At 65.2% G+C, this 112,329-nt stretch carries 105 protein-coding genes and 16 pseudogenes (2 of these 121 running past the window's edge); 61 read left to right on the top strand and 60 right to left on the bottom strand.

The features are described from left to right. Positions 1-1,236: the 3' portion of an ATP-binding protein gene (locus tag JL100_RS30715; RefSeq protein ID WP_228421671.1), read on the top strand. It extends 300 nt beyond the left edge of the window; the window shows 1,236 of its 1,536 coding nt (coding positions 301-1,536); the start codon falls outside the window, past its left edge; it ends in the stop codon at positions 1,234-1,236. A gap of 70 nt (positions 1,237-1,306) precedes the next feature. Here the strand turns inward: JL100_RS30715 and JL100_RS30710 are convergent, their stop codons facing one another. From JL100_RS30710 to JL100_RS30690, 5 genes are all read right to left on the bottom strand, one after another. Next, the gene (locus tag JL100_RS30710) at positions 1,307-1,750 is read right to left on the bottom strand and encodes a methylglyoxal synthase (protein ID WP_202683125.1); all 444 of its coding nucleotides are present in this window, start codon (positions 1,748-1,750) and stop codon (positions 1,307-1,309) included. A 182-nt stretch (positions 1,751-1,932) separates the two neighbouring features. Continuing rightward, entirely contained in the window at positions 1,933-3,396 is a 1,464-nt protein-coding gene (locus JL100_RS30705) for a lipopolysaccharide biosynthesis protein (RefSeq protein ID WP_202683124.1), read from the bottom strand. Next, positions 3,397-4,599 (bottom strand): glycosyltransferase family 4 protein, encoded by a 1,203-nt coding sequence (locus tag JL100_RS30700; RefSeq protein ID WP_202683123.1) that lies wholly within the window; start codon positions 4,597-4,599, stop codon positions 3,397-3,399. A 55-nt stretch (positions 4,600-4,654) separates the two neighbouring features. Then, on the bottom strand, positions 4,655-5,506 hold the full coding sequence (locus tag JL100_RS30695) for a class I SAM-dependent methyltransferase (protein WP_202683122.1): 852 nt from the start codon (positions 5,504-5,506) through the stop codon (positions 4,655-4,657). Positions 5,507-5,782: 276 nt separating this feature from the next. Next, positions 5,783-6,355, bottom strand: coding sequence for a TetR/AcrR family transcriptional regulator (locus tag JL100_RS30690; RefSeq protein WP_228421638.1), 573 nt, complete (start codon positions 6,353-6,355; stop codon positions 5,783-5,785). A 195-nt stretch (positions 6,356-6,550) separates the two neighbouring features. Between JL100_RS30690 and JL100_RS30685 the strand changes: the two genes are divergently transcribed. The 5 genes from JL100_RS30685 (at position 6,551) to JL100_RS30665 (ending at position 11,250) form a co-directional block, all read left to right on the top strand. Next, positions 6,551-6,949 carry a RidA family protein gene (locus tag JL100_RS30685; protein WP_202683120.1) on the top strand — a complete coding sequence of 133 codons (399 nt, stop codon included), beginning with the start codon at positions 6,551-6,553 and terminating at the stop codon, positions 6,947-6,949. A 187-nt stretch (positions 6,950-7,136) separates the two neighbouring features. After that, positions 7,137-8,795: a right-handed parallel beta-helix repeat-containing protein gene (locus tag JL100_RS30680; RefSeq protein ID WP_202683119.1), complete on the top strand. Its 1,659-nt coding sequence runs from the start codon at positions 7,137-7,139 to the stop codon at positions 8,793-8,795. A gap of 155 nt (positions 8,796-8,950) precedes the next feature. Further along, entirely contained in the window at positions 8,951-9,811 is an 861-nt protein-coding gene (locus JL100_RS30675; protein ID WP_202683118.1) for an urea carboxylase-associated family protein, read from the top strand. A gap of 323 nt (positions 9,812-10,134) precedes the next feature. Beyond that, positions 10,135-10,530, top strand: coding sequence for a PRC-barrel domain-containing protein (locus JL100_RS30670; RefSeq protein WP_202683117.1), 396 nt, complete (start codon positions 10,135-10,137; stop codon positions 10,528-10,530). A 102-nt stretch (positions 10,531-10,632) separates the two neighbouring features. Continuing rightward, on the top strand, positions 10,633-11,250 hold the full coding sequence (locus tag JL100_RS30665) for a Uma2 family endonuclease (RefSeq protein WP_202683116.1): 618 nt from the start codon (positions 10,633-10,635) through the stop codon (positions 11,248-11,250). A 62-nt stretch (positions 11,251-11,312) separates the two neighbouring features. Here the strand turns inward: JL100_RS30665 and JL100_RS30660 are convergent, their stop codons facing one another. The 5 genes from JL100_RS30660 to JL100_RS30640 all read right to left on the bottom strand — a co-directional run bounded on the left by JL100_RS30660 (position 11,313) and on the right by JL100_RS30640 (position 15,422). Continuing rightward, positions 11,313-12,347: an alpha/beta hydrolase gene (locus JL100_RS30660; protein WP_202683115.1), complete on the bottom strand. Its 1,035-nt coding sequence runs from the start codon at positions 12,345-12,347 to the stop codon at positions 11,313-11,315. Positions 12,348-12,620: 273 nt separating this feature from the next. Then, entirely contained in the window at positions 12,621-14,087 is a 1,467-nt protein-coding gene (locus tag JL100_RS30655) for a GNAT family N-acetyltransferase (protein WP_202683114.1), read from the bottom strand. A 150-nt stretch (positions 14,088-14,237) separates the two neighbouring features. Beyond that, complete coding sequence (locus JL100_RS30650; protein WP_202683113.1) at positions 14,238-14,564, bottom strand: hypothetical protein; 327 nt, start codon at positions 14,562-14,564, stop codon at positions 14,238-14,240. Positions 14,565-14,687: 123 nt separating this feature from the next. Further along, positions 14,688-14,972, bottom strand: coding sequence for a hypothetical protein (locus JL100_RS30645; protein ID WP_202683112.1), 285 nt, complete (start codon positions 14,970-14,972; stop codon positions 14,688-14,690). A 171-nt stretch (positions 14,973-15,143) separates the two neighbouring features. Next, positions 15,144-15,422 carry a hypothetical protein gene (locus JL100_RS30640; protein ID WP_202683111.1) on the bottom strand — a complete coding sequence of 93 codons (279 nt, stop codon included), beginning with the start codon at positions 15,420-15,422 and terminating at the stop codon, positions 15,144-15,146. Between the two features lie 487 nt (positions 15,423-15,909). Between JL100_RS30640 and JL100_RS30635 the strand changes: the two genes are divergently transcribed. Further along, entirely contained in the window at positions 15,910-18,117 is a 2,208-nt protein-coding gene (locus JL100_RS30635) for an SEL1-like repeat protein (protein ID WP_202683110.1), read from the top strand. Between the two features lie 209 nt (positions 18,118-18,326). Here JL100_RS30635 and JL100_RS30630 read toward each other — a convergent pair whose 3' ends face one another. Further along, positions 18,327-18,908 (bottom strand): hypothetical protein, encoded by a 582-nt coding sequence (locus JL100_RS30630; RefSeq protein WP_202683109.1) that lies wholly within the window; start codon positions 18,906-18,908, stop codon positions 18,327-18,329. Positions 18,909-20,471: 1,563 nt separating this feature from the next. Here JL100_RS30630 and JL100_RS30625 point away from each other — a divergent pair. Both JL100_RS30625 and JL100_RS30620 read left to right on the top strand, forming a co-directional pair. Continuing rightward, positions 20,472-21,413 carry a response regulator transcription factor gene (locus JL100_RS30625; RefSeq protein WP_228421636.1) on the top strand — a complete coding sequence of 314 codons (942 nt, stop codon included), beginning with the start codon at positions 20,472-20,474 and terminating at the stop codon, positions 21,411-21,413. Positions 21,414-21,469: 56 nt separating this feature from the next. Beyond that, positions 21,470-23,257, top strand: a complete 1,788-nt coding sequence (locus JL100_RS30620) for a tetratricopeptide repeat protein (RefSeq protein WP_202683108.1) — start codon at positions 21,470-21,472, stop codon at positions 23,255-23,257. 87 nt (positions 23,258-23,344) lie between these two features. Here JL100_RS30620 and JL100_RS30615 read toward each other — a convergent pair whose 3' ends face one another. Then, positions 23,345-23,962, bottom strand: a complete 618-nt coding sequence (locus JL100_RS30615; RefSeq protein WP_202683107.1) for a hypothetical protein — start codon at positions 23,960-23,962, stop codon at positions 23,345-23,347. Continuing rightward, entirely contained in the window at positions 23,932-24,675 is a 744-nt protein-coding gene (locus JL100_RS30610; protein ID WP_228421634.1) for a helix-turn-helix domain-containing protein, read from the bottom strand. Before JL100_RS30610 ends, JL100_RS30615 begins: the two co-directional genes overlap by 31 nt. Before the next feature lie 634 nt (positions 24,676-25,309). Between JL100_RS30610 and JL100_RS30605 the strand changes: the two genes are divergently transcribed. The 4 genes from JL100_RS30605 (at position 25,310) to JL100_RS30590 (ending at position 31,372) form a co-directional block, all read left to right on the top strand. After that, on the top strand, positions 25,310-27,085 hold the full coding sequence (locus JL100_RS30605; RefSeq protein ID WP_202683105.1) for a calcium-binding protein: 1,776 nt from the start codon (positions 25,310-25,312) through the stop codon (positions 27,083-27,085). Positions 27,086-27,190: 105 nt separating this feature from the next. Further along, positions 27,191-29,059 carry a type I secretion system permease/ATPase gene (locus JL100_RS30600; protein ID WP_202683104.1) on the top strand — a complete coding sequence of 623 codons (1,869 nt, stop codon included), beginning with the start codon at positions 27,191-27,193 and terminating at the stop codon, positions 29,057-29,059. Positions 29,060-29,153: 94 nt separating this feature from the next. After that, positions 29,154-30,518 carry an HlyD family type I secretion periplasmic adaptor subunit gene (locus JL100_RS30595; RefSeq protein WP_202683103.1) on the top strand — a complete coding sequence of 455 codons (1,365 nt, stop codon included), beginning with the start codon at positions 29,154-29,156 and terminating at the stop codon, positions 30,516-30,518. 110 nt (positions 30,519-30,628) lie between these two features. Continuing rightward, a complete protein-coding gene (locus JL100_RS30590; protein ID WP_202683102.1) occupies positions 30,629-31,372 on the top strand; it encodes a GNAT family N-acetyltransferase in 744 nt (247 codons plus the stop codon). A 131-nt stretch (positions 31,373-31,503) separates the two neighbouring features. Here the strand turns inward: JL100_RS30590 and JL100_RS30585 are convergent, their stop codons facing one another. From JL100_RS30585 to JL100_RS30575, 3 genes are all read right to left on the bottom strand, one after another. Further along, positions 31,504-33,231 carry an IlvD/Edd family dehydratase gene (locus tag JL100_RS30585; RefSeq protein WP_228421632.1) on the bottom strand — a complete coding sequence of 576 codons (1,728 nt, stop codon included), beginning with the start codon at positions 33,229-33,231 and terminating at the stop codon, positions 31,504-31,506. A gap of 153 nt (positions 33,232-33,384) precedes the next feature. Next, positions 33,385-33,546, bottom strand: coding sequence for a hypothetical protein (locus tag JL100_RS30580; RefSeq protein ID WP_202683100.1), 162 nt, complete (start codon positions 33,544-33,546; stop codon positions 33,385-33,387). Between the two features lie 139 nt (positions 33,547-33,685). Beyond that, on the bottom strand, positions 33,686-34,972 hold the full coding sequence (locus JL100_RS30575; protein ID WP_202683099.1) for a nucleoside hydrolase-like domain-containing protein: 1,287 nt from the start codon (positions 34,970-34,972) through the stop codon (positions 33,686-33,688). A 522-nt stretch (positions 34,973-35,494) separates the two neighbouring features. Between JL100_RS30575 and pstS the strand changes: the two genes are divergently transcribed. Then, positions 35,495-36,577, top strand: coding sequence for a phosphate ABC transporter substrate-binding protein PstS (gene pstS / locus JL100_RS30570; protein WP_228421630.1), 1,083 nt, complete (start codon positions 35,495-35,497; stop codon positions 36,575-36,577). 44 nt (positions 36,578-36,621) lie between these two features. Next, positions 36,622-38,322 carry a Na/Pi cotransporter family protein gene (locus JL100_RS30565; protein ID WP_202683097.1) on the top strand — a complete coding sequence of 567 codons (1,701 nt, stop codon included), beginning with the start codon at positions 36,622-36,624 and terminating at the stop codon, positions 38,320-38,322. Between the two features lie 157 nt (positions 38,323-38,479). Here JL100_RS30565 and JL100_RS30560 read toward each other — a convergent pair whose 3' ends face one another. Together JL100_RS30560 and JL100_RS30555 are read right to left on the bottom strand one after the other, a co-directional pair. Continuing rightward, on the bottom strand, positions 38,480-39,034 hold the full coding sequence (locus JL100_RS30560; RefSeq protein WP_202683096.1) for a histidine phosphatase family protein: 555 nt from the start codon (positions 39,032-39,034) through the stop codon (positions 38,480-38,482). 164 nt (positions 39,035-39,198) lie between these two features. Continuing rightward, positions 39,199-40,416 (bottom strand): RNA-guided endonuclease InsQ/TnpB family protein, encoded by a 1,218-nt coding sequence (locus JL100_RS30555; protein WP_202683095.1) that lies wholly within the window; start codon positions 40,414-40,416, stop codon positions 39,199-39,201. A gap of 39 nt (positions 40,417-40,455) precedes the next feature. On the opposite strand from JL100_RS30555, the gene tnpA (JL100_RS30550) reads away from it, so the two are divergent. Both tnpA (JL100_RS30550) and JL100_RS30545 read left to right on the top strand, forming a co-directional pair. Further along, entirely contained in the window at positions 40,456-40,860 is a 405-nt protein-coding gene (gene tnpA, locus JL100_RS30550) for an IS200/IS605 family transposase (RefSeq protein ID WP_202683094.1), read from the top strand. Positions 40,861-40,952: 92 nt separating this feature from the next. Then, a pseudogene (locus tag JL100_RS30545) lies at positions 40,953-41,165 on the top strand (hypothetical protein); the annotation flags it as partial. A 58-nt stretch (positions 41,166-41,223) separates the two neighbouring features. Here the strand turns inward: JL100_RS30545 and JL100_RS30540 are convergent. Then, the gene (locus JL100_RS30540) at positions 41,224-41,484 is read right to left on the bottom strand and encodes a hypothetical protein (protein WP_228421628.1); all 261 of its coding nucleotides are present in this window, start codon (positions 41,482-41,484) and stop codon (positions 41,224-41,226) included. A 343-nt stretch (positions 41,485-41,827) separates the two neighbouring features. Between JL100_RS30540 and JL100_RS30535 the strand changes: the two genes are divergently transcribed. Then, positions 41,828-42,742, top strand: a complete 915-nt coding sequence (locus tag JL100_RS30535) for a CAP domain-containing protein (protein ID WP_202683091.1) — start codon at positions 41,828-41,830, stop codon at positions 42,740-42,742. A 217-nt stretch (positions 42,743-42,959) separates the two neighbouring features. Here JL100_RS30535 and JL100_RS30530 read toward each other — a convergent pair whose 3' ends face one another. After that, positions 42,960-43,418, bottom strand: a complete 459-nt coding sequence (locus JL100_RS30530; protein WP_202683090.1) for an AtaL-like protein — start codon at positions 43,416-43,418, stop codon at positions 42,960-42,962. 150 nt (positions 43,419-43,568) lie between these two features. Between JL100_RS30530 and JL100_RS30525 the strand changes: the two are divergent. The 3 genes and pseudogenes from JL100_RS30525 to JL100_RS30515 form a co-directional block, all read left to right on the top strand. Then, a pseudogene (locus JL100_RS30525) lies at positions 43,569-44,288 on the top strand (IS256 family transposase); the annotation flags it as partial. A 328-nt stretch (positions 44,289-44,616) separates the two neighbouring features. Then, the gene (locus tag JL100_RS30520; protein ID WP_202683089.1) at positions 44,617-44,841 is read left to right on the top strand and encodes an antitoxin MazE family protein; all 225 of its coding nucleotides are present in this window, start codon (positions 44,617-44,619) and stop codon (positions 44,839-44,841) included. Next, positions 44,838-45,173: a type II toxin-antitoxin system PemK/MazF family toxin gene (locus JL100_RS30515; RefSeq protein ID WP_228421669.1), complete on the top strand. Its 336-nt coding sequence runs from the start codon at positions 44,838-44,840 to the stop codon at positions 45,171-45,173. Before JL100_RS30520 ends, JL100_RS30515 begins: the two co-directional genes overlap by 4 nt. A 50-nt stretch (positions 45,174-45,223) precedes the next feature. Here JL100_RS30515 and JL100_RS30510 read toward each other — a convergent pair. The 6 genes and pseudogenes from JL100_RS30510 to JL100_RS30485 all read right to left on the bottom strand — a co-directional run. Beyond that, positions 45,224-45,640 (bottom strand): annotated as a pseudogene (locus JL100_RS30510) (IS5 family transposase); the annotation flags it as partial. Between the two features lie 256 nt (positions 45,641-45,896). Then, positions 45,897-46,988 carry a LacI family DNA-binding transcriptional regulator gene (locus tag JL100_RS30505; protein WP_202683087.1) on the bottom strand — a complete coding sequence of 364 codons (1,092 nt, stop codon included), beginning with the start codon at positions 46,986-46,988 and terminating at the stop codon, positions 45,897-45,899. Positions 46,989-47,026: 38 nt separating this feature from the next. After that, a complete protein-coding gene (locus tag JL100_RS30500) occupies positions 47,027-47,416 on the bottom strand; it encodes a cupin domain-containing protein (RefSeq protein WP_202683086.1) in 390 nt (129 codons plus the stop codon). 18 nt (positions 47,417-47,434) lie between these two features. Then, positions 47,435-48,727, bottom strand: a complete 1,293-nt coding sequence (locus JL100_RS30495; protein WP_202683085.1) for a TRAP transporter large permease — start codon at positions 48,725-48,727, stop codon at positions 47,435-47,437. Further along, the gene (locus JL100_RS30490) at positions 48,724-49,329 is read right to left on the bottom strand and encodes a TRAP transporter small permease (RefSeq protein ID WP_202683084.1); all 606 of its coding nucleotides are present in this window, start codon (positions 49,327-49,329) and stop codon (positions 48,724-48,726) included. Before JL100_RS30490 ends, JL100_RS30495 begins: the two co-directional genes overlap by 4 nt. 11 nt (positions 49,330-49,340) lie before the next feature. Beyond that, positions 49,341-50,330 carry a TRAP transporter substrate-binding protein gene (locus tag JL100_RS30485; RefSeq protein WP_202683083.1) on the bottom strand — a complete coding sequence of 330 codons (990 nt, stop codon included), beginning with the start codon at positions 50,328-50,330 and terminating at the stop codon, positions 49,341-49,343. Positions 50,331-50,621: 291 nt separating this feature from the next. Here JL100_RS30485 and JL100_RS30480 point away from each other — a divergent pair, with 291 nt between their 5' ends. From JL100_RS30480 to JL100_RS30465, 4 genes are read left to right on the top strand one after another with little or no spacing between them, the layout of a single operon-like run. Then, complete coding sequence (locus tag JL100_RS30480; protein ID WP_202683082.1) at positions 50,622-51,515, top strand: dioxygenase family protein; 894 nt, start codon at positions 50,622-50,624, stop codon at positions 51,513-51,515. Between the two features lie 15 nt (positions 51,516-51,530). Then, positions 51,531-52,289, top strand: a complete 759-nt coding sequence (locus JL100_RS30475; RefSeq protein ID WP_202683081.1) for an SDR family NAD(P)-dependent oxidoreductase — start codon at positions 51,531-51,533, stop codon at positions 52,287-52,289. A gap of 14 nt (positions 52,290-52,303) precedes the next feature. Then, entirely contained in the window at positions 52,304-53,218 is a 915-nt protein-coding gene (locus JL100_RS30470; protein WP_202683080.1) for a BKACE family enzyme, read from the top strand. Positions 53,219-53,250: 32 nt separating this feature from the next. Continuing rightward, positions 53,251-54,234 carry a quinone oxidoreductase family protein gene (locus JL100_RS30465; protein WP_202683079.1) on the top strand — a complete coding sequence of 328 codons (984 nt, stop codon included), beginning with the start codon at positions 53,251-53,253 and terminating at the stop codon, positions 54,232-54,234. Positions 54,235-54,312: 78 nt separating this feature from the next. Here JL100_RS30465 and JL100_RS30460 read toward each other — a convergent pair. Together JL100_RS30460 and JL100_RS30455 are read right to left on the bottom strand one after the other, a co-directional pair. After that, positions 54,313-55,227: pseudogene (locus tag JL100_RS30460) on the bottom strand (IS5 family transposase). Between the two features lie 648 nt (positions 55,228-55,875). Continuing rightward, positions 55,876-56,904: an IS110 family RNA-guided transposase gene (locus tag JL100_RS30455; protein ID WP_202685819.1), complete on the bottom strand. Its 1,029-nt coding sequence runs from the start codon at positions 56,902-56,904 to the stop codon at positions 55,876-55,878. A 463-nt stretch (positions 56,905-57,367) separates the two neighbouring features. Between JL100_RS30455 and JL100_RS30450 the strand changes: the two genes are divergently transcribed. The 3 genes from JL100_RS30450 (at position 57,368) to JL100_RS30440 (ending at position 61,147) form a co-directional block, all read left to right on the top strand. Then, positions 57,368-58,963, top strand: a complete 1,596-nt coding sequence (locus JL100_RS30450; protein ID WP_202685620.1) for an MGH1-like glycoside hydrolase domain-containing protein — start codon at positions 57,368-57,370, stop codon at positions 58,961-58,963. Positions 58,964-58,980: 17 nt separating this feature from the next. Continuing rightward, the gene (locus JL100_RS30445) at positions 58,981-60,237 is read left to right on the top strand and encodes a glycosyltransferase (RefSeq protein WP_202685621.1); all 1,257 of its coding nucleotides are present in this window, start codon (positions 58,981-58,983) and stop codon (positions 60,235-60,237) included. Positions 60,238-60,397: 160 nt separating this feature from the next. Beyond that, positions 60,398-61,147, top strand: a complete 750-nt coding sequence (locus tag JL100_RS30440) for a 5'/3'-nucleotidase SurE (protein WP_228421667.1) — start codon at positions 60,398-60,400, stop codon at positions 61,145-61,147. A gap of 619 nt (positions 61,148-61,766) precedes the next feature. Here the strand turns inward: JL100_RS30440 and JL100_RS30435 are convergent. Continuing rightward, a complete protein-coding gene (locus JL100_RS30435) occupies positions 61,767-62,522 on the bottom strand; it encodes an SDR family oxidoreductase (protein ID WP_202685623.1) in 756 nt (251 codons plus the stop codon). Positions 62,523-62,657: 135 nt separating this feature from the next. On the opposite strand from JL100_RS30435, the pseudogene JL100_RS30430 reads away from it, so the two are divergent. The 4 genes and pseudogenes from JL100_RS30430 to JL100_RS30415 all read left to right on the top strand — a co-directional run bounded on the left by JL100_RS30430 (position 62,658) and on the right by JL100_RS30415 (position 65,768). Continuing rightward, positions 62,658-63,394 (top strand): annotated as a pseudogene (locus tag JL100_RS30430) (AraC family transcriptional regulator). Between the two features lie 166 nt (positions 63,395-63,560). Next, positions 63,561-64,589 (top strand): IS110 family RNA-guided transposase, encoded by a 1,029-nt coding sequence (locus JL100_RS30425; RefSeq protein ID WP_202685624.1) that lies wholly within the window; start codon positions 63,561-63,563, stop codon positions 64,587-64,589. 559 nt (positions 64,590-65,148) lie between these two features. Then, a pseudogene (locus JL100_RS30420) lies at positions 65,149-65,304 on the top strand (IS5/IS1182 family transposase); the annotation flags it as partial. Beyond that, positions 65,262-65,768 carry a hypothetical protein gene (locus tag JL100_RS30415; RefSeq protein WP_202685625.1) on the top strand — a complete coding sequence of 169 codons (507 nt, stop codon included), beginning with the start codon at positions 65,262-65,264 and terminating at the stop codon, positions 65,766-65,768. The pseudogene JL100_RS30420 and the gene JL100_RS30415, both read left to right, overlap by 43 nt. Positions 65,769-65,892: 124 nt before the next feature. Here the strand turns inward: JL100_RS30415 and JL100_RS30410 are convergent, their stop codons facing one another. Then, positions 65,893-66,813: a LysR family transcriptional regulator gene (locus tag JL100_RS30410; RefSeq protein ID WP_202685626.1), complete on the bottom strand. Its 921-nt coding sequence runs from the start codon at positions 66,811-66,813 to the stop codon at positions 65,893-65,895. 105 nt (positions 66,814-66,918) lie between these two features. Here JL100_RS30410 and JL100_RS30405 point away from each other — a divergent pair, with 105 nt between their 5' ends. Further along, positions 66,919-67,683: an SDR family oxidoreductase gene (locus JL100_RS30405; RefSeq protein WP_202685627.1), complete on the top strand. Its 765-nt coding sequence runs from the start codon at positions 66,919-66,921 to the stop codon at positions 67,681-67,683. Positions 67,684-67,752: 69 nt separating this feature from the next. Continuing rightward, a complete protein-coding gene (locus tag JL100_RS30400; protein ID WP_202685628.1) occupies positions 67,753-68,616 on the top strand; it encodes an NmrA family NAD(P)-binding protein in 864 nt (287 codons plus the stop codon). A 185-nt stretch (positions 68,617-68,801) separates the two neighbouring features. On the opposite strand, the pseudogene JL100_RS36925 reads toward JL100_RS30400, so the two are convergent. Together JL100_RS36925 and JL100_RS30390 are read right to left on the bottom strand one after the other, a co-directional pair. Then, positions 68,802-68,975: pseudogene (locus JL100_RS36925) on the bottom strand (IS630-like element ISAva6 family transposase); the annotation flags it as partial. Positions 68,976-69,508: 533 nt separating this feature from the next. Beyond that, positions 69,509-70,932: pseudogene (locus JL100_RS30390) on the bottom strand (IS3 family transposase); the annotation flags it as partial. Between the two features lie 128 nt (positions 70,933-71,060). Between JL100_RS30390 and JL100_RS30385 the strand changes: the two are divergent. The 5 genes and pseudogenes from JL100_RS30385 (at position 71,061) to JL100_RS30365 (ending at position 73,795) form a co-directional block, all read left to right on the top strand. Further along, entirely contained in the window at positions 71,061-71,303 is a 243-nt protein-coding gene (locus JL100_RS30385; RefSeq protein ID WP_202685827.1) for a type II toxin-antitoxin system Phd/YefM family antitoxin, read from the top strand. Continuing rightward, positions 71,303-71,728, top strand: a complete 426-nt coding sequence (locus tag JL100_RS30380; protein ID WP_228421626.1) for a type II toxin-antitoxin system VapC family toxin — start codon at positions 71,303-71,305, stop codon at positions 71,726-71,728. The genes JL100_RS30385 and JL100_RS30380 overlap by 1 nt, the downstream gene beginning before the upstream one ends. A 143-nt stretch (positions 71,729-71,871) precedes the next feature. Continuing rightward, positions 71,872-72,195: a hypothetical protein gene (locus JL100_RS30375; protein WP_202685828.1), complete on the top strand. Its 324-nt coding sequence runs from the start codon at positions 71,872-71,874 to the stop codon at positions 72,193-72,195. 96 nt (positions 72,196-72,291) lie between these two features. Next, positions 72,292-72,537: pseudogene (locus JL100_RS30370) on the top strand (IS256 family transposase); the annotation flags it as partial. A gap of 106 nt (positions 72,538-72,643) precedes the next feature. Then, complete coding sequence (locus JL100_RS30365; protein ID WP_228421611.1) at positions 72,644-73,795, top strand: RNA-guided endonuclease InsQ/TnpB family protein; 1,152 nt, start codon at positions 72,644-72,646, stop codon at positions 73,793-73,795. A 191-nt stretch (positions 73,796-73,986) separates the two neighbouring features. On the opposite strand, the gene JL100_RS30360 is transcribed toward JL100_RS30365, so the two are convergent. Next, a complete protein-coding gene (locus tag JL100_RS30360; protein ID WP_202685745.1) occupies positions 73,987-74,490 on the bottom strand; it encodes a PIN domain-containing protein in 504 nt (167 codons plus the stop codon). Position 74,491: 1 nt separating this feature from the next. Next, on the bottom strand, positions 74,492-74,776 hold the full coding sequence (locus JL100_RS30355; protein WP_202685744.1) for a type II toxin-antitoxin system Phd/YefM family antitoxin: 285 nt from the start codon (positions 74,774-74,776) through the stop codon (positions 74,492-74,494). A gap of 445 nt (positions 74,777-75,221) precedes the next feature. On the opposite strand from JL100_RS30355, the gene JL100_RS30350 reads away from it, so the two are divergent. The 5 genes from JL100_RS30350 to JL100_RS30330 all read left to right on the top strand — a co-directional run bounded on the left by JL100_RS30350 (position 75,222) and on the right by JL100_RS30330 (position 78,782). After that, positions 75,222-76,184, top strand: coding sequence for an IS5 family transposase (locus tag JL100_RS30350; protein ID WP_202685743.1), 963 nt, complete (start codon positions 75,222-75,224; stop codon positions 76,182-76,184). A 155-nt stretch (positions 76,185-76,339) separates the two neighbouring features. Beyond that, a complete protein-coding gene (locus tag JL100_RS30345) occupies positions 76,340-76,576 on the top strand; it encodes a hypothetical protein (protein ID WP_228421624.1) in 237 nt (78 codons plus the stop codon). 360 nt (positions 76,577-76,936) lie between these two features. Further along, positions 76,937-77,413, top strand: a complete 477-nt coding sequence (locus tag JL100_RS30340; protein ID WP_202685741.1) for a hypothetical protein — start codon at positions 76,937-76,939, stop codon at positions 77,411-77,413. After that, positions 77,410-78,453 carry a hypothetical protein gene (locus JL100_RS30335; RefSeq protein WP_202685740.1) on the top strand — a complete coding sequence of 348 codons (1,044 nt, stop codon included), beginning with the start codon at positions 77,410-77,412 and terminating at the stop codon, positions 78,451-78,453. The genes JL100_RS30340 and JL100_RS30335 overlap by 4 nt, the downstream gene beginning before the upstream one ends. Positions 78,454-78,497: 44 nt before the next feature. Next, the gene (locus JL100_RS30330; RefSeq protein WP_202685739.1) at positions 78,498-78,782 is read left to right on the top strand and encodes a hypothetical protein; all 285 of its coding nucleotides are present in this window, start codon (positions 78,498-78,500) and stop codon (positions 78,780-78,782) included. On the opposite strand, the gene JL100_RS30325 is transcribed toward JL100_RS30330, so the two are convergent. From JL100_RS30325 to JL100_RS30295, 7 genes and pseudogenes are all read right to left on the bottom strand, one after another. Further along, positions 78,779-79,291 carry a transposase gene (locus JL100_RS30325; RefSeq protein ID WP_228421622.1) on the bottom strand — a complete coding sequence of 171 codons (513 nt, stop codon included), beginning with the start codon at positions 79,289-79,291 and terminating at the stop codon, positions 78,779-78,781. The genes JL100_RS30330 and JL100_RS30325 overlap by 4 nt on opposite strands. Further along, positions 79,288-79,509 carry a hypothetical protein gene (locus JL100_RS30320; protein ID WP_202685867.1) on the bottom strand — a complete coding sequence of 74 codons (222 nt, stop codon included), beginning with the start codon at positions 79,507-79,509 and terminating at the stop codon, positions 79,288-79,290. Before JL100_RS30320 ends, JL100_RS30325 begins: the two co-directional genes overlap by 4 nt. A 1-nt stretch (position 79,510) precedes the next feature. Then, positions 79,511-81,136 carry an IS66 family transposase gene (gene tnpC, locus JL100_RS30315; protein WP_228421620.1) on the bottom strand — a complete coding sequence of 542 codons (1,626 nt, stop codon included), beginning with the start codon at positions 81,134-81,136 and terminating at the stop codon, positions 79,511-79,513. Between the two features lie 63 nt (positions 81,137-81,199). Further along, entirely contained in the window at positions 81,200-81,547 is a 348-nt protein-coding gene (gene tnpB, locus JL100_RS30310) for an IS66 family insertion sequence element accessory protein TnpB (protein WP_228421618.1), read from the bottom strand. Further along, complete coding sequence (gene tnpA, locus JL100_RS30305; RefSeq protein WP_228420723.1) at positions 81,544-81,918, bottom strand: IS66-like element accessory protein TnpA; 375 nt, start codon at positions 81,916-81,918, stop codon at positions 81,544-81,546. Before tnpA (JL100_RS30305) ends, tnpB begins: the two co-directional genes overlap by 4 nt. A gap of 93 nt (positions 81,919-82,011) precedes the next feature. Next, on the bottom strand, positions 82,012-82,362 hold the full coding sequence (locus JL100_RS30300; RefSeq protein WP_202685879.1) for a hypothetical protein: 351 nt from the start codon (positions 82,360-82,362) through the stop codon (positions 82,012-82,014). Positions 82,363-82,556: 194 nt separating this feature from the next. Beyond that, positions 82,557-83,507, bottom strand: a pseudogene (locus tag JL100_RS30295) (ISAzo13 family transposase); the annotation flags it as partial. Between the two features lie 72 nt (positions 83,508-83,579). On the opposite strand from JL100_RS30295, the pseudogene JL100_RS30290 reads away from it, so the two are divergent. Beyond that, a pseudogene (locus JL100_RS30290) lies at positions 83,580-85,003 on the top strand (IS3 family transposase); the annotation flags it as partial. A 267-nt stretch (positions 85,004-85,270) separates the two neighbouring features. Here JL100_RS30290 and JL100_RS30285 read toward each other — a convergent pair. The 4 genes and pseudogenes from JL100_RS30285 to JL100_RS30270 form a co-directional block, all read right to left on the bottom strand. After that, positions 85,271-85,546 (bottom strand): annotated as a pseudogene (locus JL100_RS30285) (ISAzo13 family transposase); the annotation flags it as partial. A 129-nt stretch (positions 85,547-85,675) separates the two neighbouring features. Further along, positions 85,676-85,879 (bottom strand): hypothetical protein, encoded by a 204-nt coding sequence (locus tag JL100_RS30280; RefSeq protein WP_202685619.1) that lies wholly within the window; start codon positions 85,877-85,879, stop codon positions 85,676-85,678. An 8-nt stretch (positions 85,880-85,887) separates the two neighbouring features. After that, positions 85,888-86,640, bottom strand: a complete 753-nt coding sequence (locus JL100_RS30275; RefSeq protein ID WP_202685618.1) for a hypothetical protein — start codon at positions 86,638-86,640, stop codon at positions 85,888-85,890. Then, positions 86,633-87,208: a Tn3 family transposase gene (locus JL100_RS30270; RefSeq protein WP_202685617.1), complete on the bottom strand. Its 576-nt coding sequence runs from the start codon at positions 87,206-87,208 to the stop codon at positions 86,633-86,635. Before JL100_RS30270 ends, JL100_RS30275 begins: the two co-directional genes overlap by 8 nt. A 115-nt stretch (positions 87,209-87,323) precedes the next feature. Here JL100_RS30270 and istA point away from each other — a divergent pair. Next, positions 87,324-88,836 (top strand): annotated as a pseudogene (istA, locus tag JL100_RS30265) (IS21 family transposase). Continuing rightward, on the top strand, positions 88,823-89,554 hold the full coding sequence (gene istB, locus JL100_RS30260; RefSeq protein WP_202685616.1) for an IS21-like element helper ATPase IstB: 732 nt from the start codon (positions 88,823-88,825) through the stop codon (positions 89,552-89,554). The pseudogene istA and the gene istB overlap by 14 nt, the downstream one beginning before the upstream one ends. 637 nt (positions 89,555-90,191) lie before the next feature. Here the strand turns inward: istB and JL100_RS30255 are convergent. Genes JL100_RS30255 through JL100_RS30250 form a run of 3 tightly spaced genes read right to left on the bottom strand, consistent with a single transcriptional unit; the run spans position 90,192 to position 91,823 of the window. After that, positions 90,192-90,986 carry a hypothetical protein gene (locus JL100_RS30255; protein WP_202685615.1) on the bottom strand — a complete coding sequence of 265 codons (795 nt, stop codon included), beginning with the start codon at positions 90,984-90,986 and terminating at the stop codon, positions 90,192-90,194. 55 nt (positions 90,987-91,041) lie between these two features. Continuing rightward, positions 91,042-91,176, bottom strand: coding sequence for a hypothetical protein (locus JL100_RS36595; RefSeq protein WP_267133629.1), 135 nt, complete (start codon positions 91,174-91,176; stop codon positions 91,042-91,044). Continuing rightward, positions 91,176-91,823, bottom strand: coding sequence for a hypothetical protein (locus tag JL100_RS30250; RefSeq protein WP_202685614.1), 648 nt, complete (start codon positions 91,821-91,823; stop codon positions 91,176-91,178). Before JL100_RS30250 ends, JL100_RS36595 begins: the two co-directional genes overlap by 1 nt. Before the next feature lie 260 nt (positions 91,824-92,083). Between JL100_RS30250 and JL100_RS30245 the strand changes: the two genes are divergently transcribed. Then, positions 92,084-93,220 carry a hypothetical protein gene (locus JL100_RS30245; RefSeq protein ID WP_202685613.1) on the top strand — a complete coding sequence of 379 codons (1,137 nt, stop codon included), beginning with the start codon at positions 92,084-92,086 and terminating at the stop codon, positions 93,218-93,220. 5 nt (positions 93,221-93,225) lie between these two features. Further along, positions 93,226-94,206: a hypothetical protein gene (locus JL100_RS30240; protein WP_202685612.1), complete on the top strand. Its 981-nt coding sequence runs from the start codon at positions 93,226-93,228 to the stop codon at positions 94,204-94,206. Positions 94,207-94,356: 150 nt separating this feature from the next. Here JL100_RS30240 and JL100_RS30235 read toward each other — a convergent pair whose 3' ends face one another. From JL100_RS30235 to JL100_RS30220, 4 genes and pseudogenes are all read right to left on the bottom strand, one after another. Beyond that, positions 94,357-95,511 (bottom strand): tyrosine-type recombinase/integrase, encoded by a 1,155-nt coding sequence (locus JL100_RS30235; RefSeq protein WP_228421664.1) that lies wholly within the window; start codon positions 95,509-95,511, stop codon positions 94,357-94,359. A 154-nt stretch (positions 95,512-95,665) separates the two neighbouring features. Then, entirely contained in the window at positions 95,666-96,481 is an 816-nt protein-coding gene (locus JL100_RS30230; RefSeq protein WP_228421616.1) for an FUSC family protein, read from the bottom strand. Beyond that, positions 96,478-97,536, bottom strand: coding sequence for a tyrosine-type recombinase/integrase (locus JL100_RS30225; RefSeq protein WP_202685610.1), 1,059 nt, complete (start codon positions 97,534-97,536; stop codon positions 96,478-96,480). Before JL100_RS30225 ends, JL100_RS30230 begins: the two co-directional genes overlap by 4 nt. A gap of 56 nt (positions 97,537-97,592) precedes the next feature. Then, positions 97,593-98,459: pseudogene (locus tag JL100_RS30220) on the bottom strand (Tn3 family transposase); the annotation flags it as partial. A gap of 69 nt (positions 98,460-98,528) precedes the next feature. Here JL100_RS30220 and JL100_RS30215 point away from each other — a divergent pair. Both JL100_RS30215 and JL100_RS30210 read left to right on the top strand, forming a co-directional pair. Beyond that, positions 98,529-98,900: a hypothetical protein gene (locus tag JL100_RS30215; RefSeq protein WP_228421662.1), complete on the top strand. Its 372-nt coding sequence runs from the start codon at positions 98,529-98,531 to the stop codon at positions 98,898-98,900. Then, positions 98,897-99,790, top strand: coding sequence for an IS3 family transposase (locus tag JL100_RS30210; RefSeq protein ID WP_202685831.1), 894 nt, complete (start codon positions 98,897-98,899; stop codon positions 99,788-99,790). The genes JL100_RS30215 and JL100_RS30210 overlap by 4 nt, the downstream gene beginning before the upstream one ends. A gap of 151 nt (positions 99,791-99,941) precedes the next feature. Here the strand turns inward: JL100_RS30210 and JL100_RS30205 are convergent, their stop codons facing one another. Genes JL100_RS30205 through JL100_RS30195 form a run of 3 tightly spaced genes read right to left on the bottom strand, consistent with a single transcriptional unit; the run spans position 99,942 to position 102,170 of the window. Beyond that, positions 99,942-100,508, bottom strand: a complete 567-nt coding sequence (locus tag JL100_RS30205; RefSeq protein WP_228421614.1) for a hypothetical protein — start codon at positions 100,506-100,508, stop codon at positions 99,942-99,944. 56 nt (positions 100,509-100,564) lie between these two features. Beyond that, on the bottom strand, positions 100,565-101,575 hold the full coding sequence (locus JL100_RS30200) for a DUF4158 domain-containing protein (RefSeq protein WP_202685699.1): 1,011 nt from the start codon (positions 101,573-101,575) through the stop codon (positions 100,565-100,567). After that, on the bottom strand, positions 101,505-102,170 hold the full coding sequence (locus tag JL100_RS30195; RefSeq protein ID WP_202685700.1) for a recombinase family protein: 666 nt from the start codon (positions 102,168-102,170) through the stop codon (positions 101,505-101,507). The genes JL100_RS30200 and JL100_RS30195 overlap by 71 nt, the downstream gene beginning before the upstream one ends. A gap of 305 nt (positions 102,171-102,475) precedes the next feature. On the opposite strand from JL100_RS30195, the gene JL100_RS30190 reads away from it, so the two are divergent. Beyond that, positions 102,476-103,444: an IS5 family transposase gene (locus tag JL100_RS30190; RefSeq protein ID WP_202685698.1), complete on the top strand. Its 969-nt coding sequence runs from the start codon at positions 102,476-102,478 to the stop codon at positions 103,442-103,444. A 54-nt stretch (positions 103,445-103,498) separates the two neighbouring features. Here the strand turns inward: JL100_RS30190 and JL100_RS30185 are convergent, their stop codons facing one another. Continuing rightward, a complete protein-coding gene (locus tag JL100_RS30185; RefSeq protein ID WP_202685697.1) occupies positions 103,499-103,726 on the bottom strand; it encodes a hypothetical protein in 228 nt (75 codons plus the stop codon). A gap of 254 nt (positions 103,727-103,980) precedes the next feature. On the opposite strand from JL100_RS30185, the gene JL100_RS30180 reads away from it, so the two are divergent. Together JL100_RS30180 and JL100_RS30175 are read left to right on the top strand one after the other, a co-directional pair. Continuing rightward, positions 103,981-104,532 carry a recombinase family protein gene (locus JL100_RS30180; protein ID WP_202685696.1) on the top strand — a complete coding sequence of 184 codons (552 nt, stop codon included), beginning with the start codon at positions 103,981-103,983 and terminating at the stop codon, positions 104,530-104,532. A gap of 192 nt (positions 104,533-104,724) precedes the next feature. Then, positions 104,725-104,889: a hypothetical protein gene (locus JL100_RS30175; protein ID WP_202685695.1), complete on the top strand. Its 165-nt coding sequence runs from the start codon at positions 104,725-104,727 to the stop codon at positions 104,887-104,889. A gap of 54 nt (positions 104,890-104,943) precedes the next feature. Here JL100_RS30175 and JL100_RS30170 read toward each other — a convergent pair whose 3' ends face one another. The 3 genes from JL100_RS30170 to JL100_RS30160 all read right to left on the bottom strand — a co-directional run bounded on the left by JL100_RS30170 (position 104,944) and on the right by JL100_RS30160 (position 107,158). Then, entirely contained in the window at positions 104,944-105,237 is a 294-nt protein-coding gene (locus JL100_RS30170) for a hypothetical protein (RefSeq protein ID WP_202685694.1), read from the bottom strand. Positions 105,238-105,328: 91 nt separating this feature from the next. Then, positions 105,329-105,994, bottom strand: coding sequence for a hypothetical protein (locus tag JL100_RS30165; RefSeq protein WP_202685693.1), 666 nt, complete (start codon positions 105,992-105,994; stop codon positions 105,329-105,331). A 534-nt stretch (positions 105,995-106,528) separates the two neighbouring features. Next, positions 106,529-107,158, bottom strand: a complete 630-nt coding sequence (locus tag JL100_RS30160) for a hypothetical protein (RefSeq protein WP_202685692.1) — start codon at positions 107,156-107,158, stop codon at positions 106,529-106,531. Between the two features lie 221 nt (positions 107,159-107,379). Between JL100_RS30160 and JL100_RS30155 the strand changes: the two genes are divergently transcribed. From JL100_RS30155 to JL100_RS30130, 7 genes and pseudogenes are all read left to right on the top strand, one after another. Beyond that, the gene (locus tag JL100_RS30155) at positions 107,380-108,351 is read left to right on the top strand and encodes a hypothetical protein (protein WP_202685691.1); all 972 of its coding nucleotides are present in this window, start codon (positions 107,380-107,382) and stop codon (positions 108,349-108,351) included. A 12-nt stretch (positions 108,352-108,363) separates the two neighbouring features. Further along, complete coding sequence (locus JL100_RS30150) at positions 108,364-108,633, top strand: hypothetical protein (RefSeq protein WP_202685690.1); 270 nt, start codon at positions 108,364-108,366, stop codon at positions 108,631-108,633. A gap of 123 nt (positions 108,634-108,756) precedes the next feature. Further along, the gene (locus tag JL100_RS30145; RefSeq protein WP_228421612.1) at positions 108,757-110,205 is read left to right on the top strand and encodes an RNA-guided endonuclease InsQ/TnpB family protein; all 1,449 of its coding nucleotides are present in this window, start codon (positions 108,757-108,759) and stop codon (positions 110,203-110,205) included. Between the two features lie 112 nt (positions 110,206-110,317). Beyond that, positions 110,318-110,755, top strand: a complete 438-nt coding sequence (locus JL100_RS30140) for an antitoxin Xre/MbcA/ParS toxin-binding domain-containing protein (RefSeq protein ID WP_202685800.1) — start codon at positions 110,318-110,320, stop codon at positions 110,753-110,755. 2 nt (positions 110,756-110,757) lie between these two features. Next, positions 110,758-111,243 carry an RES family NAD+ phosphorylase gene (locus JL100_RS30135; RefSeq protein ID WP_202685799.1) on the top strand — a complete coding sequence of 162 codons (486 nt, stop codon included), beginning with the start codon at positions 110,758-110,760 and terminating at the stop codon, positions 111,241-111,243. Positions 111,244-111,412: 169 nt separating this feature from the next. After that, positions 111,413-111,529 (top strand): annotated as a pseudogene (locus JL100_RS36920) (IS3 family transposase); the annotation flags it as partial. Continuing rightward, a pseudogene (locus tag JL100_RS30130) lies at positions 111,528-111,813 on the top strand (integrase core domain-containing protein); the annotation flags it as partial. The pseudogenes JL100_RS36920 and JL100_RS30130, both read left to right, overlap by 2 nt. Positions 111,814-111,851: 38 nt before the next feature. On the opposite strand, the gene JL100_RS30125 reads toward JL100_RS30130, so the two are convergent. Continuing rightward, positions 111,852-112,329, bottom strand: the 3' portion of a protein-coding gene (locus tag JL100_RS30125; RefSeq protein WP_202685798.1) for an IS5 family transposase. Its footprint extends 305 nt past the window's final position; only the last 478 of its 783 coding nucleotides appear in the window; its start codon lies beyond the right edge, outside the window; it ends in the stop codon at positions 111,852-111,854.

Here is a 112,329-nt window from a genome sequence, read left to right as displayed (position 1 = left end):
GCGGTCGTCGATTTCTCGGTCAAGCCGGTTCTCGACGGCGCCGGCCGGCCATACCACCTCATCGCCGAAGGGCGCGACGTCAGCGAGCAGAGGCGCGCCTCCGAGCAGCTGCGCCAGGTCCAGAAGATGGACGCCATCGGCCAGCTCACCGGCGGCGTGGCCCACGATTTCAACAACCTGCTCCAGGTTCTCTCGGGCGGGCTCGGCATGCTCGACCGGCAGATGGATCCGGCCCGCCGCCAGCGGCTGCTAGACGGCATGCACCAGGCCGTCGAGCGCGGCGCTTCCCTCACCCGCCAGCTGCTGGCGTTCTCGCGCCGCCAGCCGCTCCGGTCCGAGCCGGTCGACCTGGCATGGCGGATCGACGGCATGCGCGAGTTGCTCGACCGCTCGCTGCGGGGCGACATCCGGATCGAGACCCGCTTCCCGCCCGGCCTGTGGCCCGTCGAGGCGGACCCGGGCGAACTGGAGCTCGTCGTGTTGAACCTCTGCGTCAATGCCCGAGATGCCATGCCGGATGGCGGCATGATCACCATCCAGGCAGTGAACGCTCCTGGCCTGGACGACGGCGGCCTGCGCGGCGACTTCGTCCGGCTGAGCGTCACCGACGACGGGACCGGGATGACGCCCGAGGTCGCGGCCCGCGTGTTCGAGCCGTTCTTCACGACCAAGGACGTGGGCAAGGGATCGGGCCTCGGCCTGGCCCAGGTGTTCGGCTTCGCGCAGGCCTCGGGCGGCCGGTCGGCACTCGACACCGCTCCCGGCCGGGGCACCACCGTGATGGTGCTGCTGCCAAGGTCGGAGAAGAGCCCGGCCCTGCCGGCCCGCCGCCTTGTCGACCCCGGAGTGCCGCGGGAGGCCGCGGCGCCGGGTCATGTCCTGCTGGTGGAGGACAGCGACGAGGTCGCGGCGCTGGCCGAGGAGATGCTGACCTCGCTGGGCTACGAGGTGACGCGGGTCGCGAGCGGCGCGGCGGCGCTCGGCGCCCTGGCGGACGGCCGCGCGGTCGACGCGGTGTTCTCCGACGTCATGATGCCCGGCGGCATGAGCGGCGTCGCCCTGGCGCGTGAACTCGGGCTCCGCCGGCCGGACCTTCCCGTGCTGCTCACGACGGGCTTCGAGGCGTCGGCCGGCGATGCCATCAGGGAGGGTATCCAGGTCATCGCGAAACCCTACGGGATGGCCAGCCTCGCCGCGGCGCTGGAGGCGGCGATCGGAGGACGCAACGGGGCTTAGACGCCAGGCGCCGAACCCCCGGGAGGACCGATCGACCTGAAGGACCCTCCCGGTCCGGAATCCCCGGGCGTCAGCGCTGCGCGTCCGGATCGGCAGGCTCCCCGTCGCCGCCGCCGGTGGGCTGGAAGGGCTTTCCGAAGAAAGGCGAGGTGATCAGGAAGTCGGCCGTCGTGCGGTTGGTCGCCAGGGCTACGTTGTAGAGCGTCGAGAGGCGGGTGAGCGCCTGGACGTCGGCGTCGTGCGGGTGGGGCGACAGGGCGTCGGTGAAGAACAGCAGGATGTCGAGGGCGCCGTCCGCGATCATGGCGCCGACCTGCTGGTCGCCGCCGAGCGGGCCGGACTTCAGGGCGGTCACCCGGAGTTCGGGGCATGCCTCCTTGATCTTGGTCCCGGTCGTCCCGGTGGACCAGAGCTGGTGCGCCGTGAGGGTCCCGGAATTGTGCCGGACCCAGGCGAGGAGCTGGTCCTTCATGGAATCATGGGCGACCAGGGCGATCCGTTTCGAGGCTTCCATCATGTCTCCGGTTCAGGGTTGTCGGGGGTGTCAACAGCCGGACCGGCGTTCGACGTCAGCCGGTCCGCGGATTTCCCCGAAAGAGCGGATTCCCGGCGAGCTCCTCCGGCGTGGCGTCGGATCGCGGGCCGACATGGGGCTCCCGGCTTCGGCGGACCGGCTTCCTTACCCGTCGAACCCCCTCATGCCGCCGTGCCCGCCACCCTGCGCATCTGCTCGATGGCGCTCCGCATCAGCCTCAGGATCTCCTGCTTGATCTCGTGATCGGTGGCGAAGACGGCGGCCAGCCAGACCAGGCCCGTCATGACGGCGGCGCCGAGAAGCGGAACGACGGTGTTTCCCGGGCCGATGCCGCCCCAGAAATAGACCGCCGCCGGGGGGACGGAGGTGATGGCGGCGACCAGCGCGCTCTTGCGCACCGCCCGGGCGACCTGCCCTGCCCGGACATTGATGACCTTGCCCAGGAACATGTAGGACAGGACCAGGCCGGCCGTGGCGGAGAGGATGGTCGTGCCGGCCACGGCCACGAGGCCGAAGGGAGCGGCGGCGATGACCATAAGGAACGTGGGCGGATAGAGGATGATCTGGTAGCGGAAGGCCGCCCTGGCGTGCCCGCAGGCCTCCAACGTCATGTTGTTCATGCTGTGGAGCAGCGCGATGCCGTAGGCGACGCAGAAGATCTGCGCCACCGGCACCGCGGCATACCACTGGTCCCCGAACAGGATGTCGATGATCGGGAAGGCCATGAAGCCCATGAAGATGTAGCTCGGCCAGCCGATCGCGGTCAGGAGGCCGAGCACTTGCAGGAAGGACTTGCCCACATCGCTTCCATCGCGCGACTGGCGCGCGAACAGGGCGCCCGCCACCGGCATGATGAAGGCCATGATCGCCTGCTGGAACAGCGTGATCAGGCTGCGGCCCTTGCCCAGCAGGGCCACGGCGCTGAGCCCCAGCATGCGGCCGATGACGATCTCCGTCCCGTTGGGGCCGAAGGCCACGATGAAGTTCGAGCCCACGGAGTAGGCGCCGAACGAGACGATCCGCCGGGCGTGCCGCAGGCTCGGGCGTATCCCGATCAGGTCCGGACGGGCCGCCAGGCTGCCCGCCACGTTCACCACGGTGCCGACCAGGGTCCCCCAGGCCATGCTCATGTACCCCGCGCCGAGCAGGGCGAACAGGATCGTGGACAGGGCATAGGCGAAGCTCACCGCGACGTTGATCTTCATGATGCTCACGAAGAGCATGTCGCGCTTCAACAGGGGGATCGCCAAGCTGCCCAGCGGGATCAGCAGGAAATTGACCGCCAGGACCAGGGTCACGGACCTGACGCCCGGCTCGTTGAAGAAATCGGCCACCAGCCCGCTGGACAGGGCCAGCACGGCGGCGGCCGTCCAGCCGAACAGGAGCGCCAGCCCGTAGGCGCTCCGCAGGATCCCGGCATCCAGATTCCTCTCCTGCAGGAGATAGGCCCCGATCCCGAAATCCCGCAGGGTATGCAGGAATCCCACGAACGCCATGCATACCGAGAAGATGCCGATCTCCTGGGGCGTGAGCAGGCGCGCCAGGATGATGATGGAGACGAAGGATATGCCGGCGGCGCTGTAGCTGTTGAGGAACTGGATGAAGAGCGAGCGGCGGACGGACATTCAGGTCATCCCCACGCTCTCGGCCCGGCGCGCATCGCCGGCCGGCATGCCCGCGGAAAGTCCGGCGTCCCGCGCGGCGCCGCCCCGGGCCAGGGACATCAGCACGGTCTCGACCCGGTCGATCGCGGCACCCCATCGGAACCTCTCCGCGTAGGCGCTGATCCTGGCCGGCTCGAACCTGGACCGGGCCGCCTGGAAGCGCCGGATCCCCTCGGCGATGGATCGGGGATCCGACTCCCCGATCAGTATCCCGGTCTCGCCGTCCCGCACGGCGTCGACGGCTCCGCCGCTCCGGCTGCACAGCACCGGGACCCCGCCCGCGATGGCCTCGATATAGACGATACCGAATCCCTCGACGTCGGTCTCCGAGGCGTTGCCCGCCAGGACGAACAGGTCGGCGTCGCGGTAGGCGGCGAGGAGCCGGGCCTCATCCGCCCGTCCCGTGAAGTCCACCACGTCCCCGATCCCCAGCTCGCCGGCCAGGGCCTCCAGGCGGAGCCTGTCGTTTCCGTCGCCCACCACCGTGTATCGGATGTCCGTCTCGCGCCTAAGCATACCGACGGCGCGCAGGACGCCGTCGACGTTCTTGCGCCGGTTATGGGTATCCAGCCTGGATACCGTCAGGAGCCTGAGGGTTCCGCCGGCGGCAGGCGTCCGGGTCTGGAAGAACTTGTCCTCGACCCCGGGATGGACGATGACGGTCCGCTCGATGCCGAGGCCGAACCTTCGGACGACCAGGTTCCTGGAATGCTCGCTGATGGGCAGCACGGCGGCGGCGCGGGAAAGCCCCTCGCGGAGGACCCGTCGGCGCCACGCCTGCCTGAGGGGATGGGCATACCGCCAGACATGGGGCTTCCCCTCCAGCAAGTCGATCTGGCGGGGATAATCGATCACCCAGGGCGTCAGGAAGTCGTTGCCGTTGCAGACCACCGCCATCGGCTTCCGAAGCCGGCCCGCGAGCGCGCCGTACCCGGCATTCATCGCCAGCCAGACATCGACGTCGGCATCGGCCGCCGCCAGTGGCCGCAGGTCGTGCCCGATGTCGGCGGCGAGGACCGGTTCGGTGGACAGGCCCGGCGCCGGATACCCCTGGTTCCCGCGCGTGTACACGACGAGGTCGTGGCGCCGGGACAGCCCCTGCGCCAGGTTGAACGCCATCACCTGCATGCCGCCGATCGCCGGCGGGAATTCGGTGGATATCATGCCGATCTTCATGTCATCCCCGATGGGATAGGAGCGGGCTTCGGTCGAAGGCTCGTCACCGCCGGCAGACCGCCATCAGGTCCAGCGCCTTGTCGAGGCCGTCGTCACGGTAGTAGATGCTCCCGCCGGCCAGCCTTTTCCTGTCGGCCGGCGTCAGGGTGCCCTTGGCCGGGCCGCCGGCGGCCGGCGCGCCGTCCCGCCTGGTGCGGATATACTCGACGGCCCGCGCCGGCAGGACCGCCTTCACCGCGGCCGCGATCGCGTCGCGGATCGGCTCCGGGACCGGCTGCGCGGCCGGCCGGCCGGCGCGCTGCGCCTCGCGCGCCTGCGTCAGGGCTCGCTGGCAACGGTTGAACTCCGTCGCGTAGAGCTCCTCCGACGCGTACAGCCCCCTGATCCGCACCTCGGCGAAGAACGGCGCCACGGTCTCCTTAAGGTGTTCCGGCGTGAACTCCTGGACATGGAACCGGTTCCAGGGCCGCATCCCGGGATCCAGCCTGATCCTGGCGTTCGGGGTCGTGAAGACCGCGAGGCCGCCCGGCTTCAGGACGCGGCGGATCTCTCGCAGGTAGGGCTCCATCTCGACGATATGCTCGATCACCTGGAAGCTGGTGATCAGGTCGAAGCTGTCCGCCTCGAACGGCAGATCCTGTCCGCTCACCTGCCTGTAGTCGAGATTGTCGGCGCTGAAGCGCCTCCTCGCATCGTCGAGGGCCTCGGCGGAGACATCGACGCCGACGACCCGGTGGCCATGCCGGCTCAGCTCGAAGGAGCCGTAGCCGTTGTTGCAGCCCAGGTCGAGCACCCGGCCGGCGGGCACCAGCGCGGCGGCTTCCCTGTAGGCATGGCTGTGCATGAGGTGCAGGCCGTATGCCTCCGCCGTCTTGAATTCGTCGAAAAACTCCATCGGATGCTGATTGGCATGCAAATCGATATGATCGCGAGCGGAGATCTGTGCGTCCATTGCCTCGGCGTCCACCTGCAAAATTGTATCCACCGGCTCCGGCGGTCCGGAAATAGAGTGGATTAGTCTAAAAACTATCCTTTGAGGATGTCCCGACTCACCCTAATGAGGCGGTCCCGGACCGCAAATGGCGCAGCCGATTCCGGCGAGCCTGAAACGAGTTAACACCAGGATGCGGGGACTTCCGGGCAGGCGGGGCGCCGGCCACCGGCGCAAGCGTCAGCCCGGGGCCGCCAGGAGTCCTCCGGCCAGGAACCGGAACGCCTCGACGGCCTTGGGAAGGACATCCTCCGGATGGTCGCTGGCGGCCACCCAGAGCGCGGCGTTCAGCGCCGCCCCGTTCAGAAGCCGGGCCGCCGCTTCGGCGTCCACGGGCTTGACGATTCCCTGCGCGATCAGTTCCTCCACCTTATGCAGCGTCGTCCGGAGGCAGCTGTCCTGGCTGGGCCACTGCGACGGATCGCCCAGGAACGCCGGGCCGTCGAGCAGCACGATACGCTGGACCTCGGGTTCCAGCGCCATCTCGATGTAGGCGGCGCCCTCCGCCAGCAACGCCTCCCAGCCGTTCCCGGCCCGCTCGCCGGCGGCGCCGGCACGCGCCGCCATCTCCGCGTCCATCTGGCTGACCACCGCCTGCAGAAGCCCCCGCTTGTCCCCGAAGTTGTGGTAGAGCGCCCCGCGCGTCAGCCCGGCCCTGGCCGTCAACTCATCCATCGAGGCGGCCGCATACCCCTTTTCGGCAAAGGCCTCGCGCGCGGACTTGATCAATTTGGCGCGGGTCTCCTCCATCATTTCGGAACGTCGCTTACCGGCCACTTGTATCCCCCCTCAATCCACATACGCCTCGTATGTGGATGTTGACATACGGGCCGTATGCATGATGTAGTTCACATACGGGGCGCATATCAACCCACGTCCCGACCGTGAAATCAAAAGTTGGCCGGTCCACGTTGGATGGGCCGCCCTTCCGCAATGAGGAACAAGACAATGACCCGACGCGAAGCCATCGTTCCGGCCAATCGCCACGCGCTTTACGAGATGCACCGCTACTCGGCGGCGATCCGCTCAGGCGATTTCCTGTTCGTCTCGGGCCAGGTCGGCAGCCGCCCGGACGGATCACCGGAGCCCGACTTCGAGCAACAGGTGCGAACGGCTTTCGACAATCTCGTGAACGTCCTCGAGGCCGCCGGTTGCACCCTCGAAGACGTCGTGGACGTCACCACCTTCCATACCGACCCGGCTGCCCAGATCGAGACCGTCATGGCGGTGCGCGAGAAAGCCATCGGTGGGCCGCCTTATCCGAACTGGACGGCGGTGGGAGTGAACTGGCTGGCGGGCTTCGATTTCGAGATCAAGGTCATCGCCCGCATTCCCGAAGGTGCCTGAGCGACCCGATTCGCTCGCCCAAGCAGGAACGTTCAAGAAAACGCCTAAGTAAAGAATAAGTAAACGCCCTGTATTTGTCCCCGTGTCACAGAAATGGTTTAGCTGCGCGGAACGTTCGGGTTTGACGACACGCCGCCCTTTGATCATCCAAATGGGTACCTCTTTTGATGATCAAAGGTCTTCCCCGATGCCCTACAGCGCCACCTCCATCTCCACCGCGGCGGCCAGCGTGGTCCCCTACGAGACGGCCAAGCCCACAGCCTTCCTATGGGTATCGCCCGGCGGCAGCGATGCCGGGACCGGGACCGCCTCATCGCCGTTCAGGACCATCCAGGCCGCCGTGTCCAAGGCGAAGCCCGGCACCGCCGTGATGGTCAAGGAAGGGGTCTATGCCGAGAACGTCAAGATCGGCGTCAGCGGCACCGCCGACAAGCCGATCTGGATCGTCTCGGCCGACGGCCAGGGAAAGGCCGACATCAAGGCGGCCAACCCCGGCCTGCCGGCGATCTACGGCTACGGGCCGGACAACATCGTCATCAAGGGTTTCGAGCTGATCGGCGGCACCGAGGGCGTCAAGATCACCCAGGGCGGCACATCGCTCACCGATTTCGCCAACAACATCGTGATCGAGCAGAACATCGTCCACGGCCAGACCACGGACGGCATCAAGACGGCCCAGACCGTCAACTCGGCGGTCACCGGCAACACCGTCTACGGGATCCGCGGCGAGGAGGGCATCGACGACGTCTACATGCGGAACGGCATCATCGCCCACAACAAGGTCTACGATGTCGTCGGGCTTTCCGGCATCGTCGCCAAGGCCGGTTCGGAAAACGTCAAGATCCTGAACAACCATCTCTACCAGGTGCCCGACGGCATCCTGGTCGGCGGCTTCGCCGGCAACCAGGGCTCGACCTGGCCCGGCACGCTCCGCTACGAGGCCAAGGGCTTCACCGTCTCCGGCAACAAGGTGGATACCGCCTCCAAGCACGCCGTCAACGCCTATGGAGCCATCGACAGCGTCATCAAGGGCAACTACTTGGCGTCCTCCGGCCCGGGCTCGGTGGTCAATGTCGGCACCGACAACCTGGGCTATGCCAGCAAAAACGTCCAGCTGATCGATAACATCGTGTCCAAATCCTCCTGGCTGTCGGCCAAGTCCGGGGCGGTCAGCGTCAATACCGGCAACAAGGTCGGCGGGACCTTCGACGGGTCCAAGGCCGGTCCGGACGGGCTGGTGATGTACGGCGCCTCCACGGCCCAGCCCGCGCCCGTCCCGCCCGCCCTGCCGATCGACAGCCGCACCTTCGACTGGAAGGCCGGGGCCGCCGCCACGGGCACCGTCACCGGCACCGCCGCGGCGGACAAGCTGACCGGAACCTCCGGCCATGATCGCATCGACGGCCGCTCGGGGGCCGATACCATGGCGGGCTTGGCGGGCGACGACCACTATGTCATCGGCTCCAGGCTCGACGTCGTCGTGGAGAAGGCCGGCGAAGGCCGGGACACGGCTCAGGTCTACGCCACCGGCTACACCCTGGCCGCCAACGTCGAGAACCTGGTGATCTCGGCGTCCGCGGGCTCGGTGGTGGTCGACAACGGCCTGGACAACATGCTGACCGGCGGCGCCGGCGCCGACACCTTCACCTTCGTGGCGAACCACGGCAACGACCTGGTCGTCGGGTTCAAGCCGGGCATGGACCACATCAAGCTGGATGCCTCGGTCTCCCCGAGCGACCTGAAGGTGGCGCAGACCCCTGCCGGCGACATGGTGCTTCAGCAGGGAACCCAATCGATCACCCTCCTGGGAGTGGACCCGGACACCCCGTTGGCCAGGCTGTTCTGACCCGCGGCCACGGTGACGGGCACCGCCTTTCGGCACTTTCGGAGGCTCTCCGGACATGCCATGGTGCTCCCGGGCATCGGGCCGGCGCCCGCCTCTCCCCTGCCCCCCCCTGCCCCACCCCTGCGCGACCGGCCCCGGGAACCTGGAGAGCCTTCATGAAGCTGGAAAACCACGAGCATTCCGAACCCGGCGACGCGAAGGAGCGCCGGAAGGTCCGGCCCGTGATCTGCTACCCGGTGGACAGCCTGGCTCCGCCGGACCTGGCGTCCTACCGCACCGCGCGGGAGGGTTGGGAAAAGCTGTCCGAAACCGTCGTCCCGCCGCGCGAGGCCCGATGCTTCGACGTTCCCGCGGGGTGCTTCTTCCGCATCGTCAGCGTCGGGGGTCCGCAGGTCGGGGATCTCAATCTCTGGTCGGCGGAAAATCTCCAGGAACGGTTCTTCTCGGGCAAGACGCGGGCACTCCACGGCACGCACCTGTCGACCGGGGACCGGCTGTGGTCGTGCCTCCCCTACCTGCGGCCGATGGCGACGATCACGGAGGATACCCTCGACTGGTACGGCTTCGACGAATGGGGCGGATCGGTCCACGACGTGATCGGGACACGATGCGATCCCTACACCCACCGGCTTCTCGCTGGCGGGGACTATCACCATTGCTGCCACTCGAACCTGACGCGCGCCCTCGCCGACAGGCTGGGCCGCCCCCGCGAGAGTGTGGAGCCGGCGGTGCACGATGTGCTGAACGTCTTCATGTGCACGGGTTTCACCCGCGATACCGGCCAGTATTTCATGAAGGCGACACCGGTGAGGCCGGGCGACTTCCTCGAATTCTTTGCCGAGATCGACCTGCTCGGCGCCCTGTCCGCCTGCCCCGGCGGAGACTGCGGCGCCGAGCATTCGAGCGACGCCGCCGCGTGCCATCCCCTGCTCGTGGAAGTCTTCAGGCCGGCCGCACCGCCGCGCGGCTGGAGGTCTCCCCCGATCAACGGTTACGACCGGACCCACGGATCCTGAAATCCCGGCATGGCGGATGGTTCCGGTCATCGCCCGGGCCGGGCGCCGGCATGTCCCGATAGCCCGGAAGCGGACGGTCGAAGGGGTGCGATGGCAGGCGCGGCATGTAATCACCCGCAGATCCGGGGGGCTTCCGGTTCGGGGTCGTCAACATATTCCTGAATTACGGGCCGCCGTTCACCCGGCGTCTGCTTTGGAACCATATCATGACTTCCGTGTTGAAGTGATCGGCTTCCAGCCGCCGATGAAGTACAGAGAATACTTCGCGGGTTTTACTTTATCATGCGGCCGGAACGGCAGACCCAGACCAGGAGAAATTCACCATGTTGAAGCGCGTTGCCATCTTGACCGTCGCCGCTGCACTGACGATGCCGGCAGCCGTCCTCGCCCAGACCGCGGCCCCGGGCGCCAATTCCGGCGGCCTGGTCGAACTCGACGACGACCGGACGGACGTGAACTGGCAGGGCCGCTCGATCGACGACCTGGAGGACATGGACGTCTACAACACCGGCGGCGACAAGATCGGCGAGGTCGAGGAGGTTCTGGGCGACGCGAGCGGCCGGATCAGCGCCGTCGCCGTGGAGTTCGGCGGCACGCTGGGCATCGGCGACAAGCAGGTCGTGGTGCCGCTCGACCGGCTCCAGCTCGGCCAGGACGACCGCTTGGTCACCGACATGGTCGAGGAGGATCTCGCCCGGCTGCAGGAGTGGGAGGACTGACGGAGCTTCAGCCGGCCGGACCAGGAGGTCCGGCCGTTCCGGCGCTGGCGGGCCCGCCGCGATCGGTGGCATACTCGTTCCGGCGAGGCGGAAGGAATGGGCATGACCGCTGCTTACAGAGGCCGGCCGATGACCGTCACGGAGTTCCTGGAGTGGGACGACGGGCGCTACGAACTCGTTGAAGGCGTGCCGCGCCTGATGTCGCCCCATACGGACAAGCACGCCACGATGCAGAGCAACATCGCAGGCGAAATCCGCTCGTTCCTTAGAGCGGGCCTGAGGGCGGAACGCATTCCCTGCCGGGTCGCGACCAAGGGCTGCGTAAAGCCTCGCATCCGCTCCACCTACAACCATCGCAAGACCGACATCACGGTCACCTGCAAGCCCAACCGGGCGGGAGACGTCTTCATCCCGGATCCCGTTCTCATCATCGAGATCCTCTCGACCAACCAGGACGAGACGCGGGACAACATCGCGCGCTTCACCTCGCTGGACTCGGTGCGCGAGATCGTCCTGTTCCATCAGGCCGAGGCGCTGGCCGAAGTCTGGAGGCGGGTCGACGGCATCTGGCCGGAAGATCCCGAGATCATCGTCGGCGAGGTGGTCCATGGCGAGCCGAAGACCGTCGCCGGCCGGGTCAGGCTCGAATCGATCGGCATGTCGCTGGACTTCGCGGAGGTCTATCTCTGGTGCGACATGACCGGCGACGGGCAGGCATGAACATCCGCTGCCTTCCGACCTGAACGCCCCCTCCCCCGCGCCTCCCGTCCCTGACCGGGCCGTCACCCGAGACTGGATCTCAGCCAGCCCGCCATTTCCCGCAGGCACTCGTTGCCCTGCGGGATGACGCGCGTGAGGGAGATGAAGGCGTGGATCTGGCCGGGAAACTCGCGGTAGGCCACCGGCACCCCCGCCGCCTCCAGGCGGTCGGCATAGCGGCGGCCATCATCGAGCAGCGGATCGAAGCCGGCCGTGACGACCATGGCCGGGGGCTGCCCCTGCAGGTCGCGGGCCCAGAGGGGAGATACGCGGACATCGGCCGCCTGCTCCGGCGCCGACAGGTACAGCTCGGTGTACCACCGGACCCGGATCCGGGGCAGGATGTAGGCGTCGGCCAGTTCCCGGTGCGAGGGCAGCTGCCAGCCCAGGTCCAGGGAGGGATAGATCAGCAGCTGGGCCGCGGGGCCTGGCTCGCCGCCGGCGGACAGGATCTGGCAGACCGCCGCTGCCAGATTGCCCCCCGCGGAATCTCCGCCGACCGCCAGCCGCTCCGGGTCTGCGCCGAGCGTGGCCGCGTTTCCGGCGAGCCAGCGCCATGCCGCCAGGCAGTCCTCCAGCCCAGCCGGAAACCTGTGCTCGGGCGCCAGCCGGTAATCGACGGCAAGGACCAGGCATCCCGACCAAGCGGCCAGCTTCCCGCAAGCGCCGTGATGGGTTTCCAAGCCCCCCTGGATCCATCCTCCGCCGTGGAGATACAGCAGCAGGGGACGGGGTCCCGTGCCCTCGGGCGCATAGAGCCGCAACGGTACCGGTCCCGCCGGACCGGGGCAGGCCAGGTCGGAAACGGCGACCGAAGCCGGCGGGGGTTCGTCGAGCAGCTCGACCATTTTCCGGAACTGGCCGCGCGACTCCTGGGGCGTCGGCAAGGCATCGGGAGAGCGCAGCTGCTTGATCACCTCGCCGACCACCTGAGCCTTGGGATCCATCACCCGCTCGCCGCGCCGGAGGCGGCGCCCCTCCAGCAGCCTTTCCGCGTCCGCCTCGGTCAGGTGGAGGTGCTCGGCCGTCAGCCGGAGTTCCGGAAGGTTTTCTGTCACGACGTCCCTCTTTGCTGGTTGGCTTGTCGTCCAAGTCCTGCCGGCAAGGATTACGGGTTCGGGGCGGTTAGGCAATCCCGGTCGCAGGCCCGGTCAGCTTCGCTGCAAAGAGGAGGAAGAGGCCCCGGCCTCCGCTGCTGCTCCCGCGGTGCGGACGCAGGACGTATCCAGCGATATGATCGGCATGATCATCCGGGACGCAACGAACCCGATGGACCATTGCCGAGAGCATCGGCTGGAAGGATGACGGCAACCTATGCAGCGGGTTCGGGATCAGTCGGCGTCAACCAGGTCACGGCTGAGCGCCGGACCGCCCACCTGCGACGTGAGTTCGGCCAGGAATGCCGCGGCATCGTGAAACCCGGGTTCCAACGCCACCGCATTCCGGCAGCAACTCACCGCGCCGTCCGTATCCCCCAGCGCCCGCAGTGACTTCGCCAGTCTGAACCACCCTTTGTGGGAACGGGGCTTGACAGCCAGCAGCGTCCTGAAGGTCTCCGCGGCAGCGGCGTGGCTCCCCCGGGCGGCAAGCACCTGACCAAGGCTGTAGAGCGCTGGACTGAAACGCGGATCGGCCTCGAGGATCTGGCGATAGCCGTCTTCGGCGTCGGCAAGCCGGCCGGCTTGGTGGAGCGCGGCCGTGCACTGGAAAGCATAGGGCAGGCTCCTGCGGTCAAGCGTGCCGCCGAGATTGCGCCCGTCCCTCGTGCTGATGACGATGGTCCTGATGCGTTGCTCCTGCGCACCATACATGTATTTGTAAGGTTCGTTTCCGCGCAGGAAATCATAGGTTCGGAAACCTTGGGCAATCGCATATCTGATGCTGTAGGCATGAAGGATGAAACCCGGCGGCGGGCTTGTGAATGTTTCGTCGCGGCCGGCGCTGTGAAAAAGCAGCGCCCCCTTCACCCGATCCGTGAGGAATGCCAACGCCCCGAGAGGCCTGTCCTCTTTCCAGAGAACCGGCAGGAACAGCGATCCACCCTCGAAGCTGCGCAGCAGCATGGTGTGGGTCGTCTTCAAGATGGACTTGAGCCGGTCGCCCTTGCGGTCACCCCATTTCGTCGTCCAGAAGCCCAGGAGAATTTTGAGATCCTGCCTGACGGTGTCTTCATCCGCATGAGTGATTCTGAACTCGCCGCCGTCGACTTTCTTCAGGAATCGTTTTACCTTTTGCCTTGTATTGGCACTGACATAGTCATTCAGGTAAAGATCCCAATCATTTGGCAATTTTATATAAGGACAAATATCATTGTTAACTCCACTGTATTTGTCTATACTTTCGAATTCCCTTATCGTGAACTCTTCTGCGCGGAATGTCTTCAGGAAAAGGCCGATCCGCCGATCCGATGCGGCAAAGCCCTCCAGGATCATGCTGGCCCAATGAAGTTTCCGGACATGCTCAGCGAAGGCTGGGATCGCCGCGTCCTCAAATTCCGGCTTGCAGATCATTCCCTTGTAATCTGAAAGACGGAGCGGGCCCAGGGCAATCTCGTTGTGGAAGCCGCCCTCCTTCCTCTCGGTGCCGATCCTGATGGCGAAGAAGGCGACGTAATCGGGGTCGTCCTCGGACGGGCGGGCCGCGAGCACGAGCCATGATGCCTTGGTGTCCACGACGCCGGCAGCGATCCAGCCCCAGGACAGGAAGAACTGCGCTTCCGGATCCGAGGCATAGACCTCATCCCAATTCTCTCTGACCCGGGCCAGCGATCCGACATCGTCCAGAACATCGATCTGCATTTTTGTCATCCCGGATTTAGGATATCGGACGGGACAGTCTTCGACCGCGCATGAAACTCGGACTTGCCGCTTCCAGGCCCGTCCCCGTCCCGAAAGTATGATCGGCACGCGGCATCTTCGCTCCTGGATGCCTGAGGCCGGCCGTTCGTTTCAGAACAGGAAGTCCAGACTGATCAATGGGACCTGGAACGCGAAGGGCGAGAACTCCTGCGGGTCGGCCGGTGGCAGGCTTTCCTCGGCCGGATCGGCGTAGGGCGGATCGGCGTAGGGCGGATCGGTGAACAATGGAAGCTCGCCGGTCGCGAAATCGATCAAGGTCTTTCCTTCGAGTTCGAAGGTTACGATGCCAGGGTCCTCGGTGATGGGAATATCGACGCCTGCCACGGTAAGGGTCGAAGAGATCGTGTCGATGCCGCGCCACTCGATGGCGCCTTCGGTGTTCCCATTGATGCTGGTGAAACTGGCGGAGAACAGCATTGATCCCTCTCCATTGTCTTGACGTTGCCGCAGTGGGCACGAAAGCCCGTCGAGTCACGTCTCCTGATCGGATGTCGCTCCTGGACCATCGCCGAGTTCAGGACGGTTGCCGGTTCCTGGGCGTCAATTGACAATCGACACGGCGTGCAGCGTGATGCTCGACAATTGGTTCTCGATAGTCACCACGGAGGCGTCGACTTCCACGAAGGTATCCTTGCCGATCGCCTGAACGTCGGCGACGAGGAAGGCCGAGTTGCCTTCGACATACGTGTTGATGTCGACATCGACATCGACTTCCTTGTAGACGTCCAACGTGATGTCGGTGTCGAACTTTATGTCTGCGCTGAAGTCAATTTCCAGATTGCTGTCATATTCAAAACTTGGAATGGAGTAGTATGAGAATGACATCGGAGCCTCCGTGCGATGGATGAAGTCACTGCGGCTTTCTGGCAAAGCTCATCTTAGCCTACCGGCCGCCATGTTATGAAGATTGCTCGGCTGAAACAGCCTGACGCTTCTGAACATGGACGGCCGGTGTGCCAGTGATGGCCGACGGTGGCTTTACACCGCCGTCCACAGTCAGCCGACGACGGATTCCGCAGAGACCGTAACGCTCGACAGCTGGTCCTCGATGGTCATCACGGCGGTGTCGACCTGCACATAGGTGTCCTTGCCGATCGCCTGGACGTCCGCCACGAGGAAGGCCGAGTTGCCCTCGACATCGGTTTCCACCTTCACGTCGACATCCACGTCCTTGTAGACGTCGAGCTTGATTTCGGTGTCGAAATTGATGTCAGCGTCGAAGTCGATCTCGATGTCGGAGTCAGTCTCGAAGTCCGGGATATCGTAATAAAACATCATTGCCTCCATTGACTTTGTTTAGGCCGGCGTTTCTTGCCGGTGAGTTCAGGCTGGCTTTAATCGAGATTCAAGTCAAAGCGCCGCTGGGCTTAGTCAACCTAAGACGTAGCCATCGTGTTTATCACCGAGTTCATGCGCACTTTGTAGGTGCCGGACATGGCCCATCCGTCTTTCGGTGATGATTGACAATGCGCATCGCATGGGGCTGCGCAATGTGGGAAGCCGTATGACGGGCAGGCGGACCCCGCCGAGTGCAGGGCTCGGGAAGCTCCCATCCGGGGGCACCCGCCGACTGGTTGGATCGTCATCAAGCCGGCCCGTGTCTCGAGGGGCGGTCTGCCGCGGCCCCCACGTCCGGAAGCTGAAAAGGGTGATCCCTCTGCGCACCTGCACCGGAGCCCCGCTTTCCTGCAAATGTGATCACTTCCCGGAGCGGGCGGACCGCGCTTCTGGAGTTACGGCAATCACGAGCAAGGGGGAGGACATGACGGAACGTGACCTGACAAAGCGGAAGCCGTTGCCATCGGCCCGGAGGGCGGCCGCTGCCGGCCTCCTGTCGGCCGGGGCCTTGATGGGAACGGCCGGGCTGGCGGCACAAGCCCAGCCGTTCGCTGATGCCCGGCCGGAGACCATGGCCGAGATAGTCGAGACCATGGCGGCGCCGCTGTCGGTGGAAACCGCGGAGGGGCTGATCGACACGCATATTCCCTTGTCGATCACGCTACGGCCTGATGCCGAGGCCGACCGAATCATCCTTGTCGGCCTGCCGCCCGATGCCAGGCTGTCTGTCGGCACCGAGGTCGTCGAGGGCCGCTGGCAGCTGTCACCGACCCAGCTGTCCGGGCTGACGGTCATTGTTCCCAGGAGCGGTGCCGGCTTCGGCACCTTGACGGTGCATGCGGAATCGGCGGGCGGAGACAGAGTGGCCTCGGCGATCATGACAATGATCATCCACGAGGCGGCATCGCATCCCGCGCAGATGCCGACACGCTTGTCCTCCGAACCGGCGATCCGGGAGCTGCCGCCGGCTGCTTCGGAACCCAGGTATTCATCGCCGTCGGAGGAGTTGCTGGCACCCGCCTTGCCGCCTGTCATGGAGGAGCGCTTGGCGGAAGATCCTGTGACCGAAGATGCTGAAATTCCGATCTCATCGCAGATGGCGGAGAAGCCGTCGCCGGAAGGGTCGGTATCCCCGGACGCACAACCTGCGCCTGAACGCGAGCGAGCTGCCGCACCGCCATTGCAGGCGGGAAGCTCCATCGATCAGAATCCTGGAACTGACGAGTCGGCAGCCGCCGATCAAGGTTTGACCGATTCGGAACTGGTGCGAACAGAGCCGGAGAACTCGGAGCGGGCGGCGGAGGAACAGGCCGCCGAGCAGCAGGCCGCCGAGCGGCGGGCGGCGGAGGAACGGGCCGCCGCAGAGGAGCGGGCCGCCGAGCGGCGCGCGCAGGAGGAACAGGCCGCCGCAGAGCAGCAGGCCGCCGAGCGGCGGGCGGCGGAGGAACGGGCCGCCGCCGAGCAGCAGGCCGCCGAGCGGCGGGCGGCGGAGGAACGGGCCGCCGCCGAGCAGCAGGCCGCCGAGCAGCGGGCCGCCGAGCGGCGGGCGCAGGAGGAACGGGCCGCCGCAGAGCAGCAGGCCGCCGAGCAGCGGGCCGCCGAGCGGCGGGCGCAGGAGGAACGGGCCGCCGCAGAGCAGCAGGCCGCCGAGCAGCGGGCCGCCGAGCGGCGGGCGGCGGAGGAACGGGCCGCCGCAGAGCAGCGGGCCGCCGAGCGGCGGGCGCAGGAGGAGCGGGCCGCCGAGCAGCGGGCGCAGGAGGAGCGGGCCGCCGCAGAGCAGCGGGCCGCCGAGCGGCGGGCGCAGGAGGAGCGGGCCGCCGCAGAGCAGCGGGCCGCCGAGCGGCGGGCGCAGGAGGAACGAACCGCCGCAGAGCAGCGGGCGGCCGAGCGGCGGGCGCAGGAGGAACGGACCGCCGCAGAGCAGCAGGCGGCCGAGCGGCGCGCGCAGGAGGAAAGGGCCGCCGCAGAGCAGCAGGCGGCCGAGCGGCGCGCGCAGGAGGAACGGGCCGCCGCAGAGCAGCAGGCGGCCGAGCGGCGGGCGCAGGAGGAACGGGCCGCCGCCGAGCAGCGGGCGGCCGAGCAGCGGGCGCAGGAGGAACGGGCCGCCGCAGAGCAGCGGGCGGCCGAGCGGCGGGCGCAGGAGGAACGGGCCGCCGCAGAGCAGCGGGCCGCCGAGCAGCGGGCGCAGGAGGAACGGGCCGCCGCAGAGCAGCAGGCCGCCGAGCAGCGGGCGCAGGAGGAACGGGCCGCCGCAGAGCAGCAGGCCGCACATCAATCGGCTGCACGAACGCTTCAGCCTGATGCCCGCCCTTCACCGCCATCGCTGTCGCTTACCGTCACGGCGGCGCAGGAACGGCTTCTGCGGCGCGGCAACGGTCTGCTCCAGAGCGGCGACATTGCGGGCGCTCGGTTGTTCTACAGCAGTGTCACCTCGTCCGGGAGCGCCCAGGGGGCCACCGGCCTTGCCAAGACTTACGACCCTTTGGTACAGCGGGAGATCGGTGCTATCGGCATAACCCCCGACCCGGACATGGCTGCCGACTGGTACCGCAAGGCAGCTGACGCCGGGGACACCGAGGCGGAGCGCCGACTTCGTGCACTCGACAACTGGCTCAGGCGAAATCCTGGCTGAAGGGCTTACGGCGGTTCTCTTTCTGGACTGCGACCCGGACGGCCAAGACTGCCGTCCGGCCCGGCGCGCCCGCAAGTCCGATCGCGAGGAAGCTCAACGAACCCGGATGAGGCCGGCCTACGGAACCGGCCGGCGCCGTCACGTTCAGTCGATACGCCCTGAGTCCGTCGTCGCCGAGGAAACCGAATGCGAATCCGGGCCGACTGAACTCATCCAACTCCACCGATAACAAGCGCTGACACCGTAGAGAGTTGATTCTCAACGGTAAGGATCGAGCCGTCGACGCTTATATAGGTATCCTGGCCATAGGCAGAGGCGTCTATGTCCAAGACAGCTATGTTTCCCATATCGAATTCCCAAGCGGAAAGCGGATCGATCGCGGCATTGCCCGACTCCGGCGAATCCGGGGTGCCGGCGCTTGCCTGGGTATCCGCAGTGCCGCCGCCGGTCGAAGTGCCCAGGCTGGAACTGTCCGTTCCGGTTCCTGGGGAACTGTCATAAACGACGAGCGAGCCCGTGGTCGAACTGACGCTCCATTCGCTCTCACCTTCGCTTTGGGCGGTGTTGGACGTCTCAAGGCTCCAGGCGACGGTTTTTCCTCCCGGAGAGATCGCCGCAGAGGTCTCCGCAGACGCATAGGCGGTGTTGTCGCTACCGGACTGAGAAGTTGCAGAGAAGGAGGATGTGCCGGAAGCAACGGTCGTCGTCCCCAGATCGGTGATCTCAAGATCGATGTCGCCCTCGGCAATCGTCTGTTCACCGATGGCGAAGGCTTCGCCGGTGAGTTCCATCGCGACGCCGTTCTGCGTGTCGGAGCTCGAGGGAGTGTATACCCCCAGCGAAATATCGTAGTCTGAAGTTTGGGTGGAGGGTTGGGTCCCGGACCCGGAGGTTGAAAACCTCGTCGACCCGCCGGTTGTAGATGTCCATGAGGTTGCCATGGCGTTCCACTCCTTGTCAAAGGGGTCGGTAACCTTAGTCTCCAAACCGCAGAATCATGAATGGTCGAACGATCGATGACGCTAATTGTCGAGCTCCATGTTGCTCATGCGCCTTTATTGCACTGGTCAAACTTTGGTTCTAGGGAGGTGCCCGGGGCTTAACACCCGGATGATCTATACTTCATATTTTTACTCAATAGATTTTCCAAAAATTTGGTTTCTCTTCAGCGATATAGTCATTCGAACAGTATGGCATGCACCTTTGGCGAAACCATCCGTTCTCTCCAATATTTGGGCAGTTCTCACGTCTGATAGCTTGAAATCATAGCGATACGAGGTGCTCCCGGAGACCACAAGAATTACGTCTTTGGCCATAGATCCATTCAAGCCCAGGCCACCCCAGCCATCCGCGCCAACGCGTCGAGATGCAATAAAAAATATTAACCCTCAAAATAAACCACAAAGCCGCCCACCACGCGTTTCGTTAAAAACAAATATTGTTAAAATAATGAAATGAGAATCTGAAAAACAAATAGAATCTAGTCTCATATTAACGCACTGTTATTTATTAATTCCGAAACTTTTGAGTATGGACCCCTTTTCAATGCTCATTTTCTCTATCGGAAAAGATCCGCAACGACATATTCCCCAAAAGTTAATGAAGGAAATTGAACGCTTGGGTATCTAATTTCTTTCTCCGGATGGAGTAGCTGGGCTCATGCAAAACGCTTAGTAATCGGCAGTATGACTAATCCCGATGGAAACGGGAATTAAGAGAGAAGGTATACAATGTGAGACATATACTGTTATTGACACGCTCGGTTGTAGCGCATAACGTCGGGATCGCGAGTTAAAAAGCAAATCTGATACGCCTAAAAAGCATGACCAATCCGCCGTCAATCTGAATTGCAAAATCGAGGAGCTTCATCATGTCACCACGCATGATAAAAGCTGCTGGTTTGATCTGGTGTAATAAAAGTGAATCATTAGTGTTCTAAATCTTGGTGGTTGAAGGGGCCTTCTGAAGACTTAGGGCTGACTGGCGCTTGCGGGCTTATCCGGGTGGACAGCCTGAAACCGGCAAGAAGCCAGATCGCTCATATAAAATGCAGCAGCAATCCAGGACGTCGGTCCAGAGGCTATCGGCATGCACTGAGCCGTCGGGCGATCGGGGCCAGTTGAAGGGGGGGGTAACGTGAAGCAGAATGCATGTTCTAAAGGGCGAACGTGGGAAACGGCGCCGCCGGGTGTATTCGCAATTCTGCAATCGACCCCATTTCGAAATCTCCGTCGACGACGCGGTGATGAATGGGAAGAGTCAGACCAGATTGCTCGTTCAAATCCGAAAGGTTAGGAAGCTCTTGCTATAAGCTGTCAAATATGCGGGTGCCCGTAAATAAAAGAGGCCAAGCCATGGAAGAGGTTTCATCCGCAGTCGCCCCTCGATCAGCAGTGATCATTATTGATCAAAACAAGCTGCGCAGGGCCAGTGTCGTCAATTTTCTGCGTTCCTGGGCTGACTCGATTTCGGCGACACTCGTCGGTATGCGGTTTGTCGAGACCGCCCAGGATCTCAACCTCGGATGCGAATGCCGCTTGGCGGTGTTGAATCTGGGAGCGAGCTACATAGACAGCCCGGACGCCCAGTGCCTCCTCGAGATCCTGAGAGAGCAGTTGCCGGACACGCCGGTCGTGCTCTTTTCCGATCTGGAGGAGCCTCGGGAAGTCATAGCGGCCTTCCGCGCGGGTGCCAAAGGCTTCATCCCGGCCAGCATCGAGCCTGATGTCGTGATTCAGGCGCTCACCTTCATCATGGGCGGCGGAACGTTCTTTCCCCCGGAAGTCCTGCTTGAACTCAGGGGCCAGCGGTCTCCCGGCGGTGCGGAGGACGAGACGTCCGACCACGGCGGCCCGACCCTGCACGAGCCCAACGCAGTCGGTGGAGACCCGCAGGGCGGGCGCTCCGGACAGCTGACCCTGCGCCAACTGGATGTTTTCGCCCTTCTGCGCCAAGGCAAGTCGAACAAGATGATCGCCCGCGAGTTGGGGATGCGCGAGGCGACGGTAAAGGTCCATGTCCGGCAGATCATGCGGAAGTTGGGTGCGTCGAACCGGACCCAGGCCGCCCTGTGCGGGATCGACACCCTTTCGGATAGCGTGCAACACGAGTCCCTCATCGACGAGGGTCTCCCGCTCGAGATCGAGGCCAACCCGGCCGAGAGCAAGCAGGCCAGCCGGCTGTCCAAAGAGATAGTGACCGGGCACCGCGTTCTGGCCGGGGGATTCCTGGGTGTCGCACTGGTCGAAAGCGCCATGGTCGATATGGCGACGGCCTTGTCCGCTTTTCTTGTCTGACCCCTCGACGTCCGGACCCTCGACGCTATCCGTACCACCAGGAGTCGGGAAAACCGATGATCGCGATCCACGGGCAGACACTCCGCAGGTTGACAGTCGCCGGCTTTTGCGCGGCTCTGCCGGTCACATCGGTTGCAGGTTCCGCGTGGGCCGGAACCAAGCCGATCGACGATGCCGCCATGGCCAGGGTCGGACCAGGATCCACCGGTTCGCCTCCCGAACATCCCGGCCATCGGACGGGTGACCCGGCCATCGGTGTAACGCTCGCGAGGCGGCTGCCGACGCTCGTCTCGGCCGTGATGGCATCGCCACGGGAACCGGCTTCGCAAGGCATCGGAGCCGGGCAGGACGAAGTGATCGACGAACTCCAGCGGACTCTCGGGCTCGGCAGGGCGCAAGTCATTGCATTTTGCCGGATCATCGGCGAAGTCGGGATCGCGCCGTGGCGGATGGGCGAAACGCTCGCCGACATCACGCGTCGGCACAGGCGGCTGACCATGCGGGTCGGCGGGCTGCCGGAACAGGTGGCCGGGACCGAGGAGGCCAGGGCCGATCTAGCGGAAGCTCTCGATACCGGCGATCTGGCGCGCGCGTACCGGCTGGTCGAGGAAATCGGCCGGGCTTTGCAGCAATCGAGCCCGCCCAGCCCCGGCGGCGCCGAAACCGTCATCTCCGAGGCCATGATCCAGGAGCTGCGCGGGGAAATCGCCTGGGCGCGCCTGCGTTACCGGCAGGCTGCGGACCATTTCCGGGAGGCGGCAGCCCGTCTCCCCGCCGATCAGGCGGCGCTGCGCCTGCGTTATCTTGAACAGGCTGCGGAAGCCCTGTTCGGGCAGGGTGCCGATTTCGGTGATAACGACGCCCTGGCCCAATCCGTCCGGCAGTATGGCCTGGTGGCTCAGGAGCGCAGCCGTGCGGACGACCCGCTCGCCTGGGGGACCGCGCGAAACAATCTGGGCAAGGCATTGTGGATCCTTGGCTCGAGGGAGGAAAGCACGACCCTCCTCGAACAGGCTGTCGAGGCATACCGGGCCGCATTGCAGACGCGCACCCAGGCGCGGGCGCCGCTCCACTGGGCTGCAACGCAGCACAATCTGGGCCTCGGGCTATCCAGACTCGGCCTTCAGACCAACGACATGTCGCTTGCCCGGCAGGCGGCTGCCGTCCACCGCGCCGTTCTCGGCGAGCAATCCCGGGAAGAAACGCCGCTGGAATGGGCCCGGAGCCAGGCCGCGCTGGGCACCGCGCTCCTCAGGGTGGGGACGAGGGAGAGGAGTGTCCAGCTTCTCGACGAAGCGGCCGCGGCCTACCGCGCCGCGCTCGACGTGCGCGACCGGGATCGCAATCCCTGGGAATGGGCTGCGACCCGCTACAATCTCGGCCATGTCCTGCTCCAGCTCGGCTGGATGACAAAGGATCGGCAGCGCCTCGAAGAGGCGGTCGAGGCCTACCGTGACGCTCTCGGGGAGCAAGTCCGCGAGCGCGACCCGATCGCCTGGGCGCACGCGCAGACGGGCCTGGGAGCCGCGCTCATGACGCTGGATGCGATGGACCGGGGGACGGCCGGGCGCCTGGAGGAGGCCGTCCGGACCTATCGGGCCGCGTTGTCGGTAACGGATCGCCACCGCAATCCGCTCGACTGGGCGCGGATCCAGACCAATCTCGGGATCGCGCTACGCGGGTTGGGCCTGCGCCAGCAACAGTCCTCTTTCCTTGAGGAAGCCGTCGATGCCACCCGGGGCGCCCATGAGGTGTATATGGACGCCGGGATGGTTCATCTCGAGGCCTATTTCACCGACCGCATCATTGACTGGGAAGCTGAATTGGCGGCGGTCGGCAAGTGACCGGGCCGGGTTCGATCGTGGTCCGCAGACCAGGTGACGGGCGGCTCCCGGCTCCTCGGGCCGCCGCCCGGCATATGAGCACTGCCGTCACGCGATCCCGGTCGTGATGGAAGCGTTGACCGTGGACAGGGTATCCTCGACAGTCAGCACCGAAGTGCCGACGTCGGCATAGGTGTTTTCGCCCTCTACCAGGACGTCGATCTGCACTTTCGCGACGTTCCCGTCGAGGTCCACCGGGTCGGGTTTTTTGATCGCCTTGAACCCTTGGATCTTGGAAAGCACCTTGCTCAGGCCAGCAGAAAGATCCAGCGTCTTGGGCAGGGTGATTCCTTCGATGTCGATGGCGAGGACGCGGGTCGTCGAAGTTTCGGTCCAGGTGGTGGAATCGCCGTTCTCGGTCGTATTGCTCGTCGACTTCGTACGGGTGATCACGATGTCCGCACCTGAGACATCGGCGAAGCTGTCCGCCGTCGCATAAGCCGTCGACCCACCCGTCGATTGGGCCGTCGCGCCGAAGCTCGCGGTCCCTTTGACGACGGTCACGGCCCCCAGATCCTTGACCTGGAGCGTGGCTTTTCCCTCAGCCAGCGTATCCTGGCCGACCGCCGTGGCTTCGCCGCCGAGGACGGTGGTCACGCCACTCTGGTCGGTCTTTGCCAGGGCGGATAGTTTGGTCAGAAGCAACTTGCCGATCTTCTTTGCCATGTTCCCGTCTCGCTCCTTGATGCTGGCCTTGATGCCGGCCTTGATGCCGGCCCTTGCTGGCCGAGAGGTGGAGGTATTGGGGGCCGCACGACGGCCCGGACAGGGTCCGCGCGGCCTGCCGGCGGACCATGCCTGCCCAAGACTTTGGGTCCGGGGGGCGACACCCTGGGTGTATCCTTCGTTCTCCTTTGGACATCCGGGCGGCTGGGACCATTTGGCTTAAGCAGGTTCAGCGGGCCGCGTCGTCCTCCCGGCGGCCCGGGATCGTCGAGGTGGGGGCCGTCGTCGTTCGCCTCCAGACCCAATCCGCGCCGGATCTCCAGCAGGGCGGTCGGAGGGAAGAACGAGCCGCCGCCCATGATGAAAGTCAGCGCGCGGACTGCGATTTCCGGCTCGATGCTCGTGGGGATGAAGCCGTTGACCCCGGCGCGGACGGCCGAGACGATCTCGTCGGCTTCCTCCCGATCGGAAATGACGACCAGGGGCACTCCCGGCAGATGACTGCGCACATTCTGGATCAGGCGCTGACTGCCGAAGGCATTGATGGAAACCTCGCCCAGGTTGAGGATCACCATCCTGCACCCGATGTAACCGCCTTCAAAGGGAGGCGCGACACCAGGGAAGTCCGCCAGGGTCACCTTGACGATATCGGCCCAGGATTTGAGAAGTTCCACCATGCCGGCTCGCCGAAGGTTCTTCGGGTCGACAATCAAGACAGTTGGTTCTCCCATGTCCGCCGCTGACTGATGAATCATGTTCGCGCCTCATACCCTCGATGTCTGCTCCACACAGCCCGGGCCTTGGCAGCCAGGTTGCATCGGCCGCCATTGCCGACCTCTCTTGCCGGGTGGAGAGATCATGCCGCTTGTAGATGCGCCGTAGTGGCGCAACACATCATGAAAGTAATACCTCCCAAGCTACAATGGATTTAGCAGTCGAGAGCCGGAAGGCGTAGACTCGTGTGTTGCAGCCATAGGTTTACGAAGCGTGAGCGCATCCGGAGTATGCACAGGCCCGGGCATGTAAGCAAGATGAGGGAGAGGCACGACTTGAGCGGGCAAAATAACCGTCGTCAGCTAATCCGACAATGAAATATACAACGAAATCAACGATCGAGGCAGGCTTGACGAGGCCATTGCTTCCTTGAGATACGTCCTTGGGCGTACTCGGATATTGAGATTGATAAAGTATGATCAACTTTAGCGGCATTCACCACCTGATGCACACGGTTGATCGTTGACCAAGAGCGCTATTGTCTGCGCGCCGCCCCGCAGTAGGATCGAAGTAGATTTTCTACACGACGCCACAAATACGCAATAATGATGCGAAAGTTCGGAGGGTGCGCTAATGCCTACCTACACGACGATCAATCTCACCGAGGCGGATAATTTCAGCAGGACGACGACTGCGGGCAGCTACCGTGTCAACGGCCGCGGCGGCAACGACATCATCATGATGGCTCCGCCGTCATCCTCGCGGACGCCGGATGGTGAGGATTATCTCGACGGGGGCGATGGCAACGATACCCTGACCGCGGCCAAGACGGCAGACATCCTCGTAGGTGGCGACGGAGAGGACATCCTGCGGGGCGGCGACGGCAACGACGCTCTTTACGGCGACGCCATCGATGCCAACAACGACGGGACCCCCGACGGCGGCGACTCCCTCCCGGCCGGAGCGGATGACACCCTGGACGGCGGGAACGGCGACGACACGATCTATGGCGGCGGCGGCAACGACACCATCATCGGGGCGAGCGGGAACGACACGGCCCATGGCGGCTTCGGAAACGACACGCTGCTCGGCTCGTTCGGCAACGACAGCCTGTTCGGGGGCGAGGGCGACGACCTGCTCGACGGCAGCAGCGACAACGACACGCTGGACGGTGGCGGGGGCGCCGACTCCCTGCTCGGCGGGATGGGCAACGACATCCTGCGCGGCGGCGGCGCGAACGACAGCCTGAACGCGGGGGCCGGCGACGACGAGCTTCATGGCGGCGAGGGCGACGACAGCCTGAACGCCGGCGATGGAGTCGACATCCTGTTCGGCGATGCCGGCGGCGACACCCTGCTCGGCGGCGCGGGCAACGACGAGCTCAATGGCGGGGCGGACAACGACATCCTCGACGGCAACGAAGGCGACGACGTGATGAACGGCGACGGGGGCAACGACACCCTGCGCGGCAATCCCGGCGCCGACATGATGAACGGAGGCGACGGCATCGACGTCGTGGATTATTCCGCGTCGGCCAGCGCCGTCGGCGTCGACCTCTTCGTCGCTGGCGGCCTGGGCACCGGCGGAGCCTCGGGCGACCGGTACAGCACAATCGAGGAGGTGATCGGCTCCAGCTTCAACGATGCGATCATCGGGACGGACGGGGTCAACCGCCTGGTCGGCGGAGCCGGAAACGACCAGATCGACGCGAAGGGCGGCAACGACTTGCTGATCGGCGGAACCGGGGCGGACTTATTGATCGGCGGTGCCGGGGTCGACGCGGTGGACTATTCGGAGTCTTCGGCCGGCGTCACGGTTGGGCTGAGCACGGCGGGTACGACGCTGGGCGTGGGCGGCGATGCCGAAGGCGACAATCTGAACACCATCGAGAATATCATCGGTTCGGGTTTCGACGACTCCATCATCGGCAGCGACGCCAACAATGCCCTCTTTGGCGGCGCCGGCAAGGACACCTTGTTCGGCATGCTAGGGTCGGACATCCTGGTCAGCGGCAGCGGCAACGATACCATGAGGGGCGGCAGCGGTGCGGACCTGCTGTTTGCAGATGGGGCGACGCCGGCAGGATTTGCAAGATCGATCTACGGCGATGGCATTGATGACGGTGGAAGCCGCGGTGCGGACACCTTCCGGAGCTTCGACGGATTCAACCTGATCTGGGACTACCAGGCTGGCGAGAGGATCGAAGTGGACGGACTTGCCCGGGCTAGCCTTCAAAGCTTCAGTTCCAATTGGTGGCTGCGGTTGGTCACGGAACCCGGAGCGACGACGAGCGCCATCGGCCCGCATGAGACGTGGGCGATAATCGGTTCGACGGCAACCACAACCCAGGCCCAAGCCGGGACCGTCGCCAACAGCTACCTGAATTCGGGGTCCATCGTCATCGTGTGAACCGGCATGGACGAAAAAACCGCCTGCCGTCCCTTCCCGGTGCCGCTGCCGCGCGGCACCGATTTTTCCCGCCGTCTCACCATCGCTGGATGAAGGTTGTCATCGATGCCCCGGCTTTCGAGTAACGCTCCGCGCCAGACCAGCGGGAATGACCTGAAACAGGCCCTGTCCGCCTGCCGGTCGGCCTTCCTGGTCGTCGCCCTGTTCACGCTGATCATCAATTTGCTGATGCTGACCTCGCCGATCTACATGATGCAGGTCTACAACCGGGTGCTGACGACGGGTCGTATCGAAACCCTGCTGCTGCTGACCGGACTGGCCGCCGCAGCCCTCCTGTTGCTGGGTGCGCTCGACACCCTCCGGACCGCGGTGACGGTGAGGATCGGCGGCTGGCTGAACAGCCGCCTGGGTCCGGTGCTGCTGTCGGCCAGCGTGCGGGCGCGTCTGCAGGGCGATCCCGCGGGGGCCCAACCCCTGCGGGACCTCGCCCAGATCCAGAACTTCATCGCGACCCAGGGGCTGACCGTCTTCTTCGACGCCCCTTGGACGCCGATCTTCATCGGGCTGATCTGGATCCTGCATCCCACGCTGGGCATGGTGGCGGTCGGTTCGGCATGCGTCCTGCTGGTGCTCAGCGTGGCCAACGACCTGATGACGCGCGAGCCGAACAAAGCCGCCTCCGCGGCACAGATCATCGCCAACCAGCGCGCCGAAGCCGCGATCCGCAATGCCGAGGTCGTACGCGCCATGGGCATGCTGCCGGCCCTGACCGAGCGCTGGCGGGACGTCAACGGGAAATCGCTGGATGCAACGCGCCGGGCCGCCGAATGCGGCGGCGTTCTGGTCGGCTTGACGAAGTTCCTCCGCTTCTTCGTCCAGATCGCGATCCTCGGGATCGGCGCGTTCCTGGTGCTGCGCGCCGAACTGACCCCGGGCGCGATGATAGCCACCTCCATCCTTCTGGGGCGGGCGCTTGCCCCGATCGAACTGGCGATGTCCGCCTGGCGCAATTTCGCCAGCAGCCTGATCGCCTTCAACCGGCTGCGCGACCGCCTCAAGGCATTTCCCGCCGAGCCGCAGCGCATCCGGCTGCCCTCCCCCGCCGGCCACATCAAGTTCAAGGACGTGACCTATTACCCGGTAGGCAGCAAGACCCCGGTGCTTCAGCGGGTATCCTTCGAGGCGGAGCCGGGGGAGGTGATCGCCGTGATCGGTCCGTCGGGCGGCGGCAAGAGCACGCTGTGCCGCCTGCTCGTGGGAATAGCCGTGCCCCAGAGCGGCGAAGTCAGGCTGGACAATTCATTGCTGGGGCACTGGAACGCGGACGAGCTCGGGCGGCACATCGGCTTCCTGCCGCAGGATGTCGAACTGTTCGCCGGGACGGTCCGGGAGAATATCGCCCGCATGGAAGATGCCGACGACGAGTCGGTCCTCGAAGCGGCGAAGCTGGCCCATGCCCACGAAATGATCCAGCGTCTGCCTGACGGCTACGAGACGCAGATCGGCGACGGCGGCGTCAGGCTGTCGGGAGGCCAGCGCCAGCGGATCGGCTTGGCCCGTGCGATCTTCGGCGATCCCAAGCTGATCGTGCTCGACGAACCCAACGCCAACCTGGACCAGAGCGGCGAAGCGGCGCTGGCGGCGGCGGTGAGCGAATTGAAGGAGCGGGCGGGCGCCATCGTCATCGTCGGACACCGGCCGTCCACTCTCGCGCAGGCGGACAAGATACTGTTGCTCAAGGACGGCCGGGTCGAGATCTTCGGCCCGCGCGACGAAGTTCTGCAGCGGCTGCGCAAGGCGGCCGGCAAGGACGGTACCGTACCGATACACCGCCCTATGGCCATGCCGTCCGATCCAGGAGCGGGCCACCGGCAGGCGGAGCACGAGCCGTCGAGGGCGATGGTCGTGGCTGCGGATGCCGAGCCGCCGAAAATCGCCAATCCGCCGAGGTCCATGCGCGAGACACTCTCATAACGGGGACTGCGTTCGGGGGCCGGATGTGGTTGGGACGTTCTCGGGTTCGGGAGCGTCCGACATAACGCGAAGAAAGTGGAGATGCGGGATGTCCATGACGGGAACGTACACTCAGATCGAGCGCGTGAAGGACAGTCCGCCGGACCTGCAGCCCCGGGATGCCGTCGTGCTCAGGCGGACCATCCGTCGGCCGGTCTGGCTCGGTTTCGCGATGATGGGCATTTTCGCCCTGGGGTTCGGCGTCTGGGGCACGGTGGCTCCCCTCGCTAAGGGTGCCGTCGCGGCCGGCGTCATCAGCCCCGAGGGGAGCCGGAGGACGGTTCAGCACCTCGAAGGCGGCATCATCTCCAGACTGCGGGTCCAGGAGGGCGACACCGTCAGGGCCGGGCAGATCCTGGTGTCACTGGAAGATATCCAGCCGCGCGCGATCTACGAAGGTCTGCTCGACCAGTATCTCACGCTCTACGCGACCCAGGTCCGTCTCTCCGCGGAAGAGGCGGGGCGCGACCGCCTCGACTGGCCGGTCGAACTGCAAGGCCCCGCGGATACCGAGAACCTGCGGGCCATCATCGAGAGCCAGAAGCGGCTGTTCGAGACGCGGAGGGTGCGGCATATCTCCCGCAGGAGCGTTCTCCAGCAGCGCATCGCCCTGCTCTGGGAGCAGATCAAGGGGCTGGAGGCCCAGGTCCAGAGCACCTCCACCCAGCTGGCCCTGATTGCCGAAGAGATCGCGGGCAAGCAGGTGTTGCGCAACAAGGAGCTGATCCCGAAGCCCGAGCTGCTGCGGATGCAGCGCGCCGAGGCGGAGATTCTCGGCATGCGCGGCGAGTACCTTGCCGAGATCGCCAGCGCGAAGCAGCAGATCGGGGAAAGCGAGATGCAGATCCTGGCGCTCGACGCGGAGCGGGCGGATCAGATCGCGGTTCAGTCCGACGAGGTCCGAAACAACCTGGCTGCGGTGAAAGAACGGCTGTTCGCCAGCCGGGACACCCTGAAGCGGACCATGGTGACGGCGCCCGTGAGCGGCACGATCCTGAACCTGCGCTACAAAACCGAAGGCGGAGTCGTCCATCCCGGTGAGCCGATCCTCGACATCGTTCCCTCCGACGACACGCTCGTCATCGAAGCACGCGTCTCGCCGGTCGATATCGATGTCGTCCAGCCCGGCTTGACCGCTCAGGTTCACCTGTCGGCTTTCTCGTCCCGCACCACGCCGCAGATCGACGGTATCGTGATGTCCGTTTCCGCCGACCGGATCATCGACGACGTGACGAAGCAGCCGTTCTATCTGGCCCGCGTCGAGGTCGATCGGGATTCGCTGCGGAAGGTCGAACCGCAGATCGAGCTGGTGCCCGGCATGCCCGCGGAAGTGCTCATCGTCACTGGAGAGCGGACCATGATGCAGTATCTGCTGGAGCCCTTCAGCGAGCTGTTCCGACGCAGTTTCCGTGAGGTCTGATACGGTTTCCGGATGATCAGCATGATCATCCGGAAACCGAAAACCCGGCAGATCAATGCCATAGGCAGTGATTGAAAGGGTCATACCGAAACCGTTGCAACGGTTTCGGTATGACCGACCCGATCCATCAGGAAGGAGGCGGCACCATGCAGGACGGCAGCACGGACGGCGGCCGGCACGAAGCCCAAGCCGGACCGATGAGGACCAGGCTGTTCCGATATGGGTCGGTCAATGGCGTTCCCACCTTGACCGACCCGCAGATAGCGGGTCTGTTCGAGCGGTTGAAGGAGGAAGGGCTCCTCGACCCGATCCTGTACAGCGACGACGTTGGGAAGATAACGCGTCGGTCGTTCGTCGAGTTCTTCAAGGCACACGGCAAGGTATTCTGGCTGGTGATCTTCGACGACAAGCTGGCAGGCTTGGTCTGGTTGGATGACTTCGGACATAGAACGGCAAGGATGCATTTCTGCTTCTTCAAATGGCTCACGAAAACCAGACTGACGGTCCAGGTGGCCCGGGAATTGCTGTGGCAGCTTCTTGATATGAAATTCAACAGGGGAGTATCCCTGCGGGTGATCCGTGGCGAAACGCCGGCGTTCAATAAGCTTGCCCTCAGGTTCATCCGGAAAGTCGGGCTGGAGGTTGTCGGGGAAATACCTCACGCAGCCTACCGCCATTCGACGGATACATCCTGCCCGATGATCATTTCCTATATCACGAAGGAAATGTTGCGAGACCATTTCATGGCTTCCGATCCCGAGGCTTCCAATTCCGGGATTCCTCAGGAAGAAGCCACCGGGCGATTCCCGGGTCGCCGCGAACCGGTCGACTCCCCTCAGGTGGCTGCCGAGTAACGGGCTGGCTACCAGGCAGCTTGCTGGCAGGAGATCGGCGAGCTGCGGCCCGTCACGGCGGTCAGGTGACATGCATGAGCGGTTTCGGAAGCTGTCGCGGCGGGTTCCGCCTTCCCGCACCGGTACCGCCCTTAATGACTTTCGCGCGGCACCGCGTGCCCTCGGCAACCGACCAGGAAATCCAGGTCGGCTCCCCGGTCGGCCTGCATCACCCGCTCCACGTAAAGGCTCTGGTACCCGCCCCGGACCGCAGGTTCGGGCGGAGTCCAGGCGGCGGCGCGGCGGGCCAGTTCGTCCTCCGGCACGTCCAGGTGAAGGCGCCGCGCATCCACGTCCAGGTCGATGATGTCGCCTGTCCGCACCAGGGCCAGCGTGCCGCCGACCGCGGCCTCCGGCGCGCAGTGGAGGACGACGGTGCCGTAGGCGGTGCCCGACATGCGCGCGTCGGAGATGCGGACCATGTCCCGCACGCCGCGTTCCAGCAGCTTCTTCGGCAGCGCCATGTTGCCGACTTCCGCCATTCCCGGATAGCCCTTAGGCCCGCAATTCTTCAGCACCATCACGCAGGTCTCGTCGATGTCGAGGGCGGGGTCGTCGACCGTCGCCTTGTAATGCTCGATGCTCTCGAAGACGACGGCCCGGCCGCGATGGCGCATCAGCTCCGGCGACGCGGCCGACGGTTTCAGGATCGCACCCGATGCCGCCAGGTTGCCGCGCAGCACGGCGATGCCGCCGTCCCGCACCAGGGCCCTGTCGCGCGGCCGGATGACGTCGGGATCGAAATTCTCGGCCGGGCGGATGTTGTCGCCCAGGGTCGCTCCCGTCACCGTCGGCACGTCGAGGTCCAGCAGGTCCGACACTTCCTTCATCACCGCCGGGATGCCGCCGGCATAGCAGAAATCCTCCATCAGGTACCGCCCGGAGGGCATCAGGTTGACGATGGTCGGCACGCCCCGGCCAGCGCTGTCCCAATCGTCGAGCGTCAGGTCGACCCCGATGCGACCCGCGATCGCCAGCAGGTGGACGACCGCGTTGGTGGAGCCGCCGATCGCTCCGTTCATCCGGATCGCGTTGAGGAAGGCCCGCCGGGTCAGCACCTTCGACAGGCGCAGGTCTTCGGCGACCATACCCACGATGCGCCGGCCGGTCAGGCGGGCCAGGCGCGCGCGGTGCGCGTCGACGGCCGGATATGCCGCGTTGCCGGGCAAGGTCAGCCCCAGGGATTCAGCCATGGAGGCCATGGTCGAAGCGGTTCCCATGGTCATGCAGTGCCCGGGCGAGCGCGACATGCCGTTCTCGGCGGCCATGAAATGCTCCCGCGGCATGCGCCCGGCCCGGACATCCTCGGAAAATTTCCAGACATCGGTTCCCGACCCGATGTCCGCCCCGCGGAACTTGCCGTTCAGCATCGGCCCGCCGGAAATGACGATCGACGGCAGATCGCAGCTCGCCGCTCCCATCAGCAGCGACGGCGTGGTCTTGTCGCAGCCGGCCATCAGGACCACCCCGTCCATCGGATTGCCGCGGATCGCCTCCTCGACATCCATCGACGCCAGGTTCCGGAACAGCATGGCCGTCGGTCGCAGGTTGGATTCGCCGCAGGAAAAGACCGGAAATTCCAGCGGCAGCCCGCCCGCCTCCAGCACGCCCAGCTTGATCTGCTCCGCCAAGCCGCGGAAATGCGCGTTGCACGGCGTAAATTCGGAGAAGGTGTTGCAGATGCCGATCACCGGGCGGCCGTCGAAGGCGTCGTCCGGAAGTCCGCCGTTCTTCATCCAGCTCCTATGGATGAAGCCGTCCTTCGTGTCGCCGCCGAACCAGGCCTGCGACCTCAGGGGTCTGGGGAGCTTTCGGGCCATGGGGTTCATCCTTTCTCACGCCGCCATGCGGCGGACCACGGCATCGCCGCGCCGCCGGATATCCGGGACCAGCCTAACGCGTAATCCGGGCCCGGTCATCAGCCGGGGCGCCGCCACGGCGCCGGTGGCGCTCCGTTGAGACGACATGGCCGCTCAGAAGGCATTGCCGCGCGGGTCAGCATGCCGGAGGCCCGCGAGCCTGCTACCGGCGGGCTCCGGCAAGGCGGCCTGTTTCTCCTCCTCCCGCACCAGGCGTTCGCAATCTTGCGACTTCGGGAACTTGTGATTGCGCGGCTCGTCGTGCTCGTACGGCATGCGGGTTCACCGCAGCGGGGAACCTTCCATTCCTGACCAGCCAGCCGCCGGAAGAGGATTCCTGCAGGGAAGCCGTCTGGCGTGGCCAGGTCGCCGATGTCATCGTCCCCTCTTCCGGGTCCCCTCTTCCGGCCGTCGGTCAGACCTCGAACAGCCACGACTTCGTGCTGTTCCACTTGAACACGGCATCCGTAACGTCGACCTGGCCGTTGAACGAAACCTCGTCGATGTAGAGGTTCCGGTCGGATCCATTGGCCCCCTTCCTTCCGTTCCAGGCATCGTTGTTGAAGATGATCTCGACCTCCCGCTCCTGGATTCCCGGGGAGTCCAGGTCGCCCTTGTAAGTGAAGGTCTGCCACTGGTCCTTGTCATGGACGGCCGTCACCCGGTTCGTGAGATCCAGCGTCTTCCCGTCCACCTTGACGACGAAATTCGGGTTCCCCTTGTAGTGGTCGCCCGACGCCCTGACGGTGATCACGTCATCCCCTTCGGGACGGGGGAGCGGGATCGAGCCCTTGTCCTTCAGCCAATCGAAGCGCCCGGCGAAGTCTTCGAGCCACTCCTCGCGGTTCTCGTAGACCGTCCTGGCCCCTTGGGTGCCGGGGCGGTCGAAACCCTGCCCATGAAGGTCCGTGTAATAGCCGTCGGACACCTTGCGGAACTCCCCGCCCCAGCTTTCCTTGGTCGGATCGTCCTGGTCCCCGTCGAGGAAGCGGAGAACGGTCGGGCTATCCCCCATCTTGACGCCGGACTTGTTGAAGATGTTGCTCGAGACCTTCGAGAAGAAGTCCCCCAAGGCGCCGTGGCCCTTGGCGTTCGCCTCGTGCCAGCCCTTGATCATGGAGCCGCTTTCCGGCGTGCCGTAGGTGCCCCGGAACGTCGTCATGTTGTCGACCCACATGTCCAGCTTGCCCTTGAAGTTGTCCAGCAGGTACTTCTTGGCGTGGATGTCCTGGGTGTCGATGCTGAACAGACGGACGTGCCTGGCGATGCCGGGAGCATCGTGCAGCGCCTGCGCGATGTCGGCCTCCCCTCCCCAGGTGAGCACGTTCAGCTTTTCGCCCGCGGCGGCGGCCTTCCTGGCTTCCGCGACGATGGCCTCCGATGAGTCCGTCGGCTTGGAATATCCCTTGGGGGGCGCGGTGTCCGTGGCGCCCTGATGGCTCACCCTTTTCAGGGCCTCGACGGATTTGAAGCCGGAGCCATGCTCGCGCAGTTCGGCAAGGTCCTTGCCGTAGACGTCGATCACGGCATCGATGTCCCTGACCAGACCGTCCTGGGTGTTGAACTTGGACGCCGTTCCGGCGATGCCGACGATGTTCATCTTGTCCTGGTACATCAGCGCGTGGACAAGCGACTGGACGTCGTCCTTCTCCTGCGCTTCGAGCCTCAGGTCGGTCGAGATGAAAACTCTGGGCAAAGCCATGTCTGTGCTCTCCGGATAAATTCAATATGTCCGCCGGAATGACAAGTAATCCGACAACGATCAAAAAATGTATTTAGATCGTTAACAGACGATTAATCGTATAAGGACAAATTTGCAATCAGATGAAGAAGAAAATTGGGCTTCTGATGGATTTTGTTCGATTTAGATCTTTATAGCCCAGCCGAACCATCATCCATGACCTGTTTTTAACTTTCTAGAATGAGATGAAAGCAGTTCTCAGGAGCCTCATGATTCTTTTTAATCTCGATACTATACTACGTATTACACATGAAAATCAGAGACCTTGCGGCAACAATGCTCCGAAAGGTCCGGCGCGGGGACATACGAAGAAGAAGACCGGCGTTGCTTCCCTCTTCCCGAAATTTCGTCTGTTCCCGGTGCAGATGGAGCAAGTTTCATGAAACGCTGCTCCCGTCATCCAACTGTCATGCCTGAAATCTAAGCTGCGCCGGTAATCGATGACCCGGGATATTCTGCATCCCGTTACATGCCGGTGATTTCATGGGTCGCCTCCTCATCGCTGCCTTGTTCGCATTCGTATCCGCGGCCTCCCCGACCCGAGCCGAACCCTTGACCGGGGCAGGATCGACTTTCGTCTTTCCGCTGCTCAGCCGTTGGAGCCAGAACTTCCAGGCATCCGAGGAGAGCGGCGGCTATGTCGCCCCCCTGCCGAAGAGACCGGCCGCTCCGGAGAGCGGCCTGGGCTCGCTGTTCGGCGCCATGGCCGGCGGCATCGACTACGAGCCGGTCGGCTCACTGGGCGGCACCATGCGGGTCATCGCCCGGGCCGTGGATTTCGGCGCATCTGAAAGGCCCATGCCGGCCGAGGAGGTGGACCGGCACGGGCTCATGCAGTTCCCCATCACCACGGGCGGCGTCGCGGTCGTCTTCAATCTGCCAGGGATCGAAAGCGGTGCCTTGCGCCTCTCCGGGGCGGTGCTGGCCGACATCTACATGGGAACGGTCGAGAGATGGTCGCACCCGGCCCTGCGCGCGCTCAACCCGGAGCTCACGCTGCCGGACGCGCCGATCAAGGTCGTCCACCGGAGCGACGGATCCGGCACCACTTACATTTTCGCGGCATATCTCGCCCATGCCAGCACGGACTGGCGGGAGCGGGTCGGGGTCGATACCGAGCTGAAATGGCCGACCGGCGCCGGGGTCAGGGGCAGCGGCGGCATCGTCAAGGCCGTGGCGGCCGACCCGAACACCATCGGCTATGTCGAGCTCGGCCAAGCCTTGCGGGTCGGGCTGCCCTCGGCCCTGGTCGAGAACCGCGCGGGAGAGTTCAGGGCGCCATCGCGCCGGAGCATCGCCGCCGCCGTCGCCGGCGCGGACTGGGCGGGCTCGCGCCATTTCAGCCTTCTTCTCACCGAAACCGCCGACGCCGAGTCCTACCCGATCGCGGCCACCGTCTACGCTCTGATGCCCCGGGAACCCCGTTCCGGTACCGACCGCACCCTGCGCTTCTTCGGCGGAGCCTTGGCGCACTGGCAGCAGGATGCCGTCGATCTGGATTACGTGCCGCTGCCGGACTCCCTCGTCGGCCTGATCAAATCCTACTGGGAAGCCAGTTCCAAGTAAGACCAACCGGCCCTCGTCCGGACGGGCCCCGTAAAGGACAGCTCATGCAGGTCGATATCTTCACCCAGATCATCGTTCCCGTGATCGGTGGCCTGGGCATCTTCATGCTCGGCCTCGAGTTCATGTCGAACGGCATCCAGGCCGTTGCCGCCAACCGGATGCGCGCGCTGCTCGCCAAGCTGGCGGGGACTCCGCTCAAAGGCGTCTTCGCCGGCACCATCATCACCGGCGTGATCCAATCCTCGACGGCGATGACGGTCATGGTCGTCGGCATGGTCAATGCCGGCGTCGTCGGCTTGCGCCCGGCGATCAGCGTGATCATGGGAGCGAACATCGGGACGACGCTGGGGAACGGCCTGATCGCCCTGCCCCTCGGCCCGCTGGGCCTGCTGCTGGCCGGCTTCTTCGCCCTCGTCTACATCTTCTCGAAGTCTGACAGGACGAAGAACATCGCCCTGGCCTGCATAGGGTTCTCCCTGATCTTCTACGGCCTCAACCTGATGACCGGGGGCCTGAAGCCGCTCCGCGCCATGCCGGAGGTGATGTCGGCGATCTCCTCGCTGCGGGCGGACGATTTCACCGGCCTTCTGACCTGCGTCGGAACGGCGGCGCTGGTCACCGCGATGATCCATTCCTCCTCGGCGACCATCGGCATCGTGATGGGCCTCGGAGCGTCCGGTGTCCTCGACTGGCAGACCGCCGTGGCCTTCTCGCTCGGCGCCGACCTGGGAACGACCATCACCTCCTGGATAGCGTCGTTGAACCTGTCCAAGAACGCCAAGCGCGCCGCATATGCCCACATATCGTTCAACATCATCGGCGTCATGGTGACCATCCCGCTGTTCTTCCTCTCCATGGACGTGCTGCGTTTCGCCATGCAGTGGTTCGGCGGCGATCCCGGAGTCCCGATGATGGTGAACGGCAGGGAAACCTACCCGCTGGTGCCGGTCGCGATCGGCTTGTATTCGACCTTCTTCAACGTTTTCAACACGTTGCTGTTGTTCCCCTTCGTCGGAGTGTTCGAGCGGGTGCTCAGCCGCATCGGCCATGACGCGTCCGAGGACATCGAGGATTATTCCCTGCCGAAGTACCTTGCCGCCAACCTGCGGGGTGACATCGTCCAAGGCGTTCCCGCGCTGCGCAAGGAGATCGAGCGGCATCTCCAGGCAGGCACCCTCTACCTGGACATCGCCCGGGGCATGCCGGACGCCGCGAAGGATCCCCAGGTCCATCATGCGAATCTCGGGAATCTGAGCCGGGACATCGGCGTGTTCGCATCCTCCCTTCTGACGCCGGGCCAGCCCTACGGGCAGGCCGATCTGGTCGCAAGCCTGATCGAGGAGGCCGATTTCGCCGAAAGCCTGGGTGAAACCCTTCATCAGATTGCCCAGCGGGTCAAGCGCGAGGAGTTCTCGCCGTCGGGCCGGGAGGTGGTGAACGGCATCCTCGACCAGGTTTCCGACGCCATGGGGATCGTGCTGCCGGGCTCGGCCCGGAGCGCGACCGCCGTCGCCGCGGATCAGCGCATATCCGGGCTCGCGGAACTGCGCCGGAAATGCCTGAAACTGGATGAGCTGGCCCCGACGGAGAGAGCATCGCTGCTGGCGATCCTCGGGAGCGCCGAACGGGCGTTCCTGCTGATCGAGCGCATCGACGGCGAGCGGCGCTCGGTCGACCGCGAAATGGTGATCGAGCACCAGGCCGATGTCGTTCCGGGATTGGAGCCGAGACCGGCGACGGCTTGACCTGCGGCGGACGATGGTCCGGCCAGGGTACGGCAGGATCGGCATGGCTCGGCTCGGGGACCTGAAGCCGGGATGGCCGGCGCCACGCTCGGCTTATCGCTGCCGCACCCGGACGGAAGCGGTCGTTATCGCTACGCCCGGAGCGGAGCGCACCGGATCAGCAGGCGTGAAAACCGGTTCCGACGGGCGGCGCCAGCATCAGGATGCCGAGAATACCGGCTCCGCCGCCGCCCGGTTCCAGGATGATCGCGGATCCCTCCGGGAAAGCCTCCCCGGCGACGGCGCTGCCAAGCACCATGATGGCAGGTGTCCGATGCCCGACCAGCACGCGGTTCGTTCCCGGAGCCACCGGCGCGGAGAACAGCCGCCGATGCTCCGAGAGAACCCAGTCGAGGCGTGATCCGGCATAATCGTCCGCAAGCAGGCGGTCGGTGATCTCGACGGCCGCGCTCCCGAAGACGATCTCGGCCGTGTCGCGGGCCCGGAATACCGGCCCGGCAAGAACGGGATCAGCTATCGGGATACCGAGGTCCCGCAGGGCCTGCCCGATCCGTTCGGCCTGGGCCCGGCCCGCCGCCGAGAGATTGCGCTGGCCCGGGCGGTCTCCGATCTCGTAGGACCTGTCGCAGGGCATGCCGCTGGTGTCGGCGTGCCGGAAGAACAGGGTCAGCCCGCCGCGGCGCAGTCGTTCGACCAGGGATTTCCCGGTCACCTCATCCACTGTGGATGGGCGCAGCTGCTGTGCCGGGGCGGATGACGCCGTGCCAGCCGCGATCACCAGGAACAGCGGGAAAAGGAAGTTCCGCAGGGCTCTCCACGGGGCTTTCGGGAGGGAGTCCGGGATGTGGCGTTTCAGGGTATGCATCGGCTTGGTGACTACTCTCGGCCCTGAAGGGCCGAGCTTCCGCGCCTCACAACGCAGCGTTCCTGTTTCCGTCCGGCAGCCCGGCTCGATCCACAGGCCGACACCCGAAGTCCTCGGGCCTTGATAACCTTCGACGCGTTGAAATCGGCGTTTTCGTGGTGACCGCAAGCGACACACAGAAACTCCGCCTGGGAACGCCGATTGTCGGCATGGATGCAGCCGCAGACGCTGCATTCCCGGCTGGTGTTCGGCGCCGGCGTGGTCCTGAGTTCTCCGCCGTACCACGCGGCCTTGTACTCCAGCATCAGCCTGATCTGATGGGGCGCCACGTCCAGCATCGACCTGTTCAGCCCGGACTTGGCCCGCACGTTGGACCCCGGCTGCCCGATCGTTCCGGCCGCACTCGCCGTCATGTTCCGCACCTTCAGGTCCTCAACGACAATGACGCCGTGGTTCTTGGCTATCGCTGTCGTCGCCTTGTGCGCGGCATCCTTCCGCCGCCGCGCGAGACGGGCCTGGAACCGGGCGACGGCAAGACGCGCCCCGGCCTGATTTCTCGACCCCTTCGTCTTCCTGGCGACCTTGCGCTGAAGCGTCGCCAGCTTATGCCTTTCCCTGTCCGTGGTTCGCGGAAGCTGGATCACCTGCCCCGTGGACAGCACCATCGGCTTCGCGACGCCCATGTCTACCCCGACCGCCGGCCCCAGGTTCGCCATCGGCTCCGGCATCTCGATCTCGCACTGGATGGCGACATACCAGCAATCGGCTTCGCGGCTGACCGTCGCCGTCCTCATCCTGCCCTCGATCGGACGATGCCGGACCCAGGCGACCCATCCAGCCTTGGGCAGGAAGATGCGGTCAGCTTCAGGCTTGAACTGTTTGGGGTCGGGATACCGGAAACTATCGCGATCTCCCCGTCTGCGAAACTGCGGACAACCGGCGCGGCCTTCGAAGAAGTTCTTGAAAGCCTTGTCGAGATCGATGATGGCCTGCTGCAACGGATGGTTCGGCACCACACGCAGCCAGGGCGCCTCGGCCTTCAGCGCCGGCAGTTCAGCGATCTGATCGTACGCGGTCAGCCTGCGCGGATGGCTGCGGTGATACTCCAGTTTCCGCTGCTCGAGACACAGGTTGTAGGCAAACCGGCACGCCCCCGCTGTCTGCCTGAACAGGGCCTCCTGCTCGACGGTCGGATACACGCGATAGCGGTATGCCTTGAGCCTGATCATGGCAAGAGTATATTCGGTCTCTCATCAGGAGACAAGCTCATGGATGTCGAATGCCGCACAGGCCGTCGCGTCGTTTGTTCTCTGCACGTTCATTTGGTCTTCGTTACGAAGTATCGTCGTAGCGTCCTCAGTGATCGCGCCCACGAGGTGCTGCGCGACGTCTTCCTCGGTGTCTGCGCAGAGTTCGGCGCGCGTCTGAAGGAGGCGAACGGCGAAGACGACCACGTCCATCTGCTGATCGAGTATCCGCCTACGGTCCAGCTCTCCAAACCGGTCAACAGCCTCAAGGGCGTATCGAGCCGCCTGCTGCGTCAGCACGACTTCCCTGAAGTGACGCAAAGGCTCTGGGGCGGCCATCTCTGGAGCCCATCCTACTGCGCGGCATCCTGCGGCGGCGCGCCGTTGGAGATTGTCACGCAGTACATCGAGCAGCAGCGCCGGTAGGACTTCGGCGCGGACCCGCCAAGGGTGCCTATCCCGGCCTTGAAGATGCCGGGTTTGCGATACCAAATATTGGGATCAACAGGGTTTTGGCCGGAGAAGCTCGAATTCGTGACCGCTTCGAACGGGCGAAGGCCGATGGCGACTTGCCGGAGACGGCCAAACCCGATGCCCTCGCGGCCTTCGTGATGGCTGTCTCCCATGGCATGGCGGCGCAGGCCAAAGCCGGCGTCAGCCGCGACCTGCTCAGGGCGGTTGCCGGGCAAGCGCTTGCCACCTGGCCCGCGGGTCGCCCGGCGCCTTCCTGATGGCGATCTCGGTCTTGGCCACCGTCCAAGGATCGCGAGGCGGGTCGGCAACGTCCCGTCATGCCGGCTTTTCGCCGAGAGAAGCGAACCAGGCCGCATAGGGGGTGTTCGCCGCCATGTGCCGATTGTAGTCGGGGGATCCGTCGGTCCACCAGACCGGGCCGCGCTCTCCCAGCGATCGCTTCGCCGCATCGACACGGGGCCGTGCCGCGGCGAGCGCCGCCGGATCGGCTTTGGACGCACGCACGGCCCGCCGGGCCGCCATCAGGTCGCGCACGAGCCGTTCACGCTCGGCTGGATCAAGGGCGGGATTGCTCATACGCCACAGTCGGCCCCGCACCACGAAGTACCGGCCGTCCGGTGTCGACGGATAACGCTTATGGTGCGGCACACAGGTCCTCGGCTTTCGCCACGGGCTTTCTCGTCAATTCCATCGACTCCTTACTCGCCGCCATTTTCCACCCCGGAGCGGGCAAACAGACCCTGAACGCAAGATACCTGAACGCAAGATAATGGTCCCGTTCCGGCTCCGGCGCGAGGGCCGGCCTCTTCCTTCCGCCGCTTCTGGAAAGGGATCGTCGCGGCCGTTACATTTTTGGGCTTCGGCGAATCTCCTTAATCATTGCGGGCTAGAGCTGGTTCGTTAAATTGGAACAGAGGGCATGGATATGGCTATTCCAACCGAGCTTGAAACCTATTTCCTGCAACTGGTGAATGCCGACCGCGCCAAGGCCGGCGTGGCCGCCCTGGTGTTCGATGGCGAACTCATCGACTCCGCCAGAACGCACAGTCAGTGGATGGATGCCACAGACAGCTTCTCTCATACCGGCGCCGGAGGCTCATCGCCGGGCAACCGAATGGCCGCCGCCGGATATGACGCGCGGGGATGGGGCGAGAACATCGCCTACATCGGCGGTTCGCGAGCGGAAGTCCTGGACAAGGCCGACGTGGATCAGCTCCACACCAACCTGATGAACAGTCCAGGCCATCGCGCCAATCTGCTGAATGCGAACTACAGGGAAATCGGGATCGGCCTCGATCAGGGCGATATCAACGGCTACAAGGCCGTATTCGTGACCCAGAACTTCGGCACGCCATCGGCATCGGAGGCTGCCGAACAGGACAAGTATGGATCGTCCACCCAGCCGCAGCCGGCTCCGAGCCCAGTCCCGCAGCCGATCCCGCAGCCGGCCCCGCAGCCGGCCGATGGAACGGTGATCGCCGGCACGAACCGTTCAGACCGGCTTTTCGGCGCTAGGGGCAACGATGCCATCGACGGCAAGGGCGGCAACGATTCTATCTGGGGCGGAATCGGAAATGACATACTGACTGGCGGCGCGGGCCGTGACGACTTCATCTTCACGGGCCGGTCGTGGGGGCATGACACCGTGAAGGATTTTTCGCCTGGAGATGACCTTGTGTTTTCCAGGTCAGCCGTGGGGTCGGTCCGGAACATCCTGGCCCACGCTGAAAACGTGGACGGCGACACGGTATTCGACTTCGGCGCACTCGGCTCGGTGACCCTGCTGGGGGTCGAGGAACGCGACCTGTCAAGCAGCGACTTCGTTCTGGTCTGACCCGCGGTCGGTCGGGATCTGGGCAGAACCCGCAGGGGCATTTCCTGCGGCACCCTTCCCGTCCGTTCGACAATCTGCGGCCAATGTCCGGATGTTCCAGGCGGAGGCCCCGACCCATACCGGAACCGTTGAACGGTTCCGGTATGGGCCTTCCGATCGACGCCTGTGGCATTGATCGGTCCGGTTCTTTAGATTCCGCGACGATGCCCATCGGAATTCAGATCTTGCCTTCGGCGAGCAACTCGCGGGTGCGCTTCAGCGTCGACAGGAGTGCGGCCCTGTAGCCCTTGTCGCCGTCGAACTGCGCCTGCTCCGCCCGCTCTTCAGGTCCGTTCGGCTCCTTCCCGCGCAGGCCGAGATAGCAGTAGAACTTGAGTTGCAGTTCGCCCGCTTCGTCCTCGAACAGCTCGTTGATGATCGCGCCTTCGCGCGGGCCGGTTGCCTGGAAGAAGGTGACCTTGCTTTCCGGCTCCAGCGTCACGATCTCGCGCAGATCGGCACCCGCGATCGTGGCTTCGCGGACGAAATGGGTCGCGCTCTCCGCCACGACCTCGCAGCGGATGCAGAGGCCCTCGGGAAGGAAGAGGCGGGCGTCGCGAGCCTTCACCTCCAGGCCCTGCCATATCTGCGCACGGGTCAGCCTAGTCTCGCCTTCCGGATTCACCGGAACGATCATGTCCCCGCATGTGGTGTAAGAGCGCCCGTGCCGGATCAGGCCCGTAGGGAGGCGTAGCCGACCGAAGGGCCTGATCCGGCACGGGCGGTCATCGTGGTTCTCGGGAAAAGTCTGGTCACCACAACACATTCCTGAACCAAGGCGACCACGATGACCGATGAGATGATGACGCTTCGTTCGATGCTTGAAAAGGGCACCGATGCCGACGTGCTGCGGGAAATGATCGGCTTCGCGTCGGAGCAGCTGATGGAGATGGAGAGGTTCAGGCGCTGACCGGCGCCGGTCATGGCGAGCGTTCGGACGGCCTTCTCGCGCACCGCAACGGCTATCGCGAGCGCGACTGGGAAACCAGGGCCGGGACTTTGGAGCTGCGGATCCCGAAGCTGCGCAAAGGCAGCTACTTCCCCAGCTTCCTGGAGCCGCGCCGGATGGCCGAGAAGGCGCTGACGGCGGTGATCCAGGAGGCCTACATCCAGGGCATCTCGACCCGCGATGTCGACGATCTGGTCAGGGCCCTGGGCATGAGCGGCATCTCGAAGAGCCAGGTCAGCCGGCTGTGCGAGGAGATCGATGACCGGGTCAAGCCATTTCTGAACCGCCCGATCGAAGGCGACTGGCCCTACCTCTGGATCGATGCGACCTACGTCAAGGTGCGTCAGCAAGGACGCATCGTGTCGGTCGCCGTGACCGTCGCGGTGGCGGTCAACACCGACGGCCGGCGCGAGGTGCTGGGCATGGATATCGGCGTCTCGGAGGCCGAGACCTTCTGGCTGGAGTTCCTGCGCAAGCTCAAGCGCCGCGGTCTGGCCGGGGTCAAGCTGTTGATCTCAGATGCTCACAATGGCATCAAGGCGGCCGTCCAGCGCGTATTCCAGGCTCTGAACCTGCGCAGCTACGTCACCCGGCGCGAAATCAGCTTCGGCATCCGCTCCGACACTGGCCGCGACAGCCGAGACGCCTCTCTCTCGCTGCTCAAGACCGCCACCAAACCGGGCATCCCCTTCTGGAACTTCCCGGCCGGCCGCTTCGGCATTGACAGCGCCCAGGAAATCCCCCGCTTAACGAACTCGTGCTCAAGACCGCTTGATCGCCCGGCCTTTTGTCCCTATCACATTGAGGCCGGATCTTAGGAATTTTGACTCATACGAAATCTTGCTCGACCCACCTATGTTACATGTAACAGCTGGGAAGATATGCTATGCCTTCAACCGTCCGTCACCGTGTCCAGACCCACCGGGCACAGCTTCGCGCGCAGGGATTGAGGCCGATCCAGATCTGGGTGCCGGATGTCCGCTCCCCCACGTTCAAGGAAGAGGCGCGGCGGCAGTCCCGGGCAGTCGCCGCCGCACCCGACGAAGCCGACACCATGGACTTCCTGGAGGATATCCAGGATCTTGGCGATGATGCCGGCGACAGGCCGTGAGGCGTGGCGATCTGGTCACCATCGCCGCCCGGATCGGCGGCGATTATGACGGCAAACCACGACCCGCAGTGATCATCCAGTCCGACGATTTTCCGGAAACCGACAGCGTCACCGTTTCGCTGCTGACCTCCATCGGCATCGACGCCCCACTGCTGAGACTGCGCATCGACCCGGCGCCGGCCAACAACCTTCGCCAGACCTCCTGGGTCATGATCGACAAGATCGCGACCGTCAGGCGGAGAAACATAGGGGCCGTCTTCGGCCGTTTGAGCGATGCCGAACTGGTCCAGGTCAACCGCGCCCTGCCGGTGTTTCTCGGGATCGCAGGCTGATCTTCATCGACGTCGCGGTCGGTCAGGATGGAAGCGACAATTTGGCCGCTCACCGCGTCGAAGCCGATGTGCAGCTTGCGCCAGGAGCGCCGCTTCTTCGCGCCATGCTTCTCGACCAGCCATTCGCCCGGCCCGCCCAACTTCAGCCCCGTGCTGTCGACCAGCAGGTGGATTGCCCCGCCGGTGGTGCGGGTCTGCGCCGGCAGCTCCAGCGTTCGGGCCCGTCGGCTGAAAGTGGAGAAGTTCGGCACCGGCAGGTTGAGGCCGAGCAGCTGGAGGATCGAGCCGTTCAGTCCCTCGGTCTGGCGCAGCGCCAGGCGGAACACCGCGCGGAGCGTCAGGGCTGTCGTGATCGCCAGGTCGGAGTAGTTCGGCTGACCGCCCGGCGTAGTGCGCGGCGCGGCTTTCCAGGCGTCGATGGCGGCGTCCGTAAACCACACGGTCAGACTGCCCCGCTTCTCGCGCAAGCGCCGCTTGCGCTGACAGCGTCAGGCGGAGCGAAGCTCCGCTGAGAGCTTCCGCAGCGCCTCGTTGTACACCGCCCAGTTCGTCACCCGCCGCTTCGGCCGCGGAATGCGGTGGCGGCGATCAGCGTTCGTTTTGTGCGGCATGAAGGCAGGATCCGGAGCATCGAAACGGATCGTCCCCCTACGCCATCCCACCCATCGGTGCAAAACGCTGCAACACGCTGTCAGACGCGCGATCTCCGCCCGCGTCGCCTGATTAGCAGCCGACAGGGAGGCAGTCTTTGCTTCCATGACCTCCGTGCAACACGTCGGCCGCCGGAGCCGTCGAGCCCCGGACCTTGATTTCAGGGGCGAGCTTGATGCTCATCCGCGGACTCGCCGGGTTCTCGATCTGCTTCAGCAGCAACTGCGCCGCCTGCACGCCGATCTCGTAATGCTGGATGCGCACCGTGGTGAGCGGGGGTGTCAGCTTGTCCACGTAGGGCATGTCGTTGAAGCCGGTGACGGAAACGTCCTGCGGGCAGCGCAGGCCGTGCTCCGCGAGCGCGTCGTAGCAGCCCAGCGCCAGCAGGTCGTTGGCAGCGACGATGGCGCTGAAGCCGCTGCGCGTGTTGAGCACCCTCTTGTTCAGCAACCCCTTGCAGACGCGCCGGCCTTCGGCCTCGCTGAAGGATTTGCAGAACGCGATCAGCCCCTCGTCGAGGTCGAGGTCCTTGGCGCGCATCGCGTCCAGGAATGCCCGGTAGCGGATGTAGCCGGTCGACAGGTCCTGGGGGCCGGCGACATGGGCGATCCGCCGATGGCCGAGGCTGGCCAGATGATCCACCGCGAGGCGGACCCCGCGCGCGTCGTCAGTGACCACGGACGAGACGTCGTCATTGTCCAGCCCGCGGTTGACCGCGACGACCGGAAGCCCATCCTGCACGCATTGCGGGACTATGGGATCGTTGCGCGCGACCGTGGCCAGGATCAGGCCGTCGATGTGCCGGCCCTTCATCCGGTTCACGACCGTCTCCTGCCGCTCCGCGCTGTTGTCGGTATTGGCGATGATGGCCGTGAAGTTGGCGGCACCCAGGACATCCTCGATGCCGCGCAGGATCGGCGGGAAGACCGGGTTGGTGATGTCGGGAATCACCACGCCGACGGTGAAGGACCGCTTCGTCCGCAGGCTGGAAGCGAGTGCGTTGCGATAGTATCCCAGGTGCCGCGCCGCTTCCTCGACCCGCTGCACGATTTCCGGGCGGACCATGTGGCGGGTTGCCGGACTGAGCGCACGCGACACCGTGGAAGCGTGCACCCCGGTCGCCTCCGCCACATCCTTGATCGTCGCAGAACCCGGCTTCTTCATTCCCGTCGCCTTCGATCCTTCATGCTTGCCCTTTGCATTCAACGGGAGAGTTCCGCCACTGTCTCAGAAAAATCGTTTGCACGATTCTGCCGCTTCCCATACGGCATGGCAAGGAGGATGGCAGCGGGCTGGTTGGTCCGGTTCCTCAGTTCCCGCTTCTCACCCGGGGCGAGCCGGCACGAGTCCCAGGGGCCCAATGCCACCTCGCCCTCCCCGGTCGCGACCACGACCTCGCCCGACAGGACCACGTAGAGCTTCTCGACCGGGGAGGCGTCCAGGCTGGTCCCGCCTCCGGGCAGGATGTGCGACAACCCAAGCCACAGCGTGTCGGAAGGACCGGCCTCGTGTCCTTGCAGCCGCAGGCATCGCATGTCGAAGTGGTTCGGCGCCTCGTAAGCCCTGGCTTCCGCAAACCGCGTCACGTTCATGGTGATGCTCCTTTCCGCTTACGGGCTGGCCTGACCGAAGATCAGGTTCGGCAGGAAGGTCGAGACACCGGGGATGTAGGTGACGATGATCAGGAAGCTGATCAGCACGCCCAGCCAGGGGGTCGCCGCCCTGACGACCTGGACGACGCTCATCTTCGTGATGCCCGCGGTGACGAACAGGTTGAGCCCGACCGGTGGCGAGACCATGCCGATTTCCATGTTCACGACCATGATGATGCCGAGATGAATCGGGTCGATGCCCATTTCCATGGCGATCGGGAACACGATGGGCGCCAGGATCAGCACGATGGACGACGGCTCCATGAAGTTGCCGGCGAGCAGCAGGACGATGTTCAGCATCAGCAGGAACATCCACGGCGCCAGACCCATGGAGGTCAAGGTCTCGGCGACCTGCTGCGGGATCTGCTGTGACGTCAGCACATAGGCGAACAGCATGGCATTGGCGATGATGAACATCAGCATCACCGTGACGCGCCCGCTGTCCAGCAGCGTCTTCGGCACGTCCTTGAGGCCGATGTCGCGGTACACGAACAGCGCCACGACGAAGGCGTAGACGGCGGCCACCGCCGCGGCTTCGGTCGGGGTGAACACGCCGCCATAGATGCCCCCCAGGATGACGACGATCAGCAGCAATCCCCACAGCGCCTCGCGTCCGGAGCGCACCAGTTCCGCCATGGTGGCCCGCGGCTGGCGCGGAAGGTCGAGCCGCCAGGCCACCACATAGATCGTCAGCATCAGCAGCAGGCCGAGTAGAATGCCCGGAATGATGCCGGCCATGAACAGACGGCCGACCGAGGTCTCGGTGGCGGCGGCATAGACGACCATCACGATGGACGGCGGGATCAGGATGCCCAGCGTGCCGGCATTGCAGATCACGCCGGCCGCGAAGTTCTGGCTGTAGCCGGCCTTCACCATGCCGCCGATCACGACAGAACCGACCGCGATCACGGTGGCGGGAGACGAGCCCGACACGGCCGCGAACAGCATGCACGCAAGCACCGAGGCGATGGCGAGACCGCCGCGCAGGTGGCCGACGCAGCTTATGGCGAAGGCGATCATGCGGCGCGCCACCCCGCCGGTGGTCATGAAGCCGCCGGCCAGGATGAAGAAAGGTACGGCCAGCAGAGTATACAGGTTCATCGTCTGGGCGAACTTGTTCGCCAGGGAGGCCAGGGACTCCGTGCCGAACAGCAGGAGGGTGAGCACGCTCGACAAACCCAGCGCCGCGGCGATCGGAATGCCGACGAACAGGAGGGCTAAGAGCATCGCGAACAGGAACAGCGTCGTCATGGCGTATGTCCCACGTGTGAGGGTCGGGCAGCGCCCACGACCGTCCGGGAGTCCGGCGTCAATCCGCTGACCGGCGAAGCCCGATCGGCCGCGAGGCTCATGTCAATCTCGTCCTCATGGCCCAGGCCGATGCGGTCGCGCTTGCCGGCGACGATGGCGAGCGCCACCTGGATCAGGCGAAGGATCAGCAGGCCGAAGCCGATGGGCAGGGCCAGCGACAGCAGCCAGCGTGGCAGGGGCAAGTCGCGGGCGTAGTTGCCCAGATCCATCATGCGATCGACGAAGACGTACGACCCGTACCCCATCAACCCGGCATAGAGCAGGCAGAGCCCGACCCCGATCAGTCCCAGCACGCGGCGCGGGGTGCGGGGCAGGTTGGCGATCACGATATCGACGCCGATATGGGCGTTGACGCGGACGCCGTAGGAAATGCCGATCAACACCATCCAGAGGAAGGCATAGGTCGTGGCCTCGTGAGCCCAGATCATGCCGGAGTTGAAGACGTACCGCAGGACCACCTGACCGAAGGTGACCACGGTCATGAAGGCGAGGAGGAAGGCGATCGCGCCCTCCTCCGCCCGGTTCAGGATGCGCGGGATCATGGCCGCTGCGCTCAGTTGGTCTGGTTGACGGAGGCGGCGGCCTGGACCAGCTTGGCCCCGATCTCCTTCTCAAACCGCTTCCAGACCGGTGCCATCGCCTCGCGCCACGCCTTCACCTCATCCTGCGTCAGGGTGATCAGCTCGACCTTGCCGCTGTCCAGCACGCGCTTGCGGTCGCGCTCGTTCAGTTCGGATGCCTGGGCGTTCACCTCCCGCGTGACTTCCTGGACGATCTTGTCCAGTTCGGTGCGCACATCCTTGGGCAGACCGTTCCAAAATTCTGTGTTGGTCACCAGCATGTATTCCAGCACGCCGTGGTTGGATTCCGTGGCGTAGCGCTGCACCTCGAAGAACTTCTGGGAATAGATGTTGGACCAACTGTTCTCCTGCGCGTCAATGGCACCGGTCTGGAGCGCCTGATAGACCTCGCCGAACGCCAGCTTCTGCGGGTTGGCGTTGACGGCGCGGAACTGTTCCTGCAGCACGTCGGATTCCTGGATGCGGAACTTCAGGCCCGCGGCGTCGGAGGGCTGGCGCAGCGGCTTGTTGGCGGTCAACTGCTTCATGCCGTTATGCCAATACGCCAAGCCCTTGAAGCCCTTGTCCTCCAGTTCGCCCAGCAGTTCCTGGCCCGCTGGGCTCGCCTGGAACCGTTCCAGCGCCGCCGTGTCGGCGAACAGGAAAGGCAGGTCGAAGAGCTGGAATTTCTTGGTCAGGCGGTCGAACTTGGAGAGCGACGGCGCGATCATCTGGATGTCGCCGAAGGCCAGCGCCTCCATGGATTCATCGTCGCCCATCAGGGACGAGCTGGGATAGACCTCGACCGAAACGCGGCCCTTCAGCCGCTCCTCCGCCAATTCCTTGAACCGCTTGGCACCTTGGCCCTTGGGCGTGTTCTCGGCGGTCACATGGACGAACTTGATCGTGATCGGCTTCTGCGCCAGCGCCGGGGAGGCGATCAGCAGGGCAACGGCAGCGGCGGCGGTGAAGAGCTTTTTCATGGGTTTCTTCCTCCGTAGTCGTGTGTTTCGGGTCGTTGAACCGGCCTGGCAGCCGGCTGCGAGAATGACCTGTTCATGCAAACGTTTGCAGCAGAATTCACATCAACGTGCGTATCGTCAACAGGAACATATCCTTAATCTTTGGTTAAAGCGCCAGGGGACTGGCGGAAAATGACGTGTGGTAACCCTTATGGGTTCGAAAAACCTGTATTGACAAACACCGAGAACGGCGGATGATCATGCAAACGTTTGCAGATGAAGAGCCCACACGGCTCACTGGAGGGGAACCCAATGATCATCGAGCATGAATCCATGGTCACCGACGCCGTGCTCCGCGCCATGGCGAACACCCGCGATCCGCGCCTGAAGCAGATCATGGATGGCTTTGTCCGCCACTCCCACGCCTTCCTTCGCGAGGTGCGCCCCAGCGAGGAGGAATTCGAAAGGGGCCTTCGCTTCATCGCGGCGCTGGGCCACCACACACACGAAACCAACAACGAAGTGGTGCTCGCCGCCGACGTTCTGGGCATCTCGACGCTGGTCACGCTGCTCAACAAACCGCTCTCGCAAGTCGAGAGCGCGGCGGCCCTGCTTGGACCCTTCTATCGCGCCAACGCCCCGGAATGCGCCTTGGGCGACACCATCGCCCGCTCCGAAACGCCCGGCTCGCCCCTGCTGGTTTCAGGTCAGGTGCGGGACGGGGACGGCACGCCGCTGGCGGGCGCCGTCGTCGATGTCTGGCAGGCCTCTCCAATCGGCCTCTACGAGAACCAGGACCCGCACCAGGAGAACATGAACCTGCGCGGCAAGTTCAGGACCGATGCCGATGGCCACTTCCACTTCCGCTCGGTCCGGCCGGCCGGATACCCGGTGCCCACCGGAGGGCCAATCGGCGAGCTGCTCGTCGCCCAGCAGCGTCACCCCTACCGCCCGGCGCACATGCATTTCGTGGTTTCGGCGGAGGGGCACGAAACCCTGATCACCCAGGTTTTCGCCGATGATTCGGATGTGCTGCAATCCGACGTCGTGTTCGGCGTGACGGCGCCGCTGGTCGGCACCTATCGCCGTCACGACCGGATCGACGGCTTCGTGCCTGAGGGTGTCGAGGCGCCCTACTACACGCTCGACTACGACTTCGTCCTGCGCAAGGGCGTGCCGACCTTCCCGATCCCGCCAATCCCATGAATTGAGGCCGCCATCATGACCTTTATCAACAGCTCCCCGCTCGCGGGCAAAGCCGCCGTGGTGATCGGCGCCTCGGGCGGCATCGGCACCGCGACCAGCCGCCGGTTCGCCGAGGCGGGTGCCCACGTGGTGGCCACATACCACAGCAACGCCGCCAAGGCCGACGCGCTGATCGCCGACCTGCCCGGCCGCGGGCACCGGGCGTTCCAGGCCGACGTGGAGGACAGCGCTTCCCTGAACCGTCTTGCCGCGGCGGTGCACGAAACCTTCGGCCGCGTCGACATCCTGGTCAACACGGCGGGCCTGACCCGGGCCGTACCGCACGCCGACCTGGAGGCCCTGGACGATGCCCTGATCGACCGCGTCTTCGCCGCCAACTGGCGCGGCCCCTTCGCCGCCATCCGTGCCTTCGCCCCCCTGCTGACGGAGTCGGGTGACGGCTTGGTCGTGAACATCTCGTCCATCGCCGCCACCACCGGCATCGGCAGCAACGTCGCCTACTGCGCCGCCAAGGCCGGCCTGGACATCATGTCGGTCTCGCTCGGCCGGGCACTGGCGCCCGAGGTGCGCGTCGTCTCGGTCTCGCCCGGCGTGGTCGACACCGACTTCGTGCCCGGCCGCGACCGCGACTGGTCGGAGCGGCAGGCCAGGGCGACGCCGCTGAAGCGCCTGACCGCGCCGGACGACGTGGCATCGGCCGTGCTGGCCGCGGCAACCCACCTCCGCTTCACCACCGGCTCGGTGATCGTCGTCGACGGCGGCCGACACCTCTGACAGGAACCCCCGACATGCAGGAGCACGCCATCATCACCTGTGCCGTGACCGGCAACATCACGACCCGCGCCCAGCATCCGGGTCTGCCGATCACGCCCAAGGAAATATCCGAGGCCTCGCTGGAAGCGGCGTCGGCCGGTGCGGCCATCGCCCACATCCATGTGCGCGACCCGGAAACCGGCAAGCCGTCCATGGACCTGGAGCTTTACCGCGAGGTGGTCGAGCGCATCCGCGAGCGGAACCCCGCCCTCATCCTCAACCTCACCACCGGCCTGGGCGGCCGCTACATCCCCAGCGACGACAACCCCGCCGTGGCCGCCCCCGGCACCACCCTGACCACGCCGGAACGCCGCGTCGCCCACGTGGCGGCCCTGCGCCCGGAGATCTGCACGCTGGATCTCAACACCATGAATTCCGGCGGCGACGTGGTGATCAACACGCCCAAAAATGTGACCAGGATGGCCGGCCTGATCCGCGCCGCCGGCGTGAAGCCCGAGCTGGAGGTATTCGACAGCGGCGACATCCAGCTCGCCCACGACCTGATCCGCACCGGCGTGCTGGAAGGGCCGGGCCTGTACTCCATCGTGCTCGGCATCAAGTACGGTTTCCCGGCCGATCCGGAGACCATGATGTTCGCCCGCGACCGGCTGCCGGCCGGGTCGCTGTGGACCGGCTTCGCGACCGGACGCATGGAGTTCCCGGCCGTGGCCCAGTCCTACCTGCTGGGCGGGCACGTCCGTGTCGGCCTGGAGGACAACATCTACATCGAGAAAGGCGTTCTGGCTCCCAGCAACGCCGCCTTGGTCGAAAAGGCCGCCCGCATCGTCGAAACGCTGGGCGGAAAGATCGCCTCCCCGGCCCAGGCCCGAGCCCTGCTCGGCCTGCCGGCCGATGCCGCCCCGCCGCTGGCCGATCCGGCCGCCGCCTAACCCCACTGCTTCGCCTTAGAGAGGAAACCACCATGACTGCCATCCGCGTCTACGAAAAGGCCCGCGACATCGACAACCTGAATCTGGGCCTCGAATCCGCAACGCTGGCCGACCCGGCCGCCGGCCAGTGCCTGATTGAAATCCGCAGCGCCGGCGTCAACCCCAGCGACGTCAAGGCCGTGCTGGGCTTCATGCCCCATGCCGTGTGGCCGCGCACGCCCGGCCGCGATTATGCCGGCATCGTCCACAAGGGTCCGGCCCACCTGATCGGCAAGGAGGTCTGGGGCAGCGGCGGCGAACTGGGCATCCGGCGCGACGGCACCCATGCCGAATACTTGCTGGTCGATGCCGCCCATGTGCGGGAGAAGCCTTCCACCGTCTCCCTGCTGGAGGCCGGCGCCATCGGCGTCCCCTTCATCACCGCCTTCGAGGGCCTGCGTGAGTCCGGCGGCGTGAAGAAGGGCGACATCGTCCTGGTGTTGGGGGCCAACGGCAAGGTCGGCCAAGCCACCATCCAGATCGCGACCATGCAGGGTGCGCGCGTTTTCGGCGTGGAAAGGACCCGCGAGGATTACATCGGCCACGCCAGCGGCCCGGTCGACATGATCGACGCCAGCACCCAGGACATTGCGGAGTATGTGCGTGAGCAGACCGGCGGACACGGTGCCGACATCGTCTACAACACGGTGGGCAGCCCCTATTTCGCCCAGGCCAACCGGGCCATGGCCAAGAAGGGCCGCCAGATCTTTATTTCGACAATCGACAAGGATGTCAGCTTCAACATCTTCGATTTCTACCGCGCCCAGCACAAGTACATCGGCGTCGATACCCTGGCCCTCGACAGCGGGGACGGTGCCGAGATCCTCGACGTGCTGAAGCCCGGTTTCGAAAGCGGCGCGCTACGCCCCTTTCCGGTCCACGCCGGATCCGTCTTCACCTTTGCCGATGCCGCCGAGGCCTACGCCCAGGTGCTCAAGGGCGCCCGCGACCGTATTGTCCTGCGCCCGGGGCGCTGAATCCAGAGGAGTCGATGAGATGCCGCAGTGGTGCACGGAGGCCGAAGGGCACGGATTTCTACCCTGGTTCGTTGATCTTCAAGCGGCGGGAACGGAGTCCGGGCATCCGAGGTCGAGCAGTCGGCTGAGGACGGTAACGGCGATCCGGGTTTCGACCTCCTGGGCCGGCCGGGTGTGCGAGCGCAAGGTGTCGCCGATGATCCGCTTGTATCGGCTGATCGCCCCCTCCACCCCGGCCCTCGCATCGTAGCTCGAGGTTTTTTGCCAGCCCATCCGGCCCTGCTCGGCAATGACCTGGATATGGCGATCGCGCCAGGTTGGATCGGGTTCGACCGATGGGCTGAGCACGGCCGTCGAGCGTGGCGGCACGACAACCGCGGCTTCCGCGGAGTGCCCGGCGAGGGTGGCGTAGACATTGTCCTGGTCGTAGGCGCCATCCGCAACGACGGCGGCGAGCGGCTCGTCGATCTGGTCGAGCAGGGGGCCGAGTTGGGGCCGAGTTGGGCGGCATCGTCGACCTCCTTGCCGGTCAGGCTCTAGGCGACGATCGTGCCGGTTTTCGCATCCACAGCAAGATGCAGCTTCCTCCAGGCGCGACGGCGCTGGGTTCCATGCTTCTCGACCAGCCACTCGCCCGGCCTGCTGAGCTTCAACCCGGTGCTGGCGACCAGCAGGCGCACCGGTCCGCTCACCGCCTGGGGAGCCACCGCCAGGGTCCTGGCCCGCCGGCTCAAGGTCGTATGGTCCGGCACCGGCAGGTCCAGCCCCATAAGCCGAGCAGCGAACCGGCCAGTCCCCCGGTCTGGCGCAGCGGCTGGTAGAACACCGCCCGCACGATCAGCGATGTCTCGATCGCCGGGTCCGAGTAGCGCGCCTGACCGCCTGGCGCGATCCGAGGGGCTGCTCGCCAAGCCGCGACCGCCTCATCGGAGAACCAGATCACAGCGACCCCCGTTGCCGAAGCCCAGCTTTCTAAGCCTGCCAGTTCGTCACCTTGTAGCGGGCTCAAGGGACCCGGTGGCGACGGCCGGCATGGTACTTGTGCGGCATGGTCAGAAAGGGCGATCAGAAAGGGGCTTGCCTTCTATCCAGCCTCATCCGCCTGGGCAACTGCGATATCCCTGCACCATCTATGGACGGCCCCCCGCCTTGCAAGAGTTTCTTACAGCGTTCAGACGTAGTGAGTCGGTTGCTGCCATCTATCCGGCCTGTTGTGCAGCTTTCAGGCTGCTGGCCCTGATGAAGATCCGCGGATCGACGCCCAATCAAACCAGCGAGCTCGGTGGCTCATTGGTGCAGGCGGGTTTGGCCGATCCCGGTCCGACCTGTCGTGTCATCACGCCGTCAGTCACCCTCGCAAACCGAAGGAGAGCCTCATGTGCCGCCCTCGGCGCCGTGACGGCTGCCGAGCCTGCGGCGCTGTCTCATCCTGTTCTTTCTCCTAATCCCAACCTCTTTGTTCGATCGGCGGAACCACCTCTCCGTCCCGACCTGTCTTTATCAGGAGCGCCGCGCGCAGCGGACGGCAAGGCTGGCCCGCCAGGGCCACCGCCGAAGGCGGCTTGGCCTTGCCGGAGCGAGCACGGTGCTATTCTGCCGCAGGTCGGGATCCCCAGTGCGAATGGCGCCTTCATCGCTGCCTCACGCCGTCGCCGGTTCAGCCGTCACGGCAGGCTTGCGGTAATCCTCACCGCGCGCCATCACCGCCCAGGCAATCCGGGCCAGCTTGTTGGCCAGCGCCACCGCCGCGACGTTGAAGGGCCGCCGTTTCAGCAATCCGGCAAGCCAGGGCGACTTCGTGCCATGCCAGCGTATCACCGCCCGCGCGCCATTCACCAGCATCCGGCGCAGATAACCGTCGCCCGCCTTGGAGATGCCGCCCAGGCGTTCCTTGCCGCCGCTCGAGTTCTGGCGCGGCACCAGGCCGAGCCAGGCCGCCAGGTGACGACCTGACTCGAAGACCGTGGCGTCGCCGACCGTCGCCGTCAGTGCTGTCGCGGTGATCGGACCAATGCCGGGAACCGTCATCAGCCGCTGACACACCTTGTCCGCCTGAGCCTGCTCGGCCAACCAGGCGTCGATGTCCTCGACCCGCCGTTCGGTGTCGCGCAGCTGGTCGACAAGACTTTGGAGAACGCTTCGCGCCAGAGCGGGAACCCGGGTATCCTCCAGGTCGGCCACTACGGCGGTCAGCTGCGCGATCCTGCCGGCGCCCTGGGGTGCGATGATGCCGAACTCGGCGAGGTGAGCGCGCAGCGCGTTAATCAGCTGCGTCTTCTGGGCGACCAGCGTCTCGCGCACCCGGTGGATCGCCAGGGTGCTCTGCTGCTCCTCGCTCTTGACCGCGACGAACCGCATGCTCGGTCGCTGCACCGCCTCGCAGATCGCCTCGGCGTCGGCCCGGTCATTCTTCTGCCGCTTCACGTAAGGCTTGACGTACTGCGGCGCCATCAGGCGCACCGTATGACCGAGCCGGGCGAGCTCTCTTGCCCAGAAATGCGACCCGGCACACGCCTCCATCCCAACCACGCACACGGGCAGGTTGGCGAAGAACGCCAGCACCGCGTCCCGCCGCAGACGCTTCGTCACAACAACCTTGCCCTGGGCATCAACGCCGTGAACCTGAAATACCGACTTCGCCAGATCGAGACCGATGAACGCCGTAGACATCGCACACTCTCCGGGATGAAGGGGACCTATCCGTCATATGGCACTGAACGAGCGTCGATGCGGGGGACCGTCCATCTCATCAAACCAACGCTGCGGCCATTACGGCATGACCGTCACCTGGAACCCAGGGAAACCCAGGATCTCTGCATGCTGGTCCTTTTGCCGTGACAAGGTTGAAAAAGCCGAAACCGCCTTGCGAGGTCATCGGAACCGAACGTTGGAGTGGGAACAATAGCATCCACGGCGACCTTGCACGGCGTCGATGACGCCTCGCGGCGAGGACCCTGGTGCGACAAGCCGTGGCTGGCCCCGATGCACGATCTACCGGTCGATCCACTCCGTTGCATGAAACTTTAACAGGGAATTCCTTCGGCTGGCGCGAACTTTCCAGAGGACCGCATGTTCCTTCGCCGATGATGGCGTCGTCGCACTGCAGGGGCACCGGAGCGGGATGAAGACGGGGATGGGCGGGCTTATCGGTTCCCTCGGCTATCGCACGCGCCTGGCAGGAAGCGGGTTGTCGCGGCTGGGGCGCCTGGTCTTCTTCGCCTTCGACATCATCGTCCTCTCGCGCCTTCTGGAACGCCGCCACCGGCCCTTGGACCCTGCCGTCGCAGCCCTGCTCGCCACGAAGAAGATCAGGCGCCTGCCCCCGGAGATCACCGTGGAGGCGGCTGACGGCACGATTGACACCTGGCGGCACGGATTCTCGGCGGTGAACGCGTCGCTGTTCCTCAATCTCCAGTCCGCCAACGCCCTGACCAAGCAGCGGCACGCACATCCCGGGCCGCCGTTCCGGGCGATCTATCTGTGGGATTCCGCCTTCATCGCCCAGGTCTGGAAACGTTGGGACCCGCTGGTCGCCTGGGAAGTGCTTTACGCCGTGATCGAGAAGCGCAGCGGGGACCGGCTTCAGCATTTCGCCTCGGAGTTCGGGCGGTCGCGACTTACCCAGCCGCCGCTCGTCGCCTGGTCGCTGGCGAGGCTGGCTGAGAGCGTGCCCGAAGAGCAGGCGATGGAATGGATCGAAAAGGCTTATGGACCGCTGACCGCCTATCATCGTTGGCTGCATGCCAACCGCAGGCTGCCGAACGGGCTGTTCGCCTGGAAACACGCCTATGAATCGGGCGTGGAGAACGCACCGCGCTTCAGCACCGTGGACGAACGGCGGCTGGAGGACATCGGAACCTGGGCCGCGCCGGACCTGTGCAGCTACATGGTCCTGCACTGCGAGGCGCTGGCGGAAATGGCCGCGCGGCTGGGCAAGGACGGCGAAGCCGCCTCTTATGCCGATGAGGCCCGCCACCTGGGCGCGGCCACCGATGCATACCTCTGGGACGAGGAACATGGCCTCTATTTCGACCGGGATACTCGGGACGGCCGTTTCATCAGGTCCCATACCATCGCATCGCTCCTGCCGCTGTGGGCCGGCGTGCCGGATACGGCACGCGCCGGGCGGCTGCATTCCCGCATCCTGTCACCGGACGCTTTCAACACCTTGATCCCCCTGCCCTCCGTGGCGCTCGATGATCCGGATTTCGAACGCGACATGTGGCGCGGCCCGGTGTGGATCAACACCGCCTATGCGGTCGTGGAAGGGCTGCGGCGCTATGGGTTCCACGAGACGGCGTCCGATTTCGCGTTTCGGCTGTGCGACGGCGTGTACCGGACCTTCGACGCCCATGGCCATTTCTACGAATTCTACGATCCCACGGCGCACAGCATCGACGCGCTGTACCGCAAGCGCGGCAACCGCTGGAAACGCCTGGTCCTGGGCGGCGGGCCGGTAGCCGACTTCGTCGGCTGGACGGGACTCGTGAACGTCATGGTCGCCGACCATCTCTTCGGCCTGGGCGGCCGGCCTGGAGCGCTGACGGTCCGGCCACGCTTCCCCGCGCGCGCGGCGGGACTACGGTTCGCCCTCGCCCTGCCCTGCGAGGACGTGGACGTCGCCATCGACGTGCTCCCGGGCGGCGGCGTGCGCGGGCTGATCGGCGGCCCGGGCGGGCCCAGCCCGTTCGCGGCCGGGTTCGGGGAGGAAGTTGCACTCCCAGGCTGACGGCGAGGAGGCCGGTGATGAAGTTCTGCGACGTGACGATCGCGTACAACGAACGGAGCGGCGGGATAAGGACCTATATCGATCAGAAGCGGCGTTTCCTGGTCGAGCGGACCGGACACGACCACCTGCTGATCATTCCGGGAGCGGAGGACTGCGTCGAGACGGACGGCCGCAGCACGACGGTCCAGATATCGAGCCCTCTGTTTCCCGGACAGGCGGATTACCGTTTCTTCGTCTGGCCACCCGCCATTCGGAAGGTGCTGCTGGAGCATGCGCCCGACATCGTCGAACTGGGCAGCCACTACATGACGCCCTGGCCGGTGCTGTCCTACCGCAAGCAGCGTCTGCAGGAGGGGCACAGCTGCATCGTCGGGGCCTTCTTCCACACCGACGTAGCCGAAGCCTATGTCGGGGCGCCGCTCCGGGCTCTGGCGCATGAGCGGATCGACGAATTGAGCGACCTGCTCGGCCACATGGTCGAGAAGCTCGCCGACACCGCGGCCCGGGGAGCCGAGCACTATATCGGCACCGTGTTCCGCCAGTGTGACCGGCGGATGGCGCCGACGCCGGCACAGGCGGCGCGGCTGCGCGACTATGGCGTGGACGACGTGCAGGTGGTGCCGCTGGGCGTCGATCTCGACCTGTTCCGGCCGGACAGGCGCGATCCCGCGCTGCGCGCGGCCCTCGGGGCCGATCCGCGATCGCTGGTGCTGCTCTTCATCGGACGATTGGGGACGGAGAAGCATGTCCCGACCCTGATCGAGGCTTACGCGCGGCTGCCGAGATCCTTGCACGCCCAGCTCTGGATCGCCGGGGAGGGACCCTTGCGCGACGTGATCGAGGATCTGGCCGGCCGGCATCCGGGCGTTCGCCTGATGCCCTATGAGCCGGATCGCGGACGCGTCGCGGCGATGATCGCGTCCGCCGATCTCTACGTCACCGCCGGCCCGCACGAAACCTTCGGGCTCGCAGTGATCGAGGCGCAGGCGGCCGGACTGCCGGTGGTCGGCGTGAATGCCGGCGCGCTGGTGGAGCGGGTGCCGGACGGCCTGGGATATCTGGGGCCGGTCGACGATCCCGATGCCATGGCCGCCAACATCCTACGCGCCGCGGCCGAGAAGGAATCGCTGGGCCGGCGGGCTCGCGCCCATGTGGAGAGCAACTTCGGCTGGGACCATACCTTCGCCAGGCTGCTGGACGTCTATGCCACGGCCGATCCCGGCCCCCGATCCGCCGATCCTCCCGGTGCGGTCTTACTCAGTCCCAAGAGTTAACACTCACCCATTAGATCTCCAATGAATCAGTTATTGTCATCAAATCAATAGTATTTTTGTCATGAGCGGCAAATCAGACTCCGCCGACCCGGAAGTCGGGGGTCAGCACAGGCGGAATCAGCCATTTGCAAAGGAATAACAAGCGTCGCTCAATCTTCTTCTGACGAATGACGACGGCTTCGATGCGCCGGGCATCACCTCTCTTTACGAGGGGTTGATTGCGGCCGGGCACAATGTCCACATCTTTGCCCCGAAGGAGCAGCCGAGCGCCCTGGGGACCACGTTCGGCGGCATCGAGCAGCTTTTCGGCGAGGACGAGCCCGACCTGGTGATCTCCGGCGCGGATCTCGGGCCCAGCACGGGCATTTCGGCCAACGCCTCGGCGGCCCTGGCGGCGGCCGTACAGTCGGTGTTCGACTGCGGCATCCCCGCCATCGCCGTCTCGATCGGGGCCGACGAGCGCGGGCAGGCTCCCGAGGGGCTGTACGAGTTCGGCGCCGACTTCACCGCGGAACTGGTGGATAGCCTCCTCGAGACCGCGCCCGAGGACGGCAGCATCCTGCCGGCCGACCGCGGCTTGAACGTCAATATCCCGGTCGGCGCCGACCGGGAGGATATCGCCTTCACCCTGCTGGACGAGGCGACCGCCCTGCACATCGGCGTGGAACGCGTTCCGGTCCCCGGCAACGACGAATTCTACCGTTTCGATTTCGCCGGCCCGGTGACCATCGACAACCCGCTGTCCGAAGGGACCAACTTCGTGGACGGCAGCATCACTATCACGCCAGTGGACGGCAATCACACCGCCGACCTGGCGACGACCCTGGCGGTTGCGGACCTGCTCGACCTGACCTTCGGCAATCCGACGGTCTTCGGCGCCGGCCAGTCCGACATGCTGTTCATGGCCTGAACGGTACGGCGGGGATCTCGCCCGGGCGCTCGAAACAAAGCAGGCGGCTGACCCAGAAAGGTGGACCGAAGCGGAGCTTCAGCCTGTTCCGCTTCGGTCTTTTGAAACACGGGATCGCCGCCCCCGACGAGAGGTCGGTGAGGATATCGGCTGAACCTCCCCAAGGCTGGAGCTTCGAGCCTTTAGAGCCCGTTTGATAAATGCTTAAAGACGCATCATGTTGTAGGTCCTGAGGTATGAAACCATAACATGATGTAGGTTTTTCGAATTATCGAACGGGCTCTTAGAGCTTGTTCGCGGACGGGACGTGTAGCCCTGTGCTAGCGCAACAACCTCACCGCGAGGGTCATGCGCAGGGCGGGCTGAGCTGTATCCGAGCACCGGTTTGTCCGCGGATGCTGGAGCCGACGGCGCGATCACGGGCAGGTTCAGCGGCACGGCGACCTGTCGGAGTGACAGTCGGGCAGCAGGTCGATAGGACGGTTGGATCGGGCGGCGTGACACAAGCCGCAATGGTCTCCGGTAAACCCGGCGCGGTTCACCGTAGTTCACGCCACCCTGACGCCATGACGGTGCAGCAGCTGATGGGCTGCACCGCCGTCATATGAAATTCTGCGGATCAGATGGCTTGGCCTCCGGATGCCTCGATCCGCTGGGCGTTGATCCAACGGTTGTCTTCCGACAGCAGGCTTGCGACCATCGGCCCGACGTCGTCGGGCACGCCGACACGGCCAAGCGCGGTCATTGTCGCGAAGACCTTGTTGAGGTCGGGCGTGTCGCGAACGGCACCGCCGAGGAAGTCGGTCTCGATGGCACCCGGCGCCACCGTGTTGACAGCGATGCCGCGGGCTCCCAACTCCTTCGCCATGTACATGGTGAGCATTTCGACTGCGGCCTTTGCTGCCGCGTAGGCGGAGAAGCCGGGGTAGGACACGCGGGTCAGGCCGCTGGACAGGTTCACGATGCGTCCGCCGTCCGCGATCAGCGGCAGCAGCGTCTGAGTGAGGAAGAACACCCCCTTGAAGTGGACGTTCACCAACTTGTCGAATTGCGCCTCGGTCGTCTGCTCGATGGTGGCCATATCGCCGTGACCGGCATTGTTCACGAGATGGTCGAACGAGGCTCTCTGCCAAACACTGCGCAACGCCGTCCGCAGCCGTTCGGCAAACGGCCCGAATTCGGCGACGTCGCCCACGTCGAGTTGAAGAGCGAGCCCCCTACGCCCCATCGCGTCGATCTCCGCGACGACCGCCTGCGCGTCCGCCTCGCGGCTCTGGTAGGTCACGATGACGTCGCCGCCGCGGCGGGCGATACTCAAGGCCATGCTGCGGCCGAGCCCCCGGCTGGCACCGGTAACGAGAGCGATTTTCGTCATGTTTCAAACTCCTTTCCGTCTGACGGCCGTCATGTGGCCTCGAGGCGGCCATCCTTGTTGCCAGAAAGTCGATGTTCCTTGCCTATTCCTCCAAGTCCGGAAGCGCAGCGGCCAAAAGCGGGCTAGGATCACGGCATGGATGACACCCTTCGCGACGCCGTTCGCCGCTATGCAGAGGCGCATGCCGACCCGGCCGGTCTTGCTCGGACTCCCATCCCGGGCCTTACGGCCATCCGCTCCACCGCCCCGAGCGGGTTGGACCATGCGATCTCCCGCCCGCTTGCGTGTCTCGTGCTGCAGGGGAACAAAAGCGTTTCGATGGGGGCTCGGACCTTCGCGTTTGGCGCGGGTGACTCGCTGCTGATCACGGCGGATGTGCCGACCATCAGCCAGATCACGCGCGAGAGTGTTGCCGAACCCTACCTGTCGCTGGTGCTTGACCTTGACGCGGCGGTGATCGCGGAGTTGATTACTGGCTCTTGGCCGGCCGCCACGGGCCGGTGGTTTGCCGTATCGGCCTGTCATACAGCCGGGCGCGGCGCGTGGCGCGTGCCGTCGCGATCCTTCGAGCCGAGTTCGCGCAGCCTCTCCCGATCGCGCGGCTGGCGGCGGCGGCCGGGATGAGCCGGTCGTCATTCCACCATCACTTCCGCGCTGTGACATCGCTTTCGCCGCTGCAATTCCAGAAGCAACTGCGCCTTATTGAGGCGCGCGGGCTGATGATGTCGCAAGGCATGTCAACGAGCGGAGCGGCTTTCGCCGTCGGCTGCGAGAGTATCTCGCAGTTCACGCGGGAGTATGCCCGGATGTTCGGCCTGCCGCCTGTAAGGGACCTGGACGCGGTGAGGCGTTCGGCAGCGGAGGGAGTGTGAGCCGAACCCCCGGCGTTCCGCATTGTCGCCATGGAGATCCGCGCCCATCGGCCGCGCCGATGCTCGTCCCGGTTCGGGCGTCAGCGTGATGAGATGGACGGCCTCCCGCATCTGGCACGTCAGTGCCACGTAGCGGATAGGTCCCCTTCATCACGGAGATTGTGCGATGTCTGCGGCATTCATCGGTCTCGATCTGGCGAAGTCGGTGTTTCAGGTTCACGGTGTTGATGTTCAGGGCAAGGTGGTTGTGACGAAGCGGCTGCGGCGGGACGCGGTGCTGGCGTTCTTCGCCAACCTGGCGCCGTGCGTGGTTGGGATGGAGGCCTGTGCCGGGTCGCACTTTTGGGCGAGAGAGATTGCCCGGCTTGGTCACACGGTACGCCTGATGGCGCCGCAGTACGTCAAGCCTTACGTGAAGCGCCAGAAGAACGACCGGGCCGACGCCGAGGCGATCTGCGAGGCGGTGCAGCGGCCGAGCATGCGGTTTGTCGCAGTCAAGAGCGAGGAGCAGCAGAGCACCCTGGCAATCCACCGGGTGCGCGAGACGCTGGTTGCTCAAAAGACCCAGCTGATCAACGCGTTGCGCGCTCACCTCGCCGAGTTCGGCATCATCGCCCCCCAGGGCGCCGGCAAGATCGCGCAGCTGACCGCCGTGGTGGCCGACCCGGAGGACACCCGGGTTCCCGCTCTGGCACGAAGCGTTCTCCAAAGTCTTGTCGACCAACTGCGCGACACCGAACGCCGGATCGAGGACCTTGATGCCCGGCTGGCCGAGCAGGCTCAGGCGGACGAGGTCTGCCAGCGGCTGATGACGGTTCCCGGCATCGGCCGGATCACCGCGACCGCACTGACGGCGACGATTGGCGACGCCACGGTCTTCGAGTCCGGCCGCCATCTGGCGGCCTGGCTCGGCCTGGTGCCGCGCCAGACCTCGAGCGGCGGTAAGGAGCGCCTGGGGGGCATCTCCAAGGCGGGCGACGGTTATCTGCGCCGGATGCTGGTGAATGGCGCGCGGGCGGTAATGCGCTGGCAGGGCACGAAGTCGCCGTGGCTGGCCGGGCTGCTGAAGCGGCGGCCCTTCAACGTCGCGGTGGTGGCGCTGGCCAACAAGCTGGCCCGGATCGCCTGGGCAGTGATGGCGCGCGGCGAGGAGTACCGCAAGCCTGCCATGACGGCCGAACCGGCGACGGCGTGAGGCAGCGATGAAGGCGCCATCCGCACTGGGGATCCCGACCCGCGGCAGAATAGCACCGTGCTCGCTCCGGCAAGGCCGAGCCGCCTTCGGCGGTGGCCCTGGCGGGCCAGCCTTGCCGTTCGCTGCGCGCGGCGCTCCTGATAAAGACAGGTCGGGGCGGAGAGGTGGTCCCGCTGATCGAACAAAGAGGTTGTCAGAAGGAAGAACAGGATGAGCAGTTCCGCCCGGTCAGCTCCCTGACCAGGGCCACCCCCTCACCTTCGGTTTGCGAGGGCACTCGCGACGTGATGACACCATAGGTCGGACCGGGATTGGCAGAACCCGCCTGCAACAGCGAGCGAAACAGCTCGACAGCGTGATTGGGTGTCGATCCGCGGATCTCATCAGGGCCAGCAGTCCTGCGGACTGCATAAACAGGCCGAATAGATGGCAGCAACCGGCTTTTGATGTCGCAACGTTCCAGGAAGCTCTTGCAAGGCGGGGGCCGTCCATAGATGTTGCAGGGATATGCGGGATGGCGTAAGGGGCGCCTTGTTCCGATGCTCTGGATCTCGCCTTCATGCCGCCTAAAGCCAATGCCGATCGCCGCCGCCACACTCCGCGGCCGAAGCGGCGGGTGATGAACTGGGCGGTGTATAACGAGGCGTTGCGGCAACGGGGCAGCCTGACGGTATGGTTCACGGAGGATGCGATTGCCGCCTGGAAAGCCGCGCCGCGCACCACCCCCTTGAAGCGGCCGCCCTGCAGGATCGGATCGAGCGGATCAAGTGGCGGCTGTGGCATAGCGATGCCGGTGAAGCTTTAAACCGCTCCCGTGCGTTGGCCGAGGACATCGCCGCCCTGGACAGCGGCTATCCCGGCCCGACGCGGCTGGTCAAGGCGACGGCCGGGTTGACCACCTACATCGAGAACAACTCCGCCGCGATCACGGACTACGCGGAGCGCTGGGACCATGGCGAGATCATCTCGACCGCCTTCGCCGAATCCACCGTCGATCTCGTCATCAGCAGGCGTTTCGCCAAAAAACATCAGATGCAATGGTCAAGAAAGGGCGCTCATCGACTCCTGCAGACCCGAACGCGCACCCTTCACGGCACGCTGCCCGACCTGTTCACCACCTGGTATCCGGCTATGCCCGCTAACGATGTTCAATTCGCCCCGTTCGCCGTCGCAGCCTGAACTGCCCCACGGTTTCTGGTGCTCTCGCGGACATTGCTGCCGCGCAGCCTCTATGACCGCTTTCAGGAGATGCCGGCGATTGGCCTAATGACCGGGATCGGGGCGCAAAGCTGCTACCTTCAATTCATCGAACAATGCCCGGCAATCTCGCCAGATTCGCAGCGAGATTATCGATGAAGAACCGGACCTTGGCTGGCGGCTTGCGCCCGTAATTGTGTACGGCGTGCACGGGATAGAGCGGCGCCTGCCAGTCAGGCAGCACGCGCTCAACCACGCCCTGTCCACGCAGCGGCTCAAACAGCCATAAGGGTCCCGCGTGCACCCCGGCTCCGTAAGCGACCGCATGGGAGATTGCGCCGACATTGTTGATCGAGAGGCGCGAGCGCATGGCGATCCGCTCAGTGCGCCCGTCGTCACAGGCCAGCGCAATTTGATCGCCCGCCTGAAGGAATGAGAACAATACAAAATCATGGCCTGAGAGATCCGATGGCTGACGAATCGGCGCATGCTGTCCAAGGTAGCGTGGTGCCGCGTAGAGGCCGAGTTCCATCGCTCCAATGCGCCTTGCGGTCAGCGAGCTGTCGCTGAGCGCACCGATCCGGATGGCCACGTCGACATTGGCGGCGCGCAGATCGACATAGCGATCGTCGAGCAGCAGTTCGACTTCAAGTACCGGGTGCTGCTCCTGAAAGGCGATGGTCCAACCCGTCAGGTGCAACTCGCCGAGATTGGTCGGGCAGGCGACGCGCAGCAAGCCCCGCGGTACGGCTGCCTCGCCGCGCACCTCGGCCTCAAGTGCGTCCTGTTCATCAATCAAGCGCCGCATCCCCTCATAGAACCTGAGCCCCGCCGCTGTGGGCTCGCTTCGCTTTGGGCCACGCTCAAGCAGTTGCACGCCTAGCCGTGCTTCTAGCGCCGCTATCCGCCGACTGACCGTGGAAACATCGGTGTCAAGGTCGCGCGCCGCCGCCGTGATCGATCCGGTCTCGATGACGCGCAGGAAAGTACGGCGGGCAAACTCATCCATGCCTTGCGTAGTACGCAAGGCATGCTTTCCCAGTCAACGACTGTTTGGAGATAATGCAAGCAGCTATTTCCGTCTCCGAGCCCGGCGATGTCCGCCGGACGGCAACGAAAAAGGAGATATGCCATGACCCAGAATGCCCAGGACCTCGCCGGAAGGGTCGCGCTGATCACCGGCGCTGCTCGCAACATGGGACGCGGCTTCGCCGCCGAACTCGCGCGCCGCGGCGCGGACATCGTGGTCCACCATCACAGCGACGCCTCGCGCGACGACGCTGAAGCAGTGGCTGCCGAAGTCCAGAGCCTCGGCCGCCGCGCGCTGGTGATCTCGGGCGATCTCGCTGACACAGCCAATGTCCGCCACCTCTTCGACGCCGCAGTGCAGGCCTTCGGGCGCATCGACATCGTCATCAACAATGCTGGCGTCGTTATCAAGAAGCCGTTCACTGAGATCAGCGAAGCCGATTTCGATCGCGCCTTCGGGATCAACACCAAGGCTGCGTTCTTCGTGATGCAGGAAGCGGCGCGGCGCATCGCCGATAGCGGGCGCATCATCAATATGGGCACCACGCTGCTCGGCGCGACCACCGGCATGTATGCTGTCTATGCCGGGTCCAAGGCGCCGCTCGAGGATTTCTCCCGCGCGCTCGCCAAGGAAATCGGCGCGCGCGGCGTGACCGTCAACGTGATCGCCCCCGGCCCGATCGACACGCCGTTCTTCCACGGCGAGGAGAACGAGCAGCCGACGGCCTATCTCGCTCATATGAGCCCGCAGAACCGCCTCGGCCGGATCGAAGACATCGTGCCGCTGATCGGCTTCCTCGCGTCGGAGGAAAGCCGCTGGGTCACCGGTCAGACGCTCTTCATCAATGGCGGCTTTCTCGCCCGCTGACCTTGGACCGACGGTTCCGCCGGGCAGGCGCTCGCGCCGCCCGGCGGGAACCTACCAACAGGAGATATCATGATGACCACGCCAACCATTCTTGTCCTCGGCGCGACCGGCCGGATCGGCGGCGCTGTCGTGCGCGATCTGCTTGATCGCGGCGGCCGCGATGTGCGCGCCGCCTATCGCCGGGACGACGCTGCTGCGGGACTCGCTGCCCTTGGCGCGATCCCGGTGCGGCTCGATCTCGAAGATGCCGCAAGCGTCGAGGCGGCTCTTGCCGGGGTCGACCGGCTGCTGCTGCTCACGGGCTACACGGTTGACATGCTGCGCCAGTCGCATACGGTGATTGATGCCGCCAAGCGACACGGGGTGAAGCACATCGTCCACATCGGCGCCTCTGGCAATCCCACCACCCGCGTCGCCCATTGGGGCTGGCATCGCTATATTGAGGCGATGATCGAGCGCGAAGGGTTCGGCTACACCCATCTCCAGCCCGAGGCCTTCATGCAGAACCTCAACGCCTTCGGCTGGTTGCAGGGCGACCAGCTGACCAACCTGATCGGCGACTGCGCCTGGAGCTGGGTCGATGCTGGGGACGTCGCCGCTCTTGCCGCTTCCGCGCTGGCCGAGCCCAAGCGCTTCATGAACCAGGTATGGCAATTGGGTTATGACCGGGCGACTATGGCCGACGTGGCGCACATGGTGGGGGTGCAGCAGAGACGGGAGATTGTGATCGTCCCCGAGGATCCGCACGTCTTCTATGCCGACGCTGTCGCTGCCGGCGCGGACCCCGCCTACATGTCCTGCGTGCGTGACCAGTTCATCCTCAACGCCGCGGGCGCGATACTCGGCGCCGATACGCTGTTCGATCCTGACCTGTTCGCAGAGGCCGTAGGCCGTCCGCCCCGCGACTGGCGGGCATTCCTCGGGCTCGCATAAGCGCGGTGCGCCAATCCCCGACAGGGCCTGGCGTGAGCCGAGCCCCGCCTTCCTCTGATCGTAGGACCCAAAGCTCCTCTTCGTCTTGCACGTACCACAAGTCGGCGTCGGAACCGCGTTTGGTCACCAGCTAGTCTGATACGGTTTCCGGCTGAGTGGTTTGAAGTCAGTGGCGACCTGGAGGATCAGTTGTGCCTTGGCCACCAGCGAAACAGGGTATTGGCCCTGATCTGATCTGGATCATCGGCGAGGATGCGACAGCGTTCCGCCAGAGCCTCGTCGAGATCGTCGAGGGTCTCGAAATGGGTGTTGGCGAGAGCTTCGTCGGTCAGCGGCCACAGATGCTCGGCGGGTTGGAGTTATGATCCAACCGGCCAGCCATGCCGGAGACCTCGCCGCCATAGCGCGAGATACACCACGCACCGGGACACGATCTACTGTTCGTCCCCAATAGGCGGCATCCGGGAAGGGGATGGCGTGCCTCACGCATTGCTCACGCAGCGCCGCGTCGGAGATGCCGAGCTCGGGCGCCACCTTGGATACGGCGCGCTCCCAGGCCATGTCCTAAAGCTGCTGCCTGGTGAGAACACGCCGCATCGGCAAACCTTCTGCCGGTACATGTCAACGCGTATGAGACAGCTGCTCGTTTTGTCGTAGCTCAGGGTTGGGGCTGACTGCCGGCGGGGTGGTTTTCCCACGGCCGTTCGTCCGCTTCCAGGATGCCGGCGCTCTCGGGCCGCGCAAGGCCCTTCCGTCCCGCCCCGTGGGCGGGTCCCTCGAGAAGGACCTTGCCCGTTCCCTCGTGCGCCGGCGGTGAGGTCGGCAGGCCGGGACGGCGGGATGGCCGCTGTTCAGCCGAACATCGGGATGAGGGATGTGCGCCGCCGCCTTCCTCCGGCGCGGCCGGCGGGTTGATCCAGACCGCCGCGGGCGGTGCGGGAGCTTCGGGCCGCTTGCTCACGAAGCGTTCGGGATGCCGGCGGTGGACGTCATCGAGCACTGCCTGCCGTGCCGACCGGATCGCGCCGGTGTCGCCATAGTGGACCTGGTGCGGCGTCATCAGCGCCAGCCCGGAGTGCCGGTGCACGGTGTTGTACCAGGCGAAGAAGGTGCGGCAGAACACCCGGGCGTCCTGGATCGAGCCGAAGCGCTCGGGGAAGTCGCGATGGTACTTCAGCGTCTTGAACTGCGCCTCGGAGAACGGATTGTCGTTGGACTGCTGCGGCCGGCTGTGGCTGCGCGTCACGCCGAGGTCGGCCAGCAACTCGACCACCGCCCTGGCCTTCATGGCGCCGCCGCGGTCGGCATGCAGCGTCAGCCGGTCACGGGCGACACCCTGTTTGCGCACGGTCTGCCGGATCAGCCGCTCGGCAAGCGCGGCGCTTTCCCGGTAGGCTACCGTCCACCCCACCACGGCGCGGCTGAAGATGTCGAGAATGACGTACAGGCACAGCCACGTGCCCTTGACCGGCCCCTTCAGCTTGGTGATGTCCCAGCTCCACACCTGGTTGGGGCCGGTGGCCAGCAGTTCGGGCTTGGTATAGACCGGATGCCGGCGCTGCTGCCGGCGCTCCCGAACCTCGTCATTGGCGGCCAGCAGGCGGTACATGGTGCGCACCGAGCACAGGTATCGCCCCTCGTCGAGCAGCGTGGCGTAGACCTGGGCCGGGGCGGCATCGACGAAGCGCTCGCTGTGCAGCAGGTCGAGAACCTGACGGCACTCGGTCCTGCTCAGCGCGCGCGGAGGAGAGGGCCGGCGCACCGGCGGGAGGGGCGGCCCGACCTGGCGCAGCCTGTCGCGATGGCGGTAGAAGCTGGCGCGGGGGACGCCGAGCGCCCGGCAGGCGGTGGCGACGTCCACGGCCGGGACCGCCTGCTCGATGGCGGTCATCACCTGCGCTCGCCCGGATCGGTCGAGCCGAGTGAGGTCTCCAGCAGCTGAGCGACTTTTTTTTGGAGCTCGATGATCGCCTCGGCGCGGGTGAGCTGGTCGCGCAGGCGAGCGTTCTCCCGCTCCAGGCGCACCACGTCGTTCTTGTGAGGATTGGCCGGCGCGCTCTTCGGCCCCGATCTGGCCGGCGCCGGTCCGTGCAGCGTGCCGGCGTCGCGCTGTCGGCGCCACCGTCCGACATTGGACGAGTACAGACCTTCACGACGCAGGATGGCGCCGACATCACCGGGACGGGCGCGGTCGATCTCGTCCAGGATGCGCAGCTTGTCGGCCACGCTGAACGTCCGGCGCTGGGGCCGGTCACTCACCTCCGGGTCCGGTGGTGAAAGCGGGGTTCCGGTTTGGGGTAGGGAAGTCATGCTCATCAGGTCCTCAACAGCGCCCTCTACTGATCAGTTCAGCAGGCAACTGTCTCATCCGACGTTGGCACAGAGGGGCTGGAATTCTTAAGCCAGGCACGCTATATGACTATCTAGATGGTCAGGAGCGTGACATGGATGCGATCAATCTGGCGGATGCCAAAGCCCATCTGAGCGAACTGGTCGACCGGGTCGAAGCGGGCGATTCAATCGACATCACCCGTCGCGGCAAGCCGGTTGCACGGCTCACCACCGTGGCAAGACCGCGCAAGCCGATTGATGCCGCGCTGCTCCAGTCGCTGACGGCAGCGATGCCGCCCCAGTCCCAGAGCGCCGCTGATCTCGTGCGGTCGATGCGGGATGGCGATCGCTACTGATGCTCTATCTCGACACGTCGCTGATCGTCGCGGCGCTCTCCAACGAAGCTATGACGCCGCGCGTCCAGGCTTGGCTGGCGGAGCAGGACCCGGCCCAGCTTCTGATCAGCGACTGGACCGTCACCGAGATGTCATCCGCCATGGCGATCAAGCTGCGGACCGGGCAGATCAGCCTGGAGCAGCGAGCGGCGGCCCTCGCCATGTTCAACAAGCTCGTCGCCGAGAGCTTCACCGTGCTGCCAGTGACGGGCGGGCAGTTCCGGGCGGCGGCGAGGTTTGCCGATCAGCATGCGCTTGGGCTTCGCGCCGGTGACTCGCTGCATCTCGCCGTCGCGTCGGAGCATGGCGCCACGGTGCATACGCTCGACCAGCGGCTTGCCGACGCCGGGCCGGCGCTCGGTGTGCTGGCGCAGTTGCTGGAATGATTCAGAGCCCGTTTGATAACTCGAAAAACCTACATCATGTTACGGTTTCATACCTCAGGACCTACAACATGATGCGTCTTTAAGCATTTATCAAACGGGCTCTCAGGCCTCTTCCATCTTGGCCGGCTCGCTCGGGAGCTGCCATGGCCGGTGACCGGTCCGACGAGCAGGACGACGCGGTCGTCGAGAACCATTTCGCGATGCTCGCGGACGACGTCACCGGGCGGCCATACAGCAAGGCCGAGCATAATCGCCTTCGGCAGGCGGTGATCGATCGGCCGCGCGGCTCGATCGAATACAAGCATCGGAACATCAGCGCCGTACTTGAAGGACTCAGTGAGGACTGGATCCCAGGCTGCGAGCCGGCCTTCAATTCCCGGGCCTCGCTCGTCGATGCGGTGGTGCGTTGGCTCGATCGCCATCCGGATTGGCTCGCGCCGGCAGCGCGGATGGCGATGGGTCCGTGAGCTATGGCGGAAACCGGGTGATGACGGTCTGAGGAAGGCGGCGCATCGAGGTGGGTGACCAAACCTGCCAGAACCTCCACGAGGGAGCGATACGCCATGATCGAAGGTAGCAACGTTGTGCCGCTGCGACGGCCCGACGAGATCGATGATCCGCTGACCGCCGTTTTGCGAACCGGAGCCGGTCGGCTGCCGGAGCAGGCGATCGAGGCGGAGGTGGTGGCTTTCCTGGCCGAGCGGAAGGATCTCAAACTGCCGGATGGCGGCGAGCGCATCGACTTCACCTCGACACTGCTGCCGCGCCGGGCACGCCGGACACGCAGCCTGGATGCCCTGCTTCCCATCAGAGCCTCCGGCTGGGGACCGCCGCTTTCAGGCGGCGGAGGAAAGCCGGTCGCGCAAAGGGCGAATACCCTTGAGCAGTTGTGACGAGACGGATGTCCGGTATCCTATGTTCATGCTCCGTTCGTTCAAATACCGCCTCTTTCCGAACCCGACGCAGGCCGCCGGGCTGACCGACATGCTTGGAAGCTTCTGCGACCTCTACAACGCCTGTCTCCAGCAGCGTATCGAGGCATACCAGCGGCGGGGCAAATCGCTCGGCTACATCGATCAGGCCAACGAACTGAAAGCGGTTCGGCTGGCGGACGAACGGCTGGCCGGTTACAGTTACTCGGCCGAACAGCAAGTCGTCCGCCGCCTGGACAAAGCATTCAAGGCGTTCTTCGGCAGGGTCAGGAGAGGCAAGGGCGGCTTTCCCCGTTTCCGGGCGAAAAGCATGTTCGACAGTGCCGGCTTCCGGGTCGGTGACGGACTGACAATCTGCAGGAACCGAAAAATCACCGTCGTCGGCATCCCCGGCGAGATCAAGGTGCGGTGGCACCGCGATCTTCCGGCTGGAGCCAAGATCAGTACCGCCGTCGTGATGCGGTCCTGCGGTAAATGGTACATCCGCTTCTCGGTCGAGACACCGGACGCCTACGGCCCGCACCCGTTCCGGGAGGCGGTTGGCGTCGATGTCGGCTTGACCAGTCTGGTCGCCACGTCGGACGGCTGCAGGGTGCCGACGCCGAAGTGGATCGGCAAGGCATCGAAGAAACAGCGACGCCTCCAGCGTGCCCTCGCCCGGTGCAAGCGGGGCAGCAAGAGCAGACTGCGGGCGAAGATGCGGTTGGCTCGGCACGCCGCCCGGACGGCCAGCCAGCGGCGGGACTTTGCCCACAAAGTCTCCCGCGATCTGGTCAACCGCTACTCTCACATCGCCTTCGAGGACTTGAACATCACCGGGCTCGCGAGCGGCATGCTTGCCAAGTCCGTACTCAATGCCGCGTGGGGCCAGTTGATCTCGTTCACCGACTACAAAGCAGCATACGCTGGTGGTCTGGTCGCGAAGGTCAACCCGCGCGGAACTTCCCAGGAATGCGACTGCTGCGGACGGGTGACACCGAAGACGCTGAGTGAGCGCATCCACGACTGTCCCGGTTGCGGGACGGTTGAAGATCGCGACATTCACGCGGCAAAAGTCATCAAGCATCGGGCATTCCCGTGGTCAAAGGGGCTAGGAGCGAGCCTTGAAGCGTCAAGCCAGCGGGTTGCCGCATAGCTTGCTTCAGAAGCCGTCCGCCTTCAGGCGGCGGAGTGTTCACCGACTCCGGTTTCCACCAGGCGCAAAACCCACCCCATCCTTGATCCTCAGCCAGCCAAAAACTCGGCTGGTCATACCCTGATGACGACCGCTCCCCCAATCGCTCGACAGTCCCGTCATGCAAGTAGACGCCGACGACGCTCACCCCTTCAGGGGTGTGGAAGGGCACCCACATCCGGATCCACCACGAAGGTGTCACTGAAGGGCTCGTACAGGCCGGGGAGCGGAAAGTGGGCGTGGATGCGCTCGTAATCGGCTCTGTTGATGGTCACCACCGTGGCCTCGTGAACGATGGCGGTCGCGGCGATGATGAGATCGGCACCGCTCTTCGGTCGCTTGCTGTCAGGATCGGGGTACAGGAAGTTTTTCAGTTCCTGGGTGGTGAACATGTTCCCGTAGAGCCGGGCCACGTCCGCGTCCACCGGCAGGATGGACATACCACCCGCCAGCAGGAAACTGCGCAGCCAATCGTCGATGTCCTTCGCCTTGGCCGCATCGTGCTCGCGCACGTAATTGATGCCGGTCTGGATTTCGAAGACGGTCATGGCGGAGACAGCGATGTCATTCGCATTCACCGCCTTGAGCCATGCCACCAGGTTCGGGTGAGGTTTCTTTCGGAAGTTGCTGACCACGTCGGTGTCGAGGAGGAACACGTTAGTCCCCCAGGCCGGTTGAGCGCGGTGCGAAGCCCATGGCACCGTTTAAGCGTGCCTTGCGGATGCCTTCATCAAGCGCATCGTCCTGGTCAAGGCCAGCGCTCTGCAAAAGGAAATCCTTCAGGTTCGGCTTCATGCGGTCGTAGTCAGCACGGGCGATCACAACAACCTCCTCGCCAGTCCGCTTCTTGATGACCTGGGGAACGCCCGCGAGGGCGCCTTCCATGACAGTGGGCAGGTTGGCCCTGGCGTCGGTTGCCTGCCAAAGTCGCTCCTGGGTCATGTCCGCCTCCATGCAAAATATGGCCGATCATACCACGGGAACAATGGATGGTACAATCAAAGTGTGCAATTCAGCTGTACGCTTTGCGGACGGCCTTCTCCTCAGTGGCATTTGATGTTCACCAGGATGCGGTCCGCGCCCGAAAGCGACAAGTCCACTATCCCGGCGGTTGCCGGGTAACTCAGCCGAAAGGTCAGCGTGGAAGTCGGCAATCAGCACGGGGACTGCCGAGGAGACCATGGTGGATTGTGGGAGGCGCTTATGCGGGTTTGCCTTCGCTGAGGCGTTGGTGCATCGAGGCAGGGCTGAACGAGTTGGCAGGTGGGGGTTGGCCCTGTAGAACGGCGTTGGTGCAGCGAGGCAGGGGTGAACGAGTTGCCAGGAGACTGGACGGCCCTGTAGAACGGGCTCCCCTCATCTTCCCGCGGACTGGTCAGCGCCCTGCATGCCGAACAAACACAATGCCGCCCGGCACCATCATATCCCGAAGATGAGGTTCAGGGTGACGAACTGGTCGGCCTACGAGGCCGGTCTGCGGCGGCGTGGCAGCCTGACGCTGTGGGTCAGCGACGAGGCCATCGCAGCCTGGAGGGCAGCGCCGCGAACGACGCCGGGCGGTCAGGCGCGCTACTCGCAAACAGCGATCGAGACAGCCCTCATGGTCAGGCTGGTGTTTCACCAGCCGCTGCGCCAGACGGAGGGGCTGCTCGAATCGCTGCTGGACCTCATGGGCATAGAACTGCCGGTTCCCGATCACACGACGATCAGCCGGCGGGCGGCATTCCTGACGCCAACGCTGCGGACCGCCCTGCCGGATGGCGCGGTCACCCTGGTGATCGACAGCACCGGGCTGAAGGTTTACGGCGCCGGCGAGTGGCACCGCGACAAGCACGGCGTGCGCGGGCGGCGAACCTGGTGTAAGCTCCACCTGGCGGTCGACGCGGCGACCAACACCATCGCCGCCACCACCCTGACGACCAGCGGCGAGGGCGATGCCAGCCAGGTCGGTCCGCTGCTGGACCAGACGACGGGTCCCATCGACACCGTGATGGCGGACGACGCCTATGACGGCGAACCGACCTACCAGACCGTGGCCGAGCGCGACCTCGCCGCCACAGTCATCATCCCCCCGAGGAGCACGGCCGTGCCGGGATCAACCGCTGAACCGACCCAGCGCGATGGGCATATCCAGTCCCTTGCCGGGAAGGGCCGGCTGGGCTGGCAGCGTGAAACCGGCTACGGCAAGCGGTCCATGGCGGAAACCGCAATGTCGAGATACAAGCGCATCCTCGGCGACCATCTCCATGCCCGAAAGCTGTCTGGTCAGCAGGTCGAGGCTGCCATCAGCGGCGCCGTCCTCAACCGCATGATCGATGCAGGACGCCCGGAGTCCGTCCGCGTCCCATAACCGACCAGGGCGGATAGGCCCACTGCGTCTATGTTGAGCTCGCTGCACCAACGCCCCTCGCAGGTTAACGATTTTCCTGTCGAATTAAATGTGATTGGTTATCTTCATTGAATTAGGAGGAAGCTTTTATCGGATCATCGATTGCGATTAGGCGCTTGAATTTGATGGCTGTGATCTGCGTCGCCGCGCATCGTTCTGGCAAGCTCAAGTCTGAGCGAGAGGGCGAAGTTGCGGTCTGGTTACCTGCTGGCCCAGACTCCATCGAAGATGGTATTGTTGGACGCTGGAAGAATCTCGCGGCCAGAGTTGAGTTGCGGTTTCGTATCGTGCTGGCCAAGCGCAGCGTCGGCGCGCTACTCAAGCGTCTGGCGTTTCGGCACGTGTCAGTTTAGGCCCGGCATCCGCAACGAGACGGCGCTCAATGACGCCCTGCAGGAGGTCAAGCTGGGCGGCACATCAGGGTGACGCTGGTAGACATCGAGGTCATTTCCGATTTGAAACGCGTCGTCGCGCTGCCGTCCGGGGCCAGTCAATTCTGACTAAACGCTACGTGCCCGCACGTGAAACCTCAAGCCCGGGATCAGCCAGCTGGTCGATCATTTTGAACGTTACGGGGCTGGCAGTACAAAGACCGTGACAGGCTTGTCCAGTGCGGCCATAGGCATCTCCACCCATGCACACCTCACCCTTATTGTATTTCACCCGCATATCGGGTATAAATATCTGCACTCACACTTATTCAGGAGCGAAGAATGGGCCGCGAGCTTTCCGATGAATTCGGCTTCGATGCCGGAGATCCCGACGCGCTGGACGATTTCGTGGGCGGCATCCATGACAGCGAGGTCCAGGGCGCCTATTCTGACCGCGAGCCCGACCTGGTGACAGCGGACGGCGCCGAGCTGTTCGTTCCCGATGACGACCATGACCAGTACGCAACCCACGTCATCGAGGGCAAGCGCTACATCCAGCGCGGTCCGCACGGTGTCCCGACGGAGCGCCCCCACGTCATCAGCTTCGAGGGCGTGCTCTATTCCCGCGTGCCGCTGATCGACGGGTATGGCGACGAGAAGCCGGGCCGCGTGGACCTGGAATGGGACGGTCTCGACTGGTACCAGCTCGACGCGGAACGCATGAAGGCTGACTGCGTAAAATTCCTCGCAGGCTATCTGGACGCTCCGCGCGGGCTTGATGTCGCCGAGGCGGACTATGCGTTGAGTAAAGGCGCATGAAGACCTGGCTCGATGCATTTCTGACCGGGCATCTCCGCAATGTGCAGGCAATTCCGCAGCTGGCTGCCAACTTCAAAGCCGCCGGGCAGGTCCCCAGGGACGACTTCGATGCCATGCGGATGGGCTGCCTGCTGGACTACCAGGCATATCAGCGCGGCATGAGAATCCCGATGGTACAGGGCGGCATCATCACCTTGACGGTCGCCCAGCTGGCGTTCCTTCGCATTGCATCGGACAAATCCGGCCCGACCACCGTTCCAAGCCGGGCCGTGCAGCCCGCGATGGAACTGGTCGAGACATTGGTTCACGCTAGGGCGCCCGCACGCGATACGTGGCGCAGCGCCATCGAGGACGTTGTTTGGTACATCGATCTGCCGCACAGAGCCCTGATGGTCGGTCCCCTCCACGAGGTCCGGGCCATTCTGACTTGTCCGTTCGATGGAGAAATCTGGATCAACGCGATCCTGACCAAGCCGAACAGCGATCAGCTGGTTGGCCGAGTCTGCTGGCGTGTCGCCGAGGCCAGGACCGACACCAATTGGAAACCGGTGGATCCGAGACTGGTGGCGTTCGGCGGAACCATGCATTTCGGCGATATGCCGGGACCGGATGACATGCTGGCCAGCGGCGGCATCCCGACCATGGATGCCGGCTATTTCCGGGACAGCGTTGAAGATCTGGTCGGACTGATCGTGCTTTTCGAAACCGTTGGCGGCAGCGACGATGCAGCAACCTATCTTCCGCAAAAGTCGAGGGAAGAGTGCCGCCGAACGCCTTCGATCCTGAGGCCAACTTTCTCGCTGTTCAAGGTGCGCCGCCTGGAAGTCCCGGCGGACCGTTTCGGTCGTCCCGACACCGGCCGGAAAGGCTCATGGACTCTGGATATCCGCCAGCAGGTCGAGGGGCACTTCAAGATGCAGCCCTATGGACCAGGCAGAATGCTGCGCAAGCTGATCTGGGTCGCCGGGTACGAACGCGGTCCCGAAGACGGACGCGTCCGAAGCGAGCTTGAGGAACCTGGCATTTTCCATACCTTTTGAGGCAAGACGTTCACTCAATATGGATATGACGAAAAAAGAAAAACGTGTTCGCGCGCTATGTCAACGGTACCGCCTCGTGCCCGATGGTGCCGCTGGATTTCGAAGGCATCCGGAAATGCTGGTTCATGGGCCTCAACGTCGAGGGCCAACTCCGTGCCATACTCGCGCACGAGTTCGGCCACGTCTTTCTCGACCAGCAGACCTGCGATGACACACATGATCTCGACGAAGTCGGCGAAGAAAAAGCCGTTGAGGATTTTGCTGAAGATTGGATCTCCCCGCGGATGGTGAACCGATCACTGCTTGAGGCATTTGCCGAGCAGTGTTAGAGGCTGTTCGTAGATGTCAGGCGCTGGACCTCATCGATTGCGAGACGTTTGAGGCGTCTGGCGAGGATGGAAACGAAGGCGATCTCGATGAAAGCGACGAGATGCTCCTTGGTCCGGTCGAAGATCGTATTCAACCGCCGATAGCGCGAGATCCAGCCGAAGGACCGCTCCACCGTCCAGCAGATTCCGGTCGGCAGGAAGACGCCGTCGCGGCCGCGGGCAACCGCCTTGACGGTGATACCGAGCTTCTCGCCGGCCTTGGCCAGCCGTTTGCCCCGGTAGCCCAAGTCACCCAGTGCCGATCCCCGGAACCCTTGGCCAGAGAATTCGCGGAGCACCGGCACGATACCTTTGGTGTCGTGAGTATTGGCTGAAGAGACGTCGATCGCCAGCGGAATGCCATGCTTTTCGACGCCCAGGTGGATCTTCACACCGCCGACCTTCTTGCCACCATCGAAGCCGCGCTCGAAACAGCTCGGCGCCGACTTGCAGGGTAACCGGCCGCTCAAGGCCCAGGGACGGGTTTTTTGTAGAGGGGGATGAGGTCGCGCAGGTTCTCGATGCCGAAGGCAGTGAACGCCAGGACTTCCTCGCCTCCGATGCCGTAGATCCAAAGGACGCCGTCCTCGGGTTCCATGTCGAGACTGACCTCGTGCAGCAGATCCTCGTCCTCGCCGAGCATGTCGGCGACGCGGGCGATGGTGAAGACGGCGCTGATCGCGGCCACTTCAGGCGGCTTGTTTCCGGAGCGCCTCGGTGGCGGCCCAGTTCCAGGGCAGAAGTTCGTGCAGGCGGCTGACCAGCTGGTCGCCGATGCGGTCGAGCACCGCCGCGAGATAAGCCTCGGGATCGAGACCCGAGAGCTTGGCCGTCTCGATGATCGTCATCGCGTCCGCGATCATGCCGCCGCCGGCGTCCGAGCCGGCGAAGAGATAGTTCTTCCTGCCCACCGAGATCGGCCGGATCGCCCGCTCGGCCGGGTTGTTGTCCATGGCGACGCGCCCGTCCTCGAGGAACAGGGAGAAGGCCTCGACGCGCTTGAGGAAGTAGCGCATCGCCGCCGGCAGGTCGCCCTTGCCGGGGATGCGCCGAAGCCGGTCCTCGCACCAGGCCTGGAAGGCTTCGACCAGACCTCGGCTTCGCTCCTGCCGGATGCGGCGCCACTCCTCCGCCGGCCGCCCGGCGATCTCGCGCTCGATGTCGTACAGGACGCCGATCCGCTCCAGCGCCTCGAAGGCGATCGGGGAGCCGGTGGACTTCCAGACGTCGTGGAAGGCGCGGCGCAGATGAGCCCAGCATGCCGCCTCGCGGATGCGCCGATGGCCCTCGGCGCCCGGCTCGTAGAGCTTCCTGAAGCCGCCGTAGGCATCGGCTTGCAACACGCCCTCGAAGCCCGCGAGATGGGCCTGCGGGTGCTCGCCCTTGCGGTCGGGCGAGAAGAAGTAGGTCACGGCGGGCGGATCGCTCCCGCCCCAGGGCCGGTCGTCGCGGAGATAGACCCAGATCCGCCCTTCCTTGACCCCGCGGGGTTTGCCCTCGACGGCGCGGCGTCCCGGATCGAGGACGCGGATCGGCGTATCATCGGCATGCAGCCGGTCCGACCGCATGACCTCGGCGCGGATCAGGTCGGTCAGGGGCCGCAGCGCCGCGACCGCCTGGCCGCACCAGTCGATCAGGGTGGACCGGGGAATGTCGGCCCCCATCCGGGCGAAGATCTCGCCCTGGCGGTACAGGGGAAGGTGATCGTCGAACTTCGAGACCAGGACATGGGCCAGCAGGGCGGGACCCGCCATTCCCCGCCGGATCGGCCGGGGCGGTGCCGGCTCCTGGACGATCCTCTCGCACAGCCGGCAGGACTTCTTCGGCCTCCTGGTCTCGATCACCTTGAGCTTGGCCGCGACGAACTCGAGAACCTCGGACAAGTCCTCGCCGAGCAGACGAAGCGGGCCTCCGCAGTCGGGGCAGTGGTCGCCGGGATCGAGCACGATCCGCTCGCGCGGCGCGTCGTCGCGAAGGCACGGTTTACCCCGTCGGCGGGGTTCGCCTCTCGGTAATGCCGGCTCCTCCCCGGCGTCATCGGCATCGGAATGTTCGCCCGAAGCATCGTTGGCGGCAATCGCCACCTCGACGTCCTCGAGCGTCAGCTGGAGCTGCTCGAGCTCACGGTTGATCCGCTCCGAACTCGGTCCGAACCGCTGCCGCCGCAGCCTGGCGATCTGGATCCGAAGCGCCTGGACCAGGGCCTCGAAGGCCAGCGCCGACGCCCTGGCGCGAGCCATCTCCTCACGCTGGGCGAGGATGATCGCCTTCAGGGCGGCTGGGTCGTCGGGCAGAACATCGGGCTGCGGCTGCATGGATCAAGTTTAGCAGAACTTCATGGCGGGTAACAGTAATCCCTCAGTCATGACCAGAGAATGTCACCCGACCCGCGTCGGCCGGGAAGTCCAGGCGGGACGTCTCCAATCAATTCCCTCCCACAGCATTGCGAGTTGTGCCGCCGTCAGCCGTACCGATCCGTCCGAAGGTGCCGGCCAGGGGAAGCGGCCCTGCTCGAGAACCTTGTAATACAAGCAAAACCCCTGGCCGTCCCAGTGGAGCAGCTTGATCCTGTCGCCCCGACGCCCCCGGAAGGCGAAGACGGCACCCGAGCCGGGGGCCTGCCGGAGATGCTCCTGCGCGACCGCCGCCAGCCCGGTGATCCCCTTGCGCACGTCCGTGACCCCGCAGGCGAGATAAACCCGAACGCCGGTGCCCGGGCCGATCATGCCGCCTCCGCGGCCCGGATCAGCCGCATCAGAACGCGATCCGGAATGTCGGCGGCAAAGCGGAGGGTGCGGCCACTGCGCAGCCCGATCTCGACAGGGTGGCCTGGCACATCCCCGCCGCATCCAGCGCCCGGGCTCGGCTCGTCCTCCGTCACTTCGACCGGGAGGAATACGGCCTTACCCGTTGGATGGACAGCCTTGTGCTTCAACTCGCAGCGCCACTGATAGATGTTCTGCCGGGAGATGTCATGCCGGCGGGCCACCTCCGAGACGCTGGACCCGGGAGCGGCAGCCTCGGCGACAATCCGCATCTTCTCGTCCAATGACCAGCGACGCCGGCGCTCTCCCCTGCTCAGCACCTCCACCCGCATATCTCACCTCGCTGTTGACGTCCATAACGACGTCGTTAACGACGTAAGCTATCTCGATAGCAAAATCCTCGTAAGGCGGCCTGGATCGGCCGGTTACGTTAGGGTTGATGTTGTTGGCTCCGAATCGGAGGGGTAAAGCAGGTCAAAGGTAGAAAGTCTGATCGTCTGTCCCCTTGCTTGGGCTAGATCCATGCCGACGGCCTCGCGCTTCTGTGTCTCATCGCGGCGAAGAGCTTCAAAGATGCCAGCAGCGATGCGCCTGGTCTGCTCGTTGCGAGAATGGTCGCGCCAGAAGTGGGCGTTGTGGATCAGTTCGCGAAGGATCTCGGGGCGGTCCTGGGCGGCCTCTGCAATTTCGGCGGCATCGTCCTGTGTCAGATCACGGGATTGTACCAGGGCCAGGAGTGCCCCTGTGTCGGCCGCCGTCGTACTGGTCAGGTGCATCAGTTTCTCGTCTCTTAAAATAGGAACCAGCCGCGAATGCGGCTGACTCGGCCGCCGCCAATGAGGCAGGGTAGCAACGGAAAGCGGAATCGACCGGGGTGGTGCGGCCCGCAGCGAAGCGAGGACACGGCCCGGTCGATTCCGCTTGTAGGCGCGAGGGCGAAGCCCTTAGGAGACACGCATAAATAACTGGATCAGTTGTGAGGTATGTGGCGCGGCGCGATGGTGTAGTTCCATTCCGGATGAAAGCCATCGCGCTCAATGTTGAGGGTGGCCATTTCAGCGGCGGTGACCTTGACACCCTTCTGGTAAGTGTTGGTGTCCAGTTCGCACTCGACCGTCAGGCCGGTCGTTGTGGTGGTAGCGGCGATCAGTTCGATCACGGCCAGGCGGCTGGTCAAGGGATAGCCACGCCAATTTTGCGTGATATGACAGAAAAGGCGATGCTCGATCCTGTTCCACTTCGAGGTTCCGGGCGGGAAGTGGCACACCGAGATCGTCAGCCCGGTCTGGTCGGCCAGGTCCTGAAGCTCACGCTTCCACAGCCGCACGCGAGCTCCATTGGAGCCGCCGCAGTCGGCCGTGATCATCAGCCGGGAGGCCGCGGGATAGAGGTCGCGACCTTTGTTGTCGAACCAGGAGCGGATGGCGTTGACCGCGAACTCGGCGGTGTCGCTGGTCACGCCGAGGCTGACCCAGCCGCTGTTGTCGGCCAGATCGTAGACGCCGTAGGGCACGACCTTGCCGAGGTCCTTGTTCTCGAAGTCATGAACTTCGGTCCGCCGTGGCTGGCCTTCGGGGCGGTACTCGGTGCCCTTGCTGGTGTAGTTGCCAACCAGCTCCTTCTTCTTAGTGTCGACCGAGATTACCGGCTGATCCTCGGCCTGAAAGGCCAGGACCCGGGCATTGATGTGCTCGAACTGAGCGTCACGGTCGGCATGCTGGCGTCCATCATTGGCCTTGCGATTGGCCCGGCGGCCATAGCCGAGCTGGTGCAACAGCTTGCGCACCGTATTCGGGCTGACCGCATGACCCATCTTCTGCAGTGCTTTGGCCAGCTTGACGTGGCTCTTGGAGACCCACAGCAGCGGTCTCATCGGGTCTCCGAGCGTGACCGGCTCGACCAGGCGACGCAGGTCCTCCAGCCCCTCTGTGCCAACGTCGGATGAGACAGTTGCCTGCTGAACTGATCAGTAGAGGGCGCTGTTGAGGACCTGATGAGCATGACTTCCCTACCCCAAACCGGAACCCCGCTTTCACCACCGGACCCGGAGGTGAGTGACCGGCCCCAGCGCCGGACGTTCAGCGTGGCCGACAAGCTGCGCATCCTGGACGAGATCGACCGCGCCCGTCCCGGTGATGTCGGCGCCATCCTGCGTCGTGAAGGTCTGTACTCGTCCAATGTCGGACGGTGGCGCCGACAGCGCGACGCCGGCACGCTGCACGGACCGGCGCCGGCCAGATCGGGGCCGAAGAGCGCGCCGGCCAATCCTCACAAGAACGACGTGGTGCGCCTGGAGCGGGAGAACGCTCGCCTGCGCGACCAGCTCACCCGCGCCGAGGCGATCATCGAGCTCCAAAAAAAAGTCGCTCAGCTGCTGGAGACCTCACTCGGCTCGACCGATCCGGGCGAGCGCAGGTGATGACCGCCATCGAGCAGGCGGTCCCGGCCGTGGACGTCGCCACCGCCTGCCGGGCGCTCGGCGTCCCCCGCGCCAGCTTCTACCGCCATCGCGACAGGCTGCGCCAGGTCGGGCCGCCCCTCCCGCCGGTGCGCCGGCCCTCTCCTCCGCGCGCGCTGAGCAGGACCGAGTGCCGTCAGGTTCTCGACCTGCTGCACAGCGAGCGCTTCGTCGATGCCGCCCCGGCCCAGGTCTACGCCACGCTGCTCGACGAGGGGCGATACCTGTGCTCGGTGCGCACCATGTACCGCCTGCTGGCCGCCAATGACGAGGTTCGGGAGCGCCGGCAGCAGCGCCGGCATCCGGTCTATACCAAGCCCGAACTGCTGGCCACCGGCCCCAACCAGGTGTGGAGCTGGGACATCACCAAGCTGAAGGGGCCGGTCAAGGGCACGTGGCTGTGCCTGTACGTCATTCTCGACATCTTCAGCCGCGCCGTGGTGGGGTGGACGGTAGCCTACCGGGAAAGCGCCGCGCTTGCCGAGCGGCTGATCCGGCAGACCGTGCGCAAACAGGGTGTCGCCCGTGACCGGCTGACGCTGCATGCCGACCGCGGCGGCGCCATGAAGGCCAGGGCGGTGGTCGAGTTGCTGGCCGACCTCGGCGTGACGCGCAGCCACAGCCGGCCGCAGCAGTCCAACGACAATCCGTTCTCCGAGGCGCAGTTCAAGACGCTGAAGTACCATCGCGACTTCCCCGAGCGCTTCGGCTCGATCCAGGACGCCCGGGTGTTCTGCCGCACCTTCTTCGCCTGGTACAACACCGTGCACCGGCACTCCGGGCTGGCGCTGATGACGCCGCACCAGGTCCACTATGGCGACACCGGCGCGATCCGGTCGGCACGGCAGGCAGTGCTCGATGACGTCCACCGCCGGCATCCCGAACGCTTCGTGAGCAAGCGGCCCGAAGCTCCCGCACCGCCCGCGGCGGTCTGGATCAACCCGCCGGCCGCGCCGGAGGAAGGCGGCGGCGCACATCCCTCATCCCGATGTTCGGCTGAACAGCGGCCATCCCGCCGTCCCGGCCTGCCGACCTCACCGCCGGCGCACGAGGGAACGGGCAAGGTCCTTCTCGAGGGACCCGCCCACGGGGCGGGACGGAAGGGCCTTGCGCGGCCCGAGAGCGCCGGCATCCTGGAAGCGGACGAACGGCCGTGGGAAAACCACCCCGCCGGCAGTCAGCCCCAACCCTGAGCTACGACAAAACGAGCAGCTGTCTCATACGCGTTGACATGTACCGAGCAGCGTTGGATCCTTGGCTGGCAGGCGCCGCCGCCCGCTCCCGGCCCGGCGGACACGCCCGCCGGGCGGCGCTGGCTGATCAAGATCCTTCAGCCCTCGCTCGACGGTGCCGCGCGCCAGACCGGTTGCCCGCGACACGGCCACCACCCCACCGCGTCCCGCAGACCTTGCCTCAGCCGCCGCAAACAGGCGTCGTCCGCGCTCGTCCAACTGGTCCCGGATCGCCTCGTACCGCTCTCGTATCGCACGCTCATCAATCATGCCGCCCGATATGGCAATCACCAGCGAAGATCATAGCCTACACCGGAAACATCACACTAATATGTCTTAATTATTCCTGCGCGTCTCCTTAGAGAGCTGCGCCGGGAGGCGCGATGAGCCTTCCTCTTCTCACCGATGCGACATTGTCCTTTGCTGGATCCGCCCGAACACGTCGGCGCATGCCACGGCGCGGTCGGGATCGGTGTACTGGACCCTGACCCCTTCATCGAACAGGCCATTGAGGACGGCATCGAGGCCGTAGGCGTAAACGATGCGCATCAAGGAGCCGTCGTCCGGTGCGGTAAGGAGCTGATCGATGGGAATTTCGGTCATCGTCTTTCTCACGCTGCTTTCAGCCTTGAAATGAAGTCGGCAAGCTCGACCGGAAAGGTCGTCAGGATGACGCCGGCGAAGAGCAGAAGGGCGCCTGCGGCTCCAAGCCTCAGAACCTTCTCGGTGTCATATTTCATGCGATCGAGGATCTCCTTGTCTGCATTCTTCCGATGGGTTGCCTCCTGGGCGATTTCATCGGATCTGGCTTTAAGCTTCTCCTCGACACTCGCCAGTTGCTCACGGAGCTTGGTCGACAAGCTCTCCAATGCGGCAACGCGGGTTTCCAGAGGCGCGGCCGGATCGGTGGTAACTGCGATGCTGCCAAACTTTGCCATGCCAACCACGGCTGTCGCGTAGGCGGTCCGATCCTGCTTGCCGTAGAGCGGCAGGCTTCTGAGCCATTCCTTCGCGAGCACTCGAACATCGACCACGACAACAACAATGCCGATAAGCTGAAACAGCATGCCGATCAACTTAAGCGAAAATTCAGATGGCCAGATGGCAATGATTGTCGATCCAAGAACAATGATCCCCACAGCCAACCATAGGAGCTTTGCTCTGCCTAGCCATCTCCAGATCGTGAGAACCCATAGAACCATTTTTCGCCTGAACTCTCGGAGCCAGCTCATCATATTCATAACCTTTACCCAAATTGATGTTGATCGAGACGCATTGCCGCTGAGAAAGTTGAACATGTGGGTATTGAGTGTCTTGACACGTTTTCGGGGGACGGTAACGATTGCTTCCACGAGTTCACACATCGGCCGAGCTCCGATCAGCTTCAGGTTCTGGAATGGTGTCGGGTTCCGATTTCAACGCTGATGCGGAACGGACCTCGGTGGGCAACGGCATCGGAACACGGGCGAAGTCGAGAATATAGTTGCCGAAACGGTTGATATGCTCGGTCTGATACGGACTGAGGCTGGCCAATGCCGCCTCATCGACCGGAAGCCCCTCGGCCGCCATCTGCTCCAGCGCTCGTGTCATGCTGACGATGGTGTGGAAGATCAGCAGGTTGGCGACCAAATGATTGTACTTGATCAGCTTGCGCTGCTCGTCCCGCACACCCTCGCTCACCAGCCCGCTCTCACCGAAGGCGACCCACTGGGCGTACTTGTTGAACAGCTCGCTCTTGTTGGTCGCCGCCTGGATCAGGTGGCGCAGTTCGAGCGAGGAGAGATAATTCAGCAGAAAGATCGTTCGGACCACGCGCCCCAACTCTCGGAAGGCGAAGTATAGCCGGTTCTTGCGGCTGTAGGTGTTGAGCCGGCGCAGGATCACCGAGGGACGGATGCGGCCAGCCTTGATGGACAGCGCGACGCGCAGCATTGTGCATCGGCGTGGAACAGTAGGCCAGTTTCGGAGGTGATCGGCGTCCAATAACCGGCCGCCTCGGATCTGGCACAATACCACCCTTGGTTGGACGAGGGGGTGGCACGCGGGGATGCTGACAGTGGAGACGATCGCGCGGATACGGCGGGAGCACGCGAAGGGGCGGAGCGTTCGGGCCATCGCCCGGGCGTTGAAGATCAACCGCGAGACGGTGGCGAAGTACCTGCGGTCTGGTGAGACGGCGCCGCGGTACGAGCGGACGCGGCAGCCCTATCCGAAGCTGGGGCAGTTCCAGGCGGAGCTGGAACGGCTGATCGCGGAGAACGACCACCGGCCGGCGTGCGACCGGCTCGACTACCGGGGGCTCTTCGACCAGTTGACAGCGGCCGGGTTCGAGGGCGGTTACGACGCCGTACGGCGCTACATCACGCGGTGGAAGCGGCGCCAGCCGGCGAGCGCGGCCGAGGCATTCGTGCCGCTGACCTTCGCACCGGGCGAGGCTTACCAGTTCGACTGGGCGGAGGAGTGGATCGTCCTGGACGGGGTGACGACAAAGGTGCAGGTGGCCCACGTGCGCCTGTGCCACAGCCGGATGCCGTTCGTGGCGGTCTATCCGCGCCAGACCCAGGAGATGGTGTTCGACGCCCACGCCCGCGCCGCGGCGTTCTACGGCGGCCTGTGCGAGCGCGGCATCTACGACAACATGAAGACGGCGGTTGACGCCGTGTTCGTCGGCAAGGAGCGGCGCTTCAACCGCCGCTTCGCCCAGATGTGCTCGCACTACCTGGTCGAGCCGGTGGCCTGCACGCCGGCCTCGGGCTGGGAGAAGGGGCAGGTCGAGAACCAGGTCGGCACGTTGCGCCAGCGCCTGTTCACCCCACGCCTGCGGGCGGCGACGCTGGAGGAAGTAAACGAGCGGCTGCGCCACGCCGTGGAGGCGTGGGCGCGCACCGCATCCCGAGTTCCCCGACCGGACGGTGTGGGCGGCGTTCGAGGCGGAACGGCCGGCGCTGGTCGCCGTGGCTAATGCCTTCGACGGCTTCCACGAGATCACGGCCAGCGCGTCGAAGACCTGCCTGATCCGCTTCGAGCGCAACCGCTACAGCGTGGCGGCGGTGGCCGCCGGCAAGCCGGTGCAGGTGCGCGCCTACGCCGACCGGCTCGTGGCGTGGTGCGACGGCACGGTTGTGGCCGAGCACCGGCGGGCCTTCGGGCACGGCCACACGATCTACGATCCGCTGCACTACCTGCCGGTTCTCGCCCGCAAGCCCGGCGCGCTGCGCAACGGGGCGCCGTTCCGGCAGTGGGAGCTGCCTGCGGCCCTGGCCAAGGTGAAGGCCCGGCTAGGCCGCTCCGACGAAGCCGACCGGCAGTTCGTCGGCATTCTCGCCGCCATCCTGACCGACGGCCTGGACGCGGTGGAGGCCGCCTGCCGCGAGGCGCTGGCGAGCGGGACGCACAGCCGGGACGTCGTCCTGAACATCCTCGCCCGGCGCCACGACGTCACCCCGACGGCGCCCGTGGCAGTGCCGGCGGCGCTGACGCTGACGATCGAACCGGCCGCCGACTGCGCGCGCTATGACGGCCTGCGCGCGGCACGGGAGGGCTGTCATGGAGCGGCATGAGCTGATGGCGATGATGGCCGAGCTCAGCCTGGCGGGAATGCGCGCAGTCTACGACGAGGTGATGGCCGACGGCCTGAAGCGGCAACGCACCGTCCAGCAGATCCTGGGCGACCTGCTGGCCGCGGAGCGCGCCGAGAAGAAAGCGCGCTCGATCCGCTACCAGCTCGGCGCGGCCAGGCTGCCGCTGGCCAGGACACTTGCCGAGTTCAACTTCGCGGCCAGCCCGGTGAACGAAGCGCTGGTGCGCGACCTGCACGACGGCGGCTTCCTGGAGACCCAGCGCAACGCCGTGTTCGTCGGCGGAACGGGTTCCGGCAAGACGCACATCTGCATCGCCATCACCGCCAACTGCGTACGCCGCGGCGCCCGCGCCCGGTTCTACAACGTCATCGACCTGGTGAACCGGCTGGAGGCCGAGACCCGGGCCGGACAGGCCGGCAAGCTCGCCGACCAGCTGACCCGCGTCGATCTGGTGGTGCTGGACGAGCTCGGTTACCTGCCGTTCTCCCAGAATGGCGGCCAGCTGCTGTTCCATACGCTGAGCAAGCTCTATTCCCGGACGTCGGTGTTCATCACGACGAACCTGAGCTTCGCCGAGTGGCCGTCCGTCTTCGGGGGCGACACCAAGATGACGGCCGCCCTGCTCGACCGGCTGACGCACCACTGCGACATCCTGGAAACCGGGAACGAAAGCTGGCGGTTCAAGAACCGCTCCTGACGTTCCTTCCGCCCGTGCCTTGCCCAGGGGGGCCCACAAGTTCCTTCCCACGCGCGCCGCTACGTCGGTCATGGCGGGCACTCCGCGGCGCGCGCGGGTCCCTCCAGTGGACTCCCTGGACAAGAGGTTCTGCAACCAAAAGAATGGTTGGATATTGGACGCCGATGCTGGCTGGTTATTCGAAGTCGATTGACACGCGGCCGAGGAGATCAACCGCCTGACCGAGCGGCTCGACCAGGCCCTCTGTGCCAACATCGAAGCCTATTACAATCGAGCGCGCCTGCATTCGACCTTGGGCTATACCACCCCAGAACAGGCCGAGTTTCAACGCGCATAACCCGGTGTCCACTTTGCCGGGGGAAGGTCAATCCCTTGCTCCTTGGTCCCGAGGGCGTTGGCACAGAGCGCCGTCACCTCCATGCTGGCGTGGCCCATTCACTTGCTCAACATGTTCAGCGGCACGCCCGAGCCGATGGCGTGCACGCCGTAGCCGTGGCGCAGGCCCTTGGGGCAGCGGTGCGAGCCGTTGAGGAGGTCGCGCCTCATGCGTCTCGAAGGCCTCCTTCCGAGCGCCCTGCCCTGCGCCCGGTTTTAAGCGACCTTCGACGGTCAGCCCTCGGATCGGTCGGCGCTTTCTTCAGCAGGCCTCCTTGAGCCGCTCCCGCAGGAGCACGAAGGCGGCCGACCTGATCTGTGACACGCGGGCCGTGCCGATATCCAAGAGGGCGCCAACCTCCGTCAGACTGAGTCGCTGGCCCTCGGCCCTGCAAGTATCCGCGATGATGCCCCCTCTCCGCGCCCGTGCGATGATCCTCTCGACCATGCGGCCCGTGAAGCCGGCGTAACCCGCAAGGGCACGAAGACCATCGACGGTCCGCGGGTTCCACTGGTCCTCGGCGTAGTCGGTCGTTGCTAGGACCACGAACAGCGAGCGCGGTGGCCTCAGGTCGGCCAGAGCAGTAGGCAGCAGCTTGCGCAGCTCCTTCTGATAGGCGATCCGAGGGGCCAAGGGCTCCGGCTCCCGGAGCACCTCCATCTCCTTGTGCGCCCTTTCGTGCTTGTCTCCCCTTCCTCTCTCGGTCCTGAGTTGATCACGCACGAGCCCCCGCAGGATCGCCCGGAGGGGCACACTGAGCGTCACCCCGTCGGAGCGATCAAAGCGGACCTTGGTGTCACAGAGACGACCCTCCCGCCCCCTCACAACGAGGCCCAGGGCCTTCCTCGCCAGGTTTCTATAGAGGCGCTCCTCGTCGAGAACGGTGGCAACCGCGCTCGGCCTCCGGTAGGCCTCCAGCACCTTCTCCAGGAGCGGCCACGTCTCGTGGATGAGGTTCGACGTCGCCCGCGGCGCCTCGGAGAGCGGCGCCCTACCCTCGACGATGGCGAAGATTCGCTCCTCGACCTCGGTGAACTGGTAAGAGTTCCTTTCCATCCCGACCCCCAGGCAGGTTGTACCCCTCCTCATCCCCGTCGTAGGTGGCCGCGGCTCACGTCGTGGTAATCGGCATGGTCTTGCTGGCCACCACCGTCGGCGGCGGCGTATCATCCACTGAGCCCCTCGGGCCGCTGGCGGCAGCCACAAACAGAAACGCAGCCAGGACGAGCGGGATTCGCTTGGACATCACTCACCTTCCTCCATCCATGGGTTATGCCGGAACACCTTTCGCCGGATCCCGGGATCGGCACGCAGCCGTGCCAGCAGGGGATCGTTCCGCGCGCGCTCCATAATCAGCGGGTCGCAGCGCCAGCCGGGGATCGCTCTCTCCAGCGCATCCAGATCGGCCGAAATAACGTCGTCATCCCGGTCCTGGCAGTCGGCGCAGAGAAGCTGGATGTGGCCCCCTGGGTATCGGGGGGACGCCTTGATCGCCTTCCGCGCCCACTCCCGCGCCTCGTTCAGATCGCCCCAATTGAGGGCTATCGTGCTCAGGTTGACACAGATCCTCGCCTCCCGGTGCTTGGTCAGGTCCAACGCCTTGAGGAGGCGTGGCCGAGCCAGGTCGTCCTCGTAGAGTTGCATGTAGGCCACGCCTATCGCGACCAAGGCATGAGGGTCGCGCTCCAAGTGAGGGTCGGCCTCAAGGGTCCTCACTGCCGTCTCGGGCTCCGGGTCGGGTCGGCGCTCTACCGCCTCGAGCGCGGCGAGCAGCGCCGTGCTGTCGACCGGCCTGTCCGCGGGGGATGGCTGCGTGGGGGAGTACCTGGGCCAGAACTCCCTGCCGAGTTCCTCCTCCAGCGCGTCCTCCAGGTCGTCGAATCTAATTGGCATGATCGCGTACCTCTCTCGGTCTGCCTGTTAACGCGCGGGCGTGCTCTGGTTTTAGGAGAAAGTAGGCAACTTCAGACCAAATTGTTGAAATAACATGGTTCTTCGACTGATTCCTCTGCCCTTCCTGATCGGCGCTGGCGCCTCGCCCCTTTCCCTGTCGAGGGGCAGCACACCGCGGCGGCACGGGGCCGCGGCCCCTAGGCATCGAAACTCGCCAGCGCCGGCCGTGCGGGCGCTGGCGACGGACTTTGGGGGATTTCATGCTCGTCATCATTCGCAGGGGGATCGCTGTCATCCCGGTCAGCGTCATGCTCCTCATCGCCCCCGGCGTGTTCGCCGACGTCACGCCGCCACCGAAGCAGGCTGTCGAAGCCGTAGAGCGTGCCTCCCGGGACGCCGCTGCGGAATCGAGCCACCTCGCTGACGAGGCCATCGAACGCTACCGCGAGCGTTCAGTACAGCCGGAGGCCAGGGCGGGCCGGAGGATCGAGGCGGCGCGCAATAAGGCCAAGGAGGCGAAGGAGAACATCGAGAGGGGCAACAACTATCCTCTTGAGACCGGCATGGAGCGCACGGGCTTCAAATACGATCGCCCGAACATCATCGTGAGCCATGACGAGACGCGGATCCCGACCGTCCACGTCACGATGAAGATGCGCTTGTTCAAGTACCCGTACCCCTCCACTTGCGTCGTCGGGAAGACTAAGGTACTGAAGACCAGGGTTGAGTGGAAGAACAAGCACATCGGTCTCGGCATCAAGACTAAGGTTCCGGTCGTCTCAGGGTGGTGGGACACGACCGAGATCAGGGCGCCGTGCCTAAAGACGGGCGAGATCAAAACCAAGGTACCTGAGTTCAAGGCCGGCCACACCACCATCCGGCTGCCACAGGTGGCCGTCGAGTGGGAAACAGTCGAGGCCAGCTTCCACCTCCCGCAGTTCACCATTCGCGACTACCCGGAGCAGCTCAACGACGCTGAGGACGAACTCTCCAAGGCCGAGGAGCAACTGGACCGAGAACTCGCGACGATCCACGATGCGGAGGTGCGGCGCTTCACCAAGGAGGCCGCCGGAGCGATTAAGGAGCGCTTCAAGCAGGCGCGCGCGGAGATCGAGGCGGTTGACCGCGAGGCCAAGCAGCCGTTTATGACGGCCATCGATGAGGCCGAGACCGCCAAGCGCCGGATTGACCGGGAGATTAGGGCGGCCGGCGCCAAGGCCTCCGAGGCGAACGGGCCCAAGGCCTACATCGACGGCCAGATCGCGATGCTCCGCAGGCACCTCAAGACGATTGAAAGGCAGATCGCGGGTGTTCTCGAACGTCTGCACCAAGCCGAGGAGGCCGCTCTCGAGCAGGCGCTCGGTGGCGGCCTCGCGCAGCCCAAAGAGGAGGTCTAGCAAACATGTTACGCCACATCTTGGCGATGATCTTGGTCGCCGCCCTTGGCTCTCTGCAGGCGGCGCATGCACGCATCTCGCCCGACTTCCTGCAAGCGCTGGAGATGCTGCAAGAATTCTACGACGCGGGATCGACGCTGGCTGATGGCGCCGCCGCCGCCGCCGCCGGCCCTATGGCTGTCGACGACGATGTGGTTGAGGCGCTCCACAAGAAGCTCGAGTTGGTCTCTCGTCACCGAGTGCAGCGTCGCGTGCCGCCCTTTCCGATCAAAACGGCGCGCGCCTTCTCGCCCGATCTCGCGGTGCGTGAAAAGGTTCGGCGCGAGTACCGCGACTTTCTCAAGGCCGATCAGGCCGAGATCGATATCTATAAGGAAAAGTGGTCGCGGCTTCGCGCGGAGCGCGACCGCTGGAGGTCGTCCCGCGATGAGCTACTCGCCATGCAAAAGACTATTGAGAGGATCCTCGAGGATCCGATAGTGAACGGCTATATCCGCGATCTCGCTTACCTTTGGTTCGACATATCGACGCTTGTGGCGCCAAAGGTCACAACGCTCGCTGCGGAGTACGACCACCGCCTCGACGAGTACGAGCGAGCGATAGAAGCACGCGAAGCCGAGCACCGGCAGAATCTGCACGACCTCGAGGTGCTTGAGGTCATCCATGGCGTGCGCTCGTGGGGCCTTGGAAGCGAGGCCGAGGTTCCCTCCGCAGGAGATAACGCTCCACCGGCAGCCCGGCCTTCGAAAGGCGCTTTCGGCGGGGATTCTCTCACTGCGCGGGTCGAGCGGAAGATGAATCGCCTCCGGGACAGTGCTCTTGAGGACGTCCGTATAGAGCGGAGAGAGGTCGGACGCATGAGGGAAACGGCGGACGCAATCCTGAACAGCCTGCCCGCCGCGGCATTGCCGGGCCCGCCGGTGATGATCCCCGGTTCGGGAGGCGACGGGTTTGACGCCTGGATCGAGCAGCAGTTTCCCCAGTAGGGGTCACGCCATAGAACGGGCATTATGTGGAATCTATCTGTCCAGCAAAATGATTTTGATCCGACGGTGTCGCACAGCGCCCCCGACATCCGGGCCGGATAGTCCGCCTTCGTCAGGCCCTAGTCAAGCCTGGCCCTGACGGGCCACCGCCTACGGCGGCGCTGGGCTTGACAAGGGCCTGTCTCCAGGCGGTTTTGCTCCACCATCGGATGCAGGGGGGCGGGTCGCTGCACTGTCAAGCGTGACCCCGGCTGTCGGTGCGGGGGCCTTGGCCAGTTCGCGGGGGGTCGGGCCGGCCGGTGTCGGGGTGTCGGCCAGCCGCCCCAGCAAGCGGTCGAGCGCGTCACGGTCGTTCTCCACGGCGGCCTGCTCGTCCTCGGTCAGCGGAATCGTTGCCAAGCGGCGCTGTATGCTCTCCCTGGCCTCGAGAAGCTGCGCCTTGGAACTCGACTTGGGCAGGTAGAAGTCGCAGCGGGCGCAGGCCATGCGGTGCGGGCACTGCTCGAAGAAGGTGTAGCTGCAGTAGCCGTGTCCCAGGTCGTAGTGCTGCCAGGGCGCGCCGGCCGCCGCGGCTCCGGTCTCGACGGCTTGGCGGTCGATCAGCACCTCGATGGTCCGGACGTTGCGGGCGAAGTAACCGGCGTCGGCATAGGCGCGCGTGAGCGTGTTGGGTGTGATCGCGGCGTAGTGCTGCGTCGTCTCGGGCGAGCGATGACCGAGCCAGGCCTGGAGTTCGAAGAGCGTCATCGGCTCCTTGGCGTTGTAGAGCTGGCTGGCGATCGTCGCGCGCGCCCGATGGCTGGTGATCCGCCCGCGCACGTCCGCCGGCGGGACCCCGCCCTTGGCGCACAGGAGCGGGATGATGGAGTTGTTGATGTAGGTCTTAGCGACGGTAATCCCGCGGCAGGCGAAGAGCAGGTCGACCGGCTCCCCGATCTTGCGATCGGGGATCGGCGGCTGCGCCGGTCGGACCGCCTCCCAGGCCTCGATCGCGCGGCCAACCAGCGGATCGACCGGCTTGGTGAACGCCGCGCCGGTCTTATGGACCGGCACGTCGAGCAGGCACACCGGAGGGACCGCCGGGTTGGCTGCGTCGGTCTGCCAGCGCACGCAGCCGACGCGCAGGCGGACGATCTCGTCGCTGCGCTGGGCGGCGAAGAGCCAGGTGATCGCGATCGCGCGCACGAGTTCGACCGGGTAGGCGACGATGCCGCGTGCGGCGACATCCTCGGCCGTAAGATTGAGCCCCGCCCAGAGCAGTTTCGCCCAGAGGTCGTCGGCGATGACCCGCGGCTTGGGGAACATGAGAGCCCTGATGGCGCGCGGCGTGGCAAGCGCGGTCGAGGGATTGAAGCGGGGCGGACACCAACCCCATTCGTGGCAGTCGCGGAAGAACGAACGCACTACGGAAAGGTAGGCCGCCTTGCTGGTGGCCGCGAGCGGCTGCCCCGCGCGTCGCTCAAGGCCGGCGCGCCTTTGGGCAAAGTCGCCCACCCTCATGCGGTCGACACGGGCGACGAACGCAGCGCAGGTCGCGCGCGTCCAGTCGCCCGGAGCTTCGACGCCGGGCTGCTCGCGCGCCATCCAGCGGCCCGCCGGCCCAGGCGGCGAACGCTGCATCGGCACGCAGGCGTGCGAGAGCGTCGTCGGTGAGGTCCTGGAGGTGGGGACTGCGGTTTCGGAGCAGGAGTTCGCAGACGATCGTGCGGATCTGGGGATCGCCCGATCCCGAGCGATAGCCCAGGCGCGTCAGCGTGCCCGCGACGTCGTCAATGGCCCGCTCCAAGGCCGCACGGCCGAACACGCGCCAAGCCAGCGCCAAACGATTGAACGGCCCGAGGTGGTGGAAGGAGTCGAAGTTGCCAAGAAGGTAGGCGTAGGCGGCAACGCAGGAGCGGACCGAGGCGTCGAGCCAGCCGGGCCAGGGATTCTCGAAGGCGGCACGATCCCTTCCGATCAATCCCGTCCAGTCCTCCGCGGACCACCCCCAGAAGGCTGAGCCGCTCTCCGCGCACCGGTGGAGGACCAGCCCGACCGCGTCCAGCGAGGTGCGGCGGTGGTGCCTGGTGTCGGGCAGGTCGCGCAAGGCCCGCCGCGCGGCGTCGAGCGGCACGACAAGGCGCGCGACCAACGCCCATTCGGACCGATGGGGGTCGTGGCCGCGTCGTCGGCGCAAGTCCCAGCCGAGCGCGAGGAGCGCTCGATGTTCGTCCACCGACAATGCGGGCGACCGATCGAATCCGGAGGTGTCAAGCAGCATGACCGAAGTGCTCATGGCGTTGCCATCAATCCGGCCGCGGCGAGGAGCGCGACGCGCCGGTCGTGGATGTGGGCCATGCCGCTCGCGAGCTTGGCCGCGAGGTCGCGACCCGAGAGATGGATGTAGAGCATCGTCGTCTCGGGCGAGCGGTGCCCGGCGAAGGTCGCGATGGCGTGGATTTCCCAGCCGGCTCGGGCGAGGTCCGTGAGGCACAGGTGGCGCAGGGTGTGCGTGGCGAACCGCGGGACGCCGGCCGCGAGCGCGATGCGGCGGACGACCTTCGACCACGTCCAAGGCGTGAGCGGCGCGGCCGGGTTGCGCCGCGACTCCGACAGGAACAACGGGCCGCGGGCGTGGCTGAGCTCGCCGCGATGCGCCAGGTAGGCGCGCAGCAACTCGCCCGACGGCGCCGAGTAGGGCACGACCCGCTCGCGGCGTGACTTGGTGGTCTCGGCCCGCACGCGCAGCAGTCGCCGTGCCGGGTCGATGTCGTCGGTCCGCAACGAACAGAGCTCCTCACGCCGCAGGCCGGCGTCGTAGGCGAAGGCCAGCATGGTCCGGTTGCGGATCGGTTCGCGCGCCGCAGCCGCCAGGACCGCGGACCAGTCCTGGTCGTCAGGGATCCAGGGCAGCCGTGACTGCCGGGGCACGAGGCCGCGCTTGCCACCACCGGGACGGCCGACCGTCGCACGGCGGCCTCGGCCAACCGGACTGACCATCCGCAGCCCTTCCTCGACGAGGTATTCGTAGAAGAGCCGGACGGCGGTCAGGCGCTGCTGCACCGTCGCGTTCGCCAGACGCGCCGGTGAGGGGACGGGATCGCCGGGGGTCGGGCGCTGCGACGGGCGCTCGGTCAGATGGCGCACGAACCGGGCAATGTGATCCCGCCCGGCTTCTACCGGCTCGACAGCGCACTCGGTGCAGAAGGTGAGATATTCGGACAGACCGCGGGCGTAGGCGTCAAGCGTCCGCGGCGCCAGTCCGAGGTCTGCGCGCATGCGCAGCCACGCGAGTGCCGGCGGGCTTGTGGCCAGCGCAGGGAAACGTTCCTCGATCGAGCCGGATGACATTGTAGCCCTCCGATCTTCGGCTTGGTTGTCGCTGCCTGATTCCAAGTAACATAGATGAAGAGGGTCCTGGCCAGCCGGCCCAGCTCCCGCAACGCCGCGGCGACGCCGTTCTGGCGCGGAAAGGCGGCCAGCTGGCGCAGGATCACCGAGGCCGGTACCAGGCCGTTGCGGATGGACGCGGCGATCCGCAGGATGTCGTCCCAGTGGACCCGGATGAGCCCGACGCTGATCCGCCCGGCGATCAGCGGCTCCAGCGACGAATAGGTCGACGGCTTGTCGAAGCTGTACAGGCGCCGGTCCTTCAGGTCGGGGATGCGGGGCGCGAAGCGGATGCCGAACAGATGGCAGATCGCAAACACATGGTCCGAGACCCCACCCCCATCGGTGTGATGGCGGTGGTGGGTCATGTCCGCCCGATGGTCGAACAGCGCGTCGAGGACGTGGAGGGCCTCGCTGGCGGTCGCCGGGATGACCTTGGTGGAGAACGGCGCGTAGCGGTCGGACAGGTGGGTGTAGAACTTCACCCCCGGCTCATGGCCGTAATGGGCGTTGAGACGGGCGGCGGGGCGCCCGCTTCCGGCGGCCCGGAAGAACTGGCCGTCCGAGGACGACGCCGTCCCGCCCCCGAAGACCGCCGCCAGCGGTTCCCGGTGCTGCCGGTCGGCCAAGCGCTGCAGCGCCAGGGCGTAGGTTTCCTCCCGGATGTGCCAGTCCGCGGTCCAGGCGAGCTGGCCGAGGCTGGCGACCGAGCAGGCCTCGGCCATGCGCGTCAGGCCGAGGTTGAGGCCGTCGGCGAGCAGGTCGGTCATCAGAACCCGCCGGTCGGCCGCGGGCTCGCCGGTCCGCAGGTGGGTGAAGGCGTCGGTGAACCGCGTCCAGCCGTCCACCTCGGCCAGCAGGTCGGTGATCCGCACCCGCGGCACGGCCCGGTGCGCTGCGATTGATCTGCCGTCGATGAAGTTGGACACCGGATTGTCCATATGGAAGAAGCGATGGAAGATCCGAAGAACACACCCAAGCTGCCGACGGACTCTGGTGAGAAAGCCGGGCCGAAGGTCATTCAGCGCTGGAGCGCCGCCCGCAAACGCGAGGTGGTCCTCCGTCTGCTGCGCGGTGAATCGCTCGACCTGATTTCCCGGGAGATCGGCATCGAGACTTATCGGCTGGAGCGTTGGCGCGACAAGGCGCTGACGGCGATGGATGCCGGCCTGAAGGAGCGCGCCGACGACGATCCCGTCCAGGCTGGTCTCGACGCCGCCCACAAGCGGGTCGGCGAGCTGAGCATGGAAGTCGAGTTGCTGCGCGCCAAGATCGGGCGCCTGGAGGCTGGAACCCCTTTTCCCCGGGCGAGGTCGCGAAGATGAGCGCGGCGATCTCGCCTTCAACCCAGCGGCCCTACGGCGTGCAGCGGGTCTGCCGCATCTGGGCCCTGCCGCGCTCGACCTTCTACCAGGCGCGTCGCCCGGCCAACGCCGCTCCTGCCAGGCCACGCGGCCCCAGGCCGCCGGTCGATGACGCCAGCCTGCTCGCCGCCATCCGGGCCGACCTCGCCGCCTCGCCGTTCTCCGGCGAGGGCCACCGCAAGGTCTGGGCGCGCCTGCACTACGGCCTGGGCCTGCCGGTCGGTCGCAACCGCGTGCTGCGCCTGATGCGCGACAATCAGCTGCTCTCGCCGTTCCGGCGGCCGCCGCGCCCGGCCAACGACCATGACGGCACCATCCTGACCGAGGCCCCGGACGTCCTGTGGGGCACCGACGCTACCCTGGTGCAGACATCCCAAGAGGGCCGGGTCTGGGTATTCGCCGCCATCGACCACTTCAACTCCGAGGTCGTCGGGCATCATGTCTCGACCGATGGCTCGCGCTTCGCGGCACTCGAGCCAATCAGCCAGGCGGTGACATCCCGGTTCGGCGGGATCGCGGCCGATGCCGCCCGCGGCGTGGCGCTGCGCTTGGACAACGGGCCGCAGTACACGTCCCACCACTTCTCCCAGCAGATCGGCCACTGGGGCATGGCGCTGAGCTACGCCTTTGCGCACCAGCCGCAAGGCAACGGCGTCATCGAGCGGTTCTTCCGGACCCTCAAGGAACAGGCGATCTGGGGCCGGAGCTTCCGCACCGCCGCCGAAGTCAGGGCGGCGGTCAGCGATTTCGTGGCCCGCTACAACGCCGCTTGGCGACTGGAGCGGCTGGGCTACCTCAGCCCGCGCGACTACCGGAACCGCCACCGCCAGCCGGAAAGCCTTGCCGCATGATCCATCCCGATGTTCGATCGAGGGCTGACCATCCCGCCGTCCCGACCTGCCACCCGGCAGGCCGCCGCGCGCAGGCCCGGTCAAGCAGGGCCATCGGCCCCCGCCACAGCGGCTTGTGCTTGACCGGGCCGAGCACGGTGGCATCCTTCCTTCAGGTCGGAAGCCCACAACCCCGACCAACCACCCCGTAACCCTTCGCCGGTGTCCAATCTATTGGTGGCGGTACACGGTGCGCTGCGATGAAGCGGTCAAAGTCCGCCTCGACCGCGACCGGCACGGTGCCGTCGCGGCGCATCTCCGCCAGGGTGGACGGGGAGACGAGGCGGTCCTCGAAGGAACGGTACTGCCGGCTGCCCGTCACCCACACGTCGCCGGCGCGCAGCCGGTCGCGCAGTTCCGACAGCACGCACAGCTCGTAGTGGCGCCGGTCGATGGCGCCGCCAGGCAGGACGTAGCGCGCCCAGCGTGGCCGGACGAAGGCCGTCGGCGCCGAGTCCGGCAAGGTCGTGGCCCCCGTCCGGTTGACCGCGCGCAAGACCTCGACGGCGCGCAATAGCGGGGCGGCGGCGGCAACACGCTGGAAGACAAACGCCTCCAGAAACGCCGGCGCCCAGCGGCGCACCCCCGCGTAATGCTCGCCCAGCATCTGGAAGGCGTCGAACTCCTCGCCGCGCGCCAACGCCTCGGCCTCCGCGACGCTCGCGCGGAACCGCTCCAACGGGATCACCGCGGCGATCGCCGCGAAGGCGTCCCGCTGGCCGTCGTGGGCGTCGATCAGGGCGGCCCCACCTTGGCGTAGAGGCGCACCTTGTCGTTGATGGCGCGGCCGTCGGCCTGGAAGGCCCGGGCATGCCGGCCCTCGGCCTTGCGGAACATCGTCCCGACCAGCCGGTCGAACAGGTCGATGGCCTGGTCGGTCAGGCCGGCGCCGAGATCCAGCGCGACGGCGACCAGGGTGGCGTGGCGGCGCTGCCGCTCCAGGCCGGCGAGGTGCTGCACCGTGGTCCGGCCGGCCTCGCGGGCCAGCTGGGCCAAGCGCGCCTGGTGAACGCGATGGCCGCGCGCCGCGTCGACGCCGATCTTCCGGACATGGGCGAGGCGCTCGATGAGGCCGAGCATGGCGGTCGGCCTAGCCGCTTCCGGCATCTGGCGCAGCCAGGTCAGCCAGCTCTGGCCGGAGTCGGGCCGGCGGTCCGTCAGCGCGTCCAGCCCCTGCCGCTGCTCGGCCGACAGCCCCTCGGCCAGCCGGCGGTGCACCTCCCGCCGCGCTCGGTGGCGGACCTCGGCGCACAGCCGTTCGAGGGCGCTTGGCGACGGGATGGCGATCCGGCGCCGCCGGCATTCCTCCAGCACCAGCCCGGCGAGATGGGCGAGCCGGTCGTCCTCAATCGCCAGCGGCAGCAGCCACGTCGCCAACGCGGCCGCGGGGCGGGGACCGAACGGGCGCAGCCCGAGCCGTTCCTGCGCCTCGGCGGCATGGCGCCGGCACGTCCGCGGCGCGGCCAAGTATTCCTCGATGCAGCCCGGAAGGACGTCGACCTGCTCGGCGAGGAACGCGACGAGGGCAGCCGGCGGGCACTCACCGATCCTCAAGGGCCGCCCCGGATGGCGCAGGTAGCCGAGCATCAGCGCGAAGCCGAGACGGTTGTGGTCGCCCCGGCAGGCGCGGACCAGGGCAAGGTCGCCGGCGGACAGCGTGTAATGGCGCACCAGGTCACGACGATCGGTCGGCGGATCGAACAGCGCGGCGGTTTGGGCTTCGGTCAGCTGTGGGCGGCGGGGCACTCGCGTCTCCCGGTGGTTGGACGCCGGGTGCCCAGCCGATCCGGGTCAACGCGTCGATCAAGGTGCTGCGCTTGATGCCGAAGGTGCGGCAGACCGCGGCCTTGCTGGCGCCGCCGTCGAGGGCGGCGACCACGGCAGCGAGCTTCTCGGCATCGATGGCGGGCGGACGGCCGCCCCGGCGACCGCGCCGGCGGGCGGCGGCCAAGCCGGCCATGACCCGCTCCCGGGTCAGGGAGCGCTCGAACTGGGCGAGCGCGCCGAAGATGTGGAACAGGAACTCGCCCTGGGGCGTGGTGGTGTCGATCCGCTCAGTGAGCGAGCGAAACGCCACCCCGCGCGTCTTGAAGTCGTTGACGGTGTCGAGGAGGTGCGGCAGGGAGCGGCCCAGGCGATCGAGCTTCCAGACGACCAAGCAGTCGCCCGATCGCAGGAATGCGAGCGCCTCGGCCAACCCGGGGCGATCGTCGCGGCTGCCGCTGGCGTGGTCCTCGTAGAGGTGGCGTTCATCGACGCCGGCGGCGAGCAGCGCGTCGCGCTGGAGGTCCACCGCCTGCCGGTCGCCGTCGCTGGACACGCGCATGTAGCCGACCAGCATGTGCGGAAAACCCCTTGGGAATGGTTCCCGTATGGTAGGCCATTCCGACAGGGTTTGCCGCATGGGTTTTCGGCCCCGGAAGGGCATCCGGGCGGGCCGGCCTGAGGCCCACGGAAAACAAATGATTCCCGACACGGCGTCGCTGCTGAGGGTGCTACAGGCCAAGCCGCTGATTTTCCGGCAACCTTCGGCGGGACCGTTCCGGATTTGTCCGCTTATGTTGCTCTGGTGCAGGGATGCCGCGGTTGCCCTCGGAGATGATGGCAGATAGAAGGCGAGCCCCTTCGTGATCGCCCAGCCTGAGCATGCCGCACAAGTACAATGCCGATCGTCGCCACCGGATCCCGAAGCGACGCTACAAGGTGGCGAACTGGCCGGCCTACGAAGCCGGGCTGCGGCAGCGAGGATCGCTGACGATCTGGTTCACCGATGAGGCAGTGGCGGCCTGGCGAGCAGCCCCTCGGATCACGCCGGGTGGTCAGGCGCGCTACTCGGACTTGGCGATCGAGACGTCGCTGATCCTGCGGACGGTGTTCCGCCAGCCGCTGCGGCAGACCGAGAGGCTGGTCGGCTCGCTGCTCGGGCTGATGGGGCTGGACCTGCCGGTGCCGGATCACTCGACGTTGAGCCGGCGGGCCAGGACGCTGGCGGTGGATCTCCAGGTCCGGTCAGCGAGCGGACCGGTGCACCTGCTGGTCGACAGCACCGGGGTGAAGCTCAGCGGGCCGGGCGAGTGGCTGGTCGAGAAGCATGGCACCCAGCGCCGCCGTGCTTGGAGGAAGCTGCACCTTGCTGTGGATGCGAAGACCGGCACGATCGTCGCCTCGACCCTGACCGGCAAGGAGGTTGACGATGCCGCCCAACTCGGCCCCCTGCTCGACCAGATTGACGAGCCGCTCGCCACCGTCGTTGCGGATGGCGCCTACGACCAGGACAATGTCTACGACACCGTCGCCGGGCATTCTGCCGAAGCCCTGGTCGTCGTGCCGCCACGGGCGACGGCCGTTCCCAGCGCCTCGGCCGAAACCGACCCGACCCAGCGCGACCGCCATATCCAGGCCGTTGCCGAGCAGGGCCGGATGGGCTGGCAAAAAACCTCGGGCTACAATGCGAGGGCTGGGGTGGAGGGAACGATGAGTCGATACAAGCGCATCATCGGCGACACCTTGCGCTCCCATACCCGGCCGGCCCAGGAGGTCGAAACCAGGATCGCCATCAACGTTCTTAACCGCATGTTCGACCTCGGACGCCCGAACTCCGTCCACGCTGCCTGATGGTCAACGAACCAGGGAGAAATCCGTGCTCGTCGGCATCCATGCACCAGAGCATCAATCCGGCATATTTTGACGGGTTAGTAGTCGTCCAAAAGTTCTGACGATGTTCTCCAACACCTTCCGCCCTGCAACGGCTCTGTCTCTCTCATCTCGAACAATATTCATTTCCTCCATCATTTCTCTCTTCTTTTTATTGACGCGATCAAGCTCGCGATAAGCTTCATATTTTTTGTTCCTAATTCGGTTCAGTTCTTCTTTGTGATCGTCCGGATCTGATGACATTGTAAGTCTCTACAGTATTGCCTGATAGCATTGACTATGCACATTGTCCGTAAAAGCATTCTAAATTTTGGATCCGCTGACCAATGAACCCTACGGAGGTAAATCTGGCTTGACCTCATAGAGTATACCCAACCAAGGCCGCTCCGTGAGACACGCGGCTCCAGGTTCCATCGGTCTCGTATGGGTTGACTTGAGAATTTCGAGACAGGAAAATTGAAGGTCTAGAGTCATACGAGACAAAACGGGTGCGGCAGATGGCAGTTTACGGATATGCGCGCGTTTCCACGGCCGACCAGGACGTGACGATCCAGAAGGAGCACCTGAAGGCCGCCGGCTGCGATGTCGTGGTCGCCGAGAAGGTCAGCGGGACCAGCCGGGCCGGACGCGAGGAACTGGAGCGGTTGCTGGCGTTCCTGCGGTCGGGTGACACCCTGATGGTGACCCGCGTCGACCGCCTGGCCCGGTCGATCGGCGACCTGCAGGACATCGTGCGGACGCTTCGTGCCAAGGACGTCAGCCTGAAGGCGACCGAGCAGCCGATCAACACCGGCACCGCGGCCGGCAAGGCGTTCCTGGACATGTTGGGAGTTTTTGCGGAGTTCGAGACGAACCTGCGGAAGGAGCGCCAGGCCGAAGGCATCGCCAAGGCGAAGGCCGCCGGCATCTACAAGGGGCGACGCCCGGCCATCGACTCGGTACAGGTGCAGGGCACGCGGGCGTCCGGGATGTCGGCCAGGGAGATCAGCCGGCAGCTCGGCATCGGGCGAGCGAGCGTGTACCGGGTACTGGATCGGGCGGGTAGGTAGAAAAGTTGTGCTTCGGGAACATCTGAATGGGTAGAAAGCCCTGATCTGGGGCTGGGGCTCCGGTGAGTTCCTTGTCGAGCAGTGTCGAAGGCTTCATACTCTCACCAAGCCGCCCATAGGGGGCGGTGGGGTCGGAGACTGTGCTTCTGGGGAGAATGCATCTCCGACCCGCCCCTGACGTGTGAGGATGATATGACCCTGAAACGCCTGCTCTTAATATGGTACAAAATGCTTGCACTGGTCAATGCGGGTCGGTGGCTCTGGTGGGCCATCGTGCTGATTTTCGGCGACGAATGGCTCCATCGGATGCCTGACCAGCCGACGGATCAAACCGATCCTGAGCCTGTGATGGCGTAACGGCCTCGACCCTACAGGGCTGCGGTAGCGACTCAGCCGCCCCCTGTAGGGTCGTCAGCCGGTTGCCCTGCGCTTCGCATGGCTCCAGCGGGGCTGCCGGCGGGCCGGGGTCTCGATACCGCCGGACGCCGATGCCTGGGTCACCATGTTAATGCCCTTCGGGGTGCGGCCGGTGGCGCGGAGGTAGTCGTCGGCCTGCATCTTCTTGATCCCCATGCCGGACAGGTGGGAGATGCCCAGGCGATCGGCGGTGATGCCCAGTTTGATCAAGGCCATCTCGGCGTCACGACACCGGCCCCAGGCGCCCGGTCCCCAGGTGGCGTCGAATGCCTTGGCTTGGGAATTCATGCCCTGCACGTCCTGGGGAGACGCCATAGAACGGGCTGGATTATACGCAAGGCAAGAAAGGCAGGCCGGAGCTTGTTTCCCGTAAATGGGATTATGCTGCACCGTCGACGCCAATTTCCCGTGATTTGCACACAGCGCTAGCTGGTTGCATGATTATAGTTGAGGCGATGTTACCAAGGCGGTCTTGCGCTTCTTTGATGGTTGCCAACTCCTTTTCTACGTCTGGTCGGCGACGGTCTATCTTCTCGCGCGGCAAGGGGGAGGCAGCCTGCCGCCGCTCCTCCTCGGTCGGAGGATTTTCTCTATGGTAGAGGTCAGCGATATCATCAAGCCGCGGATCGATAAGCTCCTGATCCAGGATCTTGTATAACCGATCCATGCTCTTGCGTATTGAACTGGTTGCTTGGCCAGCTTCGGGAAATGCTACATCAAAGCCGCGGAGGGCAGCTTCAAGCTCCGCATATGCTGGCCCCCACCAGCGGCGCATGGGCTCGGTCGGCTGCTCATCGCGCCACCTGTAGAGCTCAATCAGGGTGTTGTGGGCTGCCGTCCGGTAATTTGAACCCGCTGTTTGAAGTCCGGCCAAAGTGCGATACATGCGGTCGACCTTCTGTACACAGAGTGCGCGCCTTTCAGCCCGATCCTGCTCAAACCAATCGAAGACAGTGAATGCAATGGCAAATCCAAGGAACGCTCCAACCACCGTCTTGGCAATGTCCATCCACCACTTTTGCCAATCACTCCATGGGGTGTTCATGGTTCTCCTGCATGCGGCTAAAAATTGTTCAGGAGGTGCAGGCGAGTTGCTCACTAGAAACGATCCACCGGTAGTATGAACGGCAGATGGTAGCCAGTGCAAGAAAGTCCCTCTGTAAGCTCATGTTTCGCCGCGAGCGCCTGGATGGCGGCGACGGCGTCCGATGCATGATCGACAAAGCTTGGCCGTGCCACATGAGAACCTTCGCCTCGCCGGCGGATTGATAGCTCCCATGCTGGCGGACGATTGCGAGGGCATGGTCGGCTTGCTGATCATATGGTCGTAGTTGCTCGGGCTGTTTTCCATATTGTTTGTTCCGCGATCCAGCCGGCGCCGGATCGGCGTGTGATTCCAAGCCGCTCCCGCACCGCGCGAGGTTATAGGCGTCGCTGAAGGCCGGCTCCGGCCCCCTTGACACAAGCTCTGGTGCTGCCAGCGGTTGAGGGACAGGGATGCAGACCGGCTCAGCGTATGAACCTGTCCGTCCTGCGGCTTCTCCCCAGCGAATCTCCGCCTCGAACCCCTAAGCCGGGGTCATGCTGGAGTCGTCCCGTCGGTATCGTCCGGGACAACGGCCAGTTCAAACCCCTGATGCGCGACGATGCCCTGCGCCAGCTGGAACAGCACGGTCTCGCCCCAGCGGTTCATCGCGAAGTTGGCGATCGTGCAGACAAGCCGGACATTGTCCCGCTGGTAGCCCCGGGTCCCGTCCAGGCGATCCAGGCTCGGGGCGAAGGGACGGGTGACCAGGGAGTCGTTGAAGAACGGCTCCGGGGAGAACGCGATGCCGCTGAGCAGGCAACGACCGCCCTGGTCGCGGAACATTCGCCAGATGTCCTCGCGGGACACCAGGCCAGGATCTCCCGCCGGATTCTTCGACCGGGCCATGGCGTCGATCCACGTGGGCCAGCGGCGGACCGTGATTCCATCATCCGCGAACTGGGGCGGTTCGTAGGGCTGGAGCTTGGCGAGAACGCGGCCGATGTGCCGACGAGCATCCTGTCGGGTTAGACGCGTGGGGGACTGGCGGCACAGCAGCTCGGCGGCGATCGCGACCTCGTCGTCCGGGGTCGCGCCCCGCGACCGCGCCATCATGAGGGCGTCGTACGCGGCCCGCCCGATCGCTCGGGTCCGGTTGAGTTTGTCGGCCAGCCGTTTTCCCATCGGTCAAGCCACCATCTTAGCAAGAACTCCTTTTCTGATAGTTACCATTGCGTGTGGTGCCCAGGTCAACCCGATCGTTCGTGATAAGCCCGGATTATCACGAGTCTGTGCCGAAATGCGCAGACTCGGGAGACGGGACGTCACTTTTCCCTTGCTGGAAGATTAGAAAGGGGTATATATGGAATCAGGAACAAGGACATCCCTCATCCTAGGAGATAAAGTTGGTCACCATCATCAAAGAACGCCTGCAGCAGTTTGGTCAGGCCTATGAGGATCTCGAGCCGGGCGTCCTCGGCGACCTCATCGTCGCGACCGGCGAGTGGCTGGAGACGCTGACCGGTCCCGAACTGGCCGACGGTGCCATGACCGCCCTGCACCAGCAGCTGCTCGCCCGAACCCGTGGAAGCGCCGATGACCAGGTTGTGGTGCAGACCGGCTGGCGGACCCTGTGGCGCGACGATATCGATCTCAGCGATCTGGCGCAGCTCGACGCGGCCCAGCACCTGACCGGCCTCAACGCTTTCGCGTTCTGGGGGCTGCCCATGGCCCCCCAGGGATCGATCGCCGAGCGTGAGGCCGAGATCGCCCGGACGATCTCCGCGATGCGGGCCCTACTCGAGGCCGCTCCGTCCGGTTGGGCCGACCTCGCCGCCGCTGAGGTCACCGTCGCCGCCGCCGAGGCCCGCTTCCGCCTCGACCATGACGAGGCGATCATGCCGGAGCAGCTGGCCGCCCTCGCCCGGGTCAGCCTGAAGAGCGTCAAGAACCTGCTCGCCCCGTCTTCGGGCAGCGGCGTCAGCCTCGACGCCGACGGCAAGATCCCGGCTCCGGCGGCTCTGGCGTGGCTGACCGGGCGCGGCGGGTTCCGCAGTTCGGTGTGGCGCGAGGAACTTAGTGACGACAGCGACGAGGAAGCGTCGCCGGAAGCTCAGGACCTGGGCGAGGTGGTGTTCGTGCCGGAGGCCCGCGACGGCTCCTGGTTCGATCCCCGCACGTGTCGCCGCGCCGGCGGCTACACGATCGGCCCCAAGGGCGACGAGCGGACGGTCGAGAACTACCTGGAGGCGCTACGCCAACTCGCCCGCATGCCGGTGCCGTACTGGCGCCGGCCGAACAGCGCCGGCAACTGGGGCATCGTCGCCGGCATGCCGACCTGGCTGCGCAAACCGGCCCGCGACCTGGGCCTGGGCTGAGCCGCTATGGAGATGACCCGGCACGCCCAGACCCGCGCCCAGCAGCGCGCGATCCCGGCGAAGATCCTCGACCTGCTGCTGACCTTCGGCACCGAGATGCGCCACCGCGGCGCTGATGTCCTGTGCTTCGACAAGGCGTCGCGCCGGCGGCTGGAAAGCGGCGTCGATGCCCCCACCCTGCGCCGTCTGGGCGGTCGCCGGCTCGACGTCTACGCCGTGCTCGGCGACGGCGGTCGGGTGATCACCCTGGCCCACCGGACCCGCCGCCTCAAACGGCCCTGAGTTTTACGCCCGCCGTTTTTACCGCAACGATCAGCCGGAGTTTACAATGCTGTTTCATACTACCCCACCCGGCTATGTCATTGATCAGAATAGCATTTGCTGCTCATCCGATGGTCCCGCGGGGTGCCTGTGGCGCTGGCGGGCCTGATCTGTAATCCGCTGCCCGGTTTTCCCCTCAAGTATGACTCTGCGGAACAGCCATGGTCCATCGGCGAGGGGATGCTCGGCCTCTATCTCGCCGCCCTCGGCGGCCAGGCGCAGTGTTTTGGTGCTGATGCCGAGGAACGCCGCGGCTTTGGTCAGGTTCATCCATCAGAGCCTCCGGCTGGGGACCGCCGCCTTCAGGCGGCGGAGGAAAGCCGGTCGCCCAAAGGGCGAATACCCTTGAGCAGTTGTGACGAGACGGATGTCCGGTATCCTATGTTCATGCTCCGTTCGTTCAAATACCGCCTCTTTCCGAACCCGACGCAGGCCGCCGGGCTGACCGACATGCTTGGAAGCTTCTGCGACCTCTACAACGCCTGTCTCCAGCAGCGTATCGAGGCATACCAGCGGCGGGGCAAATCGCTCGGCTACATCGATCAGGCCAACGAACTGAAAGCGGTTCGGCTGGCGGACGAACGGCTGGCCGGTTACAGTTACTCGGCCGAACAGCAAGTCGTCCGCCGCCTGGACAAAGCATTCAAGGCGTTCTTCGGCAGGGTCAGGAGAGGCAAGGGCGGCTTTCCCCGTTTCCGGGCGAAAAGCATGTTCGACAGTGCCGGCTTCCGGGTCGGTGACGGACTGACAATCTGCAGGAACCGAAAAATCACCGTCGTCGGCATCCCCGGCGAGATCAAGGTGCGGTGGCACCGCGATCTTCCGGCTGGAGCCAAGATCAGTACCGCCGTCGTGATGCGGTCCTGCGGTAAATGGTACATCCGCTTCTCGGTCGAGACACCGGACGCCTACGGCCCGCACCCGTTCCGGGAGGCGGTTGGCGTCGATGTCGGCTTGACCAGTCTGGTCGCCACGTCGGACGGCTGCAGGGTGCCGACGCCGAAGTGGATCGGCAAGGCATCGAAGAAACAGCGACGCCTCCAGCGTGCCCTCGCCCGGTGCAAGCGGGGCAGCAAGAGCAGACTGCGGGCGAAGATGCGGTTGGCTCGGCACGCCGCCCGGACGGCCAGCCAGCGGCGGGACTTTGCCCACAAAGTCTCCCGCGATCTGGTCAACCGCTACTCTCACATCGCCTTCGAGGACTTGAACATCACCGGGCTCGCGAGCGGCATGCTTGCCAAGTCCGTACTCAATGCCGCGTGGGGCCAGCTGATCTCGTTCACCGACTACAAAGCAGCATACGCTGGTGGTCTGGTCGCGAAGGTCAACCCGCGCGGAACTTCCCAGGAATGCGACTGCTGCGGACGGGTGACACCGAAGACGCTGAGTGAGCGCATCCACGACTGTCCCGGTTGCGGGACGGTTGAAGATCGCGACATTCACGCGGCAAAAGTCATCAAGCATCGGGCATTCCCGTGGTCAAAGGGGCTAGGAGCGAGCCTTGAAGCGTCAAGCCAGCGGGTTGCCGCATAGCTTGCTTCAGAAGCCGTCCGCTTTCAGGCGGCGGAGTGTTCACTGGCTCAGGGACACCTTGCGGCCGGATCAAATGATGCTATATGATCCCATCATTTGATCGGAGGTGGTGATGCAGATTCAGGACATCGTCAACGTTATGGGTGGCCGTGCGATGTTTGGACGCGCCGTGGCCACCCCGTTGGATTTGCAACGGGGCCTCGGCGAGGGGGTGAACGTCGGCGCTCTCGACCGCGTCGTCGGGCACGTCTACGCCGACCCGACGGCCCGGCGCGCGCTGATGAATCGCGTCGTTCCCGAAGGCACGCTGAAGCGGCGCCAGCGCGAAGGGCGGCTCACTCCGGCGGAAAGCGAGCGAACGGCACGCTTGGCCAACATCATCACGCACGCCGAATACGTCTGGCGCAACGAGGATGATGCGCGGCAATGGTTGACCACGCCGCACCCGGAACTCGGTGACCGCCTCCCCATCGACGTGGCCGTCGATGAATTCGGCGCCCGACACGTCGAGGACATCCTCGACGCGATCCTGCATGGGCTTCCCGCCTGATCATGCCGTCGCACCCAACCGGACCGTTCACGGCGTTCCGCATTGCCGATGATCGCTTTCCTCTGCTGGATGGTGGCGGCGCTTTCAAGACCGGCGGACGCTGGAACAGCAAGGGACGCTACGTCGTGTATGCCGGGATCGGCTTCGCCACCGCCATGCTGGAAAAGCTGGCGCACACCCGGATCGGCAAGGTTCCGATCGGGCAGCAGTTCGCTGAGATCTTCATTCCTGGCCACATCACCGTCGAAGAGATTGGCCCCAGCGACGTCCCCGGGTGGAATGATCCCGGCTATGCGGCCAGCCGCACCTACGGCGACGCATGGTACGACGGCCGGCGTTCCGCGGTCCTGGTCGTGCCATCGCATCCGGCGATGGGCTTCGAACGCAATCTGCTCATCAACCAACTGCATCCTGACTTTGCCGACATACGCCCGGCACGGCCACGGCCTGTGCTGTGGGATGCTCGGCTGTTCGCACCACCACCTTGACCGTGCGCCGGCGCGTTGCAGAGATATGCGGGATCGGCACCGGCAACTCGATTGAGTCCGATCGAACAGTTGACAGGCTGGTGGAGAGCTGGTTCAGGAAATCTGAACATCGGGATAAGCGGAGTTTCTGCCTGAAAGCGGCCAGTATGCGTGCCGGACAGGAGAAGCAATGACAAGACGACCACGTCGGAACCACACACCGGCCTTCAAGGCGAAGGTGGCCTTGGCCGCCGTCAAGGGCGAGAAGACGCTGGCCGAGTTGGCGCAGCAGTTCGACATTCATCAGCCAGTTTACCAGCGCCGCGTTCACCGGCCTGCTGACCGACAACGCCATTGCCATCAGCATGGACGCCAGGGGCGCATGGCGCGACAACGTGTTCGTGGAGCGGCTCTGGCGCTCCGTCAAGTACGGAGGTTTACCTGAAAGCCTAAAATACCGTGGCCGAGGCGCGGAAACCGCTCGCCCGTTACTTCGGCTTGCACATCTCCCGCAGGCCACATTCCAGCCTTGACCGGCAAACACCCGATCAGGCCTACTTAACCCCGCTTCCGCAGATCGCGGCAGCCTGAACCCGGCAGGCGCTCCACTTATCAGCCGAAAAATCTGTTCAGACAAGCGGAGCCACCTCACTTGTCGGTAAGAAACTGGAATGACGATCGCGCTGCGTCGGGTCGGCGCCTAATCCCAGCACTGCGGTGCTCGGCGGCGGGATGACGACCGCGGCGGCGGGATCGCGCTCAGCCACAGTCTGATAGGTTGGTTCACCGTCATAGGCGCCGTCCGCCATGACGGTGTCGATGGGTCCCTCAGTCTGTTCCAGCAGCGGACAGACCTGGCCGGCATCGCCCTCGCCGCTGGTCGTCAGGGTTGCGGCGACGATGGTGCCGGTCGACGCGTCGAGCGCCAGGTGAAGCTTCCTCCCGGTTCGCCGCCCGCGCACGCCGTGCTTGTCACGGCGCCATTCACCAGCCCCGTAGACCTTCAGGCCGGTGCCGTCGATTACCAGGGTGACCGGGCCATCCGGCAGGGCGGTGCGCAGCACCGGCGTCAGGCATGCCGCCCGCCGGCTGATTGTCGTATAATCC

The sequence above is a fragment of the Skermanella mucosa genome (assembly GCF_016765655.2).
GTDB lineage: Bacteria > Pseudomonadota > Alphaproteobacteria > Azospirillales > Azospirillaceae > Skermanella > Skermanella mucosa.
This window is presented reverse-complemented; position numbering and strand designations above follow the sequence as displayed.

Bases quoted from the DNA above. Each gene is read 5' to 3' on its own strand.
- JL100_RS30710 (WP_202683125.1), bottom strand. From the start codon at position 1,750: ATGGAAGCCTCGAAACGGATCGCCCTGGTCGCCCATGATTCCATGAAG.
- JL100_RS30705 (WP_202683124.1), bottom strand. From the start codon at position 3,396: ATGTCCGTCCGCCGCTCGCTCTTCATCCAGTTCCTCAACAGCTACAGC.
- JL100_RS30700 (WP_202683123.1), bottom strand. From the start codon at position 4,599: ATGATATCCACCGAATTCCCGCCGGCGATCGGCGGCATGCAGGTGATG.
- JL100_RS30695 (WP_202683122.1), bottom strand. From the start codon at position 5,506: ATGGAGTTTTTCGACGAATTCAAGACGGCGGAGGCATACGGCCTGCAC.
- JL100_RS30690 (WP_228421638.1), bottom strand. From the start codon at position 6,355: ATGATGGAGGAGACCCGCGCCAAATTGATCAAGTCCGCGCGCGAGGCC.
- JL100_RS30685 (WP_202683120.1), top strand. From the start codon at position 6,551: ATGACCCGACGCGAAGCCATCGTTCCGGCCAATCGCCACGCGCTTTAC.
- JL100_RS30680 (WP_202683119.1), top strand. From the start codon at position 7,137: ATGCCCTACAGCGCCACCTCCATCTCCACCGCGGCGGCCAGCGTGGTC.
- JL100_RS30675 (WP_202683118.1), top strand. From the start codon at position 8,951: ATGAAGCTGGAAAACCACGAGCATTCCGAACCCGGCGACGCGAAGGAG.
- JL100_RS30670 (WP_202683117.1), top strand. From the start codon at position 10,135: ATGTTGAAGCGCGTTGCCATCTTGACCGTCGCCGCTGCACTGACGATG.
- JL100_RS30665 (WP_202683116.1), top strand. From the start codon at position 10,633: ATGACCGCTGCTTACAGAGGCCGGCCGATGACCGTCACGGAGTTCCTG.
- JL100_RS30655 (WP_202683114.1), bottom strand. From the start codon at position 14,087: ATGCAGATCGATGTTCTGGACGATGTCGGATCGCTGGCCCGGGTCAGA.
- JL100_RS30650 (WP_202683113.1), bottom strand. From the start codon at position 14,564: ATGCTGTTCTCCGCCAGTTTCACCAGCATCAATGGGAACACCGAAGGC.
- JL100_RS30645 (WP_202683112.1), bottom strand. From the start codon at position 14,972: ATGTCATTCTCATACTACTCCATTCCAAGTTTTGAATATGACAGCAAT.
- JL100_RS30640 (WP_202683111.1), bottom strand. From the start codon at position 15,422: ATGTTTTATTACGATATCCCGGACTTCGAGACTGACTCCGACATCGAG.
- JL100_RS30635 (WP_202683110.1), top strand. From the start codon at position 15,910: ATGACGGAACGTGACCTGACAAAGCGGAAGCCGTTGCCATCGGCCCGG.
- JL100_RS30630 (WP_202683109.1), bottom strand. From the start codon at position 18,908: ATGGAACTCACCGGCGAAGCCTTCGCCATCGGTGAACAGACGATTGCC.
- JL100_RS30625 (WP_228421636.1), top strand. From the start codon at position 20,472: ATGGAAGAGGTTTCATCCGCAGTCGCCCCTCGATCAGCAGTGATCATT.
- JL100_RS30620 (WP_202683108.1), top strand. From the start codon at position 21,470: ATGATCGCGATCCACGGGCAGACACTCCGCAGGTTGACAGTCGCCGGC.
- JL100_RS30615 (WP_202683107.1), bottom strand. From the start codon at position 23,962: ATGGCAAAGAAGATCGGCAAGTTGCTTCTGACCAAACTATCCGCCCTG.
- JL100_RS30605 (WP_202683105.1), top strand. From the start codon at position 25,310: ATGCCTACCTACACGACGATCAATCTCACCGAGGCGGATAATTTCAGC.
- JL100_RS30600 (WP_202683104.1), top strand. From the start codon at position 27,191: ATGCCCCGGCTTTCGAGTAACGCTCCGCGCCAGACCAGCGGGAATGAC.
- JL100_RS30595 (WP_202683103.1), top strand. From the start codon at position 29,154: ATGACGGGAACGTACACTCAGATCGAGCGCGTGAAGGACAGTCCGCCG.
- JL100_RS30590 (WP_202683102.1), top strand. From the start codon at position 30,629: ATGACCGACCCGATCCATCAGGAAGGAGGCGGCACCATGCAGGACGGC.
- JL100_RS30585 (WP_228421632.1), bottom strand. From the start codon at position 33,231: ATGGCCCGAAAGCTCCCCAGACCCCTGAGGTCGCAGGCCTGGTTCGGC.
- JL100_RS30580 (WP_202683100.1), bottom strand. From the start codon at position 33,546: ATGCCGTACGAGCACGACGAGCCGCGCAATCACAAGTTCCCGAAGTCG.
- JL100_RS30575 (WP_202683099.1), bottom strand. From the start codon at position 34,972: ATGGCTTTGCCCAGAGTTTTCATCTCGACCGACCTGAGGCTCGAAGCG.
- pstS (WP_228421630.1), top strand. From the start codon at position 35,495: ATGGGTCGCCTCCTCATCGCTGCCTTGTTCGCATTCGTATCCGCGGCC.
- JL100_RS30565 (WP_202683097.1), top strand. From the start codon at position 36,622: ATGCAGGTCGATATCTTCACCCAGATCATCGTTCCCGTGATCGGTGGC.
- JL100_RS30555 (WP_202683095.1), bottom strand. From the start codon at position 40,416: ATGATCAGGCTCAAGGCATACCGCTATCGCGTGTATCCGACCGTCGAG.
- tnpA (WP_202683094.1), top strand. From the start codon at position 40,456: ATGGATGTCGAATGCCGCACAGGCCGTCGCGTCGTTTGTTCTCTGCAC.
- JL100_RS30540 (WP_228421628.1), bottom strand. From the start codon at position 41,484: ATGAGCAATCCCGCCCTTGATCCAGCCGAGCGTGAACGGCTCGTGCGC.
- JL100_RS30535 (WP_202683091.1), top strand. From the start codon at position 41,828: ATGGATATGGCTATTCCAACCGAGCTTGAAACCTATTTCCTGCAACTG.
- JL100_RS30530 (WP_202683090.1), bottom strand. From the start codon at position 43,418: ATGATCGTTCCGGTGAATCCGGAAGGCGAGACTAGGCTGACCCGTGCG.
- JL100_RS30520 (WP_202683089.1), top strand. From the start codon at position 44,617: ATGCCTTCAACCGTCCGTCACCGTGTCCAGACCCACCGGGCACAGCTT.
- JL100_RS30505 (WP_202683087.1), bottom strand. From the start codon at position 46,988: ATGAAGAAGCCGGGTTCTGCGACGATCAAGGATGTGGCGGAGGCGACC.
- JL100_RS30500 (WP_202683086.1), bottom strand. From the start codon at position 47,416: ATGAACGTGACGCGGTTTGCGGAAGCCAGGGCTTACGAGGCGCCGAAC.
- JL100_RS30495 (WP_202683085.1), bottom strand. From the start codon at position 48,727: ATGACGACGCTGTTCCTGTTCGCGATGCTCTTAGCCCTCCTGTTCGTC.
- JL100_RS30490 (WP_202683084.1), bottom strand. From the start codon at position 49,329: ATGATCCCGCGCATCCTGAACCGGGCGGAGGAGGGCGCGATCGCCTTC.
- JL100_RS30485 (WP_202683083.1), bottom strand. From the start codon at position 50,330: ATGAAAAAGCTCTTCACCGCCGCCGCTGCCGTTGCCCTGCTGATCGCC.
- JL100_RS30480 (WP_202683082.1), top strand. From the start codon at position 50,622: ATGATCATCGAGCATGAATCCATGGTCACCGACGCCGTGCTCCGCGCC.
- JL100_RS30475 (WP_202683081.1), top strand. From the start codon at position 51,531: ATGACCTTTATCAACAGCTCCCCGCTCGCGGGCAAAGCCGCCGTGGTG.
- JL100_RS30470 (WP_202683080.1), top strand. From the start codon at position 52,304: ATGCAGGAGCACGCCATCATCACCTGTGCCGTGACCGGCAACATCACG.
- JL100_RS30465 (WP_202683079.1), top strand. From the start codon at position 53,251: ATGACTGCCATCCGCGTCTACGAAAAGGCCCGCGACATCGACAACCTG.
- JL100_RS30455 (WP_202685819.1), bottom strand. From the start codon at position 56,904: ATGTCTACGGCGTTCATCGGTCTCGATCTGGCGAAGTCGGTATTTCAG.
- JL100_RS30450 (WP_202685620.1), top strand. From the start codon at position 57,368: ATGGGCGGGCTTATCGGTTCCCTCGGCTATCGCACGCGCCTGGCAGGA.
- JL100_RS30445 (WP_202685621.1), top strand. From the start codon at position 58,981: ATGAAGTTCTGCGACGTGACGATCGCGTACAACGAACGGAGCGGCGGG.
- JL100_RS30435 (WP_202685623.1), bottom strand. From the start codon at position 62,522: ATGACGAAAATCGCTCTCGTTACCGGTGCCAGCCGGGGGCTCGGCCGC.
- JL100_RS30425 (WP_202685624.1), top strand. From the start codon at position 63,561: ATGTCTGCGGCATTCATCGGTCTCGATCTGGCGAAGTCGGTGTTTCAG.
- JL100_RS30415 (WP_202685625.1), top strand. From the start codon at position 65,262: ATGGTTCACGGAGGATGCGATTGCCGCCTGGAAAGCCGCGCCGCGCAC.
- JL100_RS30405 (WP_202685627.1), top strand. From the start codon at position 66,919: ATGACCCAGAATGCCCAGGACCTCGCCGGAAGGGTCGCGCTGATCACC.
- JL100_RS30400 (WP_202685628.1), top strand. From the start codon at position 67,753: ATGATGACCACGCCAACCATTCTTGTCCTCGGCGCGACCGGCCGGATC.
- JL100_RS30385 (WP_202685827.1), top strand. From the start codon at position 71,061: ATGGATGCGATCAATCTGGCGGATGCCAAAGCCCATCTGAGCGAACTG.
- JL100_RS30380 (WP_228421626.1), top strand. From the start codon at position 71,303: ATGCTCTATCTCGACACGTCGCTGATCGTCGCGGCGCTCTCCAACGAA.
- JL100_RS30375 (WP_202685828.1), top strand. From the start codon at position 71,872: ATGGCCGGTGACCGGTCCGACGAGCAGGACGACGCGGTCGTCGAGAAC.
- JL100_RS30365 (WP_228421611.1), top strand. From the start codon at position 72,644: ATGTTCATGCTCCGTTCGTTCAAATACCGCCTCTTTCCGAACCCGACG.
- JL100_RS30355 (WP_202685744.1), bottom strand. From the start codon at position 74,776: ATGACCCAGGAGCGACTTTGGCAGGCAACCGACGCCAGGGCCAACCTG.
- JL100_RS30350 (WP_202685743.1), top strand. From the start codon at position 75,222: ATGCCGAACAAACACAATGCCGCCCGGCACCATCATATCCCGAAGATG.
- JL100_RS30340 (WP_202685741.1), top strand. From the start codon at position 76,937: ATGGGCCGCGAGCTTTCCGATGAATTCGGCTTCGATGCCGGAGATCCC.
- JL100_RS30335 (WP_202685740.1), top strand. From the start codon at position 77,410: ATGAAGACCTGGCTCGATGCATTTCTGACCGGGCATCTCCGCAATGTG.
- tnpC (WP_228421620.1), bottom strand. From the start codon at position 81,136: ATGCAGCCGCAGCCCGATGTTCTGCCCGACGACCCAGCCGCCCTGAAG.
- tnpB (WP_228421618.1), bottom strand. From the start codon at position 81,547: ATGATCGGCCCGGGCACCGGCGTTCGGGTTTATCTCGCCTGCGGGGTC.
- tnpA (WP_228420723.1), bottom strand. From the start codon at position 81,918: ATGCGGGTGGAGGTGCTGAGCAGGGGAGAGCGCCGGCGTCGCTGGTCA.
- JL100_RS30300 (WP_202685879.1), bottom strand. From the start codon at position 82,362: ATGCACCTGACCAGTACGACGGCGGCCGACACAGGGGCACTCCTGGCC.
- JL100_RS30280 (WP_202685619.1), bottom strand. From the start codon at position 85,879: ATGACCGAAATTCCCATCGATCAGCTCCTTACCGCACCGGACGACGGC.
- JL100_RS30275 (WP_202685618.1), bottom strand. From the start codon at position 86,640: ATGTGTGAACTCGTGGAAGCAATCGTTACCGTCCCCCGAAAACGTGTC.
- JL100_RS30270 (WP_202685617.1), bottom strand. From the start codon at position 87,208: ATGCTGCGCGTCGCGCTGTCCATCAAGGCTGGCCGCATCCGTCCCTCG.
- istB (WP_202685616.1), top strand. From the start codon at position 88,823: ATGGAGCGGCATGAGCTGATGGCGATGATGGCCGAGCTCAGCCTGGCG.
- JL100_RS30255 (WP_202685615.1), bottom strand. From the start codon at position 90,986: ATGGAAAGGAACTCTTACCAGTTCACCGAGGTCGAGGAGCGAATCTTC.
- JL100_RS36595 (WP_267133629.1), bottom strand. From the start codon at position 91,176: ATGTCCAAGCGAATCCCGCTCGTCCTGGCTGCGTTTCTGTTTGTGGCT.
- JL100_RS30250 (WP_202685614.1), bottom strand. From the start codon at position 91,823: ATGCCAATTAGATTCGACGACCTGGAGGACGCGCTGGAGGAGGAACTC.
- JL100_RS30245 (WP_202685613.1), top strand. From the start codon at position 92,084: ATGCTCGTCATCATTCGCAGGGGGATCGCTGTCATCCCGGTCAGCGTC.
- JL100_RS30240 (WP_202685612.1), top strand. From the start codon at position 93,226: ATGTTACGCCACATCTTGGCGATGATCTTGGTCGCCGCCCTTGGCTCT.
- JL100_RS30235 (WP_228421664.1), bottom strand. From the start codon at position 95,511: ATGTTCCCCAAGCCGCGGGTCATCGCCGACGACCTCTGGGCGAAACTG.
- JL100_RS30230 (WP_228421616.1), bottom strand. From the start codon at position 96,481: ATGAGCACTTCGGTCATGCTGCTTGACACCTCCGGATTCGATCGGTCG.
- JL100_RS30225 (WP_202685610.1), bottom strand. From the start codon at position 97,536: ATGTCATCCGGCTCGATCGAGGAACGTTTCCCTGCGCTGGCCACAAGC.
- JL100_RS30215 (WP_228421662.1), top strand. From the start codon at position 98,529: ATGGAAGATCCGAAGAACACACCCAAGCTGCCGACGGACTCTGGTGAG.
- JL100_RS30210 (WP_202685831.1), top strand. From the start codon at position 98,897: ATGAGCGCGGCGATCTCGCCTTCAACCCAGCGGCCCTACGGCGTGCAG.
- JL100_RS30195 (WP_202685700.1), bottom strand. From the start codon at position 102,170: ATGCTGGTCGGCTACATGCGCGTGTCCAGCGACGGCGACCGGCAGGCG.
- JL100_RS30190 (WP_202685698.1), top strand. From the start codon at position 102,476: ATGCCGCACAAGTACAATGCCGATCGTCGCCACCGGATCCCGAAGCGA.
- JL100_RS30185 (WP_202685697.1), bottom strand. From the start codon at position 103,726: ATGTCATCAGATCCGGACGATCACAAAGAAGAACTGAACCGAATTAGG.
- JL100_RS30180 (WP_202685696.1), top strand. From the start codon at position 103,981: ATGGCAGTTTACGGATATGCGCGCGTTTCCACGGCCGACCAGGACGTG.
- JL100_RS30175 (WP_202685695.1), top strand. From the start codon at position 104,725: ATGACCCTGAAACGCCTGCTCTTAATATGGTACAAAATGCTTGCACTG.
- JL100_RS30170 (WP_202685694.1), bottom strand. From the start codon at position 105,237: ATGAATTCCCAAGCCAAGGCATTCGACGCCACCTGGGGACCGGGCGCC.
- JL100_RS30165 (WP_202685693.1), bottom strand. From the start codon at position 105,994: ATGAACACCCCATGGAGTGATTGGCAAAAGTGGTGGATGGACATTGCC.
- JL100_RS30160 (WP_202685692.1), bottom strand. From the start codon at position 107,158: ATGGGAAAACGGCTGGCCGACAAACTCAACCGGACCCGAGCGATCGGG.
- JL100_RS30150 (WP_202685690.1), top strand. From the start codon at position 108,364: ATGACCCGGCACGCCCAGACCCGCGCCCAGCAGCGCGCGATCCCGGCG.
- JL100_RS30140 (WP_202685800.1), top strand. From the start codon at position 110,318: ATGCAGATTCAGGACATCGTCAACGTTATGGGTGGCCGTGCGATGTTT.
- JL100_RS30135 (WP_202685799.1), top strand. From the start codon at position 110,758: ATGCCGTCGCACCCAACCGGACCGTTCACGGCGTTCCGCATTGCCGAT.